Annotated in this window: 76 protein-coding genes and 1 pseudogene; 33 read left to right on the forward strand and 44 right to left on the reverse strand. The window is 40.4% G+C overall.

Annotation, left to right across the window (positions count from 1 at the left end):
• Window positions 1–89 precede the first annotated feature (89 nt).
• From H5158_RS06905 to epd, 6 genes are all read right to left on the reverse strand, one after another.
• Window positions 90–1,058: a PstS family phosphate ABC transporter substrate-binding protein gene (locus tag H5158_RS06905; protein ID WP_145235368.1), complete on the reverse strand. Its 969-nt coding sequence runs from the start codon at window positions 1,056–1,058 to the stop codon at window positions 90–92.
• A gap of 111 nt (window positions 1,059–1,169) precedes the next feature.
• The gene (phoR, locus tag H5158_RS06910; protein ID WP_182739720.1) at window positions 1,170–2,477 is read right to left on the reverse strand and encodes a phosphate regulon sensor histidine kinase PhoR; all 1,308 of its coding nucleotides are present in this window, start codon (window positions 2,475–2,477) and stop codon (window positions 1,170–1,172) included.
• Between the two features lie 71 nt (window positions 2,478–2,548).
• Window positions 2,549–3,238: a phosphate regulon transcriptional regulator PhoB gene (gene phoB, locus H5158_RS06915; RefSeq protein ID WP_145235364.1), complete on the reverse strand. Its 690-nt coding sequence runs from the start codon at window positions 3,236–3,238 to the stop codon at window positions 2,549–2,551.
• 625 nt (window positions 3,239–3,863) lie between these two features.
• Window positions 3,864–4,928, reverse strand: a complete 1,065-nt coding sequence (fba, locus tag H5158_RS06920; RefSeq protein WP_145235361.1) for a class II fructose-bisphosphate aldolase — start codon at window positions 4,926–4,928, stop codon at window positions 3,864–3,866.
• Window positions 4,929–5,158: 230 nt separating this feature from the next.
• Entirely contained in the window at window positions 5,159–6,334 is a 1,176-nt protein-coding gene (locus tag H5158_RS06925; protein WP_145235359.1) for a phosphoglycerate kinase, read from the reverse strand.
• Between the two features lie 69 nt (window positions 6,335–6,403).
• A complete protein-coding gene (epd, locus tag H5158_RS06930; RefSeq protein WP_145235357.1) occupies window positions 6,404–7,420 on the reverse strand; it encodes an erythrose-4-phosphate dehydrogenase in 1,017 nt (338 codons plus the stop codon).
• Window positions 7,421–7,912: 492 nt separating this feature from the next.
• Between epd and H5158_RS06935 the strand changes: the two genes are divergently transcribed.
• Window positions 7,913–8,575, forward strand: coding sequence for a response regulator transcription factor (locus H5158_RS06935; protein ID WP_182739721.1), 663 nt, complete (start codon window positions 7,913–7,915; stop codon window positions 8,573–8,575).
• Here H5158_RS06935 and H5158_RS06940 read toward each other — a convergent pair.
• On the reverse strand, window positions 8,572–12,111 hold the full coding sequence (locus H5158_RS06940) for a PAS-domain containing protein (protein ID WP_182739722.1): 3,540 nt from the start codon (window positions 12,109–12,111) through the stop codon (window positions 8,572–8,574). The two genes, H5158_RS06935 and H5158_RS06940, sit on opposite strands and share 4 nt — an antisense overlap.
• A 181-nt stretch (window positions 12,112–12,292) precedes the next feature.
• Here H5158_RS06940 and H5158_RS06945 point away from each other — a divergent pair, with 181 nt between their 5' ends.
• The 9 genes from H5158_RS06945 to H5158_RS06985 all read left to right on the forward strand — a co-directional run bounded on the left by H5158_RS06945 (window position 12,293) and on the right by H5158_RS06985 (window position 22,332).
• Complete coding sequence (locus H5158_RS06945; RefSeq protein ID WP_145235348.1) at window positions 12,293–13,333, forward strand: DcaP family trimeric outer membrane transporter; 1,041 nt, start codon at window positions 12,293–12,295, stop codon at window positions 13,331–13,333.
• A gap of 140 nt (window positions 13,334–13,473) precedes the next feature.
• Window positions 13,474–14,280 carry an ABC transporter ATP-binding protein gene (locus tag H5158_RS06950; RefSeq protein WP_182717177.1) on the forward strand — a complete coding sequence of 269 codons (807 nt, stop codon included), beginning with the start codon at window positions 13,474–13,476 and terminating at the stop codon, window positions 14,278–14,280.
• The gene (locus H5158_RS06955; RefSeq protein WP_182739723.1) at window positions 14,280–16,241 is read left to right on the forward strand and encodes a long-chain fatty acid--CoA ligase; all 1,962 of its coding nucleotides are present in this window, start codon (window positions 14,280–14,282) and stop codon (window positions 16,239–16,241) included. The genes H5158_RS06950 and H5158_RS06955 overlap by 1 nt, the downstream gene beginning before the upstream one ends.
• Complete coding sequence (locus H5158_RS06960) at window positions 16,238–17,131, forward strand: branched-chain amino acid ABC transporter permease (protein WP_145235342.1); 894 nt, start codon at window positions 16,238–16,240, stop codon at window positions 17,129–17,131. The genes H5158_RS06955 and H5158_RS06960 overlap by 4 nt, the downstream gene beginning before the upstream one ends.
• Before the next feature lie 68 nt (window positions 17,132–17,199).
• Complete coding sequence (locus H5158_RS06965) at window positions 17,200–18,273, forward strand: branched-chain amino acid ABC transporter permease (protein WP_149982122.1); 1,074 nt, start codon at window positions 17,200–17,202, stop codon at window positions 18,271–18,273.
• A 96-nt stretch (window positions 18,274–18,369) separates the two neighbouring features.
• Window positions 18,370–19,620 carry an ABC transporter substrate-binding protein gene (locus tag H5158_RS06970; RefSeq protein WP_145235338.1) on the forward strand — a complete coding sequence of 417 codons (1,251 nt, stop codon included), beginning with the start codon at window positions 18,370–18,372 and terminating at the stop codon, window positions 19,618–19,620.
• 82 nt (window positions 19,621–19,702) lie between these two features.
• Window positions 19,703–20,524, forward strand: a complete 822-nt coding sequence (locus H5158_RS06975; protein WP_145235336.1) for an ABC transporter ATP-binding protein — start codon at window positions 19,703–19,705, stop codon at window positions 20,522–20,524.
• Window positions 20,525–20,569: 45 nt separating this feature from the next.
• On the forward strand, window positions 20,570–21,817 hold the full coding sequence (locus H5158_RS06980) for a phenylacetate--CoA ligase family protein (protein ID WP_182739724.1): 1,248 nt from the start codon (window positions 20,570–20,572) through the stop codon (window positions 21,815–21,817).
• Between the two features lie 23 nt (window positions 21,818–21,840).
• Window positions 21,841–22,332 (forward strand): PaaI family thioesterase, encoded by a 492-nt coding sequence (locus H5158_RS06985; protein WP_145235331.1) that lies wholly within the window; start codon window positions 21,841–21,843, stop codon window positions 22,330–22,332.
• Between the two features lie 48 nt (window positions 22,333–22,380).
• Here H5158_RS06985 and H5158_RS06990 read toward each other — a convergent pair whose 3' ends face one another.
• From H5158_RS06990 to H5158_RS07010, 5 genes are all read right to left on the reverse strand, one after another.
• Window positions 22,381–22,641, reverse strand: coding sequence for a hypothetical protein (locus H5158_RS06990; RefSeq protein WP_145235329.1), 261 nt, complete (start codon window positions 22,639–22,641; stop codon window positions 22,381–22,383).
• Window positions 22,642–22,843: 202 nt separating this feature from the next.
• Window positions 22,844–23,467: a 3'-5' exonuclease gene (locus H5158_RS06995; RefSeq protein WP_145235327.1), complete on the reverse strand. Its 624-nt coding sequence runs from the start codon at window positions 23,465–23,467 to the stop codon at window positions 22,844–22,846.
• A gap of 35 nt (window positions 23,468–23,502) precedes the next feature.
• Complete coding sequence (locus H5158_RS07000) at window positions 23,503–25,341, reverse strand: DUF294 nucleotidyltransferase-like domain-containing protein (protein WP_182739725.1); 1,839 nt, start codon at window positions 25,339–25,341, stop codon at window positions 23,503–23,505.
• A gap of 119 nt (window positions 25,342–25,460) precedes the next feature.
• Complete coding sequence (locus H5158_RS07005; RefSeq protein ID WP_182739726.1) at window positions 25,461–27,185, reverse strand: sodium:solute symporter family protein; 1,725 nt, start codon at window positions 27,183–27,185, stop codon at window positions 25,461–25,463.
• A 10-nt stretch (window positions 27,186–27,195) separates the two neighbouring features.
• Complete coding sequence (locus tag H5158_RS07010) at window positions 27,196–27,459, reverse strand: DUF4212 domain-containing protein (RefSeq protein WP_004586074.1); 264 nt, start codon at window positions 27,457–27,459, stop codon at window positions 27,196–27,198.
• A 389-nt stretch (window positions 27,460–27,848) separates the two neighbouring features.
• Between H5158_RS07010 and H5158_RS07015 the strand changes: the two genes are divergently transcribed.
• Entirely contained in the window at window positions 27,849–31,289 is a 3,441-nt protein-coding gene (locus H5158_RS07015; RefSeq protein WP_182739727.1) for a PAS-domain containing protein, read from the forward strand.
• A 97-nt stretch (window positions 31,290–31,386) separates the two neighbouring features.
• Here H5158_RS07015 and H5158_RS07020 read toward each other — a convergent pair whose 3' ends face one another.
• The 4 genes from H5158_RS07020 to H5158_RS07035 form a co-directional block, all read right to left on the reverse strand.
• On the reverse strand, window positions 31,387–34,038 hold the full coding sequence (locus H5158_RS07020; RefSeq protein WP_182739728.1) for a DUF2339 domain-containing protein: 2,652 nt from the start codon (window positions 34,036–34,038) through the stop codon (window positions 31,387–31,389).
• Between the two features lie 106 nt (window positions 34,039–34,144).
• Window positions 34,145–35,509, reverse strand: a complete 1,365-nt coding sequence (locus H5158_RS07025; RefSeq protein ID WP_182739729.1) for a hypothetical protein — start codon at window positions 35,507–35,509, stop codon at window positions 34,145–34,147.
• Window positions 35,510–35,712: 203 nt separating this feature from the next.
• Window positions 35,713–37,035: a metallophosphoesterase gene (locus H5158_RS07030; protein WP_182739748.1), complete on the reverse strand. Its 1,323-nt coding sequence runs from the start codon at window positions 37,033–37,035 to the stop codon at window positions 35,713–35,715.
• A gap of 48 nt (window positions 37,036–37,083) precedes the next feature.
• Complete coding sequence (locus tag H5158_RS07035) at window positions 37,084–39,855, reverse strand: TonB-dependent receptor (protein WP_145235313.1); 2,772 nt, start codon at window positions 39,853–39,855, stop codon at window positions 37,084–37,086.
• Window positions 39,856–40,190: 335 nt separating this feature from the next.
• Here H5158_RS07035 and H5158_RS07040 point away from each other — a divergent pair, with 335 nt between their 5' ends.
• The 4 genes from H5158_RS07040 (at window position 40,191) to H5158_RS07055 (ending at window position 46,004) form a co-directional block, all read left to right on the forward strand.
• Window positions 40,191–41,111: a GGDEF domain-containing protein gene (locus H5158_RS07040; protein WP_145235311.1), complete on the forward strand. Its 921-nt coding sequence runs from the start codon at window positions 40,191–40,193 to the stop codon at window positions 41,109–41,111.
• Window positions 41,108–42,133: an AraC family transcriptional regulator gene (locus H5158_RS23660; protein ID WP_182717184.1), complete on the forward strand. Its 1,026-nt coding sequence runs from the start codon at window positions 41,108–41,110 to the stop codon at window positions 42,131–42,133. The genes H5158_RS07040 and H5158_RS23660 overlap by 4 nt, the downstream gene beginning before the upstream one ends.
• Window positions 42,134–42,201: 68 nt before the next feature.
• Entirely contained in the window at window positions 42,202–42,771 is a 570-nt protein-coding gene (locus H5158_RS07050) for a sigma-70 family RNA polymerase sigma factor (RefSeq protein WP_145235307.1), read from the forward strand.
• Between the two features lie 8 nt (window positions 42,772–42,779).
• On the forward strand, window positions 42,780–46,004 hold the full coding sequence (locus tag H5158_RS07055) for a serine/threonine-protein kinase (protein WP_145235305.1): 3,225 nt from the start codon (window positions 42,780–42,782) through the stop codon (window positions 46,002–46,004).
• A gap of 47 nt (window positions 46,005–46,051) precedes the next feature.
• Here the strand turns inward: H5158_RS07055 and H5158_RS23310 are convergent, their stop codons facing one another.
• The 3 genes from H5158_RS23310 to H5158_RS07070 all read right to left on the reverse strand — a co-directional run bounded on the left by H5158_RS23310 (window position 46,052) and on the right by H5158_RS07070 (window position 50,927).
• Window positions 46,052–47,404 (reverse strand): PQQ-binding-like beta-propeller repeat protein, encoded by a 1,353-nt coding sequence (locus tag H5158_RS23310; protein WP_259398733.1) that lies wholly within the window; start codon window positions 47,402–47,404, stop codon window positions 46,052–46,054.
• Window positions 47,405–47,552: 148 nt separating this feature from the next.
• On the reverse strand, window positions 47,553–47,822 hold the full coding sequence (locus H5158_RS07065) for a hypothetical protein (RefSeq protein ID WP_145235301.1): 270 nt from the start codon (window positions 47,820–47,822) through the stop codon (window positions 47,553–47,555).
• A 207-nt stretch (window positions 47,823–48,029) separates the two neighbouring features.
• Entirely contained in the window at window positions 48,030–50,927 is a 2,898-nt protein-coding gene (locus H5158_RS07070; protein ID WP_182717185.1) for a PKD domain-containing protein, read from the reverse strand.
• 229 nt (window positions 50,928–51,156) lie between these two features.
• Here H5158_RS07070 and purU point away from each other — a divergent pair, with 229 nt between their 5' ends.
• Window positions 51,157–51,987 carry a formyltetrahydrofolate deformylase gene (purU, locus tag H5158_RS07075; RefSeq protein ID WP_182717186.1) on the forward strand — a complete coding sequence of 277 codons (831 nt, stop codon included), beginning with the start codon at window positions 51,157–51,159 and terminating at the stop codon, window positions 51,985–51,987.
• A gap of 76 nt (window positions 51,988–52,063) precedes the next feature.
• Here the strand turns inward: purU and H5158_RS07080 are convergent, their stop codons facing one another.
• Window positions 52,064–52,717, reverse strand: a complete 654-nt coding sequence (locus tag H5158_RS07080) for a response regulator transcription factor (RefSeq protein ID WP_145235295.1) — start codon at window positions 52,715–52,717, stop codon at window positions 52,064–52,066.
• A gap of 97 nt (window positions 52,718–52,814) precedes the next feature.
• The gene (gene acs, locus H5158_RS07085) at window positions 52,815–54,755 is read right to left on the reverse strand and encodes an acetate--CoA ligase (RefSeq protein WP_182717187.1); all 1,941 of its coding nucleotides are present in this window, start codon (window positions 54,753–54,755) and stop codon (window positions 52,815–52,817) included.
• Window positions 54,756–55,062: 307 nt separating this feature from the next.
• Here acs and H5158_RS07090 point away from each other — a divergent pair, with 307 nt between their 5' ends.
• Window positions 55,063–56,226, forward strand: coding sequence for a DcaP family trimeric outer membrane transporter (locus H5158_RS07090; protein WP_182739730.1), 1,164 nt, complete (start codon window positions 55,063–55,065; stop codon window positions 56,224–56,226).
• Window positions 56,227–56,424: 198 nt separating this feature from the next.
• Here H5158_RS07090 and recA read toward each other — a convergent pair whose 3' ends face one another.
• The gene (recA, locus tag H5158_RS07095; protein WP_145235287.1) at window positions 56,425–57,471 is read right to left on the reverse strand and encodes a recombinase RecA; all 1,047 of its coding nucleotides are present in this window, start codon (window positions 57,469–57,471) and stop codon (window positions 56,425–56,427) included.
• Between the two features lie 68 nt (window positions 57,472–57,539).
• Window positions 57,540–58,028, reverse strand: coding sequence for a CinA family protein (locus H5158_RS07100; protein WP_145235284.1), 489 nt, complete (start codon window positions 58,026–58,028; stop codon window positions 57,540–57,542).
• Window positions 58,029–58,049: 21 nt separating this feature from the next.
• Here H5158_RS07100 and mutS point away from each other — a divergent pair, with 21 nt between their 5' ends.
• Window positions 58,050–60,620, forward strand: a complete 2,571-nt coding sequence (gene mutS / locus H5158_RS07105) for a DNA mismatch repair protein MutS (protein ID WP_182739731.1) — start codon at window positions 58,050–58,052, stop codon at window positions 60,618–60,620.
• A gap of 100 nt (window positions 60,621–60,720) precedes the next feature.
• On the opposite strand, the gene rpoS is transcribed toward mutS, so the two are convergent.
• The 11 genes from rpoS to H5158_RS07160 all read right to left on the reverse strand — a co-directional run bounded on the left by rpoS (window position 60,721) and on the right by H5158_RS07160 (window position 68,373).
• Entirely contained in the window at window positions 60,721–61,716 is a 996-nt protein-coding gene (gene rpoS / locus H5158_RS07110; protein ID WP_145235280.1) for an RNA polymerase sigma factor RpoS, read from the reverse strand.
• A 60-nt stretch (window positions 61,717–61,776) separates the two neighbouring features.
• The gene (locus H5158_RS07115; RefSeq protein ID WP_182739732.1) at window positions 61,777–62,601 is read right to left on the reverse strand and encodes a peptidoglycan DD-metalloendopeptidase family protein; all 825 of its coding nucleotides are present in this window, start codon (window positions 62,599–62,601) and stop codon (window positions 61,777–61,779) included.
• A gap of 40 nt (window positions 62,602–62,641) precedes the next feature.
• The gene (locus H5158_RS07120; RefSeq protein WP_145235276.1) at window positions 62,642–63,220 is read right to left on the reverse strand and encodes a YqaA family protein; all 579 of its coding nucleotides are present in this window, start codon (window positions 63,218–63,220) and stop codon (window positions 62,642–62,644) included.
• A 9-nt stretch (window positions 63,221–63,229) separates the two neighbouring features.
• Window positions 63,230–63,868: a protein-L-isoaspartate(D-aspartate) O-methyltransferase gene (locus H5158_RS07125; RefSeq protein WP_182739733.1), complete on the reverse strand. Its 639-nt coding sequence runs from the start codon at window positions 63,866–63,868 to the stop codon at window positions 63,230–63,232.
• Window positions 63,858–64,622, reverse strand: coding sequence for a 5'/3'-nucleotidase SurE (gene surE / locus H5158_RS07130; RefSeq protein ID WP_145235272.1), 765 nt, complete (start codon window positions 64,620–64,622; stop codon window positions 63,858–63,860). Before surE ends, H5158_RS07125 begins: the two co-directional genes overlap by 11 nt.
• Window positions 64,603–65,652: a tRNA pseudouridine(13) synthase TruD gene (truD, locus tag H5158_RS07135; protein WP_182731531.1), complete on the reverse strand. Its 1,050-nt coding sequence runs from the start codon at window positions 65,650–65,652 to the stop codon at window positions 64,603–64,605. Before truD ends, surE begins: the two co-directional genes overlap by 20 nt.
• Window positions 65,649–66,131, reverse strand: a complete 483-nt coding sequence (gene ispF / locus H5158_RS07140) for a 2-C-methyl-D-erythritol 2,4-cyclodiphosphate synthase (RefSeq protein ID WP_182735495.1) — start codon at window positions 66,129–66,131, stop codon at window positions 65,649–65,651. The genes truD and ispF overlap by 4 nt, the downstream gene beginning before the upstream one ends.
• Window positions 66,128–66,829, reverse strand: coding sequence for a 2-C-methyl-D-erythritol 4-phosphate cytidylyltransferase (gene ispD, locus H5158_RS07145; protein WP_182731533.1), 702 nt, complete (start codon window positions 66,827–66,829; stop codon window positions 66,128–66,130). The genes ispF and ispD overlap by 4 nt, the downstream gene beginning before the upstream one ends.
• Entirely contained in the window at window positions 66,819–67,109 is a 291-nt protein-coding gene (gene ftsB, locus H5158_RS07150; RefSeq protein WP_145235264.1) for a cell division protein FtsB, read from the reverse strand. Before ftsB ends, ispD begins: the two co-directional genes overlap by 11 nt.
• 61 nt (window positions 67,110–67,170) lie before the next feature.
• A complete protein-coding gene (locus tag H5158_RS07155; RefSeq protein ID WP_145235262.1) occupies window positions 67,171–67,800 on the reverse strand; it encodes a hypothetical protein in 630 nt (209 codons plus the stop codon).
• A gap of 90 nt (window positions 67,801–67,890) precedes the next feature.
• Entirely contained in the window at window positions 67,891–68,373 is a 483-nt protein-coding gene (locus tag H5158_RS07160; RefSeq protein WP_182739734.1) for a DUF2947 domain-containing protein, read from the reverse strand.
• Window positions 68,374–68,433: 60 nt separating this feature from the next.
• Between H5158_RS07160 and H5158_RS07165 the strand changes: the two genes are divergently transcribed.
• From H5158_RS07165 to H5158_RS07175, 3 genes are read left to right on the forward strand one after another with little or no spacing between them, the layout of a single operon-like run.
• Window positions 68,434–68,673 carry a DUF1653 domain-containing protein gene (locus H5158_RS07165; RefSeq protein WP_145235257.1) on the forward strand — a complete coding sequence of 80 codons (240 nt, stop codon included), beginning with the start codon at window positions 68,434–68,436 and terminating at the stop codon, window positions 68,671–68,673.
• Window positions 68,674–68,724: 51 nt separating this feature from the next.
• A complete protein-coding gene (locus H5158_RS07170) occupies window positions 68,725–69,573 on the forward strand; it encodes a MoxR family ATPase (protein WP_182739735.1) in 849 nt (282 codons plus the stop codon).
• A 1-nt stretch (window position 69,574) separates the two neighbouring features.
• Window positions 69,575–70,768, forward strand: a complete 1,194-nt coding sequence (locus H5158_RS07175; protein ID WP_182739736.1) for a VWA domain-containing protein — start codon at window positions 69,575–69,577, stop codon at window positions 70,766–70,768.
• A 91-nt stretch (window positions 70,769–70,859) separates the two neighbouring features.
• Here the strand turns inward: H5158_RS07175 and H5158_RS07180 are convergent, their stop codons facing one another.
• The 4 genes and pseudogenes from H5158_RS07180 to H5158_RS07195 all read right to left on the reverse strand — a co-directional run bounded on the left by H5158_RS07180 (window position 70,860) and on the right by H5158_RS07195 (window position 74,281).
• Window positions 70,860–71,489 carry a hypothetical protein gene (locus tag H5158_RS07180; protein ID WP_182739737.1) on the reverse strand — a complete coding sequence of 210 codons (630 nt, stop codon included), beginning with the start codon at window positions 71,487–71,489 and terminating at the stop codon, window positions 70,860–70,862.
• The gene (locus tag H5158_RS07185; protein ID WP_182739738.1) at window positions 71,482–72,909 is read right to left on the reverse strand and encodes an AAA family ATPase; all 1,428 of its coding nucleotides are present in this window, start codon (window positions 72,907–72,909) and stop codon (window positions 71,482–71,484) included. The genes H5158_RS07180 and H5158_RS07185 overlap by 8 nt, the downstream gene beginning before the upstream one ends.
• A 329-nt stretch (window positions 72,910–73,238) precedes the next feature.
• A pseudogene (locus H5158_RS23665) lies at window positions 73,239–73,501 on the reverse strand (helix-turn-helix domain-containing protein); the annotation flags it as partial.
• Between the two features lie 243 nt (window positions 73,502–73,744).
• Window positions 73,745–74,281 carry a Spy/CpxP family protein refolding chaperone gene (locus tag H5158_RS07195; RefSeq protein ID WP_182739739.1) on the reverse strand — a complete coding sequence of 179 codons (537 nt, stop codon included), beginning with the start codon at window positions 74,279–74,281 and terminating at the stop codon, window positions 73,745–73,747.
• A 172-nt stretch (window positions 74,282–74,453) separates the two neighbouring features.
• Here H5158_RS07195 and H5158_RS07200 point away from each other — a divergent pair, with 172 nt between their 5' ends.
• Genes H5158_RS07200 through H5158_RS07210 form a run of 3 tightly spaced genes read left to right on the forward strand, consistent with a single transcriptional unit; the run spans window position 74,454 to window position 77,492 of the window.
• Window positions 74,454–75,143 (forward strand): response regulator, encoded by a 690-nt coding sequence (locus H5158_RS07200; RefSeq protein WP_149982148.1) that lies wholly within the window; start codon window positions 74,454–74,456, stop codon window positions 75,141–75,143.
• Complete coding sequence (locus tag H5158_RS07205) at window positions 75,121–76,536, forward strand: ATP-binding protein (RefSeq protein ID WP_182739740.1); 1,416 nt, start codon at window positions 75,121–75,123, stop codon at window positions 76,534–76,536. Before H5158_RS07200 ends, H5158_RS07205 begins: the two co-directional genes overlap by 23 nt.
• An 11-nt stretch (window positions 76,537–76,547) precedes the next feature.
• A complete protein-coding gene (locus tag H5158_RS07210) occupies window positions 76,548–77,492 on the forward strand; it encodes an alpha/beta fold hydrolase (protein WP_149982162.1) in 945 nt (314 codons plus the stop codon).
• Here the strand turns inward: H5158_RS07210 and H5158_RS07215 are convergent.
• Window positions 77,468–78,379 carry a cation diffusion facilitator family transporter gene (locus tag H5158_RS07215; protein WP_149982150.1) on the reverse strand — a complete coding sequence of 304 codons (912 nt, stop codon included), beginning with the start codon at window positions 78,377–78,379 and terminating at the stop codon, window positions 77,468–77,470. The two genes, H5158_RS07210 and H5158_RS07215, sit on opposite strands and share 25 nt — an antisense overlap.
• Window positions 78,380–78,487: 108 nt before the next feature.
• Between H5158_RS07215 and trmL the strand changes: the two genes are divergently transcribed.
• Complete coding sequence (gene trmL, locus H5158_RS07220; RefSeq protein WP_149982151.1) at window positions 78,488–78,952, forward strand: tRNA (uridine(34)/cytosine(34)/5-carboxymethylaminomethyluridine(34)-2'-O)-methyltransferase TrmL; 465 nt, start codon at window positions 78,488–78,490, stop codon at window positions 78,950–78,952.
• Between the two features lie 162 nt (window positions 78,953–79,114).
• Window positions 79,115–82,960: an EAL domain-containing protein gene (locus H5158_RS07225; RefSeq protein ID WP_182739741.1), complete on the forward strand. Its 3,846-nt coding sequence runs from the start codon at window positions 79,115–79,117 to the stop codon at window positions 82,958–82,960.
• Between the two features lie 73 nt (window positions 82,961–83,033).
• On the opposite strand, the gene gpsA is transcribed toward H5158_RS07225, so the two are convergent.
• The 4 genes from gpsA to H5158_RS07245 are packed head-to-tail and all read right to left on the reverse strand — an operon-like array spanning window position 83,034 to window position 85,292.
• A complete protein-coding gene (gene gpsA / locus H5158_RS07230; protein ID WP_145235238.1) occupies window positions 83,034–84,041 on the reverse strand; it encodes an NAD(P)H-dependent glycerol-3-phosphate dehydrogenase in 1,008 nt (335 codons plus the stop codon).
• Between the two features lie 3 nt (window positions 84,042–84,044).
• A complete protein-coding gene (gene secB / locus H5158_RS07235) occupies window positions 84,045–84,533 on the reverse strand; it encodes a protein-export chaperone SecB (protein ID WP_145235236.1) in 489 nt (162 codons plus the stop codon).
• Window positions 84,534–84,571: 38 nt separating this feature from the next.
• Window positions 84,572–84,829, reverse strand: a complete 258-nt coding sequence (gene grxC, locus H5158_RS07240; protein ID WP_145235234.1) for a glutaredoxin 3 — start codon at window positions 84,827–84,829, stop codon at window positions 84,572–84,574.
• Window positions 84,830–84,860: 31 nt separating this feature from the next.
• A complete protein-coding gene (locus H5158_RS07245) occupies window positions 84,861–85,292 on the reverse strand; it encodes a rhodanese-like domain-containing protein (protein WP_149982153.1) in 432 nt (143 codons plus the stop codon).
• Between the two features lie 200 nt (window positions 85,293–85,492).
• Here H5158_RS07245 and gpmM point away from each other — a divergent pair, with 200 nt between their 5' ends.
• From gpmM to H5158_RS23120, 7 genes are all read left to right on the forward strand, one after another.
• Window positions 85,493–87,037, forward strand: coding sequence for a 2,3-bisphosphoglycerate-independent phosphoglycerate mutase (gpmM, locus tag H5158_RS07250; RefSeq protein WP_182739742.1), 1,545 nt, complete (start codon window positions 85,493–85,495; stop codon window positions 87,035–87,037).
• Between the two features lie 3 nt (window positions 87,038–87,040).
• A complete protein-coding gene (locus tag H5158_RS07255; RefSeq protein WP_182739743.1) occupies window positions 87,041–88,195 on the forward strand; it encodes a murein hydrolase activator EnvC in 1,155 nt (384 codons plus the stop codon).
• 35 nt (window positions 88,196–88,230) lie between these two features.
• A complete protein-coding gene (locus tag H5158_RS07260; RefSeq protein ID WP_182739744.1) occupies window positions 88,231–89,490 on the forward strand; it encodes a S41 family peptidase in 1,260 nt (419 codons plus the stop codon).
• A gap of 42 nt (window positions 89,491–89,532) precedes the next feature.
• A complete protein-coding gene (locus H5158_RS07265) occupies window positions 89,533–90,297 on the forward strand; it encodes a divergent polysaccharide deacetylase family protein (protein ID WP_179959193.1) in 765 nt (254 codons plus the stop codon).
• A gap of 363 nt (window positions 90,298–90,660) precedes the next feature.
• Window positions 90,661–92,085 carry a hypothetical protein gene (locus H5158_RS07270; protein ID WP_182739745.1) on the forward strand — a complete coding sequence of 475 codons (1,425 nt, stop codon included), beginning with the start codon at window positions 90,661–90,663 and terminating at the stop codon, window positions 92,083–92,085.
• Window positions 92,086–92,396: 311 nt separating this feature from the next.
• A complete protein-coding gene (locus H5158_RS07275) occupies window positions 92,397–92,849 on the forward strand; it encodes a Panacea domain-containing protein (RefSeq protein WP_182739746.1) in 453 nt (150 codons plus the stop codon).
• A 3-nt stretch (window positions 92,850–92,852) separates the two neighbouring features.
• Complete coding sequence (locus H5158_RS23120) at window positions 92,853–93,299, forward strand: hypothetical protein (RefSeq protein ID WP_220491247.1); 447 nt, start codon at window positions 92,853–92,855, stop codon at window positions 93,297–93,299.
• Window positions 93,300–93,800: 501 nt separating this feature from the next.
• Here H5158_RS23120 and H5158_RS07285 read toward each other — a convergent pair.
• Complete coding sequence (locus H5158_RS07285; RefSeq protein ID WP_182739747.1) at window positions 93,801–95,672, reverse strand: methyl-accepting chemotaxis protein; 1,872 nt, start codon at window positions 95,670–95,672, stop codon at window positions 93,801–93,803.
• Window positions 95,673–96,434: the final 762 nt, after the last annotated feature.

Genomic DNA, 96,434 nt, shown 5'->3' on the forward strand with positions numbered 1-96,434 from the left:
CTGTTTAACTAACCTGAACCTAGTTGATATAAAAAAACCGCGCAATTTACATTGCGCGGTTTTTTATTAACTCATAGTTGGCGTTAAGTTTAAAGAAGACCTAGCTTCTTAAGTTCGCCCATTGCCATCTTGCCAGAAAGTGGTACATAACCATCTTTCTCTACAATTTTTTGGCCATCTTGTGATAACACCATTTTTAAGAACTCTGCTTCAATAGGTGCAAGCGGTTTATTCGGGTGTTTATTCACATAAACATATAAAAAGCGCGACAGTGGGTATTTACCTGTTGCTACATTTTCAAGTGTTGCATCAACAAAGTTATCGCCTTTTTTCGCCAGTGGTACAGTACGTACGCCTGATGTTTTATAACCGATACCTGAGTAACCAATTGCATTCACTGATGAAGAAATTGATTGCACTACCGATGCTGAACCTGGTTGCTCGTTCACGTTGTTACGGAAGTCACCTTTACATAGCGCTTTGTTTTTAAAGTATCCGTAAGTACCAGATACAGAATTACGGCCATAAAGCTGAATGTCTTTTGCAGCCCAATTCCCCGTTAAACCTACATCACTCCAACGAGTCACATCTGCATCAGCACCACATTTACGAGTTGAAGAGAAAATCGCATCGATTTGGTCGATACGTAAACCTTCAATTGGATTGTCTTTATGAACAAATACTGCCAATGCATCAATCGCTACACGTACTTCAGTAGGTTTATAACCGTAACGTTTTTCAAACGCTTCGATTTCTTTTGATTTCATTCTGCGGCTCATCGGGCCAAAGTTTGCTGTGCCTTCTGTCAATGCCGGTGGCGCAGTAGATGAACCAGCCGCTTGAATTTGGATGTTCACATTTGGGTAAATACGTTTATATTCTTCAGCCCAAAAGGTCATCATGTTGGCTAAAGTATCAGAGCCCACAGATGAAAAATTACCTGAAATACCACTGGTTTTTTGATACTCAGGAATAACTGTATCTACTGCCATTGCTTGTGCAGATACAAATGTTGTTACTGCCACACCCATTGCGGCTACTAGGTTTTTAAATCTCATTAGGTTGCTCCGATTTTGTTCGTCCATTTCTTAACTGTCGTCTACTCTAAAGAGAATAGATGACAGTTAGATTACTCTAAAATGACACTTTTATGACTTTGGCTTTTTGGCTCAATTATTTAATAGCACTGTTTTTTCACGACTAAAAGCAAACGAAAAACATGATCCTTCGCCTAATTTACTTTTAATTATCAATTGGCTATCGTGACGAGTTAATACATGTTTGGTGATGGCTAAACCCAGCCCTGAGCCACCGGTGGTACGACTACGTGCTTTATCAACCCGATAAAAACGCTCAGTTAAACGATTAATATGCTCTGGTGCAATACCATCGCCATTATCAACTACTGAAAAGTACGCTTGATTATCTTTTAGCTTCCAGCTTACGGTTATTTTACCGCCCGCCTTGGTATAATGAATAGCATTAAACACTAAATTAGAGAAGGCACTGCGCAGCTCCTCTTCAGCGCCTTTTATATCGACGTTAGCATCAATATCAAATATCAACTCATGCCCTTTGTCTTGATTCAATGATTGTGCTTCAGTCCTAATATAGCTAAGTAACTGCGGTACATTGATCGCTTTATCATTATCTTGACGTCGAGCGCCTTCAATACGTGATAACGACAATAGCTGATTTACCAAGCTATCCATGCGTTTACACTGTTCAAGCATAGTACCTTGTGCTTTATTCCACATTGCCGGTGGTGGCACCATATCGCCATCAAACATTTCTAAGTAACCAGTAACAACGGTTAATGGCGTACGTAGCTCATGAGATACATTGGCAACAAAGTCTTTGCGCATTTGCTCAAGTTGCTTCAGTCGCGTGACATCACGCACAACAACCATTAATTGTGAGCTGGCATATGGCATTACCCGAAACTCTAAAACTTGCTCAACACTGTGACCACTTTCAAGTTCTAATGCTTCATCAAACAATTCCGTTTGCATGTATTTTGCAAATTTAGGATCGCGAATAAGGTTGTCAAGCCGTTGACCATGATCCGCTGGCCACTGTAATCCAAGCACTTTCAAAGCTAGTTGATTACACCAAACAATACTTAAATCACGTTGTAGAACAATAACCGCATCAGGCACTGCTTCTGCGCCATCGCGAAAACGACGGATCAAATCAGCTAATTCATTACGTTTTTTACGGTTGCGATGTTGTAAATGGTAGATCCCTTCAAATACTTGCTCCCATGCCCCCTCGCCTTCAGGTGGATTAAAACTACGTTGATTCAATAGCCAATCACTGAGCCGATAGAGTTGATGATAATGCCAAACAAGCAGTGAAAAAGATCCTAAAAATAAAAGCAAAAATGGCGCACCAATAAGCACGCCAATTAATAATAAAGGTAGGAAATAGATAAACAGACGCTTTGCTAACGCCTGCTTATTAACAACTCGATACATACACTCACTTTACCTTAGAGTAAGTAAATTTAAGCCAAAATTAATTATTGGCTTGGTCATCTCCATGACACTTATAATTTACTGGAAAAACGATAGCCTGCACCACGTACAGTTTGTACTAAACGGTCATGACCAAGCGGTGCAATCGCTTTGCGTAAGCGACGAATATGCACGTCTACGGTTCTATCTTCAACATAGACATTAGTCCCCCATACGTTATCTAGTAGCTGTTCACGGCTATAAACACGTTCAGGGTGAGTCATAAAGAAATGCAATAAGCGAAATTCTGTCGGTCCCATATCCAACTCGCTACCTTCAGAGGTAACACGGTGTGAAATAGGATCAAGACGTAAACCATGTACATCAATCGCTTCTTCCAATGAAGTAGGCGACACACGACGAATAACGGCTTTAATACGCGCCATTAATTCTTTTGGTGAAAATGGTTTAGTAACATAATCATCAGCACCGACTTCAAGACCGCGAACTTTATCTTCTTCTTCGCCGCGAGCAGTCAGCATAATAATAGGAATTTGGCGAGTATATTCACTTTGCTTAAACTTTTTAGCAATTTGAATTCCACTACCACCTGGTAGCATCCAATCTAATAACACCATATCTGGATAAGGCTCTACCATCGCTGCAATGGCTGAATCGTAATCTTCCGCTTCAATCGCTTGAAAACCATTTTGCTCTAATACAAAAACCAGCATCTCTCTGATCGGTGCTTCGTCATCGACGACAAGTACTTTACGTGACATTCCAATTTATCTCTTTCGTTATCGAACTAGTTTTCATTATTATGACTAAGTATGACATTTTTATGAAAGTGTAACGTGTAAATCGAAATGCGGGGTAAAAAATGCAAAATAAACCCTTTTAAGGTACAAAATTAGCATACATTATCAAATTTCACATTTAAAAATCATACTTTATAATTGCTACATTACTACTTTGTATTAAATTCCCCTTTCAATAATCAACTATACAGTATCACGATGTAAGCCACGAAAGCATCTTCACACTCTAACTCAATTAAAACGCCTATTAACATCGGTGATCATTAACAGAGATCAAAATCCTACCAAGTTTCATTTCAGGGATCATTCGTTTACCAACCGAGTTAGATCTGGGATCAGTGTTTTACCTAGCCAAAGCCATAAGTTGTTGATCATTTATACAACAAAGCTTTGAAATGGCTATTTTTATAACAAAACCTCTGCCAATCAAGCTGATCCTTAGTAAAAATCTGATCTCAACAAAGCACAGTTAGTAAAGTAATGATCCCAAAGCCCCTGCTTGGTAAAATAATGATCTTTTACGATCAGGCATAAAAAAGCCAGTAGCTTTAACACTACTGGCTGTTTTATAACTTAATAAATTAAATTATTTAATTTTCGGATCTAATTCACCCGTTAAATATTTAAGGTGCATCTCATCAAGTGAGATTGGTTTGATCTTACCTGCTTGACCCGCTGTACCAAATGACTCATAACGTGCAACACAGATCTCTGTCATTGCTTTTGTCGCTTCAGCTAAATACTTACGTGGATCAAAGTTTGCTGGATTAAGCGCAAGATGGCGACGAATAGCCCCTGTAGATGCTAATCGTAAGTCTGTATCGATATTTACTTTACGCACACCAAACTTAATTCCCTCAACGATCTGCTCAACTGGCACACCATAGGTTTCTGGGATCTCACCACCATATTGGTTGATGATCTCAAGCCATTCTTGCGGCACTGATGATGAACCGTGCATAACTAAGTGAGTGTTAGGAATTCGTGCGTGGATCGCTTTAATACGATCAATCGCCAAAATATCATCCGTTGGCGGACGTGTAAATTTATACGCGCCGTGTGAAGTACCACACGCAATCGCTAAGGCATCAACATGGGTTTTACTTACAAAATCGGCCGCTTCTTCTGGATCAGTTAGCATTTGATCTGTGGTTAGTTTACCTTCAGCACCAACGCCATCTTCTTCGCCAGCTTCGCCAGTTTCAAGTGAGCCTAGCACACCTAACTCGCCTTCAACAGACACACCACAAGAGTGTGCAAGTTCAACAGTTTTACGCGTTACATCAACGTTATACTCATATGATGATGGTGTTTTACCATCGCTCATTAACGAGCCATCCATCATCACTGATGAAAAACCTAATTGAATTGAACGTTGGCAAACGCCAGGTGAGGTACCGTGATCTTGATGCATTACCACTGGAATATGTGGCCACTCTTCAATCGCAGCTAAAATCATATGACGTATAAATGGGGCACCAGCATAGGCACGAGCGCCAGCTGAACCTTGTACAATTACTGGGCTGTTAGTTTTGTCAGCCGCCATCATAATAGCGCGGATCTGCTCTTGGTTATTAACGTTAAATGCTGGTACGCCATAACCATGTTCAGCTGCATGATCAAGAAGTTGTCGCATACTGATTAAAGCCATTTGGTATTCTCCAAATTGTCGATAGCTGCGCACGCGCAAAACTACCTAGTTCGAACGGAATAGTTGAGTTCGGTGCAATCACTGCACCTCGATAGTATTGGCTCTTGCCAAATCTACCGTTATACAAAACCAGCTATTAAATAAGGGTGAGAGGTATTTAATATCTGATCACACTCAGTGTAGTTAGCAGCCTAAACTAACGATTGCTAACTACATTGAGTAAACGCTAATTACTTAGCGCGTTGTTCAAGCATAGCAACTGCTGGTAATTTTTTCCCTTCTAAAAACTCAAGGAAAGCACCACCGCCAGTTGAAATATACGAAATTTTATCGGCAATGCCGTATTTATCAATCGCTGCTAACGTATCACCGCCACCAGCTATTGAGAACGCATTTGAATTAGCGATTGCTTGAGCAATAGCACGGGTGCCATTACCAAACTGGTCAAATTCAAATACACCTACCGGACCATTCCATACAACAGTACCTGCATTAGCAATAATTTTTGCAAGTTTGCTCGCTGTATCTGGGCCAATATCAAAAATCATATCTGTGTCTGTTACTTCGCTAACATCTTTTAATGTTGCAACGGCTGATTCTGAAAACTCATTGCCAACAACCACATCAGTAGGTACTGGTATTTCACCATTATTACTTTTAGCAGCCGCACTTAGCTTATTTGCTTCATCAATTAGGTCAGCTTCGTATAATGACTTACCAACCGGGTAGCCTGCCGCAGCAATAAAGGTATTTGCAATACCGCCACCAGTGACTAATTGATCAACAATCGTTGAAAGTGAATCAAGTACTGTTAGTTTAGTTGATACTTTAGAGCCGCCCACAATCGCCACTAATGGACGAGCTGGGTTATCAAGTGCTTTACCTAATGCCTCTAATTCAGCCGCCAATAGTGGGCCTGCACAAGCAACATCTGCAAATAAACCAACGCCATGGGTAGACGCTTGAGCACGATGGGCGGTACCAAATGCATCCATTACATACACATCACATAATGCAGCAAGCTTTTTAGATAACGCTTCGTCATCTTTGCTTTCGCCAACATTAAAGCGTACGTTTTCAAAAACGACCACTTCATTATCAGCAATTTCAACGCCATTTAAGTAATCTTTTTCAAGACGTACATTTTGTTCAAGTGCTTCATTAAGGTAATCAACAACTGGCGCTAAAGAAAACGCTTCATCATATTCCCCTTCCGTAGGGCGGCCTAGGTGTGACATAACCATTACTTTAGCGCCTTTTTCAAGGGCTAATTTAATACTCGGTAATGCAGCACGAATACGTGCATCTGAGGTCACTTTACCTGCTTTTACTGGTACATTTAAATCTTCACGAATTAACACGCGTTTGCCGTTTAAATCTAAATCCGCCATATTTATGACCGACATGGACTTCTCCTTAGTTAACGATACTGACTTGAAATATATAGGTTTTATTTTTAGGTTTGAACTTTTATATTAATTACTTGCTGCCATCATCACTCGTGCTGTATCGAGCATTCTATTAGCAAACCCCCACTCATTATCACACCACACTAACAACTTTATCAGTCGTTTATGACTGACTCGTGTCTGTGTGCCATCTATAATACAAGAATGTGGGTCATGATTAAAATCAACCGAGACCAATGGCTCTTCGGTATAACTTAAAATACCTTCTAGGCGGTCTCTCGCTGCTGCTTTTAATACCTTATTCACCGCTTTTAAATCAACATCGGCGTTGACAGTCACACTCAAATCCATCGCAGTAACATTGATAGTAGGTACTCGCACCGAAATAGCTTCAAAGCGGCCATGGAACTTAGGTAAAATACGCTCAATACCGCGAGCTAATTTAGTATCAACGGGAATAATCGACTGACTCGCAGCGCGGGTACGACGTAAATCATGATGATAAGCATCAATTACTTGCTGATCATTCATCGACGCATGAATAGTCGTAATCGCCCCTGATTCTATACCAAAGGCATCATCAAGTACTTTAATCACCGGTACTATACAGTTTGTGGTACATGATCCATTAGAGACAATCGTATGCTCAGCGAGTAGTTCATCATCATTGATACCATAAACAATAGTGGCATCAACATCCGCATCTGCGGGCTGAGAAAATAAGACTTTCTTTGCGCCAGCATCAAGATGTAACTGCGCATGTTCACGAGAGTGATACACACCAGTACATTCTAAAACCACATCAACATCAAGTAACTGCCAAGGTAATTCACGCGGGTTTTGTTCTGCAAATAAAGCAATTGTATCGCCCGCTACCGATAAGGTGTCTTCACCTAAAGTAACTGGAAACGCAAAACGGCCATGAGACGTATCATATTTAAGAAGATGAGCGATCCCTTGAGGATCAGCAAGTTCATTAATCGCAACAATTTTGATCTCGTCGCTTAAGCCCGATTCATAAAGAGCGCGAACAATATTTCGACCAATTCGACCAAAACCATTGATTGCAAGTTTGATTGCCATGAAGAAGAAAATCCACTCTAGTTGCTTGCAGATAAAGGCAACCTGCCTTTTAGATGCGCGTATTGTAATCGACCTTTGTCTTGATTATAAGAGGGAAAGTTAAATAAATGTTTTAAGCCCGCTTTTGATGCTGCAATTTTGGTAATCGACCTTTGTCTTGATTATAAGAGGGAAAGTTAAATAAATGTGTTAAGCCTGCTTTTGATGCTGCAATTTTGGTAATCGACCTTTAATCTGAATATAAAAGGCAAGATTAAATAAATGTTTACTCCCTCTCCTTTCTTCCTGATATCTACTCATAACATAGAATAAAACAGCGCTTATAGGTTCATTTTCACGAGTGAATTTTAGTCAATTTATGCTATTTAGGTTTATTATTATTGAATTATTTTATAATAGCGTTACTTTATTCAAGACAACGAACACTATTCAATCAAAAAACAATTGATGAAACTAAAAGATCATTAATCTAAACATTAGGTTAGAAATAAAATGACAACACACACAAAAATCTTAATTGCAGATGATCACCCGCTGTTTCGACAAGCACTATTACTTATGCTGGAATCAAGCTTTAATAATGCTTGCCTACTTGAAGCCGAAACAATTCCCGAATTAGAGCACAAATTAGCAAACACCACAGATGTTGATCTGATCTTACTCGATCTTGATATTCCGGGTGCACAGGGTTTTAATACGCTGAGTAATATACGTGAGCTGTATCCTGAAATAGGGGTGATTGTAGTATCAGGTTTTGAAGAGCCTGATACCATACGCAAAGCGATGAGCCTGGGTGCAGCAGGCTTTATACCTAAATCAACTCCCGTCTCTGAGATGATAAAAGCAATAGAAGATGTGCTACAAGGCAAACTATGGACACCCACCGATGATCACAATAAAAATACGCCAGAGCAACAGCAAGCAGAAAAGTTAGCAACATTAACGCCCCAACAGCATAAAATATTACACATGTTTGCCGATGGTTTGTTAAATAAACAAATCGCCTACGAACTTAGCTTGTCTGAATCTACAATCAAAAGCCATGCCAGCACAATATACTTAAAACTTGGGGTAAAAAGTCGAACTCAAGCCGTGATTTTATTAAACGAGCAGCAACTGGCACAAGCATCACTTTCACCTTTTCATCGCCATTAACTATTATAATTTTTTTCTAGCTGTTTAGTTAATAAAGCACTCATCAACGCCCGTAATGCGACGGGCTTGATGATTTTCCGCAAATAGCCAATATCGGCTTGCTTTGCCTGTACTTGCACTAACTCATCAGTTGTTGCGGTGATTAAAATCGCAGGTAATGGATACTGGCTGATTGCTCGAATACGCTTGATTAATTCAATGCCATTACAGCCATCAAGATGCTCCGAGTGAGGCTTTTGCTCCTGACGCTCAGAGTAGTCTACTGTTACAATATGCAAAGGGTTAGCGGGGAACATTGGTTCAGCACTAAGTTGATAATCAACTAAGAGAATATCAATTTCATCTTCATGTGTTTTATAAAGTGCAGACGCCTCAGCTGCGGTTGTCGCGGTAAATACACGACATTTCCAGGCTGTTAAAAGCTCGGTCATACCTGCAATAACATCTTTTTCGTTATCAATACATAGCACCCCAACTCCTTGCAAAGTCATATTCTTAGGGGCAAGTGTCGGCTTTGTTTGCTGTACACGGTTTACAATCGGTACTTCAACGCTAAACAAGCAGCCATGCTCAGGCTCTGATACCAAGCCAACCTTATGCTCAAGAATATTAGCCAGGCTTTGTGCAATATTTAAACCCAACCCCAAGCCTTTAGGGCCAATCATTTGCGTCGATAATTGTGTAAATTGTTCAAATACTTCTTGCTGCTTATCTTCGGGGATGCCAGGTCCGTTATCAATTACTTGAATACTTAAGTAATTGCCCTTACGACGACAACCCAGCAATACTTTACCGTTATTTGCATAGCGAAATGCATTACTTAAAAAGTTTTGCACAATCCGCGTTAGCAAAGTTAGATCTGTGCGGATAAATAATTGACTTGAGTGACAGCGAAAATCAATTTTATAATCTTTACTCAAGGCAGAAAACTCCGAATGCAACATACTAAATACCCGCTCCAGTGCAATGTCATTGAAAACAGGGGTGATATTGCCACTTTCAATCCGCGCAATTTCATTTAAATCAAGTAATAGGTTATTTGCTATCTCTAACGAATTATCAATTTTCTTAATTTGCTCACGCTCTTGTATTGACACTCTAGGGCTCAAACATACCGCAGAAGAAAACAACCGAGCAGCCGACAATGGTTGCAAAAGATCATGACTACAGGCTCTTAAATATTGACTCTTTTTCAAATGAGCCTGCTCTGCTTTTAACCTTGCATCAGCGAGTTCTCGATTGGCTTTTTCAAGCTCTAAGTTTGCTAGTTCTAATTCTGTCGTGCGCGCAAGAACACGACTTTCAAGATCGGTGTTTTCTTCTTTTAAATAATTTTCTGCTCGGCGAAACTCCGTAATATCTGAGAAAATCATCACAAATCCTCCACCAGGTATTGGGTTCCCTTCAATTAACAGCACCTTACCATTGGCTAACTTTCGCTCTGATTTATGCTTACTACCGGCTTTTAAGTACTCAAGACGTTTATTAACCTGCCCCTCAATATTATGTATATAGCGATTTTGATTGCTAAGGTTGAAGCGGATCAACTGGCTAATTGGGCAACCAATATAGATTAAATTTTTAGGGTAATTAAAAATATCTAGATACTGCTTATTCCATGCTACTAAATTCAAATTAGCATCTATCACAGAGATCCCTTCACTGGTATTTTCAATCGCTCCTTGCAATACTGAACGACTAAATTCAAGTTGTTGAGTAGAGTTATCCTCAACAATTTTAGCAACTTGATCAAATGCGATATCACGCCCAGCCAAAGCAAAAGAAATCACCAATTTGGCTGATGCCGAGCCCATTACACTCGCTAATGTCTGCTCTGCATGCAGTAATAAAGCCTCATTATAGGTTTTATGCTTTTTAATTTTATGTGATTGATTAAATTCAGCAAAGCACTCGGCTGCTTTGTCTTGACCAATAAAGCGAGCAATTAACAGCTCGAGTTCCTGACGATCTATTTTTGGTTGTTTAGGCAGATGTGAATCTTGTTTATTATCGGTTTCATAGAAATATTTACTCTGCATTTCTTCGCGAATATTTTGCCGAGTAAGCTGTGAAACAATAAACAGCACAATAAGGTTAATAGCCAAGCCAAACAAGGTAGCCACCGTTGTAGCAGGCCAATTTGTATTGCTTAACGGGTGTGCATAAAACCCAAGCTGTGGTAATAAATTAAACAGTGCCCAAATAGAGAAACCACAAAACATGCCCCAAAAAACGCCCTTTTGAGTCGCTCTTCGCCAAAAAAAAGCAGCAACCAATGCAGGCCCTATTTGCGCAATCGCGCCAAACGCAACCTCACCAAGTGATGCCAGCGTATCAGGTGGAGAAACTAATAACATACAATAACTAAGCGCAATAACTACAACGACTAAGATTTTACGGATCAATAATAATCGGGATTGAAAGTGTAAAAAGTCATGGTGCTTACGAGGCGCTAATTTAAAAATTAACGGAAAAACAATTTCGTTACTGAGCATAGTACTCAATGCAATGGTCGATACAATCACCATTGAACTTGCCGCAGAAACCGCCCCTAAAAACGCAAATAACGACAGCCACTGTTGGCCGTTGTAGGCGGGCAAAAATAAAACATAAGCATCAGGGTCTAAAGACTGGCCATAATTTAATGTACCAGCAAGGCCTATGGGACCTGCAAAAAAAGCGAATACCAAAATATAAAGAGGTAATAACCAGCGCGCTAAATTACTGGTTTTTTGTTCTTTAATCTCAACAAACATAACTTGAAATTGCCTTGGTAAACATAAAAAAGCCGACATAACGATGATCAATAAACCCACCATACCTACTAGGTTATAGCTTTCAAACTGCTGCGATAAGGACACGTAATCTTGTGACTTTTGCCAAATATCAGCGGGGGAATCATAAATAACAAATGATACAAATAAGCCAACAAGTAAAAAAGCGATCAGTTTAACTAACGATTCAAAGGCAATCGCTATCATGACGCCGGGATGACGCTCTGTTACATCGATAGTTCGAATGCCAAAGATAATGGTGAATCCAGCTAAAATCAGGCTAACGATTAAACCTAATTGCCAAATCGGAAAATCTTGGCTTTGCTGTAAAATTTTATAAGAGTAAACAATCGCTTTAAGCTGCAAAGCAATATAAGGCAAGGTGCCAATCATGGCCACTAACGTTACCAACAAGGCTAAGCTTTGTGATTTACCAAACCGAGCCGAAAGTAAATCAGCAATGGAAGTACTTTTGAGTTTGAGGCAGGTTTTTATGATCCGCTGAATAAAAGGCCAAGCAAATATAAATAATAAAATAGGGGCTAAATAAACCGAAATATAAGAAAAAGAGCTATTTGCCGCCTGCGCTGAAGTACCTAGAAACCCCCAAGACGTACAGTAAACCCCTAATGATAAGGCATAAATAATAGCATGCTGTTTGGCAACTAGCTTATGTCGATACTTGCCCCCAAGGTGGGCAATTAGAAATAACAAACTAATGTAACCAATACTTACACTAACCAACAACCAATTAGAAAACATCGCGCTCTTCTTTGTATCAAATTGTATTTATTATTATTTTCAATGCTTACTTTGCCCGTAAAACACAGCATATAACATTGGACTAAAGGACTAAGCGCAAGGTACTAGCCCTTATTTACAATTGTTGATTTTTTCGACTCACCTAGTATGAATCACACATAATAACAAAGGAATTTGGTCGATGTTCAACACACAATATAAAAAATTACTGCTTACATCTGCTTTTCTTACTGCCAGTACATCCGCACTGGCAGGCTACGAGATCAACATAACTGAAAACGATAAATTAACCTTCGGTGGCTACATTAAAATTGATGCACGATACGTTGACGGTGACATTGCCTATCGTGATTACTGGATTGGTGATGGCATTGCTTTAGAAGAAGACGCATCCCAGTTTCGTATCTTTGCTAACGAAACCCGTTTCAATACTAAATACCAACACGGCGAGATAACAGGCTTCATCGAAATGGATTTTTGGGGCGGCGGCGGTAATGAAATTGTCTCTAACTCAGCTAACCCGCGCATCCGACATGCTTTTATAAACTACAAAGATCTCACTGTTGGCCAAACTTGGTCAACCTTTATGAATACTAGCGCAATTCCTGAAACTGCCGATTTTGCTGGCGCAACAACAGGTCTAGTATTTATTCGTCAAGGACAAGTACGTTATAACATGGGCAACTTCCAAGTATCCATTGAAAATCCTGAGAGCTGGGGGGGCGATACCGCAAACGATAATATTCCTGATTTAATCGCACGCTATAACATCAAAGGTGATTGGGGCAATGTCTCTATTTCTGGCTTAGCACGGCAATTACATACCTTATCAGGTAACACTGAAAGCGCCTTTGGCGCATCTGTTGCGGCACGAATTAAAACAACAGGAAAAGATGACTTACGCCTACAAATTCATAAAGGTGATTTAGGCCGCTATGTAGGGGCTGCGGCTGTTAAAGATCTCTATGGTGAAGAAGTTGAAGATATTACCTCTGTATTAGTTGCCTATCGTCATTTTTGGAATGATTCACTGCGTTCAAGCGTGCTGTACGGCAAAGTTGATGGAGATGTATCCAATCGTGAGCGTACGCAATGGGGTATAAACCTCTTTCAAAACTTAACTAAAGAACTCGAAGTGGGTATTGAAGTCGGTAACTTTTCAATTGATGAGTTAGATAAAGATTCAAATTACCTACAAGCCACAATGAGATACATCCTCTAGCTGACAGAACACTTTCTAATGTTTGTTGTGTGTAATAACGACCCCAACCGTTAATACATTTTAAAGAGGGTTCACCCCCTCTTATTTTTCAACGCATTCGTTATTCATTTTTATTCTCAGTTAAATTTAGGAGTATGAGTATGACAACATCGATACTCAATATAGAGCAAATATCGCTAGCCTTTGGTGGTGTTAAAGCCTTAACAGATGTTAGTTTTTCGGTGACTAAAGGCTCTGTATTTTCAATTATTGGCCCAAATGGGGCTGGTAAAACATCAATGCTCAATTGCATTTCTGGCCGCTATCAACCTAACAGTGGAAAAATCACCTTTGCAGATCAAGATGTTACCCACTTAAAACCCAATGACCGCGCAGACTTAGGTATGGGCCGTACTTTTCAAAACTTAGCCTTATTTGGCCATATGTCAGTGCTCGATAATATTATGGTTGGTCGCCATCACTTATTAAAAAACAATTGGTTAACAGGGCCGTTATATTGGGCTTCTGGGGCGCAAAAAGAAGAACTCGCTCACCGTAGAAAAGTAGAAGAAGTGATCGACTTCCTTGAGATCTCTCATATCAGAAAATCCATCGCTGGCACCTTGTCTTACGGGCTTCGTAAACGCGTTGAATTAGCTCGTGCAATGGCTCTAAACCCAAAACTGATTTTACTTGACGAACCAATGGCTGGAATGAATCTGGAAGAAAAAGAAGACATGGCCAGATACATCCTCGATTTAAATGAAGAATTCGGTATTACGGTCGTTATGATTGAACATGATATGGGAGTTGTAATGGATATTTCTCATGAAGTTATGGTGCTGGATTTTGGTAAAAAATTAATTTCTGGTTTACCACACGAAGTCATGGCTGACCCCTATGTTAAACGTGCCTACCTTGGTCTTGAAGACGACGCAGAGCCAGCCACCTTAGAGGAGGTAAGTTAATGACTAGCCAAATCAATCAAGATTTTGAGATGGGTGAACTGAATACCTTCCCCAAAATTCTACAACACAATGCCACGCATTGGCCTGATATGGTGGCGATGCGAGAAAAAGAGTTTGGTATTTGGAACGAGTTCAGCTGGGCCGAATATAACAATAAAGTAAAGTGGTTGTCGCTCGCGTTGAGTAACAAAGGCGTGAATACAGATGATACCATTGCCTTACTTGGTGATAACCGCCCAGAATGGATATGGGGCGAAATTGCTGCTCACGCTTTACGTTGCCATTCATTAGGTATTTATCAAGATTCAATGCATGACGAAGTAATCTATTTACTCGCTAGCAGTGGCGCAACCGTTGTGATTGCTGAAAACGAAGAGCAATGCGATAAATTACTTGATTTAGGTGATGGCATAGAGCAAGTAAAATTCATTGTTTATTGCGACCCAAGAGGTATGCGCAAATACAACGACTCGCGACTTATAGATATCAATACCCTATACACACTGGGCCAAGAACTCGAACAAGCATACCCTGATCGTTATCAAGCCATGATAGATGCCTCAGCCCCTGACGACATTGCTATTTACTGCACCACTTCAGGTACCACATCAAAACCCAAAATTGCCCTACTCAATGGTGGCAATTTTATTAAGCACTGTAGTTCATATTTACGTGCTGACCCGCGTCAAGCTGGCGACAACTATGTATCTGTATTGCCCTTACCTTGGATCATGGAGCAAGTCTATGCAATTGGCCAAGCACTGATCGCCCGTCAAATTGTAAATTTTGTTGAAGAACAAGAAACACTCATGGCTGACCTACGAGAAATTGGCCCCAGCTTTGTACTATTAGCACCACGGGTATGGGAAGGCATTTTAGCTGACGTACAAACCCGTATGATGGATTCAACACCTTTTAAAAGAAAGCTATTTAATTTTGCCATGAAGCAGGCTGAGCAAAGCCAAGTAACAGGCAAAAAATCATGGCTAGCTGAAATTCTACTGCTAAAAGCACTTCGTGATCGACTCGGTTTTTCATTCTTAAAATCGGCTGCCACCGGCGGAGCTGCGATGGGGCCTGACACCTTTAAGTTTTTCCAAACCATTGGTGTGCCTTTACGCCAACTCTACGGCCAAACAGAAATGTGCGGAGCTTACACCATCCATCATGAAGCCGATGTTGACTACGACAGTGTTGGCGTCGCGTTTGATAATGCACAAATTAAAGTCATTAATCCCGATAAAGCCGGTATTGGCGAAGTTATTGCTAAAACAGTCGGAATGTTTAGTGGCTACCTTAATAATCAACAAGCCTATGATGAAGACGTGATTGACGGCTGGATGCAAACAGGTGATGCCGGTTACTTTAAACCGTCTGGCCATTTAGTGGTGATTGATCGGATCAAAGATCTCGCTTGCACCAGCGACGGCGCACAATATTCTCCTCAATATATAGAAAACAAACTTAAGTTTTCTTCATTTATTGGCGAAGCCGTTATTTTAGGTAAAGCAAAGCCTTATCTATCAGCCATCATTTGTATTCGTTTTAGTATTGTTGCGAAATGGGCTGAGCAACAAGGGCTGTCGTTTACCAACTACACCAACTTATCAACCCTGCCTGAAGTGTACGAAAAAATTGGCGAAGAAATAATGCGCGTCAATGAGTCACTTCCTGAATCACAAAAAATCCATAAATTTTTATTACTTTACAAAGAACTTGATGCCGATGATGGCGAATTAACACGAACCCGTAAAGTTCGCCGTAGTGTTATTGCGGATAAATATGGCGACATTATTTCATCCATTTATGACAACAAGGAAAATGTTGATATTGATACCATGGTGGTATTTCAAGATGGTACTAAAACCCGTATTCAAACCCAGCTTAAAGTCACTTCGCTGATCGAAACAGCCTGCACGGCTGCTGATAACACTATCAACATAACACGGAGAGTCTCATGAATTTTGAATTGCTAATTCAACTAATCGTCAATGGTTTAATTGTCGGCTTACTCTATGGCGTCGTTGGGATGTGCTTTGTATTAGTGTACAAATCAACGCAAATTGTAAACTTTGCCCAAGGTGAGTTTTTATTAGTGGGTGCCTGGGTATGCTGGGCAGTACTGATTTATTTAGAGCTGCCTTTTGTAGTGGGCTTTTTACTGACAATGGCCTTTATGGCAATCTTTGGTGTGCTGCTGCAAATGATTGTTTTACGCCCGATGATAGGTGAACCTATTATCTCAGTGATCATGATCACCATTGGCTTATCAATCTTTTTTCAAGCCTTGATGAAATGGATTTTTGGTGTTTCAGCGCAAAGTTACCCGCAAGTATTTACCACTAATAGCATCCAAATATTTGGCTTGAACATTGAAGCCGCTTACTTAATGAGCACCGTAATCGCCTTAATAATTATGGTTGCCTTCTATCTATTCTTTAAACATTCAAAATACGGTTTAGCAATGCGAGCCACAGCCTTTGATCAACAGATTGCACAAAGCTTAGGTATTTCGGTAAAACAAGTTTTTGCTATGAGCTGGGGTATTGCTGCTACGGTTTCAGCCACAGCTGGAATTGTTATTGGCATGGTAAACGGGGTTTCAAATTCACTGTCATTAATTGGCATCAAAGTTTTCCCTGCAGTTATTCTTGGCGGTTTAGATTCTATCATCGGCGCTATTGTCGGTGGTTTGATCATTGGTGTATTAGAGAATGTCGCTGAGTTTTTCGACAGCCAATATCTGCATGTTGGCAATATGTATGACATCGCACCATTTTACGTGTTGCTCGTCATCCTTTGGTTCAAACCATACGGTTTGTTCGGCACAAAAGATATTGAACGTATTTAATCAAGCCAATTTAGGTGCATCAATAGCGCCTAACAAGTGCAGATAAAGGTAAATTTTAGGAGTTTATTATGTCCAGTTTAACCATGAGACCCTGCGGCGATTTCCGCACCAGTTATAAACAAGATAATACAATTTTTGAAACAACAACCATCAAAAATGTGGCAATTTTCGCAATTGCCCTATTATGTGCAGCGCCATACTTAGTCGATGCATATTACCTAACCCTATTTATTCAAATTTCATATTTAGGGATAGCCGCACTAGGGCTCAATATTTTGGTCGGTTACACCGGACAAATTTCATTAGGTCATGGCGCATTTTTTGGCTTTGGTGCTTTTGCATCAGCATGGCTCAATATCTCCTTTGGTATTCCTGTATTGCTGTGTATTCCACTGGCTGGTTTTTTAACAATGGCTGTAGGCATGATGTTTGGTTTACCGGCCTCAAGAATTAAAGGCTTGTACTTAGCTATAGCCACACTGGCTGCGCAGTTTATTTTAGAAGACTTCTTTGCCCGTGCTGACTGGTTTTCTGGTGGTTCTGCCGGCTCATCTGCCGACCCAATTAGTATATTTGGCTTTGTTTTTAATAGCGATGAAAGCTTCTTTTATATCGCCTTAGCAGCCTTAGTTATTATGTATATTTGGGGCTGTAATCTGATGCGCAGTCGTGATGGTCGCGCCTTTGTTGCAGTACGTGACCATTATCTATCAGCTGAGATCATGGGTATCAAGCTCAATAAATATCGCTTACTCTCTTTTGGTATATCGTCTTTTTATGCCGGTATTGGCGGTGCCTTATATGCCCATTACTTAGGCTATGTTTCTGCCGAAGGCTTCACCTTATTTATGTCGATTCAATTTTTAGCCATGATCATCATCGGCGGCTTGGGTTCAATTAAAGGCACCTTAATGGGTGTGGTATTTATGGTGTTTTTACCTGAAGTGCTCGAAAGCGGCGTAGGTTTAATGAAAATGACCGACTGGGGCAATATTCCAATGGTGGTTGATGGCCTGGCCTATATCAAAGAAATGGCCATTGGCTTAGTGATTATCTTATTCCTTATTTTTGAGCCGCAAGGCATGGCACACCGCTGGGCACAAATTAAAAACTATTGGAAGTTTTACCCGTTCTCGTACTAATCAATAGACACTAACTTAAGCATATACAACACACATGAGCATCATTAATGCGTAAATAATTGGCAATCTAGCCATAAAAAGAAAAAGGAAATAGTTATGCACAATCATAAGGCAAAATTAACGTCTCTATTAATAGTAAGCGCGCTGTGCACCAGCCAACAAACATTCGCTGAAGACTCAGTCTTTGTTGGTCATCTAGCTGATATGAGTGGCCCGACAGCTTTTGTTGGTAAAAATTACGCTGACGGCGTGCGTGATTCCCTAGCTTACATTAACGAAAATGGTGGCATCAATGGCACTAAACTCGAATATGAAACAATTGATTACGCTTACAAAGTGCCGCAAGCGATTGCCGCTTATAAAAAGTGGCATTCGCGTAAAAACATGGTTGCCATGCAAGGCTGGGGCACCGCTGATACCGAAGCACTGATCTCATTTGTAGCCAAAGATAAACTACCAGTATTTTCAGCGTCTTACTCTGGCCACTTAACGGATCCTATGGGTAAAAACCCACATACAAAGAAACCAGCTCCTTATAACTTTTTTTACGGCGCATCCTATTCAGATGCGTGCCGCGGTTTAGTCCAGTGGGCAGCTGAGGACTGGCAAAAAAAGGGGGGCAAAGGCAAACCTAAGTTTACTCATATTGGTGCAAATCACCCCTTCCCTAATGCACCGAAAGAAGCCTGTGCAGAGTACGCCACCGAATTAGGCTTTGATGTACAACCTGCGGTTGTTATTTCGATGAAACCAGGTGATTTTAAAGCGCAATGTTTAAGCTTAAAAAGCTCAGGCTCAAATTACGGATATATAGGCAATCTAGGTGGTTCAGTATTGTCTTTAGTTAAATCATGTAACACCGTTGGTACCGATATTCAGTTTATGTCGAATATATGGGGGGGCGATAAAAAAATATTCCAAGCTGCGGGCGAAGGCATTAAAGATTATGTATTTCCAGCTATGACGCCGTTTTGGACTGATCAAGTACCTGGCATGAAACTCGTTAGGGAGATTTCAAAACAATCAGACCCTTCAGGCCAAGAAGAGCGTGTTCATCATTACATTCGTGGCGTGTGCTCAACATTCTTTATGAAAGAGGCTATGGAATGGGCAAAAGATAACGGCGGAATAACCGGTGAAAATATTAAAAAAGCCATGTATGCCCGTAAAGATTGGGTACCAGCAGGACTTGAAGGCGTATGCCTTGCGGGCAACTGGAGTGAACAAGATCACCGTGGCACTAACCAAGTTTACATTTACAAAGGCAACTATAACGAAGGCAATGTCGTCGTTGAAGAGTTATCACTGGTAACCATTGAGCGCCGTGATGCGTGGTTAGGTTTTTAATAGCTCGTTAAACATAGCAGCGGATGAAGCATCTCGTTATTTTCATCCGCTGATAAATTATTAATTTTTCACGGAGTTAGCTATGTCACAAGCAGCTATAAAAATACAACCTGCATCACCAATTCTAAGCGTTAACAATATTGAAGTTGTTTACGATGAAGTCATCCAAGTTTTACGTGGTGTTAGTTTAGATGTGCCAGAGGGTGAAATAGTCACCCTACTTGGGCCAAATGGCGCAGGAAAATCAACCACCTTAAAAGCCATTTCTGGCTTATTAAAAACTGAAAATGGCGAAGTCACTAAAGGCGACATTACCTTTATGGGCGAACGAATAGACAATAAAAATGCCGAAGATGTGGTGCGCAGTGGATTGTTTCAGGTTATGGAAGGGCGTCGTATCATCGAAGATATGACCTCTCTAGAAAACTTAAAACTCGGCGCCTTTACCCGCAAAGACGCACAAATAAATCAAGACATTGAAATGGTGTACCACTATTTCCCTCGCTTAAAAGAACGCACAGGCTTAGCTGGATATTTATCAGGTGGCGAACAACAAATGCTGGCAATTGGCCGTGCATTAATGGCACGTCCAAAGATGATTTGCCTCGATGAGCCATCGATGGGGTTATCGCCATTATTGGTTAAAGAAGTGTTCGGAATCATAAAAAAGATTAACCAAGATCAAGGTATTACTATGCTGTTGGTAGAACAAAATGCCAACTATGCACTGAGAGCGGCTAATTATGGTTACATCATTGAATCAGGGAAAGTTGTATTAGATGGCACACAAGAGCAGCTTTTAAACAACGAAGATGTAAAAGAGTTTTACCTCGGTGGCGGTAACGAAGAACGTAAAAGCTTTAAAGATCTTAAGTCATATAAACGTCGCAAACGCTGGTTGTAATCAACCTATCTATCTCTCTACTTTTTCTATGTTACTGGAGCTATTATGAGCCATTTTTATCATGCCAATGAACATCAACACTCTGAAACCAGAGAACAAAATTTATTGTCCCGTTTAGCTGACTTTATTACCTATGCAAAAAATAACAGCCCCTATTATCAGGCTATATTAGCGAACATTGATGCCACGAATATCACTACTCGCTCACAACTAGCGACTTTGCCGATCACCAGAAAATCTGACCTTTTAGACATACAAAAGCAACAGCCTCCGCTTGGCGGTCTCGCATCTAAAAGTGGCCATATAAATCGAATTTTTCAATCACCGGGGCCTATTTATGACCCTGAAAATTGCCAGCAAGATTGGTGGCGAATGGGCCAAGCCTTTCATGCTGCGGGGTTTAGAGCAGGTGAGTTAGTACAAAATTGTTTGTCATACCATTTGACTCCTGGCGGTTTTATTCTTGATTCAGGGGCGCGTGCGTGTGGCTGTGTGGTTATACCCGCAGGCCCAGGGCAAACAGATCAACAACTTGACGTAATAGAAGATTTACACCCGCAAGGTTATTGTGGCACTCCCTCTTTTTTAAAAATATTACTGGATAAAGCGCAGGCAACTAAACGTGACGTTAGCAGCCTCAAAAAAGCACTGGTGACTGGAGAGGCATTATCTCATGAACTGCGCGAGTCGTTTAAACAACAAGGTATCAACACCTTACAGGCTTACGCAAGTGCCGATGTAGGCTTAATTGGCTATGAAACCATTGCTGACGATGGGTTAATTATCGCTGAAGATTTAATTGTCGAAATTGTGCGCCCAGGCAGCCTCACTCCAGTCGCAGATGGTGAGATTGGTGAAGTGGTTATTACAAGTTTCAATACTGATTATCCGTTAATCCGTTTTGCAACCGGTGACTTATCGGCTATCAAGCCAGGGCAAAGTGCGTGTGGTCGGACTAACATGCGCATTCAAGGTTGGTTAGGTAGAGCCGATCAAACCACGAAAATAAAAGGTATGTTTGTTCATCCTCAACAAATAGAGCGAATTAGACTCAGTGTTAAGGGGATAAAGAAAATGCGCTTAGTGGTCAAGCTACAAGATCATCAAGACAAAATGCAGCTATTGTGTGAATACGATCAAGACCATTCAAAGCTAACTAAACTGGAACTCACCGGCGTATTGCTAGATAACTTAAAACAATACACAAAATTAAATGGCAGTGTTGAGTTGGTCGAGCTAGGCAGCTTAGCTGATGATGGCAAAGTGATTGATGATCAACGAGTCATCGGATAACCCAATTAGAACTAGGAGTTTTAATGAACAATATAGCCTTTCAAGATTATTACCCCGATGAGCTCAGCCATTGTTATGGCTGTGGCAAAAACAATGAGCAGGGTCACCAATTAAAAAGTTATTGGTATCAGGATGAGCAAAATCAAGGCAATATCGATAAAACTATCGCCCACTTTACGCCGCAACCTTGCCATACAGCAATCCCTGGCTTTGTTTATGGTGGGCTGCTTGCGTCCCTGATTGACTGCCATGGTACAGGCAGTGCCGCTGCTATAGCTTATCGATATGCAGAGCGAGAGATGGGGACTCAACCTGCATTTCGTTTTGTTACAGGGGCTTTAAATGTTAACTTTTTAGCGCCGACTCCAATGGGGGTAGAGCTGCAGCTAATAGGTAGCTTCATTGAAGTAAAACCCAACAAAGTGATTGTCGACATCACGCTATCAGCGAACAACGTGATCTGTGTTAAAGGCAGCGTAATTGCTGTGAAAATGCCAGCGAGCTTTATCAGTTAGCATTCAAAGTTAAGAGCGAACTGCCGTGTTCGCTCTTCAATTCAAAACTTAGCGCTTACCTAGCTTTTTCAGCAGTACACTGACTGATAGCGACAAAGCCATAATCACCACACCATAAATAACTAACATACCTGACGGTGTAGCAAGTTCTATTATTTGCTCGTTTGCGCCCACGCATAAGTTTGTTTTATGATTAATAGCCCCACCACTATCTAAACAGCGGTCAACCAATAAAAACCCATGTAACCACCATACGGCGAACAAGCTCACTAAAACGCCAGCTAAAGATGGCAGTAAATTATTTTTCATAGATAAAAACCAAACGAGAAAGTAAATGTTAGTGCTCTACAATAGCAAATAAAGTACCTAAAAAGATTACGATAAAAGCCTGTTTTTAAGAATAAAAATTAATACTTACGGCGCGATATAGTTAACAATTAAAACAGTTGTTCAGCTAGGATATATATTAATAATAATGAGAACGGTAGAGTGTAATTAATCAGCGTTAGGTTTAAACCAACTCAGCCAACTTTAGTTCATTGCCACGGCTAATTTGATGGCATTGTGCTAACAGTAATTCAGCGGTAGCCATGGCATCGGTAAGTGCATGATGGCAACCATAATGAGGTAGCTCATACCGCGCCCTGCAGGCACTGAGAGTTAAATCGTCTAAGCCTATTTCATGGCCTTGTTGGTGCAGGCGCTTTTTTTCAATCTGAAAAGTATCAATAATCAATAAAGGCTGCACATCAATATTATGTGCTTGAAATGCCTGCTTTAAAAATCCCCAATCTAAAGTAGCATTATGAAACACCAAAATAGCATCCGAAAAATGAGCGCTTAGCTTAGCTAAAATAGCCGCTAAGCTTTTTCCATTAGCGACATCTTGCTGGGCAATTCCATGATAAACAGGACTTTGCTCAAGGCGCAGCACTTCTTTATTTATGGCGTGCTGAGCTTGGCTCAATTTAATGCATTGCTTTTCTATCAACACCCACGCAATCGAGACGATTTCATGCAGTTTTGGATCCAGTCCAGTCAACTCTAAATCAATCACTATATAGCGCTGTACTAGTGCGTTTTGAGCAAGTAATCGCTTACGTGCTAAATAACGACTCAACCAACGTTTAACCACTTAGCTTGTCACCTTATTCATAGCAAAATACATATTTATAAACTTCCACGAGCAAACTTAAATGCCGCAGCTTGTTGTGCGAGCTTGAGTAAATAAAACGCTTCTTTTAATTGATGGCGCTCTAGCGAGTTTAACCTATCTGGATTAATACAGTTACTCGGTAGTCCTTCTTCATTTATTTGTGTACGTAAACGTAATTGAGTTAAAAATCGCCAGCAGTCTTTCAAATTATATACATCGTGATTACTTAACAATGAGTGTTTCAGCAATGCATCTAAGCGCTCTTGGGTGTTCGCTCGGCGTATGCCTGCTTTTAACGCATATAGACGAACAATATCGTTAATGATCACCACGCCACGTTTTTTCAAATCGATGTATTTATGCTGTTTCGCATCTTTTTCGAGTTTAAACTGATTAAATAAACCAATTGGTACTGAGTTAGATTTAATATCGGTTGCCATTGCCGCGTAAAATAATTCGTTGCGAGAAATTCGGGTTAGTTGCTCACAAAATGCAGTGTAAAGTGCCGTTGAGCCTTCAATAAAACGTAAATCAAAAAATATTTTACAGTTGAGCATTGCTTCAGGTGTCGGGCTTTTGATCCAGTTAAAAAAGCGCTCACACCAATCCGATATACTCATTCTGCATAATTCGCTGCTTGCCATAATATTACCTGGGCAGCGTTTAATACCGCACTCAACCAACTGTTCGCAAACAAACTCCCCCATGCGGCGATAGTAATCTTGATGTTGCTCGCTTAAGTCATCAGGTAGTAATAAGCCGTTATCTTGATCAGAATGTAAGGTTTGCTCTTCACGCGCTTGAGAGCCAAAACAAATAAAACTAAAGCTAGTAGGAGCGGCACCGTTATCTTCTTGGAATAAATATATTAGTCGTGAGGTTAACGCATCAGTTAAGCCACTGAGTAATTTACCTATTAAAGATATATCATCAATATTATGAGAAAAACTACGCAGTAATTCTGGTACTTCTGCCGCATAACGCTTTAAATCGGCGACACTGCGAGCTTTATAAATACGGCCAATCAATTGTACGGGGTCGCTCTTTTGCTGACGTAATAAGTCTGTGCTGGTGATCATACCCAACGCTTTATGGTGTTCATCCAACACTGGTAAATGATGAATGTTATGTTTGAGCATTAAATGCAGAGCTGAAAAAACACGGTTATTTTCAAAAATAAACTTGGGTTTGACACTCATGATAATGCTAACCGCTTGTTTGGGATCGATTTCATCTGCCAATACTCGGTTACGTAAATCGCGATCTGTAACCACACCAACTAAGCGTTCAAATTCTGTCACCATAATCGAAGACACGCCGTGCTCTTTCATTTTTTTAGCTGCTTGACGAATACTTGCATCGGGCGATAATGTGACCGCTTTACGTGACATCAGTTCAGATATTTTACGTTCAGACCAACTATCGTTTTGGCTTTTATAATGTGAAGAAAGCAGCCGATTTGCATGCGCGCGCACAAAATACTGCTCAAACGTTTTATATTCACGGCGCAAGTAGTCGAAAGCATCTTGGTTGAGCATATAAACAATGCCCTCTTTTTGCACTGCTAAATGATTTTGAATTGCTTCTCCGGTTAATAACGAAGGAAAACCAAAATACTCTCCTTGCGCTAACCGTGTGATCACATCACCTTTAGCATCCACTAAGTCATACAAACCAGAACGAATTAAAAACAGTTTAGGTGATTCTGATTGCAGCCATTGTGTTTGGTTTTCACGAGTCAGATAAATAACATCTAGGTGCTTTACAAAATAATCCGTAGCACTGCTATTAAGGTGACTAAAAGGAGTTTGTGCTAGCACAAACTGGGCTACTTCCTGTTGCTCATTATTCATTTGTCTACTCGCAAAAAACAATCGTACAATCACTGTACTGCTATCAACGGTAAATAAAAAGCCCGACTTAAGTCGGGCTTTTGGATCTATCAATATTAATTAATAGAGTATCAGCGTTATTAGTGAGCGTGAGCTTCACTAGACCCTTTAGGATTACGAATGCTTTCAACCATTTCTTGAATTTCAAGCGGTGTATCGGCAGTAAATTTAAGTACGATTGCTGCAACTGAGAAATTAATAATCATACCTACTAAACCAATACCTTCCGGTGAAATACCTAAGAACCAATGCTCAGGGCTATTTAGTTCTGGGCTGATGAACTTGAAGAAGATGATATATGCCGCAGTAAAGGTAATACCTGTAACCATACCTAGAACCGCACCTTCTTTATTCATCTTCTTAGAGAAGATACCCATAATGATCGCCGGGAAGAAACTTGCTGCGGCCAAGCCGAATGCAAATGCCACCACCGACGCCACGAATCCAGGCGGATTAATACCAAAGTAAGCGGAGATAACAATCGCAACCATGGCTGCCAACCTCGCTGCGAGTAACTCTTGTTTATCGCTAATGTCTGGTTTTAAGGTCCGCTTAAGTAAATCATGCGATACCGAAGTCGAAATAACTAACAGTAACCCTGCTGTTGTTGATAGTGCCGCAGCAATACCACCGGCGGCCACAAGTGCCACGACCCATGCTGGTAAGTTAGCAATTTCAGGGTTAGCAAGTACCATGATGTCGCGGTCAACGTTAACTTCGTTAGCGCTGTTTGGATCATCAATTTTACCAGCTGTGTAGAACATTTTGCCATCACCGTTTTTATCATTAAAAGTGATTAAGCCCGTTCTTTCCCAATTTTTTACCCATACTGGTGCTTCAGCGTATTCAGTACCACTTCCGTCTTTACCATTTATGGTATCAATCATGTTAACACGGGCAAATGCTGCAACCGCTGGTGCTGTTGTGTAAACAATCGCGATGAACACTAACGTCCATGCCGCTGAGATACGGGTATCTTTAACACGTGGAACAGTGAAGAAGCGTACGATTACATGAGGAAGACCGGCAGTACCAACCATTAAGGCACCAGTAATAGCAAACACATCAATCATGCTCTTAGAGCCTTCAGTGTATTGTGCAAAGCCAAGTTCAGCACTTAAACCGTCCAGTTTATCAAGTACGTATACACCATCGCTGCCAATTAATGTCGCGCCAAAGCCTGTTTGTGGGAAGAAGTGACCCGTCATCATCATAGAGATAAAGATGGCAGGAACAAGGTAAGCAAATACCAGTACACAGTACTGTGCTACTTGGGTATAAGTAATGCCCTTCATACCACCGAGTACCGCATAGAAGAAGACAATAACCATACCAATGTAAACACCCGTTTCAATTTCAACTTCTAAGAAACGTGAGAATACAACGCCTACACCACGCATTTGCCCTGCAATGTACGTAAAACAAATGAAGATGGCACATAAGATTGCCACTAAACGCGCGGTGCGTGAATAGTAACGGTCGCCGATAAAGTCTGGCACAGTAAACTTGCCGAATTTACGTAAGTAAGGTGCTAAACACATAGCAAGTAGTACATAACCACCGGTCCACCCCATTAAGTAAACGCCGCCATCATACCCTGCAAAAGAGATGATACCCGCCATTGAGATAAATGACGCTGCACTCATCCAGTCTGCGGCTGTTGCCATACCATTAGCCAGAGGCGGAACCCCACCACCTGCTACATAAAACTCTTTTGTTGAGCCTGCTCGGGCCCAAATTGCAATGCCGATATAAAGCGCGAAGCTCAACCCGACAATTATAAACGTGAGTGTTTGAACATCCATTGCTTAGCTCCTATTCGTCTACGCCGTATTTTTTATCTAACGTATTCATTTTGAAAACGTACACAAAAATCAAAGCCACAAAGGTGTAAATCGCGCCTTGCTGGGAGAACCAGAAGCCAAGTTTAAACCCAAAGAAACGCACTTCATTAAGTACATCAACCAGTAATATGCCAAAGCCAAACGACACGACAAACCAAACTGCTAATAATTTAAACAGCAGTGAAATGTTTTCCGCCCAATAAGCTTTTGCTTGTTCTTCATCTTTAAAAGCCATTTTTTATTTCCTCTTTAACATCTGTAAAAAGTGATGTGTTCGATTTATTCTCGGCTATAAACTTAGCAATGCCTGAACAATATTGAATTGAGACCATAGTCGTAACAACAAGTTAACGTTTACGTAAACTGTACTGAAGCGCTTGTTACAAAAAAGTAAAAAACGTTTTCTATCATAATGTTAAGTCTTTCCACTCGGTGATTTTAACTATTCATCCAGGTTATATTGCACACTTGCGACATTAGTCTAATACATCAATAAAACATTAAATTTCTCATATATATCAAATAAATATGTTTATTTTCAGAATACTCACAAAAATTGACAGCTCAAAATAGTGAAAACTTCTGGTATGGTGTGCAATAACATAATAAAAATTGAATAAAAACATGACTGCTGCACTAATTTTTGTCGCTTTAGCGTACATTGGCATATTGTTTTGGCTAGCAAACTGGGGCGATAAAACCACACCGCTGGCAAAACGAATTAGCCATCACCCTTTTGTTTACTCCTTTTCGCTGGGTATTTACTGTACTTCGTGGACTTATTACGGCTCTGTTGGTACTGCAGCTACCAGCAGTTGGAGTTATTTACCCATTCTACTTGGTCCTGCACTGTTGTTTTTTTTCGGACAAGGATTTTTGCGCAAACTGGTACTAGTGAGTAAAAAACAAAATATCACCACCATCGCCGATTTTATCTCTGCCCGTTATGGTAAGCGTCAAACCACCGCCATTATGGTGACTATGATTGCGCTACTAGCAACTATTCCTTATATCGCCTTACAGTTAAAGGCACTGAGCAACAGCTTCTTACTACTACAAAGTGACAATAAAATATCGGGTTCAATGGTCGCGCTTTCTGCCACCCTGATCATGGCTATGTTCGCAATATTTTTTGGCACCCGTAAAGTTGATGTAACCGAATACCGTTCAGGATTAATGCTCGCAGTCGCATTTGAATCAATGATAAAACTACTGGCACTAGTAGCAGTGGCGGCTTTGGCGGTGTACACCTTGTATAATTTACCCAGTGCTAATGAAGGACAAATAAAAGAATCTTTATGGCAACATTGGAATAATTTTAACTTTTTAAGCTTTAACTTTATTGGCCAATCACTGATGGCCGCTGCTGCAATCATCTGTTTGCCACGACAATTTCACGTTACTGTGGTTGATAACCAAGACAAACGTCACCTATTTACCGCTCGTTGGGCATTTCCACTGTATTTACTGCTGACTGCAGCAATGATTTTACCAATAGCCACCGCAGCTATTCATCCACAGATCGGCAATAGCTTCTCTCCTGATAGTTTTGTATTGGCACTGCCATTAATGAATGACAATGCATTGCTTACCACGTTTGTGTTTATTGGCGGAATATCTGCGGCGACTGCGATGATTGTGGTTGCCACTTTGACCCTAAGTACTATGATCTCAAATGATGTGGTATTACCGCTGATGCTGCGACGTAAATTCAAACGCAACCTGATCACCAGCAGTTATAAGCCACAAATATTACTGGTAAGACGTTTTACCATCGCCGGTATTTTGATCTTATCGTATTTTTATCAGCAATGGTTTGGTCACGGCAAAGCACTTGCCAGCATGGGATTAGTGGCATTTTCTTTGGTAACGCAATTATTACCGGCCATTGTGGGCGGCCTATACTGGCGCAAAGGCCATGCCTACGGTGTTTATGCTGGTTTATTAGCGGGGTTGATTTGTTGGATATTATTTTTAATGTTACCTATTTTAGATGCAGGTAATACACTTGACACCGAACTACAACAAACCCTTATTACCCGCGGCACACTGATCGCTTTATTTGCCAATATTGGCTGTTATATTAGTTTTTCACTGGGAGCTGATGAGCGGTTAATTGATAAAATTCAAGCTGCAGCATTCGTTAATCCCAAGGAGCAAGCAGTACTTGCAAGACGTTTAAACAAAAACGTGAAAGCCACGGTATACGATTTTAAAGTACTGTTACAAACCTTTTTAGGAGTCCAGCGTAGCCAACAAGTATTGACGCATTTTTCACTAACTCACCAACTCGGAGACAATAACACTCACCCCGCCCCTGAGTTTATAGCTTACTGCGAACGCGCCTTGACTGGTGTATTAGGCGCCTCTTCAGCGCAAGCTTTGATCCACACGGTAGCATCGGGCAAGCGAATGGCATTTGAAGAAGTGGTTAACTTTTTTGATGAAACAACGCAAGCACTACAGTTTAACCAAAACCTGTTGTTCACCTCTTTAGAGAATCTCAGTCATGGTATTTCAGTTGTTGATAAAGAGCTTAATCTTGTTGCGTGGAATAAGCGCTACGCAGAGATGTTTAATTACCCCGAAGGATTTTTAGAAGTAGGTCAACCGATTGAGCAAATTATTCGTTACAATGCGGAGCGCGGCGAATGTGGCCCTGGTGAAATAGAACGCCAAGTAGAAAAGCGCGTGCAACATTTAAAAAATGGTAGTTCGCATCACTTTATCCGTCACCGTCGTAACGGCCTAGTGTACGAAATGATCGGTAACCCACTGCCTGATGGCGGCTTTGTTACTAGCTTTTCAGATATTACCACTCACATTGCCACACAAAATGCACTTGAAGAAGTGAATATGGATTTGGAAAATCGTATTGAAGCGCGTACCCAAGAAATTCGAACTATCAATAAAGATCTCGAAGCACAAATAGAAAGCCGTGTACAAACAGAGCAAGCACTCACTTTAGCAAAACGAGAAGCAGAGCAAGCCAATGACAGTAAAACCCGCTTTTTAGCTTTAGCAAGTCACGATATTTTGCAACCGCTCAACGCCGCCCGTTTATACCTTGCTGCGATAGATGAAAAATCCCTCGCTGATAATAATATCAATAACTTCGAAAAGCTCGGTGCCAGCCTCGATTCAACAGTGCATTTAATGTCAGCCCTATTAGAAATTGCCAAACTTGAACAAGGTGCGATGACCCCCACCCCTCGCCATTTTAGTATTGATGATATCCTCGCACCACTGCGCAATGAATACGCCATTTTAACAAGCGAAAAAGGCCTCAAGCTCACAGTGCGCAGCGGACAGCATATTGTCCACAGTGATATCACCTATCTACGGCGAATTGTGCAGAACTTAGTATCAAATGCAGTTAAATACACCAATACGGGCAAAGTATTAGTAGCCTGTCGTAAACGCAAACATCACCTGCGCATTGAAGTGTGGGACACCGGCCCTGGCATTAGCGAGGTAGAGCAAGCAAAAATATTTAACGACTTCTACCGCGTAGAGGCCTCTGACAATAAAGGCGTTGGCCTTGGCCTTAGCGTAGTAAAGCGTATGGTAGATTTACTGTCGATTCGCTTAGATGTGCGCTCAACCCCGCAAAGAGGTAGCTGCTTTAGTATTGAAGTCCCTTATGGCGAAAGCCAATTTGTTCAGCAAAAACACGTTACCAATAGCTTGTTTGAAGAGCGCTCTGCAATGAATATCGTTGCCGTTGATGACGACCCTGAAAACCTAAACGCCATGGCCAGTTTATTACAAAAGTGGCAAGCTAATTATCAGTTGTTTGATCAAGTTGAAGGCGTACTCGCATACGCAAATGAACACAGCGCACCGGATGTGATATTAATGGATTATCAGTTAGGCCATGAACACGATGGTATTACATTAATTAAAGCCCTGCGGGAAATTTGGCAAACCAATGTGCCGGCAATTTTAATCACCGCAGTACGCGACGTAGAGCTAAAACAAGCGACTAAAGCCGCTGATATTCATTATTTGTCTAAACCAATCAAGCCAGGGAAATTAAAAGCACTGCTAAACCATAGTACGTGAAGGGAAAGGCGCTAGGCAAAAGATTAGAACAGATTGGCGTTAAACAACATAACTAAGTACACCCAACAACCTTATTGGGTGTACTGCTTGAGTTAAATTACCCCGCTGGTGCTTTACTCCTGAGCTTTTGAAACAGCCAGCTTAGGCCAACGAGCGACAGGCCTAAACCAATAAATGATACAGCTTTGAGCAAGCCGGTCAGGCTTGCCATATCAATTAAGAATACCTTCACGATAACCGCGCCGAGAATGCCTAAGCCGACTTTTTGTAGTAGCAACTGTTGTTTTAAATGCCCGGTAATGACCACCAACGCGCCAAGTAATAACCAAATGATCGAATAGCTGTATAGCTCGGCGTCACTGGTCGCTTTATCAAGATAAATGAACCCGCCTTGCCAATATTGGCGGATCAATGTGTTGATAGCTAACACTGCTAATAAGCCTGATGCACCCAGTACTATTTTACTAAACTTAGCATTAAGTGGTTTAACTAATTTAGCCAACCACAGTGTAAGAATACTTGGTACGAGCCAGGTTAATAACAGCCAATTAAATAATGGCATTTCACCAACGTAAAGGCGTATAAATAGTGGATTTTCATATAATGCTGTACTTATCAACAACAAGCCAGCGAGTCCCGCAAGTGCAAGCCCTGCAATGCGATAAAGTTTACCCAGTTTCCCTGCGCTGTGTGACCGATGCAAATAAACGCAGCCAAGTGCTAACCAATTACAACTGAGTAATACCTGCTCATAAAAGCTTAAAGAAGTAAGCTGTGGATAATGCCCGACTAGTTGATAGCTGGTCTCGGTGGTGATAAATAATGCTAAGCAATGTAATGCAGCCCCTTCGAGCCAAATTTTCATATCTGTTTGTTGCCACTGTTTTGCGGCAAACCAAAATAACCCAACCGCTGATGGATACACAATTGCGCTCCAATGCATTGAAAATATGGTTAGATCAAAATAATGTGCCGTCCACGGTGCAAAGGTTAGCCTTGCCAGCACCACAGCCACCAGCACTTTAATAGGCCAATGCGGCATAGGCACATCATGGCGTTTCACCAGATAGCTAATAACCAACACTTGAGCAGCCAGTGCGAGGGTTAACCCGCTATCGGCTAATAACATAGTTAAACAAAGAGTTATATTAGCATTAGCGCCAACCCAATAACTAAACTGCTGCCATTGAGTGTGAGCTGTTTGTGCGCGTTTAATTAATACACCACTAGTTACTAGCAACAATACAGTCCATAGCGGATACGCAACGCCTAAGCCTTGCTCGGGTGTTATGGTATAGAGCGTTGCAATCAAGGTAAACACACTAAACGCAGCCACTAAATGAAACGTTAAACGTTTATAGTAACGCGCGCCAAAATAAAGCCCGTATAGACAAAGCCCAACCGCGAGTAATAACCCTACGCCATACATTTCCCTAAATACAAACAAATGATCATTGCTATCGACACTATAACGTTGTTGGCTAAGGACTAATAACATCGCAACCACTAACGCCACACCTTGCCAAAGATCCCAACGACTATTTTGCAGCACTAAAAATAACAGCATGACGATTAAACACACCATCACTATTTGCCATTGTAAGCTCACCGCCTCTGTCATTATCGCCAGCAATAAAGGAATTACTATCGCTAACAATAACGGATGATCCGGCTGTAATTTTAATAATCGCTGTAAACTATGTGGGCGATATTCTAATAAACGCAAAGTTAAACCTAATCGAGCTATGGCAATTAAACCAATAATAGAGAGCAGTGCAAAACCACCAACAATCCAATATTGCTGCGTATTGATTACACTCAGTGCCACCCAATACCAGCCAATATGCCCAGCCCATAGTAAATACCACAGCCAATTACGTTTTACCTTTTGCGCCACTAATACCGCAGCAAAAGTGATAAAGCCAATGTACATCAGTAAAGCAGCTAAATTACCACTGCCAGTATTAACCCAAATCGGCACGCTGTAAGCGCCAACTATGCCAAGCACGGCCAATAAAGGCCCTAAACGCAGCGCCATAGAGCTTGCAGCCAGTGCAATTACTGCCAGCATCACAAACGCCACTGTTGGGCTTAACATGGCATAGCTTGAATAAGCTAATAACGTTAATGCAAAGCAGCTAATAAACCCGCCACCTGCAAGTGCTGCAGGCACGTAATTATTAAAGCCTTCGAAGACAATACCTTTTCTATGTAAATACTCGGCACCGGCAATTAATGCGACACCAAATAAGCCCCCTAAGGTGAGTCGTAAGCTTGGTGATAATAAGCCGGCATCAAGACTGTATTTTGCTAAAAATATACCACCAAAGGCCAGCGCGACGCCGCCAATCCAGGTCATCCAATTTTCTTGGAACTGTGTTTTTAATTTACTAAAGAAAATATCAATAACTGAGGGAGAAGCTTGTTTCGGGCGAGAAGTTGTTATTATAGTCGGTGCGGTGTTTACGTATTTTTTTACCGATGGTTGCTGATGTAAAGTTGCCTCAGCTTGGGATGATTGTTCTAGCGTAACCGGATGCTCTACTTGCGGCTCAGTTATATTAGCAGCAATGTCTAGCGACACTTGATGCTGCCCGGTATTGTCTACCATGACTCCACGCAGTTGTTTTTTTAACATCGCAATATCTTGCTTTAACGTACTTATTTGCGTTAAAGCAATAAAACCGGCAATAGAGCCTGCGACTACAACTAACGATAAAATGACTATGAGCCCTAAAACATCGTCCATTTTTCAATCCTTGACTGCTTTTAATATTCCCTTATAACGTAAAGTGTATTGAAAATATACCCAAAAATCTCAGCCTCGCTATTACGAGGCTGAAATTAAAGTAAGATTACTCTACCGAATCAGTAACCGTTCGCTCTAGCGTCATTTTATAGCCAGTGCTGGTTGTTTCATCATGCTCAAGAATTAATATGTAGTTACCTTCTTGGCTAAAGTCCATATCGCCTTGTTGCATGAGTACAATTTGCTGGCCATTATCTTCATAAAGCACATAAGTGGTGTAAATTTCATTATCGACAACCTGATCTTCTTGATCATACTGATCGATGCCATCAATAATATTTTTAGCATCATCTACGGTTTCACCATTGAGGGTAAATACCACATCAACGTCAGTAATATTTTGCCCCGCGTAACTATCAATTAAGTTAACGACTGTCACCTTATGACTGTAGCTACTTGGCGTTAAGGTTTCTTTTACTGTCATCATTCGCGGGCCGTAATCTTTATCTTTATAAAAAACACCAACATTACTTTGCTCGCGCTCAAGGGTTAGTAAAAAGTTATCAACAATTGCATTTCCTTGTTCATCTAACATAGCAATACTGTAACTGTTTGGAGCAAGCTCAATGTAGTTTGAGTAGCTGTCATTAGCGGTTACTTGCGAAGTGCTGCTTGCGCTCCCCCGCGTTGCACTAAAGCTAGTTTGCGGGTAATCATCAATAGTATTGATAAAACGCAATTGCCCTTGGGCATTTTGATGTTTGAGCGTGGTTACGGTATTGCTTGAAGTAACGAGATCTAGCGTAATACCATGTTCTTCAGTGGCGTAACTTGATCTGATCATCGCAACATAACTGGCATCATCATTTAGGTAAATCGAAGCAGACTCAAATAGCACATCAGTACTGCCGCTTTGAGTTAAATACAGTGTGTAATATCCTTCATCAAAGCTTTGCAGTGCCAGTTCGTTTAAATACCGTGGTGATGCAATTAACTCAGCGGTTTCAAATAAGCCATCATCATTTGCTAAATACACATCAAAACTAATATTTTCTCCGGCAATATTAAAGAAGCCTAAATTAATAGCCCCTTCATCACTGCCGGTTGGTAAACTTAACTCACTGAATGTTGGCTCTGAAAAATCGCCATTCATCACCCATAATTGGGTCATGTCGTCTTTTACCGAAACTGCTTTTTCACTGATCGTTATATAACTGTCGTTTGCATCAAGGTACTTAAAGCTCACATCATAGTTATTAGCACTGTAATTATGACGAGTGGTAACGCCACCAAAATCAGTGCCTGAGCGTTCAGCATCTTCGATAAATAAACGGGTGTACGGGCTATTATAAGAGCCATTGTATAATTGGATATAACCACTTTTACTCGAGCTTGAGTCATCGCCAGAGCACGCAGTTAGGGTTGCAAGTAAAGAGGTTGTTAGTGCAGTTTTAAATAACGGGCCACGCATGTAATCAATTCCTTATTGTTAATAGTTTGAATTTGACCATTAACAAAAGCAATAATTCCATGATTTACAAAGCATTACCTCCACTTACAAATATTTACGCAACCGTAAATAAATGTACAAACATGCAAAAAAATGCACAATTTAACACATTAAAACAACAAAAAACCAGCGTAGTTACACTGGCTTTTATGCAAAATATAAGTTTATCGAGTGCGTTTAGAAAAACTAAAACTACCTTCATCAATAATACTGCCCGTTAAATCTCGTGGCGTGGTATAAAAGCTCACATCAAGCTTATTGGCTTGATTATCCAAACTGATGTGACTAAACCCCCATACAAAGCTTTTTGACCAAAGCAAATCATATTCAGGATATTGGCGTTCTTGAAACTGTGCAAACGGGGTATGTTTACCACGCATTTTAGACGCAGCGCCAGAAATGATCAGCGGCAATTTGCCAACGCTATTACCGGTATCAAACTTTGAGCAATCATCGGTTAGTAACTCTAAGTCATGCTCGTGGCCGGCAATATAACCATCTGCATATTTGCATAGAGTTGGCATTAGTAATTTACGCAGTACGTGGCCTTCACTATATTTAGTGCCCCCAATTGACCATAAAATATGATGCCCATAAACCAGTTTCCATTTAGCAGTCGAGTTTGCAATGCCTTGTTTAAGCCATATAAGCTGAGCTAGGTCTTCATCGTTTTGTGGCCCTTCATGGGGGTCATGTACTTCAAGATCTGCGCGGCCATCACGTATTGCTTGTTGCTCATCTGCTTCGCTGCCATCTGGGTTTAGCGGCACATCATAATAACTTTGCCCTGCCAGTAACATATTGGTATCGAGTACAAAAAACTCTACATCGTTACCCGGCTCACCCATTTTGTAGCTATAGTAGCCTTTTTCGTCTAGGTGAAAGTTCGCTTGCTCTGCCATCCATTGCGTTTGTACCGCTACGCCTTTGCGCGAGCTTTTCCAATCATGATTACCTAATGCGGAATACACCACTAAATTAGGCTCAGCTTTAAATAATGGCTCAAGCGGCGCATACACTAAGTCGTGTAAACGTTTTTGGTCGTCTTTACCATCATTAGCATCGGCACCATCAGGGTATACGTTATCACCGAGCTGAATAGCAAATTGGCACGCTTTTGTTTCACACAATTTTGCCATTGCGATCCCCACAGCCTGAGCGCCCCCTTGCTCTGTAGCAATCTCAGTGCCTGGATAAATATATATTGGTGCATGGTCAAATTCATCGCGAGGGCGATAATCTTCTAACCAATCAGCAAGCTCTGCGGCTATAAACTGTTGCTTGTTTTTAGGGTTGGTTATGTGTTTAGTTTTTGGATAGTCAACATGATAACCACCATCACCAAAAGCTAAAAATTCAATCTTGTCGGAGGCTTTTTTACTGGTACTTGCGACGTCAGTACTGCTTTGTTTGTTACTTTGAGCTGTGCAACCCACCGTTGCTAAACATGCGGTTAGTGCAATATACAAAATAGTTTTATTAATCATAATATCCTCAACAATGAGCCTACTGTTAAGCAGGCTCATATGTTCACCTTACAAAGAAGAAAACGTAAAACCTAGCTCAAATGTACGACCGTAAGATTCGTACTGGTAGTTGTAACGTTTTTCGCCGTGATACAAGTACATTGGCTCATCTGTTAGGTTGGTGGCATTGAAATACACGTTCATATTATCGTTTAAGTAATATTTACTGCTGAAATCCAATTGCATGTGGCTATCTTCATAAACCGCCATATCAGCATCATCAAACTGAAAACTCTCACTCTTATATGATGCGCTTAAACGAGTGCTAATAGCATGATTTTCAAAGCCCACAATGATATTTGCCACTGTGTCTGCTTGATTTGGTAATTTTTCATCCGCATCAATAAAGGTTCCGTTTGCACCAAGCACAAATCCTGATTTAAAGGTTTTGTTCCAGTTTAGCTCGATCCCCGTTAATGACGCTTTACCGCCATTAACCATTTGCACTACTTCGTCAAAACCATCCCAATCACCGTTATCTTGTACTTCTTGTTGAATAATAAAGTTGTCGATGTCTTTATAGAAAACACCAGCAGATAACACCCCAATGGAACCTGGGTAATATTCGATTGATGCGTCTAAGTTCATTGATTCATAAGGGTCAAGAGCTGGATTACCGACTTCAGCTTTACGCTCTGTAACCATTACGCCTTCATCTTCAACTGTTTCAGTTTCAATTAATTGGTAAGCAGCCGAATCGCTAAAGGTTGGCCGCGCGATAGTATTGGTATAAGCAAAACGGGTCACTAGTTTATCGCTGATGTTATAGCGTAAATTTAAGCTTGGTAAAAAGTAGTCATAATCTTTACTTACTTGCCAAGGCGTGGTGGTAACCGTTTCTGTATCACTTACTTTATCGACTACTAAGTCAACTTGGTTACCTTGCGTTTCAAACTTAGTACCTTCATAACGCACGCCCGCGACAACATGTAACTTATCAATATCCATACTAACCATCGCATAAGCGGCGGTAATATCTTCATTACTTACATAACTTTGACCATCAGATTCAACTTGTGACTCATTACTATTGAAAGCAAACGCCTCTTTATTTTTTCTCACAAAGGCTTGAATCGCGCCGCGATCAAGGCCCGGTCCAAAACTTCCCAAATCAAAGTCAGGTGCAGGCGCGACAAAGTCGCTACCAAGAGCATCTAAAAAGTCGCCATCATAAATAGCAACCTTTACATCATTACGCTTTTCGCGATTTTGATGTTTGAAACCAAACTTAAATTCACCATTATTATTTTGCCACACAAAATCACGGCTGAAGTCGAGTTTAAAGCTAAGCTCTTCGTCTTCACTAAGGTTATTGGCCGCTTCAATTTTATCCATCTCAAACAGGCTTAAATCGTGGGCATTAGTCGATTGGCTTAATAATGGAGTATCAACGCGCGCAATGTAGCCCATATCAATATCTTTACCAGCAAAGGTCACATCTAAGCGGTTTGGCTCTTTTTCTTCTGATTTAGAATAACCAACATTATATTCAACAAACCAATTATCTAATTGATTTTCACCACCAAGTACCAGTGAAAGAATACTTTGTTCTTCATAACGGTCTTTGGTATCGCGGTCCATTTCTGCACCACTAAAGTTTGCACCGCTCTCGTTGCTATCTAATAGTTTGCCATCGCTAAACTTATACTCATTACGTTGGCGATACTCATCATCAGAAAAGTCACTATATAGTGTGCGTAAATAATATTTATCAGTGGCGCCGCTGTGTAAATCTAAATTAAGTGCTGCACCTAAACGCTCACGGGTAATTTGATACTGGCGTTGCTCAATTTCTTCAGCGCCAAATAATGAGACCTTGTCGCCAGTTGCTGCATCTTCAACATCAAATTCACTCCAACCACCGTCGGTCTCCATATTACGTGAACCAAAATCACGCTTAAACCACGAAATAGCTGTTGCTACACCTAGATCAAGACCACCATCAAGCTCATAAACATTAGTGTAACTACCTGAAAGCTTCGGGCTAGTTTTTGACTCTAATTCGTTATATGAGCCCTGCGCAGTAAAACTATAGCTTTCACCTGCTTTATCAAAGGCACTTAAGCTTTTTACTTCGATAGAGCCACCAATAGCACTGGCATCCATGTCTGGGGTAACAGTTTTACTTACTTCTAAACTTTGAATTAGTTCACTTGGCAATACATCCATCGCCACAGAGCGAACACCGGCCTCAGGCGACGGCACATTTAAGCCATTAACCGTAACGTTGTTTAAATTTGGATCAATACCGCGAATACCAACAAATCGCCCTTCACCTTGGTCGCGAGCGATAAAAATACCCGGTAAACGCTGTAATGCTTCTGCTGCGTTTTGATCAGGGAACTGGCCAATCGAGTCTGCACTGACTACCGATTTTAAATTAGTTGCGTTTTTTTGACGGTTAATTGCGCCTGCTTGGCCAGCACTTTGGCCATAAACAATGATATTGTCGATGGCTTCTTGTTGCTCACCAATAATAATTTGTTGTGTAAAAACTTGTGAATCAACCACCGTAATTTTTTGTTCTACCGATGGTGCACCAATGTAATCAACCACTAGGGTGTAATCACCCGCTGGCAACTTATTAAATGAAAAAGAACCATCGCGGTTACTTACCGTATTTAAGTTTAACTCTTTAACCGATACTTTCGCGCCGCCAAAATACACACTTTGGCTGGCATCAGTGATGCGACCTTGCACACGACCATCCGCTAAGGCTGGGGTCGCATATAAAATACCACAACACGCTAATGCAATACTCGATTTGATAAAAGGGTTCATAATTGTTCTCTTGGTTGCTGCTAATGATTTTGATTGTTTACTTGGCCATGCTTGGCTCGCAGCAACACCCTAAGGGGCAATCATGAAAGAAATATGTCAGTACCCGTTACGTCCTTGATAATTAGCCATTGTAAGGGCATTTTAAGTAGTTAAATACGGCAAAATGAGCTGATTTGACCCCCTGTTTTTATGGTTTTTTAATTCAAAAATCAACAATAATCCGTTTGAAAAGTTGCCAACGTAAAAAATATGTCATCACTGTGAGCTAATCTGACCCTAGTGGTGTTTAAGCTGTTTGCTTATTCTGCCTATCAAATATACCTATTGAGCTGACAATGAATTTATCGTTTTTAAAATTACATCGCTCATTACTGCTTATCTTAGTGGTGATGTTAACCAGCGTATTAACCCTGACACTTAGCTACGGCCACTACAAAGGCCATAGCCAGATCGACTGGTTTGATGTCGGTGGCGAAGGCGGTATTACTGCCATGACCCTGCTGTGGATCTTTTTTATTCTATTAAGTAGGCCAAAGGGACGAGTAACTAACTTATTATTCTCAGGCCTTGCGATTATGAACTTATCGATGACCCTCGATTTTATTGATGAATTTGTATATTACAGCGATGAACAAGCATGGCTCAGTACCATTGAATCTATTCCCGCACCATTTGGGATGATTTTAATGACCATGGCTTTGTATCATTGGCACCAAGAGCAAATGACCATTAATCAACAATTACGTAATCGCGAGCGCTTTTATCGAGAGCATCAACTCAGTGATGCTATCAGCGGCCTAGCTAGCGCCGATTATATGAAAAGCCAGATCAACCGCGAGCTAAATTTGCTCCATCATAGCCTGCATGGATTTTCATTACTGATGTTAGATATTGCTCAATTTGATCGGTTTAATCGTCAATTCGGTGATGCAGAAGGCGATAAGCTGTTACAAGAGTTTGCTCAAGTGATCACCTTGAATGTACGTGAACAAGATTTAGTCTGCCGTTACGCCAGTGATTGCTTTATTGTCATGTTACCCAATACCGAACTCGCTGTTGCAGAGCGGCTAAGCGTATCGTTAGTCAGTGCTTTAGAAGCGTTTTCGTTTAATAGCAGCGACAAAGCTGTGAGCTACAAACAAAAAGTACACACCAGTTTAGTAGCTGCAACGCACCGTGATTCGACCTCTGGTTTACTCAGTCAATTGCATCAAAAATTACTAACGAACAAAAACTTACATGGACATACTGCGTGAGTGCAAACCTTAGCAACAGCAGTTATATCGACTCTCCTTATCAAGGTTTACAGTCATGGGCGGCGCAATTAGTGGATTTAGCCAAGCACCGAGGGGTACACCCTGATAAGTTACTCAAAGGGACTCGATTATTTTATCAAGATTTTGCAGCTGGAACGGCTTCGATCAGTGTTGAGCAATTTTATCGATTACAAGAAAACTGTCGTCAATTTGATAATCAACACCAACTCAGTTTTTTACTAGGGCGAAAACTACTTAATCACAATCCGTTATATAGCGCATTTTCTCAAGCAGAAAGTTTACGCACACTGCAAAAACTACTCACACGCACTCCTTTACATGGCTTTAACTTATTTAATGCCGAACATAAATACCATCAAGGCCGACATTACTTCATTATCAACCTCAGCTTCGGGGCAATAAATGCAGCCGTAGAACAATTTTGCTGCGAATTATTTGCCAGTTTTATCGCTGCAACATGTAAATGGCGAATAGGTAATAACAGTGATTTATGTTTTTCGTTTCCCTATGCGCAGCCCTCACACATAGAGCAATATCAAACTAACCTACAAGCCAACTGCAAGTTTTCACAACAATTATTTATGGTCAGTATTAGTGATGAACTTTATAACAAACACTTAATAGATAGCTGTCCGAGCCTGCTGCAGCAATCATTAGCAACCATAAAGCAGCACCCTTTACCTGCGGCATCTTGGCTGCAATTAGTGCGCAATCATATTGGCGCTCAACCACAACAAAACCTCGAAACAGTTGCCCAGCATTTCGCTATGAGCCCCGCCACTTTTAAGCGAAAACTAAAACAACATCATACTCGTTTTAGCGCCTTGCAAGATTGTATCAATCGCCAAACCGCGGTGTTTAATATCGCCACTTTAGCGCAAAGTAACGAAACCCTAGCAGGCGAACTTAACTTTAGCGACTTAACTAACTTTCGCCGCGCATTTAAACGCTGGACTGGGACGACTCCCTCACAGCTGAGAGAATTGATTAACGAACATTAAGTTAACACTTGTAATTAAAGTCCCGCAAATGTACCTTATTAATTGAAATATCGAAATAAGGAAGATCGATGCAGGCATCATTAGAAGATCTAATCAATGGCTGGCAAAATGGTTGCCCGCAAAGTGCTGATGAACTTAAAGCTCGGCTTTACTACCACCTGAAACAAGTTTGTCATGTACATTTAGAAGGTTACCGTAATGAAATCGATTCAACCTATGTATTGCAGCACTTACCGCATACTGGATCGCTACTACATCAGTCACTTATTGAATTAATCCCGCCACAACAAAGCATTAATCACCAAACACAATTTAATACTTATTTAAGTGTATTTATCCGTAATATTTTACGCGATGAAATTCGCAAGTTTCAAACTCTCAAACGCACTCCTAACGCAGAAAAAATCCAGCAACAAAACGATCAACTAAAACACCAAGAGGATTTTTTAGCATTAGATAGCGCCCTAAATCATCTAGAAAAAAATCATCCGCAAAAAGCTCAAATATTCTCTCAACATTACTTTTTGGGCCTAGATACTAAAGTGCTAGCTAAACAATTCAAGGTCTCACTTGCTACTATTTATCGCGAATTAGATGCTGCTAAAGCGTTTATAAAAGTGCGTATTCAAACAAATTAAGATAATTAATGAATCAATTTAAAGACGCGCTTTCGTGTTTTGAACACTTACTTACACACCATGCCAACAACTTAACCTCAGGATTGCTGCAATTACAACTATCTGATGAACAATTCATCATTGAAGTGAAGCAATTAATAAATGCACATACAAGTAATGATCAAAGCTCATTGTTTAATGACTTATTACATGGCCAATTAAATTTACTTACTAATGATCATCAGCTTTTACAACTGCAAGGCGGCGAAATAAGTCACTTTAGGTTAGAGCAATTAATTGGCTATGGGGGAATGGGTGCAGTTTACTTGGCGACTAGAAATGATGGCCAGTTAAATCAAAAGGTAGCGATTAAGTTATTTTATCCATCCATTGTACAATTACATGGACAAAAACATGTTTTACAAGAAGCGCAATATCTTGCCAAATTATCACATCCCAATATAGCTAGCGTATTAGATGTCGGTAAATGCAGTATTGGCACTTACATCATCATTCAATATATAGCCGGTGATACATTAATTAACTACGCAAAAAACCTTTCGCAAAAAGCAAGGTTAGAGGTATTTCAAAAAGTATGTGATGCCGTTGAGTATGCTCACCAAAATAGGGTGATCCATGCAGATTTAAAGCCTTCAAATATCCTAGTAGATAACAATGGTGAACCTAAACTTGTTGATTTTGGGGTTGCGCGTTCCAGTTCCATGAATCATGAAATACCATTACATAACGCATATATAAAAGCGCTTAGTCACGAGTTTGCAAGCCCAGAGCAACTGGCTGGTGAAAGCTTAACAACCCAAGCTGATATCTATAGCCTTGGGCGTATTTTAGAAAAACTACTTATACAACCTATTAGTACAGAGCTTCAAGAAATCATCAATAAATCACTGGCGCCACTACCACAGCAACGCTTTGCATCAGCAGATACATTAAAACAAAATATCGCCGCTTATCTGGCGCATCGTCCATTACTTTGGTTTAAACACTCAAAAACATATATATTAGGTAAGTTTATAAGACGCTCCCCTCTTACTGCTGCTCTAATAACCTCAACTATCGCTTTTTTGGGTGTCGCCTGTATTAGCTTATTTCTTTATCAAGATGAACAAAAGCAAGCCGCAAAGCAACAGTATGAACTGCTCAACTTTTATCAAAACTTACTAATTAGCAGCACACCGCTAGCGCCGCAAGGTGCAAAACTGTCGGTATCGGCCTTGTTACTTGCTGGTGTTGAACAAGTAATGCAGAGTCAATTAAGCCCAAAAAACCAACAAAGCGTACTCTTAACCGTTGCCCAAAGCTTATACTTGCATGGAAATTTTACAGCAGCTTTAGATATATTGGCGTTGTGCGATAGTTCGATTGACATGCAAATATTAAAAATTAAAAGTTTAATTAAATTAAATCAACAACAAAAAGCACGAATTCTTTGGCAAAAACTATCGCAGCAAAACCCTCAAAACAGCAACATTAAATTGCTTGGTTGGCTTACTAAAGATAGCTATTTAGCTGGTGACATAAAGCAGATCAAAATAGCTTTTCAAAATAGCGATGCATCCGAACTAAAACTGGAATTATTAATACATATTTTTACTCATCGTGATAATCACCCTATACTCAGCCGTCAATTAATTCTCGAGAATGAAAATACGACAGCAACGTCTGCCTCGCAAAAAGCATGGCAATCGTTAATGAAAAGCAGCCTACTGATAGAAGATAATCAAATAGACCAAGCAATTAAGTTACTAGACTCAACATTAAAAAATGCTGCGAATAACTACCACCCACTACATTGTGAGCTCGCAAAATTAAACCATTTTGCGGCAAATTTATATGCTCAAGCAGGTGCACAACTTGCGCAAGAACAAGCCCTGAATAAAGCCATGTTTATCTATCAACAGCTACTCCCAAACTTTGAACATGAACTTAGTACTGTACTATATGAGCAATATCAATATTACCTAAAAGAACGTGATTATTTGCAAGCAAATAACTTTTTAAATAAACAGCTACTACATTGTTCGACAAGTGATCAAAAATGCATGAAGGGGCGTTATGAAAGTACCATGCTAGGTTTAAGTTTGCGTAAGTACTCACAAACCTTAAAGAATGCAGAGCTATGGCTTGCCAATGGTACACAACAATCAAGCCAATATTACGATATCACCTTAGCAAAATACACGGCGCAATATGAACAAAATACACTGAATAAAACAGCATTATTTGATATTGACCTAACACAACTAAGCAAGCAACAGCAAGTTCAATGGTTAGAGCTTGTGATAAAAACAAATATGTTTAATACTTTAACTTCACAGCAAATGCAGCAGCTCATTGTTTATGCTAAATCAAACTCTCCCTTGGCATTTGAATTAATAGCGACTATTAATAAGCTAAACAATAATCCACACACACAGTGGTTAGCACAACTCGAAAAGCAAAACCATATATCACACTCCACAAAGAACCAATTTAGCCCTGCCAGAGATATCAACGCGATAAGTGAAACAAAGCGAGTTAGCTCGATCACGGCCCCTAAACATGCAAGCCAACTAAAAATAGGCTCTGAATTTACGATTGAATGGGATAGCAAACGATTAATTGGCAATACGATAAGTGTATTAGTCAATCATACCGTCAACTATAAAGTTAACAGCTTTGATGATTTTAATAATTTGAAGAAAATTGATTGGCACCCAGCGGCAACTAATTTAAAAAACACGGGAACAGCCCAAATTGACCCTTATCATTTTATGGCCAATGGCACAAATCGCTTTAAACTTATGCTCATCAGCGATTTAGGCTATTGGAGCCTATCTGATGGTTTCTTTAGTATTGCTTCAGGTAAAACTGTTGATAACGGTTTAGAGCACTTTTTACTAAAAGACAAATTGGTTACAACTATTATCACACCTAAAGCCCTTGATATTTACCCTGTAGGTCAGCAAAAAACGATAACCTGGAACGCCAATAAACTCTACGGACAAACCGTTGCTATGTATGTTCTGCATGATGACTCTCGCGGAATTGGCGATAAGCAACAAGTGGATTTAAATATCGTGAATAATAGGCGCTGGTACCAGTTCGCTGAAGAACTGCCAAATACAGGAGAGTTTAACTTAGACCCTGCACTCTTTAATGGCCGAGGTAACAATTATAAAATTTTAATCGTCTCTGATCTGGGTTACTGGAGTGTTTCTGATAAACGGTTCTCAGTGGTAAACCCGTTGTAATTTTAGTTAAAGCAATCGCACACTAGTGCGACTGCTTTACTTTAACTTTACTTAACCACGCCACTATTTTGATTATCCCGGTGAATTTTAGACCAAGTATTAGGCATTAAACCTGTGCTGTCGGTTTGAATAGCCACAAGCTTACCTGTTGCACTTGCGGCCGATACATTACTTTCAGATAAAGTACCTATGTATAAAACCCCCTGACTATCGATAGCTGGAGAAGACCAAGTTACATTTGCTTTTAAATCATATTGCCATGCAAGCGTGCCATCTGGTTTATATGTATAAAGTAAATTACTTTCTGAAGAAAAGTACACATTACCATTATCGCCAATGGTAGGAGACACATAAACATCACCGGTAATTGCCACTTGCCATTTTATACTTTTATCATTGATATCGAGTGCGTAAAACTCACTATCATCATTATTTTTTGTACCAAAATAAATCGTACTACGCGACTCATCTATCGCTACCGATGAGCGAATGTATGGCGCCTCGAACACCTGCGGGTTTGTTAACTCAAACTGCCAACGAAGATCCAAATTATCATCAAAGCTGTATAAAACTCCGGCTTCAGACCCAAAGTAAATATTATTGTTAGAATCAATAGCTGGAGTAGAGTAAACCAAGTCACCTTCAAAGGTGTCTATATCTTTGAATTCGCCAACTAACTCATAACTATTTAAATCAAGCTTAAGTACACGCCCTTCATCATAAAATACCAATTCTCCATTGTGATTTACCGCTCCATTTACAAATCGGTCTTGTCGCTCTGCACAGTTACATAAACGCTCAAACAAGCTCTCACCCGTTTGCGCATTAAAAGCGCGGATATCTAAACCGGTATATATAACTTGGCCTTCAAAAGCCGCAACCTTGGTTAAACCAGAACCTGTTTGAAAGCCATAATCAGATACGCGTTGACGCCACATTTGCTCGCCGCTACTATTTAGAGCTACTAAATCGCGATATGCTTTTTCAAACTCACCTACTCGCTTATCAACAGTGAAATAAATATTTTCATTATGTACAACAGGGCTTGAACGCACTTCTTCACCATTAGGCAAAGTGTAACGCCACTTTTCACTGCCATTGCGGTTATAAGCTACCATCAAATCACTGCCTGCGGGGTCATTGCGTACATTCTTAGCTGTGCCTATATAAATTGTTTGCTCATCAGCACTAAGTGCCGGTGACGAGTAATAAGCAAAGCTTGTTGTTGGTAATAATTTTTCCCACACTAAGCGCGACGCTTCTACTTTATCTGGCTGTTTATCTGCATCAGATTTTGTAGTTTGTGAGTCATCGCTACCACCTCCACAAGCAGATAGAAGAAGACTGAACGTGAATAAAATTGATGTTTTAACTTTAGGTGATTCAAACTGTAACTTCATGTAATTCCTTAGATAGTTATTATTTATAGCTAAATAAATTTTACGAAGAAATCACAACAATGACAGACACGAATAGAAGTTAAATTTTTCTCATAAATTTAAAATATTTTTATCTGTCTTAATGGCGTTACTAAATCGTTGAGACGAATTACTTATTCTTAGCGTCTGGTATTGCCTCTACAGGCACGCAACTATTAGGGTCTAGCTCAAAGCCCTCGTGCAATGCATTTTGCATTTTAGCTAAAAACGCTTTACTTAAAGGCTCACGTGCCGTGATTGAATGATATTCAACCTCTCCTTTATGTGTACATTTATAAGGATATACATACTGATTTTCATCAATCTCTGCAGATGGGTCACTCATCGCGCACCCTGGTAAAACACCAACCATCAAACAACAAAAAATTAAACGAGCCACAATCACCTCCATACAACACCATAACAGCGGGTTTACCCCCGTTCTTTTAAGGGTTTACCCCGCGTCGGCCTTATAACCTAACATTTACACATTTTACGTGATATAAAATCTCTGCGACGGTAATTTTGCAGGCCACTAAAACGAATAAAAGCGCGATAAAAATTATCGCGCTTTATTTTTGTTAAAACTAAAAGATTGTAAGTGGAGTTAACGCTGTGCGCTTTCTCTTAATGCATTTGTGTTGTTAACAAAATCTTTTGCTTTTTGCTGATCAAATAAGAAATAGTTAAAATCTTTACTGCTATTTCCTACATCATTAGTAATAATAATATTAAACTCATCAGTCACTAACGATAAGTACATTGTATTTTGATCATCCGGGAAGCTAATCATGCCTGTGTCATCAACACTGTAATCAAGCTCTGTATTAATGGTTGTGAAACTTTCATCACTATAAATTGTGATTTTATCTTCATCAAACTTCAAATAACTAACCACCCACTGATCATCTCGATCTCGGTCGACCATATATATATCGCGCCCGATTAAATGTTCGACGTTACTTACTGGTTTATTGTCGGCAACAATACTCATGTATTCTTTGGCATCGTTTTCGCTAGTAAAATGCGGCCAAATATGCTCTTCAAAAGTAGCAATTACCACATTACTCGAGCCAATTAATAAACTATAATTAGCCCCATACATTAATGATGAACCATCGCGTAATATTAATTGATTATCAGAAAATATCTGGTAAGTCCCTGTTGATAGGTTGTTATCTTGATAATATTGAAATGAGTTATTGTCATCAAATTGAAAATAACCAAGCTCGCCTTCCACTTTATAATCATGATCTGTAAAATACAAACGCTTACCCAAGTAGTTATTAGGGCTAATTAGGCCAGTCAAAGAAACAGGGGGCTGATAGCCTATCTGTTGTAAAATTTCATCAGGTAGTGGAGACGAAATAGGCCGCTCAGTTGCTCGATTAAACTTGCGATTATCGAACGTTTTCTCTCTTGGTTCCTCACCTTGGCTATAGGTAAATTGATGCATGTTATTTACATAAATAGTATCTTCGATCTGTTCAATTAGCTTCCATTGCCGAGTATTCCACAACCAGCAATTAGGATCTTGCTCAACGTAGTAACAATCATCTCGTCCATTTAGGTTTCGCGTTATTGTAAGAATGTCATCATCAAGATGCCAGTTACCAGCATAAATTCGACTTTCAGCAACTGATAATTGCCCATCCTCATTGCTGTCGTACACACTCATCGAAATAGCTTTGCCATCAGGCCAAAGCTCAAACCAAAACTCATCTAAACTCTTACCATCAAAGTTGTAGCTATATATTCCAGGGATTGTTGCAATATTGAATGTCTCTGATTCGTCGATAATGCTGCCAGTACCTACACTCGCATTTTTAATTCCGTCAAATTCACTAAATGCAGCAAACGTTGCAATATCACCATCACTTGTTAATTGCCTAAATAGTATTGTTTCATTATCGTAATCACTCAGTGTGATATGTAATGACTGTTTGTTATTATCTTCTATCATTCGCCAAGTAATAGGCGTATTTCCAAGCTCTGAAACAGCACCTGTTCCATCGTCATTTAACATTAACGTAATCGCACCAAGAGATACTTGATCAACGAAAATATGCGGTGCAGGCAATGCAATAGGGTTTTGAGTTTGCGCGAAGGTAAAATCAACTTGCTCATTTTGAGTGAATACTTTAAGGATAGACTCGTTAGTGAGTTGATAATTTTCTAACTCACCATCTGGGTACTCTACATTTTTATACTCAGTTTCTTTGACTAAAAAACCATTTTCAGTTGCCGCAATTAACTTTAGCTCTGCTTTATAAGTAGTAACCTCTTGGCGAACCCGCTTTGTTTCACCACCAATTTCAATATCAGCAGTAGTCTGATAAGCATAAAAACCTTCAGGATTATTTAAGGTATACACATCGTTTTGATATATCCAGTCGAAGCGACCATCATAATTTTGAAGAAGGTAACGACCAGTGCCGTCGTTATCTAATTCAATAACTTGATTAATAGATAAATTGCCACGATTATAGTAAAAAGTTTTAATGTTATTAGTCTTTGTAGACTGAACAACCTTCTCATCAGCTAGCATTTCTTCTTGGGCCTGGCTAAACTCGGGCGTTTGCTCCACTTTTTTAATATACTGAGTCATTTTTTCATTATCTAAAGCCAGCTCTAAAACATTATTTACTCCCTCGGGTAAAGCAAATAATTCATTGCTCGTTGATTTGTCCAAAATAACTTTTATAGTCGTAGCAACCTTAACGAGCTCATCAGCACTAATCTCATTCGACAAGCGTTTCAAGTCTTGCTCGCTTTTAATGTCTACGAATAAATTTTCTCGCGCCAAAAGCGCCGACTTTGCTGTGGTTAGATTAGTAATATTTACCGAAAAGTCTTCGTCATTAGTAAGTACAGCGTCATCGCCCGCTTTCGTTTTTAAGCTTGCAAAGCTCATTAGTCGTGACTGCAACAAAGCGGCTTGTTGTTGCTCTTTACCCTGTGCTTCAATTGTCACCAATTGACTCATATCAGCATCATCGTCAAGTGCTAACTCTAAGCTATAATAACCATCGCTATTTGTCGTTGTCGTGAACTCTTGCGATCCTATTTTGGCTTTTATAGCCGCGTCAATTAAGGGGGAATCTGTTGCTATGCCTTCCAGTGATAATTTAACCAGCTGCTGTTGAATATCAACTACAACATTTTTTTCACTCGTTAAACCTTCACTGTCTGTAACAGTTAAATTTAAAGATATTTTTTTATCTTCGCTAACACTTGGCGCAATAAAGCTAACAGTCCCTGTATTGGTGTTCTCTAATGCAACTGACAACCCTGCATTTTGGCTCCAAAGATAAGTAACGGGGCCTTCATCTTGCACTGTGGCACTGATTGAAATAGCTTGTTTTTCAACTACTGCTGTATCGCTTACGCTAATAACTGGTGCGGTATTTATAGGCTCATCAGGGTGATCAACAAAATCAGATTCACAGCCAGACAATAAAGCCAGCGAAATAGATGCCGCAAGCATTGATTTAATTAGATTCATAAAATTATCCCTTTCGTTGTTATATTTTGTCTACCTGACGATAATAAGATAATGAACAATAAATAACCCATAACGAAATCTGTATAATAATTTCTCACAAAATTAAAATATTTTTTTATTTTCCACTTATAGCAATTTAGGTAATACTGAATTTCTCAATAAAGCCCTTGCTATTGTGACAAATTAACAAATAATGGAGCCACTGTTCACGGGATTAGAATGAGGAAAAATGAACACGATACTAACCACGCAATGTGCCGATGATGTCGGCTTAATAGCGAAAATCACCGGGCTTTGTCATCAGCATAATTTAAATATTACCCGCAATAATGAATTTGTAGATAAAGATGCTCAGCGCTTTTTTATGCGCACTGAACTAACGGGCCAACCACATCCAGATTTTTTAAATCAATTACAAGCTTTGTTACCCGATGGCGCGCAATTAGCACTGCACACTGACGAGAAAACTAAAGTGGTGTTACTAGCGACTAAAGAAGCCCACTGCTTAGGGGGCGTATTGCTAAAGCAATTTGAGCAAGCACTGAATATTGAAGTATTGGCTGTGATTGCTAATTACCCTGACTTAGCGCCATTGGCGAAGGGCTTTGATGTGCCGTTTCATGTGGTCAGCCATGAAGGGTTATCACGCGCTGAACACGACCTGCAAGTGGGTGACTTAATTGCCAGCTACAATCCCGATATCATTGGCCTTGCCAAATATATGCGGATTTTAAGCCCTGAATTTGTAGGCCGTTTTGACGGTAAAATTATCAATATTCATCATTCATTTTTACCTGCTTTTATCGGTGCAAAACCGTATCATCAGGCATTTGAACGGGGTGTGAAGATCATTGGTGCGACGGCGCATTTTGTTAATAATGAGCTTGATGAAGGGCCGATTATTATACAAGACGTCACCCATGTAAACCATGCAAACACCGCTGAAATGATGGCTAAAATGGGCAAAGATGTAGAGAAAACAGTGTTTTGTAAAGCACTGCAATTAGCATCAGAACATAAGCTATTTATTAATGGTAATCGAACCGTCGTATTTAGCTAGGTTCTAGAAATAGAGTAGAATGAAGAGGCTCAACGCCTCTTTATTTTTTTTATTATTGACTACTTTTATACTGTACTTAATGTGTTTGCTCGATAGGTTCGAGTTGTAATTTTGCAGCTATCAACACCGCTTGCGTGCGGTTATACACTCCAAGCTTACGGAATATCGCGGTGATGTGCGCTTTGATCGTTGCTTCTGAAATATGTAGTTCATAAGCGATCTGTTTATTCAACAAACCTTCGTGTAAGTACTGCAGCACTTTATATTGCTGTGGGGTAAGGGAGGCTACTTGAGCGGCGATTTCTTTATCTTCATTGGTAACGCTCGCTACTTTGTCTTTAAGCTCAGGTGGTAGCCATACATCGCCATCGAGTATTTGATTAATTGCTCCGGCAATATCATCTGATGATGATGACTTAGGAATGAATCCCATCGCCCCGTAGCTCATAACTTTTGAAACAATATTGATATCTTCACTGCCAGAGACAACAGCAATTGGCAAGCTTGGATAATCTTCACGAATGCGAATTAGGCCATATAAATCGCCACTGCCGGGCATATGTAGGTCTAGTAGTAAGATATCTAAATCTTCTTGTTCACTAAGCACTTGCAATGTAGTTTCAAAATTTTCAGATTCAAAAACCTCTAAACCATCAAACTTTGCCGTTAATGCCCCTTTTAGTGCTTCGCGAAATAACGGGTGGTCATCCGCTATTAAAAACTGACTCATGGTTCACTCCTAATGAATTCGGCTGCCATCTATCAAATAGCTGACAGCCGATATACTACGTTTAGAATCAACTTCTAATCAAGTTTTTAACGCATATTTAACGATTTAATCGGTTCTCGATTAATTCATCAACCACACCAGGGTCTGCAAGTGTTGAGGTATCACCTAATTGCTCGTGCTCATTTGCAGCGATCTTACGTAAAATACGGCGCATGATCTTACCAGAGCGCGTTTTCGGTAAGCCTGGTGACCATTGGATCATATCTGGCGATGCAATTGGGCTAAGCTCTTTACGAACCCAGTTACGAACTTCTTTGGTTAATTCGTCACTGACCGTTATACCTTCGTTTGGCGTTAGGTAAACATAAATACCTTGGCCTTTAATATCGTGCGGGTAACCTACTACAGCAGCTTCGGCAACCGCAGGGTGAGCAACCAGTGCACTTTCAATCTCGGCAGTACCTAAGCGATGTCCTGATACGTTTAATACATCATCAACACGGCCGGTGATCCAGTAGTAACCATCTTCATCACGGCGACAACCGTCTCCAGTAAAGTACACACCCGGATAAGCTGAGAAGTAAGTTTGTTCAAAACGTTCATGATCGCCGTAAACTGTACGAGCTTGTGATGGCCAGCTATCAAGAATAACTAAGTTACCATCAACTGCGCCTTCCAGAGCATTACCTTCAGCATCAAATAATGCTGGCGCAATACCAAAGAATGGACGGGTTGCAGAACCAGGTTTCATATCAATTGCACCTGGTAAAGGTGTGATCATGATGCCACCAGTTTCAGTTTGCCACCAAGTATCAACAATTGGGCAGTTACCTTTACCCATGTTTTCGTAATACCAAGTCCATGCTTCTGGGTTGATTGGCTCCCCCACCGAGCCCAAAATACGTAGGCTATCGCGGTTTGAGGTCGCTGTTGGTTCATCGCCTTTGGCCATCAGTGCACGAATTGCCGTTGGCGCTGTGTATAAAATTGTAACGTTATGCTTATCGACTACTTCACCCATACGTCCTGCGGTTGGGTAAGTGGGTACACCTTCAAATAAGACTTGCGTACAGCCATTAACTAATGGGCCGTAAGCAATGTAACTGTGACCTGTGATCCAGCCCACATCGGCGCTACACCAAAAGATATCATCTTCTTTTAGATCAAATACATATTCGTGAGTCATCGATGCATATACTAAATAACCACCAGTCGTATGAACCACCCCTTTAGGCTGACCTGTTGAACCTGAAGTGTAAAGAATAAAGAGTGGATCTTCTGCATTCATCGGTTCTGGTGCACAGTCTGGGGCTTGATCAGCAACTAAATCATGCCACCATACATCATGTTCATGCCATTGTACCTCGCCACCCGTTAACTGATGTACAACAACGTGTTCGATGGTAGTGACCGACTGTTGTGCAACGGCTTCATCAACATTTGCTTTCAGCGGCACTGTATTGCCTGCACGACGCCCTTCATCAGAAGTAATAACAATTTTAGCACCAGAATCTTTAATACGATCAGCAATTGCTGATGGTGAGAAACCACCAAAGACTACCGAGTGAATTGCACCTAAACGCGCACATGCTTGCATTGCATAAACAGCTTGCGGTGACATAGGCATGTAAATAGCAATACGATCGCCTTTTTTAACACCGAGTTTTTTCAAACCGTTGGCAAATTTTGCCACTTCGTCATGCAGCTGTTGATAAGAAATATGTTCACTTTGCGAAGGATCGTCGCCTTCCCAGATCAATGCCGTTTTATCTGCTTTAGTTGCCAGATGGCGGTCAATACAGTTATACGAAGCATTAAGCTCACCATCTTCATACCATTTAATACTGATATGGCCTTTATCAAACGAGGTGTTTTTTACTTTAGTAAAAGGTGTTGACCAATCGAGACGTTTACCGTGCTCTGCCCAAAAACCTTCTGGATCATCAATAGATTGCTTGTAAAGTGTATTATATTTATCGTTATCAACTAAGGCTGCATTCTTGATATGTGCAGGAACTGGATAGATACTTTGTGACATAGTCGTCTCCATTTTAATTACTTGCCTAAGGCCTATCTTAAGGATCACCCAGCATAGCGGGCGAAAGTATTAGACCTTAGTTGTATTATCTTTGATTTATTTCACTGTACGCTCAAATTGTTTTAAAATTTCATCATTTTACGCTATCAATACAAAATGTTAATGATATGTTTATACTGAGATGGCAAGCTTGCCACCTTAGTCTAATAGACCAATAGGTAATTGAGTAAAAAGCATACTTAATCAAAAGTGGTATCACACCACAAGTATAATAATGCAACAAGCAGCCCCGAATAGGACTTTGACTATGACAACAAAATCAACAGTATTAAAAACACTTACTGCCACAGCCGTATTGTGCGCGCTTTCAGCAACAGCACAAGCCGCAACCATCGGTGGCACTGATGTGACTTATGGCGGTTATATAAAACTCGATGCAATGTGGAGTGATTATTCAGCTGGTGCGCCTGCAGGTACAAATGTAGGGCGTGACTTTTATGTACCAAGTACATTAACAGTCGGTGCCGACAACAACTCTGATGCTGTATTTGATATGCACGCACGTCAGTCTCGTTTTAATTTTGGTACATCAACACTCTTAGACAACGGCAAAACCATAAGTAGTAAAATCGAAATAGACTTTTTAGCGTCTGCTGCTGGCGGTAATGAACGCGTATCTAACTCATACGCGCCACGTATTCGCCACGCATTTATTGCTTACGACGGCTGGTTATTTGGTCAAACATGGTCAAACTTCCAAAATGTTGGTGCACTGCCTGAAACTCTTGATTTTGTAGGTCCAGCTGAAGGCACGGTATTTGTTCGCCAAGCACAAGTTAAATACACAACTGGCGCATGGTCTTTCTCGTTAGAAAACCCTGAAAGTACAATTACAACTTCAAATGGTATGGCTGTAACCGATGATGCATCATTACCGGATTTCACAGCACGTTACACACATACTGCTGATTGGGGTAACTTAGTGGTTGCAGCGCTTGCTCGTCAACTTACTTATAAAGTGGGCGGCCTTGACGCTGATGAAACATCAATTGGTATTAGTGCATCAGGTATGTTTAAAGTTGGCCAAGACAACGTTAAATTTATGCTTACCCAAGGTAAAGGCTTAGGTCGTTACGTTGGCTTAAATGTTGCGCATGGTGCAGTACTTAATGGTGATGAGCTAGATGCAATTGACTCTACATCAGGGTTTATTGCTTACCAGCACAATTGGAATAACCAATGGCGCTCAACATTCCTTTACTCGTTCTTCTCAGCAGACAATAACACTGATTTGCTTACGATTACCGGTGACCCAACTGAATCTAGCCAAAGCTATAGCGCTAACATTTTATACTCACCAGTTAAACGTTTAACGTTTGGTGCTGAGTTAAAGCATGCAGAACGCGAAACAGAAAGTGGTGTTGATGGTGATTTAGATCGCCTGCAGTTCTCAGTTAAATACGCGTTCTAAGCTAAAACTAAAATTATATTACTTCCTTAAGCGGCTTTGGCCGCTTTTTTATGCCTGTGATATACCTTATCAAAGTTCAATTATCTACACCCAATTGGCTTAAGGTATTGCCTGTTACAAACACAAAAAAGCCGCTAAATATTATTTAGCGGCTTTTTTAATGTTAAGTGCGGGTCAAATCGCGCTTATTAAATACTTTTAAAGCTCAGCATCATCTGCTAACACTGTATCTTCAACATCGTCAGGCTTAATTGTTGCTTTTAATAGCAACATATCACGTAACTTACCTTCAATCTCATTAGAGATTTCAGGGTTCTCTTTCAAGAACTTAATTGAGTTTGATTTACCTTGACCAACTTTACTACCATTGTAGCTATACCAAGCACCTGCTTTTTCAACTAGCTTATGCTTAACACCTAAGTCAATTAGCTCGCCATGCTTAGAGATGCCTTCACCATACATGATGATAAATTCAGCTTGCTTAAACGGAGGAGCAACTTTGTTTTTCACCACTTTAACGCGGGTTTCGTTACCCACCACTTCGTCGCCCTCTTTAACAGAACCGATACGACGAATATCTAAACGTACTGACGCGTAGAATTTAAGTGCGTTACCACCAGTAGTGGTTTCTGGGTTACCAAACATAACACCAATTTTCATACGGATTTGGTTAATGAAAATACATAAAGTGTTTGAACGTTTGATATTACCAGTTAGCTTACGTAATGCTTGTGACATTAAACGTGCTTGTAGGCCCATGTGTGAATCACCCATGTCGCCTTCAATTTCAGCTTTCGGTGTTAATGCCGCAACCGAATCGACAACAACCACATCAACAGCGCTTGAGCGTACTAACATGTCACAAATTTCAAGTGCTTGTTCACCTGTATCAGGTTGTGAAACTAATAACTCATCAATATTTACACCCAATTTTTGGGCATAAATTGGATCAAGTGCATGCTCAGCATCAACGAAAGCACAGGTTTTACCTTCTTTTTGTGCTTCAGCAATAACTTGTAATGTTAGCGTTGTTTTACCTGATGATTCAGGGCCATATATCTCAACAATACGCCCCATAGGTAAACCACCTATGCCTAATGCGATATCAATGCCCAGAGAGCCTGTTGATATAGCATCAATATCTAACGCTTTATTGTCACCCAATTTCATTATTGAGCCTTTACCAAATTGACGTTCAATTTGAGATAAAGCAGCGTCCAACGCTTTTTGTTTGTTATCGTTCATTTTACTCTCCAAATCCGGCTAATGCAGACAAGTATACTGTATGAAATCACAGTATCAAGCTAATTTTATTAATTTATCTTTTCTATAATGGTTTTTAATGAGTAAACAATAGCTTGCAACCTAACTTGCGCTCTATCGCCTGCGAATATCTGTTGGCTCGGATACTGTTTCTCGCCAATTTGAATACAAAACCATACTAAACCTACTGGTTTTTCCGTACTGCCACCACCTGGACCAGCAATACCCGATACTGCAACCGAAATATCTGCCCCTGCGGCCTTACACGCACCCGCGGCCATTTGCAAAACAGTTTGCTCACTCACTGCGCCGTATAAAGTTAAGGTTTGCTCTGTAACCCCTAGTAAATCCTGCTTAGCTTGATTACTGTATGTTACAAATGCACGGTCAATATAAGCCGAGCTGCCAGGGGTATCTGTTAACGCATAACTCACTCCACCACCAGTACATGATTCAGCACTAGTGATCCATAAGCGTTTATCCGTTAAAATAGCGCCTAACTGCGCAGCAAGTGTTTTAATCTCTTGATGTAATTCCATATTCAGCCTTTGGGTAAATACATGTCGTTCGATCTTTATGCACCGCACAATATAAGTCAACAAACTCCGATGATGCAGCAGTATCTAAAAATAAAATCTGAGCATCGTGATATTTTACTGTTTTATCGCATGGGCGATTTTTACGAGCTATTTTTTGATGATGCAAAACGTGCAGCACAACTGCTTGATATTTCACAAACTCACCGTGGTAAAGCCGGCGGCGATCCTATTCCTATGGCAGGCGTCCCTTATCATGCGGTAGAGAACTATTTAGCTCGTTTGGTACAAATGGGTGAATCCGTCGCTATTTGTGAGCAAATAGGCGACCCTGCAACCAGCAAAGGACCTGTTGAGCGCAAAGTTGTACGCATTGTTACCCCTGGCACCATTTCTGATGAAGCACTATTACAAGAGCGCCAAGATAATTTACTGACCAGCGTTTGGCAAAGTAAAAAAGGCGTGTATGGCATTGCTTACTTAGATATTAACTCAGGCCGTTTTAATATTGTTGAAGTAAATACTGAAGAAGCATTTAGTTCAACTTTACAACGCTTAGCACCAGCAGAGTTACTCTATAGCGAAGACTTTGCCAACTTTCATTTGATTGAGCATATCAAAGGTATTCGCCGTCGTCCTGAATGGGAGTTTGACTTAGACACTGCACAACATTTGTTATGCGAGCAGTTTGGCACCAAAGATTTAGTCGGTTTTGGGGTTAATAAAGCAACTGCTGCATTAGTTGCCGCCGGTTGCCTTATGCAATATGTGAAAGACACGCAACGTATTGCTCTACCCCATATTCGCGCCATCACATTAGAACATAACGAACATGCAGTAATCTTAGATGCTGCCACCCGTAAAAATTTAGAGTTGACCGTTAACCTCTCTGGTGGCTTTGAAAACACCTTAGCACAAGTACTTGATAAAACAGCAACAGCGATGGGCTCACGGCTATTAAAGCGTCGTATTCATACACCAATACGTTCTAAACCTGAGCTTAACGCTCGCCTTAATGCGATTAGTGCCATTATCGGTGTACAGCTGTGTGGTGAGCTACATGAGTCGTTAAAACAAATAGGTGATATTGAGCGTGTTATTGCTCGTTTAGCATTGTGGACCGCTCGTCCGCGCGATTTAACCCGTCTGCGTAGCGCACTACAAGCCCTAGCTCCACTGCACGAGCTATTAACCGATGCCAGCGATCCTCGCATTAGTCAGATCATCGCGCAATCTCCTGAATTACCTGATTTACAGCAATTACTTGAGCAAGCAGTGATTGAAAACCCACCGGTACTTATTCGTGATGGTGGCGTAATTGCACCGGGTTACAACCGTGAACTCGATGAATGGCGTTCACTCAGCCAAGGTGCTACCGACATTCTTGAACAACTCGAACAGCGCGAGCGTGAACGCACCGGTATTAGCACCCTTAAAATCGGTTATAACCGTGTGCATGGCTTTTTTATTGAAGTAAGTCGTGCCAACGCACATTTAGTGCCCGCTGATTATATTCGTCGCCAAACGCTTAAAAATAACGAACGTTATATAATTCCAGAGCTTAAAGAGCATGAAGATAAAGTGTTAGGTAGCCAATCAAAAGCTCTGGCGCTTGAAAAGCAACTTTACGAACAACTGTTTGAATTTATTGCCCCGCACATTGAACAGCTACAAATAATGGCGGCAGCACTGGCAGATTTAGATGTGCTAAATAACCTTGCCGAGCGTGCAATTGCATTGAACTATGCAAAACCGCTACTGTGCGATAACGATGACATTAGTATTAAGCAAGGTCGCCACCCAGTTGTTGAACAAGTAATGAAAGACCCTTTCATTGCCAATCCTGTAGAGCTTAATGCTCAGCGTAAAATGCTGATCATTACGGGGCCAAATATGGGCGGTAAATCAACCTATATGCGCCAAACTGCACTGATTGTGTTAATGGCACACATTGGTAGCTTTGTACCAGCAGACAGCGCTAAGATTGGTAATATCGACCGTATATTTACACGTATTGGCGCCAGTGATGACTTAGCATCAGGTCGCTCAACCTTCATGGTCGAAATGACCGAAACAGCCACTATTTTAAACAATGCTACCGCGCAGTCACTGGTATTAATGGATGAAATTGGCCGAGGGACGAGTACCTACGATGGTCTATCATTAGCTTATGCAACAGCGGATCATTTAGCATCAAAAATATCCGCTAAAACTTTATTCGCAACCCATTATTTTGAACTTACCGAACTAGCCGAGCAACAAGCGGGGCTGGTGAATGTTCACTTAGATGCGATAGAGCACAACGACACAATCGCCTTTATGCATACCGTACTTGATGGTGCCGCAAGTAAAAGTTTTGGCTTGCAAGTAGCGGCCTTAGCTGGGGTGCCAAAAGCAGTTATAAAGCAGGCAAAACAAAAGCTTAAAATGCTGGAGAATCATCAGCCAGTCACTGCTGATATCAATGCAGTACAGCCATCATTGTTTGCAGCTGAACCATCACAGGTAGAAGCACAACTCGCTGAGGTTGACCTAGATAACTTAAGCCCACGCCAAGCTCAAGATTTACTATATAAGCTAAAATCGCTGCTGTAGCATGCTTTAAGCACAAAAAAAGCTGAAGAGTTAGCTCCTCAGCTTTTAATAATTATTTTCTGTGTGTGTTTGTGTTGCTGCGTCTATTGCTGTATCAATATTATGAAAACTGATCAAACAAGCTATCAGTACTTAATCCTTCATGCTGCAAAATATCTTTTAAGCGGCGCAGTGCTTCTACTTGAATTTGTCTTACTCGTTCACGCGTTAAACCGATTTCACGACCCACATCTTCAAGCGTTGATGGCTCATAACCTAACAAACCAAAACGACGTGCAAGCACTTCACGTTGCTTAGGATTAAGCTCACCTAACCAGTCTACAATGTGCTTATTGATATCATTATTTTGTACTTCGCCTTCCGGGCCAAAGCCTTTTTCATCGGCAATAATATCTAACAATGCTTTATCGTTTTCACCACCAATAGGTGTATCTACAGAGGTGATTTTCTCGTTTAAACGCAGCATTTTAGTTACGTCTTCAACTGGTCGGTCTAAACACGCTGCAATTTCTTCGGCAGTGGGCTCATGGTCCAGCTTTTGCGTTAGTTCACGTGCGGTGCGTAAATAAACGTTAAGTTCTTTCACTACATGGATTGGTAAGCGAATTGTGCGGGTTTGATTCATGATGGCGCGTTCAATTGTTTGACGGATCCACCAAGTCGCATAGGTCGAAAATCTAAAACCACGTTCAGGATCAAATTTTTCAACGGCGCGGATCAAACCAAGATTACCTTCTTCAATTAAATCAAGTAACGCAAGGCCACGATTATTATAACGGCGGGCGATTTTAACAACTAAACGTAAATTACTTTCAATCATTCGTTTACGAGAAGCGCTACAGCCTTTTAATGCTTTGCGAGCAAAAAAGACTTCTTCTTCAGCACTTAATAATGGCGAAAAACCAATTTCACCTAAATACAGCTGAGTCGCATCTAAATTCTTAGTGATTTCCTCTTTGGCAAATATTTCATCTTCTTTATCATCATCTTTATCGACGTCATCTAATAATTCAGAGTCTGTATCAGCGACAGCTATATCATCAAATTTATCATCAATCGCATCTTTCGTTTTTTCTATTTTTGCTGTGTTACCCATGAGCGTACCCTCAAGCAAACAAGTGATCTTATATCACTATGATCAATACCCGACCGATAGCTAAGGCAAATACTTCTCAGGATTAACAGCTTGTCCTCGGTAACGGATTTCAAAACGCAATGCCGTCACTTCAGAGTCTGAACTGCCAATCTCGGCTATTTTTTGCCCAGCTTTCACATCCTGTTTTTCTTTAACTAGCAACTTAGAGTTATGTGCATAGGCACTAAGATAATCATCATTATGTTTCAAAATAATTAAATTACCGTATCCTCTAAGTGCGTTACCCGCATAAACTACAGTCCCTTGTGCTGCGGCAAAAACAGCGACACCTTTTTTATTAGTAATTTGTAACCCTTTATACCCGCTTTCCTTGGTTGAAAAACGCTGAGTTACTGTTCCTTTAGCTGGCCACGACCACTTAACTTGGGTCGAGGACAAACTGTTATTTTTACTAATTTTCCTATTGGCTTGTTTTTGAACATACTCTCGTTGTTTTGGCTGATCAAGCTCTTTCTTTAATTTTTTGTTATTTTTTTGTATGCCACTTGTAGACTTTTTACTCTGTTTCGTATATTTTTTATGCTTTTTTATTTTTTTAGGTACATTTTTAAAAGAAATTGTTTGCCCCGGTTGGATTATGTAAGGGGCTGGTATGCCATTATTTTTTGCCAACGTGCGGAAATCTTGCTGGGCGCTAAAGGCTATCGAGTATAACGTATCACCTTTTTTAACCGTGTAGCGGTCACCATTAATATTAACTTTACTAGTATAAGGTTTAACACTGGTATTTAAACTACTGACCGGAGCGGGGGCATGTCGAGATGAGCAGGCACTGAGCAAAACACTTGTAAATAAAGTAACATAGAAGACGTACTGTTTATTCATGGTGTTTTGCTCCTTGTGCTAAAAGTAGTTATTTAGATGCTTAACGTAATAAAAAGTATGCAACCACCACTAAAATCACTACCCCCCAGCCAAGTACCTCAACATATTGACGTAATTTTTGCTCCATTTTTACTCCGCCCCACTTCATTAGCGCTGAAACTAAAAAGAACCGCGCACCACGCCCGACAGCAGAAGCTAATAAAAAAGGTAAAAACGCCATGTGCAAAAGCCCAGCACCAATAGTAAATACTTTATAGGGTATTGGCGAAAAACCGGCTAAAAACACCACCCATACGCCATAATCTTTAAACCAGCTTAAAGCGGTATTAAACTTTTCTTGCCAACCCATTTGCGCTATTAATGGCTCTACTACAGGTTCAAATAACCAAAATCCGAGCAAATAACCTAAAATACCGCCAAGCACCGAAGCAACTGTAGCAAAAGTAGCATAGCGCCATGCTTTGCTCGGTTGTGCAAGCGACATCGGCGCGAGCATTACATCGGGTGGAATAGGAAAAATAACCGATTCAGCAAAACTCATCCCAGCTAAATAACGCTCTGCGTGGCGATGTTTTGCCCACACTAATGCCATATCGTATAACTTAGTAAACAATTTCAAAGTGACTTCCTATTCAATGTCGCCAGGGACTAAAGGTACAAATCTAACTGGCGCAATAACATGTTGAGTAAATTTTTCGCCTTCGCGCACAACCATAACCAGTTGTTGATCTTCATTACCGATTGGCGCAATCATCACCCCACCATCAATGAGTTGATCAAGTAATGCCTGCGGGACTTGCGATGCAGCGGCGGTTACAATGATGCCATCAAACGGCGCTTGTGACTGCCAGCCTTGCCAACCATCGCCATGTTTCATGGAAACGTTGTATAAGTCTAGGTTATGTAAACGGCGCTTAGCCTGCCATTGTAACGCTTTAATTCGCTCTACCGAAAATACTTTTGAAAAGGTTTTCGCCAGTACCGCTGTTTGATAGCCTGAACCCGTGCCTATCTCAAGTACTTTATCGCGCACGCCAGCCAAACGCAGTAACTCGGTCATACGGGCAACAATATATGGCTGTGAAATTGTTTGTCCTTGACCTATTGGCAACGCCGTATTTTGATACGCTTTATGCTTAAGTACATCATCAACAAATACATGACGTGGAATATCAGCAATAGCGCTGAGTACCAATTTATCTTCAACACCTTCACGCTGTAATAGGTCAGCGAGCGCACGGGCACTTCGAGTATAATTAGCCAGCACCGTTGATCTCCATCGTTTTAAGCCACTCACCAACTGCAGCCAAGCTATCTTTCGCTGTCATATCAACACTTAGTGGCGTAACCGATGCATAGCCATTATTGATAGCATAAAAGTCTGTACCTTCTCCGGCATCACTTTCGGCACCTAAAACCCCATACCAATAAATGTCTCGTCCCCATGGATCTTGTTGTTTAGTCATGGTTTCTGCTTTATGACGCGCACCTAAACGCGTTACTTGCACGCCTTTTAGCTCAGATAACGGAATATCTGGCACATTAATGTTGATGATTTGATCTTTTGGCAATGGATGTGACGCCAGCTCTTTAATTATGCTGACAGTCACCGCTGCTGCCGTTTCAAAATGATTGCCTTCTTTTGAGCACAAAGACACCGCCACTGCGGGCAAGCCTAAATGACGTCCTTCGGTTGCTGCTGCAACAGTCCCTGAGTACAAAGTATCGTCACCTAAATTTGCACCGTGGTTTATACCGGCAACGACTAGATCGGGCTTTTCATTAAGTAATTCATTCACGCCCAAATGCACACAATCAGTTGGTGTGCCATTGACCGAAATAAACCCGTTATCTAGCGTGGTAGCACGCAGTGGATTAAGTAGCGTCAGTGAGTTACTTGCGCCACTGCAATTGCGATCAGGTGCAACTAACGTTACGTCTGCAATTTGCGTCAATGCCTGATACAACACTGCAATACCTTTTGCATTAACACCATCATCGTTACTTAGAAGAATTTTCATTTTCAGCGTCCTGTTCTTTATGTACTCGTGGGCTTGCATCTGTGTAATCCACCAGCTCACGTAACAATGCCGTGGCAAAGGTGCCTTTGGGTAAACCAAAGCTCAATTTAATGGTAGTTTCATCAATCGTTTCAACGGTTAAATCTTGTGGGATCAAACGCAACATTCTGCGCTCATTTTTCAGCCCTAACTTACCAAGCCCTTCACACCAATCTTGATACGGCTCTAGCCATATTTTTTCTTGTTCGGTGAGGCCTTTTTCGCTAGTGCCGACCAATGGCGCAGACATCATAATATCGCCAGAGGCAAGACGAGCGATATTTTCATCGCTAATGGCATCTTCAAAAAATGCATTGCTACCACTGAGCATAAACACTTCACGGTGCATGGTTTTAGCTAAGCCGTGCTCAGCAACACGCAAATTCACTATTTGATTAAACACATAAGAACGTGCAGCAGAGATAATTAAACCACGTAGTTTTTTGTCACGAATGCGCTCACCGGCAAACATCTTTTTAGCCATCACTAAATTATGACCATCGTGACCAAAGCGTTGTTCGCCAAAATAGTTAGGCACCCCGGCGCGTACCGCGTTGATACGACAAAGAATGTCTAACGGCTGAGTTACATTACGTAGAATAATGCTGAATTTATTACCTTTGTGGCAGCCAGTCCGCAGCTTACGATTATGCCGTTGCTGAGCAATGATAAACAGTGATTCACTGTTTAGCTCAGTAAAATCAATGTCTTTTTTAATGGGTACTGGCACACTAAACCACTGACTACATACTCCGTGGCGATCTTTCATACCAGCGAAGCTGACATCACGTGGCGAAATCCCCGCTTTTTGGGCAAGTAATTTAGCAACGTATTGGGTATTTTCGCCTTTTTTAACGACCTGTAAACAGACGTGTTCACCACTGCCTGTAAACTCTATGCCTAAATCCTCATCAACCATAAAATCTTCAGCAGTGGTTTTAAAATCTGCTTTAGATAATGGTGCACCGTATAAATAATTTAACTCGCTCATAGTGATTGCTTGCTCATGATAACCACTGCATGACTTGAAATACCTTCTTTTCGCCCTTCAAAACCGAGCTTTTCAGTGGTTGTTGCTTTGACATTTACCTGGCCCAGTTCAGCGTTTAAATCGGCGGCTAAATTTTTACGCATGGCTTGAATATGCGGCAGCATTTTTGGCGCTTGCGCTACTATCGTTACATCCGCATTACCCAGTACATAGCCTTGCTGCTTAGCTAAATCAACAACATGGCGTAATAAAATACGGCTATCTATATTCTCATATTCACTGGCGGTATCAGGAAAGTGCTTGCCAATATCGCCCATTGCTAATGAGCCTAAAATAGCATCGCATAGTGCATGAATCGCAACATCACCATCAGAGTGCGCTAAAAAGCCTTGTGGGTAAGCAATCTTTTCACCACAAATAGTTAACGGGCCTTCGCCACCAAATTTATGGACATCGAAGCCATGGCCGATTCGAATCATGATGCATTCTCACTGTGTTGTTTTTGGAGTAAAAAGTTGGCTAAATCTAAATCTTCTGGAGTGGTTATTTTAATATTATCGCTTCGCCCAGCCACCAGCTTTACAGGCTTATTCGCCCATTCTATTGCCGATGCTTCGTCAGTGATCGTAACCTGCTGAGCAAGCGCAGTTTGCAATGCCTGCATTAAATCGTGGTACTTAAATAATTGCGGGGTCAACGCCTGCCATAAGTCATCCCGTGGTACTGTTTGTTGGCTATGAGTTGCACCGCGCTTAATGGTATCTTTCACTTTGCTTGCTAATATACCGCCCTCGTCAGCGTTAATACACTCACTAAGTAAGCGCTCAATATCAGCCAAGGTAACCAGCGGCCTTGCCGCATCATGCACTAACACCCAATCAGGCGGGTTATCTGCAAGCGCTAATAAGCCATTAAGTACCGAGTCGGCTCGCTCTTTGCCGCCACTTGCACGGACAATGCGCTGATCAATAAACTCCAGTGTAGCAAAATAAGGATCATCATCGCTGACGGCCACCACAATAGTCGTTAATTGTTTGAGTTGCGCTAGTTTAGCAAGTGTATGTTCAAGAATTGTTTTACCAGCCAAGCGAATGTATTGCTTCGGTGCGCTATGTTGCATACGGCTTCCCACGCCAGCGGCTGGGACTATGGCTGCAAGGGTATAATTAGTTGTCATTTTGTTGCTGCCCAGGTAAAACACGAATAAATGTTTCGCCGGGTTTGATCATCCCTAATTCATTTCGAGCGCGCTCTTCCACACCTTCTTGACCAAGCTTTAAATCTTCAATATCGGCTTTAAGCACTTTATTACGTTTGATCAATTGAGCATTAGTATCGTGATGTGAAGTAACAGCAGCTTTTAAACGACTATAATCTTGTACACCGTTGTGGCCAAACCATAATCGATATTGTACAAATAACGCTAAGCACAGCAGCGTGAATTGAAACAGTCGCATTAAACACTCCTTGATTTTACTCTACCAGTACAAATTTATAATGCGATTAAGGCTACTGGTATTATATTTTTTTAACTCGAACATGGGGACGTTTTAAATTACGCCAATTGATATTGCCTGCTAGCAGCATTTCTCTCAGTGATAAAATACGCGGTGTTGTGCGTTTATCAAAAGACCACTGATGGCCACAACAAGCAGCGGCCATTGTTGCCTTTGTGGGCTTTAATAACACCACCGACTGCCCTTCAAGCGGCTGACCTTGGCAGTCAAACCAACCATGCTCATTACAATGAAGTTTATTGTCGCTTACTTGGTCGATGCTGTCTATTGCAACACGGGTTTGATTTGCGCTATTGAGTAAAAGCGGAACAATTAAACCTACATTTTTATGTGTTTGATAAAAATCATCATTATTTTTTGCGTTGGGAGGCTGAGCTTTTTGCTTATCAAGCCAACAGCCATTGTGCGGATCTAACTGAAAAGGAACTTGACCATTTACCACGGCCGTTGCTGCGCGTTCTATATAATAAGGAAGACTTTTTAATCGCTTGCGTAAACGCTGCTCATTCACTTCAACAACTAATTGACCTATTTCCCGCGCATAAAAAGCATTGCACAACTGTGCATATAGCACACGTTGTGTATCTGATTGCCAAATATCGACTTGTTGAAAGGGGTCGCTTGCAGCCAACGATCATACTCTAAAACATCTAGTTGCTTGTTTTATAGCACAGTATTGACTGCTTTTTAAGCTCTGCTATTTACAAAAGCAAAGCTCAGGTTACTTAACTTGTGACTTTATACCTAATTTAGCATCGCCAGTTTCTAAAAACTGCACTACTTCATCACGTTTCTTACCTAATAACAGACTACCATCAGCTAAAAACATAAAATTTTGCCAATTGCGTTTAAACACATCAAAGCTGGTTTCGATAATATTATCGCGGGCGATACAAAAATACACGGTGGTATTAGCTTGCCAACCTAAGTGCGCAAGTATCTCAGCTGGCAGTTGCTCAGCGCCGGCTTCCCATGCAGCTTCCCAGTGAATAGTTTGCGAGAAATTGTCTTCGTTACCACACCAATCTGTTTTTTCAAAAAAATCAGGGTGGTCATGCTCGCGGCTCACCATGGTGCTCCATAAAACAGCGGCACGCTCATGGCTCATAGGTTTAATTAAGGCAAGGTCTTGTTCTGTTACTGGCGCATCTTGATGACGAAAAACCCACGCTTTTTTGTAATCATCTAACGAAATATAGTTCATAGTATTGGCAAATTAGTTAGCATTAAAAGTGCAAAGACAAATTATACAAGAGATCAAAACATGACTACAGCAATAAAACCACATACCCTCAAATCAGGCATATACCAACACTACAAAGGCCCAAAGTACAAAGTTCTATACGTCGCCACTCACAGTGAAACAGACGAACAATTAGTTATCTACCAAGCCTTGTATGGTGAGTTTGGCATGTGGGCACGACCACTGAGTATGTTTAGCGAAACCGTCGAGAAAGACGGCCAAATTATTCCACGCTTTAGCTACCTTGGTGAAGCCGATTAACTATGGCATGATAGGCATATTGTTTACTGCTCAGACCAGATAGGTATTTACGTGCAATTTAATTCTACTGATAACTACATCGCAAGTTCAGCGTTACAACAAGCGGTTAATGCGGCTATTTTGCTGGAAAAGCCACTTTTGATCAAAGGCGAGCCCGGCACTGGTAAAACCATGCTGGCTGAGGAGTTGGCTAAAAGCTTAGACACCACACTTATCCAATGGCATATCAAATCGACCACTAAAGCCCAGCAAGGCTTATATGAATACGATGCAGTATCACGCCTTCGCGACAGCCAATTAGGTGATGCCCGGGTAAACGACATTGGCAACTATATTATTAAAGGCAAGTTGTGGCAGGCATTTACTTATGGTGAAGAACATAACAAACGCCCGGTATTATTAATTGATGAAATAGACAAAGCCGACATCGAATTCCCGAACGACTTACTATTAGAACTCGATAAAATGGAATTTCATGTTTATGAAACCGGTGAGCGTGTAATCGCAAAACAACGCCCTATTGTGATCATCACCTCAAACAACGAAAAAGAACTGCCCGATGCCTTTTTACGCCGTTGTTTTTTCCATTACATTGATTTTCCATCTAGTGACGAAATGCAGCAAATTATCGATGTTCACCACCCACACGTAAAACAAGATTTAGTTCGCCAAGCGCTAGAAGTATTTTTTAATCTACGTGAAGTCAACGGCATTAAGAAAAAGCCTTCCACCAGCGAGTTACTTGATTGGTTAAAACTGCTTATGGCTGAAGACATCGATGCAAAAACTCTGCATGACAAAACTCAAAAAGGCGGTTTAATGCCAATGTTTGGCGCACTACTTAAAAATGAACAAGATATCAGCTTAATTGAAAAACTTGCCTTTATGAGTCGCCGTTAAGATGTTGGTTGCGTTTTTCTTCAAACTGCGTGAATACCGTTTACCTGTTAGTTTGCGCGAGCTGCTTGATTTGATCAACGCGCTAAAAAAAGGCGCGGTATTTGCCGATGTTGACGGATTTTATTATTTAGCCCGTACCATAATGGTTAAAGACGAAACCCACTTTGACAGGTTTGATAAAGCGTTTGCTGATTACTTTAGCGGCATTGCCGATCTGGACTTACTCGAGAGCTTAAAACAGCAGCACAACTTACCTGAAGATTGGCTGCGCAAAGAGTTTGAAAAACACCTAACCGATGAAGAAAAAGCCCAGCTTAAAGCCATGGGCGGCCTTGATGAGCTAATGAAAACCCTCAAAGAGCGCCTAGAAGAACAACAAAAACGCCACGCTGGTGGCAATAAATGGGTGGGCACGGGTGGTACATCGCCATTTGGCGCGTATGGCTATAACCCTGAGGGCGTGCGCATTGGTCAAGACGGCAACCGCAATCGCCAAGCAGTAAAAGTATGGGATAAACGCGAATACCGTAACCTAGATTCCGATCGTGAAATTGGCTCACGCACTATTAAGCTCGCCCTTAAAAAACTGCGCAAGTTTGCTCGCACTGGCGCCAGTGACACCCTCGATTTAAACGAGACCATTCGTGCTACCGCCAAACAAGGCGGCATGCTGGATGTAAAAATGGCACCAGAGCGCCACAACGCGGTAAAAGTATTGATGCTGTTTGATATTGGCGGCTCAATGGATGACTATATTCACACCTGTGAAGAATTATTTAGCGCCGCGCATAGCGAGTTTAAACACTTAGAATTTTACTACTTCCATAACTGTTTATACGAACACGTATGGCAAGATAATCAGCGCCGCCATTCCAACGTCATCGACACTATGACGCTGATCAACAAATTCACTAGTGACTATAAAGTGATCTTTGTTGGCGACGCCACTATGGGCCCGTATGAAATTGCCTACCCCGGCGGCTCAGTGGAACACTACAACGAAGAGCCCGGCAGTGTTTGGCTTGCCCGTATCACTAATCACTTTGATAAAGTCGCCTGGCTCAACCCACAACCGGTTGAACACTGGCGTTACTACCAATCAATTGATTTTATCAAGCAGCTAATGAACAACCGCATGTACCCGCTAAGTTTAGATGGCATAAGTAATGCGATTAAGGTATTAACTAAAAGTTAAAATATGGCTTAAAAATACAAATCTCTTGTTAAGCTGATAAACAGTTACTGCAAGTAAACCCGTTCGCTTTTTATGCTATTTAATCCATAAGTTAAATAGCACAAAATTGATTAAAGCTAACTTTAGCTTTGCCTGTTGAAGTTATGCCCACAGGAACTATTATTAATTGTTTCTGTGTTATGGAACATTTTTTTGTTAGCGGCTTAGAATTCTTAGGGAATGTGGTCGGCTTAAAAACTCCTGCTGGCATTGTTGCGTTATCATGAATACAAACAAACCTTGGTAAATAGTCAAGGAGTTCGTTGTTACCAAACTCTAACTTAATGATCTGTAATATATAATCGAAAAATAATTTTGAAGATGATAATTGTTTGACAATATTTCCAACTTCAACTCTAGTAGATTTAAGATCTGCAAAATAAACTCTCCATACCCCACCATGTTTCCGAATCACAACAAAGTCACACCTTTTGTTAAAGGATGTATCTTGTGAAGACTTTAAATATGGAGAATATGTTTTAAATTGTTGGCCTTCATTTACATCAAACGAAATACATGTATCAGTTTCTAATATATGTGATAATTTAAGATGCCTAAGAGTAGCATCTACGCCTTCCTCTTGTAAGTCTAGATAATGAACGTTATTAGATGCCTGTGGCTTAATTGGTAACAATGCTACATCTGCAATTACTTTTTCGATATCAAGTTTAAAACTACTCATCGACATCATCCAAGTTAAAGTAAATTTCACCTTGGAGTTTGTTTGCTTCATTTATTATGCTGTCAAAAACTTTAGAGTTGATGCCGTTACGATTAACTTCCATAGCGGAAACACAGCCTTCAGCATCAACCGTATACGCGCTAACCTGGGAAGGAAATAAAATATCTTCTCCTATTAAATTATGTTCATCCATAATTTCTTCTTTATTTTCAATGCAATTACTCAACATAATACTATTATTTATTTCTCGAATTAAATAATCGCTATGAGTAGTAATTAGAACCTTCACTCCTGAGTTAATTAAACGAGCAATCACTTTGGCCATTAAACGTTGGTTATTAGGGTGTAAGTTTAATTCTGGCTCATCAATAATTAATAGGTCGTTTTCTCTAGCCAACGAGTTAACATATAGATCTATCAAAAAAAGTGACTTGATAGATGAAGAAGCAACAGTAATTGGTAACTCAAACCCTCCATCAACGGCTTTATACGTAAGGACACTATTTTCAACACTAAAAGAGCCTTGAGATATCTCTTTCATTGCATCTGACACATATGGGCATTGCTTCTTTATAAAGCTCACCTTTTTCAACTCAACACTTGCATTACGCACGGCATCTAAATTTTTTCTCACGGGAACTGATAACTCAGCACGATGCCCTAATGTACTCATGTGCATTTCGATTAAAGCCTGCTTAACATCAACGTTATCATGATACCTCTCTAATAAGGTATCAAGTTTGTTAGACAGCCCAACGATTTTACCATCTATGTCCTTTTGAAAAACAAGACACCCAACTCGTTCAGATGAAATTACAAATGGACGGAGAACAGGTGATATTGTAGACAGCAAATGACAGATAAGCTCACTAATTAGCGAGTCTATAACTTCATAAAGATCAGTCCGCTGCTCTGTATTATCATCACCAGTACTAACCTTAATTTCTATAATCGGATTATTCTCTTTAATATTAAGAGTACTCGAAATTGAGTGATTCTCAGTATTGAACTCCTGGGTGGTATTTTTAAATGAATCGATAAATAGCTGTACGAGCTCAGAATCATTACTGCATGATATTTTTGTGTTTAGAAACACGTCGTCGTGAGTGTTAAATGTTTGTGATAAGTTTTTGTTAGAGCCATTTATATAAGCATTGAAAAAAAGCATGCAAACATCTTTAAACTCAACGCTATTACTATCTATGAAGTAATTTGGAAACTCTCCTTGAACGATACCTTCCTTATAAAATCCGGCATAGTATAAACTAGGTGCATCTCCATGTTTGAAGTGTAAATTATGAAAGATAGAATATGCCAACCATGTTTTATTTGAACCATTTGGACCACAAATAATTGTTAAATCTTTTAATTCAATATCTGCATTGTTTATTTTCCCTAACTTTTCAATCTTGAACTTCATTTCCATCCTTATTTATATATAAATCATGATGATTACATAAAAAACACTATATAAATCAAGCTATCTTTATAAGCTTTTTAATAAATTCAATATGCCTTACAATATACCACTTTAAAACTTAAAGCATCCATAAAAACCTACAAAATAGCTTTCATAAAAGTAATACTGTCAACAGGCAAAACCAAAATAACAAATCATGTGCAGACAATCATAGCCATGCATCTCTAAGTGGCTGTAATAAGACAAAACTAACCTCTTTCACGAAAATAAATGTGTTCTGATTAACAAACTAAGATTAGTGCCTTCAGTTAAAATATTTTATCACTCTTCTACAACTCCGCAATATGATTCAACGTTTCAGGATGGCGCTGTACCAGTTTTAATAAAGTAACCGCTTGTTCATTAGGTGCGCTGCGCCCTTGTTCCCAGTTTTCAAGGGTTCTTGCTGAGGTATGTAATAAGTTTGCAAATACGCCGCGCGACATATTAAATTTTTCGCGAATACAAATATTGATTATTTCATCGTGTAAAATGGCAAGGTCGTTATATCATTTACTATATGAGTGCGAAACGTAAGCTTGCCTTGTGTATGCGCTTAAATATAAATAAATTACATACACTTATCAAGTTAGCACTATGGCGCGATATAAACCTGCGAACAATTCGTAGGCGCGGGTTTACCCCGCGCAAATATATAATTTAGACGTTGGATAAAACTCAGCCGAGCAGCAAACCCTGTCGCGATATAAAATCGCTGCTACGAGATGGATGATATTCCGTAGGCGCGGGATCACTCCCGCGCTTCATTTTTTGCTTTAGTAATTCTGGTAATTACTTAGCCTGCTGTTTGCTCGTCACGGCTGCGTTTTTTGTCACCTTTTTTATGACCTTTTTTACGCATGTGCTTTTTAATTTCTTGGTACTTTTCACGTTGTTCGGCATTTAATACTTGCCATACTTGGTGTTGAGTTTTTAGGTTAATTAAGCCAAATTGCTCGCCTTTGGTTTGGCGCTGCGCTAATAACTCTTTTGCTGCGGCTTCATCAAATGTTGGCATATCTAACAATGCTTGCATTTGTGCTTTATGTGCAGCACGCTCTTGCTTCATGGCCTGTTTATCGTTGCCACGTAGCGCTTTAAACTGTGCTTTTTGCGCATCAAAAATGCTTTTTAACTGGGTTTGTTGTTGCTCAGTTAAATCAAGCTTTTTAACGCCACGCTCAGAGAGTAAAAAGCGCGCTTGTTTGTGCTGTTGAGAATGGCCTGGTTTATGATCCATGCCCTCTTTTGCTATTACGGCACCAGTGCCTAATGTTGCTGTCGCTAATCCACAAATTAATACTAGTTTAGAAACTTTACTTGAAATAGTCATAATCATTACCTTTGAGTTGCTTGTAACTTAGTGTCTGTTCAGTTGTTATATTCACTATAACTAACCAAGTGCAAAGCAACGCAAAGCAATGTAAAGGTTGTGTAAAGGTTCACTTTTAAGTGCGTTAAGGCGTAAAATGAAGTTATTCCAGCGTGGTTAAGGTGAGCAAATAATGAAGCTATTAATGATTGATGATGATACCGGTTTATGTGAGTTACTCTCAGAGTACTTAACTGCGCAAGGTTTTCAAATAGAATGTGCCCATGATGGCGAACAAGGCTTAAAACAAGCGCTTGAGCAAGAGTATGCATTAATTTTACTCGATGTTATGTTACCAAAACTAGATGGCTTTGAAGTATTAAAACAGCTTAGGCAAACAAAATTAACGCCGGTGATCATGCTAACCGCCAAAGGTGAAGACTTTGACCGTATTTTTGGTCTTGAACTAGGCGCTGATGATTACATTCCTAAACCATTTAATCATCGTGAATTACTCGCACGGGTTAAAGCGATTACTCGTCGTATTGAACATATTACTAGCCTAGCAAATACCAGCAGTAATAAGTTAACCGTTAATAATATTGTTATAAATTTAGCTGCCCGCGAAGCGTATGTAGATGAACACCCGCTAAGCCTAACCGGTACTGAATATGAAGTACTTGCCTTACTGGTTAAACATGCAGGTGAAGTGGTCAGTAAAGAGCAAATAAGTGAAGAGGTGCTCGGTAGACGCCTAGCCTCTTTTGATCGCTCAATTGATATGCATGTGAGTAATATTCGTAAAAAAATTGCCGAGTTCAACAATGCAGAACGAATAAAAACCATGCGAGGGACTGGTTATGTCTTTATCCAAGGGGAGTAATAAAACTCGGTTTTCTTGGCTAAAACATCCTCAGCACTTTTTATTTTTCAAAATTTTTGTGTGGTTTTGGCTAACAGTAATAGGCACCATAACTGCATTGGTGTTTTTAAGTAACATTGCGACCAATCAAGTCAGTTATGAGAACTTACAAGGGCCCATGCAGAAAAACTTGCAATACACGGCCAAAGGCATCGAACGTATGGTAGTCAAACATAATAAATCGATTGCCGAAATTTTAACTCATCCGCGGCTTGCAAAACAAAAGTTACTATATTTAAATTCAGATCAGCCAGATCACTCGCTCAGTAGCAGAGTACCATCAAGTGAGATTGATTTAAGTTTACTTAATTTCACTAAAAACATGCCGCCACAAATTATTTTTACCGAGTATTATCAAGCATTCGGACCGATAAAAATAAACCTTCCTGAGGGGCAATTTTACCTATACGAAATTGATGAGAATCATCAACCACCTTTTTTTATACGGTTAAAGCTGATGCCGATTTGGCTAAAAGTGATCATTGCTTTACTGGCTTCATTAACTTTAAGTTTTATATTTAGTCGTAACCTAATTGCACCTATTAATCACTTAAAGCAAGCTGCAATTAAGCTCTCTGACGGCGATTTAACCGCGCGCGCTGAAATTGATCCAAACAGGCAAGATGAACTGGGCGTACTTGGCCGTGACTTTAATAGTATGGCAACTCAGTTAGAGCAACTGATTTCTGCACAAAAGCGCTTATTGGCTGATATATCTCACGAGTTGCGTTCCCCCCTAACTCGCCTTAAAATGGCTACGGGTCTTGCGCAAATGCAGACCCCAGAAGAAAACCAAACCTATTTATTACGCATTGAAAAAGAAGCAAATCAGCTCGATAAAATGATCGCTGATGTGCTGCAAGTATCGCGCTTAGAGGCGAAAAGTCAGGCGCTATCGCTGCATCAACAATCCTTACAGATCATTATTGATCATGTTTTGAATGATGCGCAATTTGAAGCTAAACAGACCAATAAGCAATTAATTATAAATGGTCAACTCAATGTTGATATTTATTGTGACGAGAGTCTCATTGCCAGTGCGCTAGAGAATGTTTTACGCAACGCAATAAAATATGCAGAGCAAACAATCACCCTAACATTGAGTTTAAGTGATGCTATTTATATAGAGATCAGCGATGATGGCCCGGGCGTCGAACCGCAAAATTTAGCCAAATTATGTGAGCCATTTTTTCGCCAATCTGATGCACGAGACAGAACTAGCGGCGGTACAGGACTTGGCTTAGCAATTGCTAAAAATGCAATTGCCGCCCATTCTGGCAGTTTAACGCTGCATAATAAACAACCAAGTGGGTTATGTGTGCGTATCGCCTTACCTCTGGATAAACAAAAATAATCATGGCCATTATGTTTTACAGCACAGAGCAAAACTTACTTTCCCAACAACCTGAGATCACAGAGTTTTTTCAGCAGCAGTTGCACAAAGCGCAGCTGACTACCGATAATGGCGATTTATATTATGGCTATGTGATACCTGAGCATGCCAAGGCCGCTATTGTTATTTGCTCTGGACGCATTGAAGGATTAGATAAATACCAAGAGCTAATCTGGGAGTTATACAAAAATAACTATGCGGTGTTTATTATTGATCATCAAGGCCAAGGCCGTTCTTATCGCGCTTTAGCCAACCCTCATAAAGGTTTTGTTAATAAATTTAGTGATTATGCTGATGATTTAGCACTGTTTGACCGTTTAATTGTCAGTAAACTCTACCAAGGCAAAAAGGTCATCCTCGGGCATTCAATGGGCGGCGCGATTGCTTTTGATTTCCTAACCCGGTTTGAACATAACTACAGTGGGGTATTTTTGTCTTCGCCCATGTTTGATATTTTCACTAAAGGTATTCCCAAACCAGTTGCTAAACTTGCCGCTCGTATTGCCTGTTTATTTGGTTTTAATAAACACTATGCATTTGGCCAAGCAGATTATCTGCCTATTGCTTTTACACAGAACGACCTTACCAGTAGCGAAACTCGCTATGATTTATTTAGACAGACCTACCAAACGGATAGCGCGCTACAATTAGGCGGGGTGACTTACGGCTGGTTGAATGAAGCTTTTGGTTTTATGACAACTATTGAGCAACAACAGCTATCGATTCCACTTTTTATAGCCAGTGCTGAGCACGATACTGTGGTTGATAACCAAGCCCAATTAGCCTTAGTTCACCGTCAAAGTAATGCTATTTTACAAACATTTACGAATGCTAAGCACGAGTTACTGTTTGAACAAGACACCATTCGCAAAGCTGTGCTTAGCCGTTTTTATCAGTTTTGTGATTCATTAACTTGAGCGCGGCTATGACTCAATGACATTGGATCTTGATGGATCAAAATATCCATTTCACAATTAAATTCTTGTTGGATCATCGCCACTACTTCATCCGCTACATAATGAGCACGGATCAAGGGGAGTTGATCTTCAAGCTCTAAATGCATTTGAATAAACTTAATTTTACCACCTTGTCGCGTGCGTACATCGTGTACGCCAAATACATCGTTATGACTGTTAGCGATTGATATGATACTGGCTTTTTCGTCCTCAGGTAGCTCTTTATCCATTAAATGATCAGCGCTTTGCCTAGCAATATCCCAACTGTTATAAAGCAAATAACCTGCCACGCCAATGGCAAAAATAGGATCCGCGTACAGCATGTCATTTTGCGCAAGCAGTATGGCCAGCAGTACTGCTGCATTTAAAATTATATCGCCTTTGTAATGCACAGAGTCTGCTTTAACTGCAATGGACTCGGTATGCTTAATGACTTGAGTTTGTACATAAACCACCACTAAGGTGCAAGCAATCGCAAATAGACTAACCCATACCCCGAGCATTGAATGATTTAACACCACAGGATTAAACAATCGTTCAATACCATGAAACGCCAATAAACAGCCAGAGCCTGCAATAAATGCCGCTTGCCCTAAACCCGCCAAGGCTTCGGCTTTACCATGGCCAAAACGATGATCGTCATCAGCTGGGCGCAGTGCATAAAAGAGCACCATAAAACTCATTGCTGAAGCGGTAATATCCATCAAGGAATCGGTGAGTGATCCGAGCATAGACGCAGAGCCAGACGCAAGCCATGCCCAACATTTAGCAGCAATCATTAAACTCACCATTACCATAGTGACCACACTTGCTGTTTTTACCCAAAACTCATAACTGCGCTGATGCACGTTTTTGCCTATGCTTAAAGTGTTTACTTAAAATGAGTATATCATTTTTTTTATCTGTTTCGTGTATACTCTCGAACGTCAAAATGTAGATCACCAATAAGGCTCGTTATGCTTGATATCGTTTTATACCAACCTGAAATTCCACCTAACACAGGGAATATTATTCGCCTGTGTGCAAATACGGGCTATGCTTTGCATTTAATCGAGCCTTTGGGCTTTGAGTGGGACGATAAGCGCGTGAAAAGAGCTGGCCTTGATTACCATGAATTTAGCCATGTGCAACGCCATCCATCATTTGCAGCTTACTTAGAAAAATGCCAACCTAAAAAAGTATATGCATGTACCACTAAAGGCAGTCAGTTTCACCATCAAGCAAGTTATGAAGCGGGTGATTGTTTAGTGTTTGGCCCAGAAACCCGTGGCTTACCAGATGATATAATTCAATCACTACCTAATGAACAACGCGTGCGTATTCCTATGCAAGCTAACAGTAGAAGCATGAACTTATCTAACGCAGTGGCTGTTTTTGTTTATGAATCATGGCGTCAGTTAGGCTTTCCTAACGCGCAGTAAGTGATATTAAAATGCGCCTATACCATTGGGCGCTTTCTCCTCTAATTATCTTTAAAATTTAGCACCGCCTAGCGCAATAAATTTGCCTTGCGTGGATTCGCATTATTTCTATTCCTACACTATTCTAAATAAGTTCTTTTTAAACTGATTCAACGGATTGTAATGCGTTTTATCCTTCAAACATGCTGTTTTATTAGTATGTTATCTACTGTAAATGTAAACGCGAGTGTAGCTGAATTAAATGCGAATGAGCTTTCGCTACCCGCCATTAATGACTTTACTCAAGACCCGAGTAATGCGTTTTGGCTCGCAACTAATAAAGGGCTGTTTAACTACGACTCGGTGCATCTTTTTAGTGGCCAAGCACCGCCTTTTTCATCATTTGCGAATCAAGCCATTTTACAAGTAGCGACTTATAAATCCTGGTTATTAATTAACACTGAGCAAGGGCTGAGTTTAATCAACTTAATTAACAACCAGTTAATTCAACTAACCGCAACACCGCTAAAACAGCCGATATTAACCACCGAGCTCGGCTTTTACTTTCTGTACCAAGGTCAGATCCACACTATAAAAGACGAAAAACTCCATTCCCCATTCGCCTTTTCAGAGCAGATCGTCGAACTCGCATTGGGATTTAACAACAGCCTATGGCTACATTCAGGTAGTAATTTAGTTAGTCACTTTGATTTAGCAAGTAATGCAATTACAGCTCAGCTCATCGTCCCCGCGCCTATCGCGCAGTTAAGTCCAAGTCAAACCTCAGCAGCGATCCTTATCAATACCAATAACGACCAACATTACCTGTTTAACAACACGCACTCTATGCAAGAAATAAAACTCCAGCATGCGCATGTTCAACAACTAAATTACTTTGATGATCAGCTCTATTATTTGCATAAAAATCGCGCTTATAAACATGATTTAACGACCAAAAACACGAATCCTTTGTTTTATAGTGCTCCTGCACGCTTTTTATCAATTAAACAAAACAACCAACAACTGTGGCTGCAAACTGCCACTAAAAGCTGGCTAAAGCTCCCTGCAATGCAAATTATCACAACCCCTATCACCGATAATCCTGCTCCGCGTATGCAGCAATACTTTGACATGTTGGAGCAGTTAGGTAATTTTACACAACATAAAAAAATTATTACCATCGCTTATCTGCGCGAAGACAAATGGGCTGTTGCAACCGACACTGGTTTATATTTATACAGTGCCCGCAACCTCACTTTTGATTTATTAATAAAGGATCAAGTTGCTGCGCTGCATTCAACTGCCCCAACAACACTGTGGGTAGCAACCAAAAAGCAATTAATAAAATATGATTTTGCGACGCAGCAACAAAGCCAAACACTACCAATTAGTAACATTAATGCTTTAACATCCCTTAATGACGAGCAATATCTCGCAAGTGATGGTGAGCAATTATTTTATATTGCTAAACAACAGCTCACCGCCCTTGAGCTTGAAACTGAAGCCCTCGGGCAGATCAATGCTATGTATTATCAACGCAACTCTTCAAGGCTTTGGCTTGCGACAAGTAACGGCTTATGGCAGAGCCAATGGCAAGCACCTGAAAATTCTCAGCAAATAACACTTGAGATAAATTTTGATAAAGTAAGTACATTTAACACCACAGCCATTTACGAAGCACCACAAAATGCTTTGTGGATAGTTGATTCTCAAGCGATAAAACTCTACAAACCCAGCACTAACCTATGGGTTGAAAATGCCACTCATAGTATTGCCGCTTATATTGATGATTCTATTAGTTATGAGCAACTTCCAAAATCACTCTTTAGCGTTAGCTACCGTGATAAAATAATGTTGTTTGCGCCAACGGGTAATACTTTATTAGAAGTGCATTCAACACAAGTACCACCTCAAAACAGCTCTTTTTTAATCAGTCATCTGACTTTACACTATCAAGAGCAAGACCAAGACTATTACCACTTAGCAACCAACGCAGTAAATACCAGCCAACCGCTAAAAGGCATCTCTGTTTGGTTTAGCAGTAATGGCCTCTTACCTATGCAGCTCAATTACCGACTCGATCCCAATGGCGATTGGCTAGCACTGCCGAATGCTCAGACCATGCTGTCTCTGGCTAGTAATGCAAAGAATATTTATCTTGAAGTTAAAAACCTTAATCAAGTAAATAACGAGCCGTTAGTGTTAATGATTAAACAAACGGCTTTTGCCTTCCCTCACTGGATCAACCACCTCGTTTTAGCGGCTATTTTTGCTATTTTACTGCTGTTAATTGTTTATAGATTAAAAAGTGGTGCTAAGCATAATTTGGTCAACGCGTTAATGACGCAATCAAAAGATGCCATTTGGATCGCCAATGAGCAGTTTCAAATCACGAACATAAACCAAGCATTTACAACTATTTGTGGCTTTACTCTTGCTGATGTAGTGGGTAAAAAACCAAAAGCATTTACTGTAAACGGTCGCGATAAAAAATTAGAAAGCCTCATTTATAATGATCTAGAGGTTGATGGTTATTGGTCTGGTGAAATTTGGAATGTGCGTAAAGACGGGCAACCCTATGCCTTAGATTTATCGATAACCAAAGTAAAAACCCCTAACCTACGTACTAGTAGCGCGCATTATATTGGGTTATTTTCAGATGTAACTGCACGTAAGAATAATGAACGTGCGATGCTTAAATTAACCACTCGAGATTCTGTCACTGGGCTTTCCAATCGCACTATTTTTATTGAATCTGTAAATAAGGCAATTGCCAGCTGTAATAACAACTTCCCTAATTTACTGATTATTTTTATAGATTTAGACAATTTTAATAAAATTAACGAATCCCTTGGTCACGCAATCGGTGATGAACTATTAAAAGAAGTTGCGGGCAGACTCACTCGTAATCTTGATTCTGGTTATACCTTGGCCCGCTTAGGGGGAGATGAATTTGCTATACTCGTACCGCCCTATTTATATTCAGGCATGTCCGTCTTTTTCGCCAAAAAACTGGCCGATAATATCCTTAAACAATTCCAAACACCGTTTATGCTTGAGGGTATAGAGAGCTTTATTTCTGCCTGTTGTGGTATCGCCGGGTACCCAGAAAACGGTTATAACAGCGAAGCACTGATGCGCAGCGCCAATAGTGCGCTCAATCACGCTAAAAAGATAGGTCATAATAATTATCAATTTTTTGATAAATCTAAACACACAATTGATATGAATGAACTTAGTAAAGAAAGCGCACTTTTTCGGGCAATCGAACATCAGGACTTTCAATTATTTTACCAAGTAAAATATAACGCAGATAAAGATCAAATACATGGTTTTGAAGCCTTAGTGCGTTGGCCGCAAGTTGATGGCAGCATCATTAGCCCGGCTGAATTTATCCCCCTTGCAGAACAAAATGGCGCAATTATTCCACTCACTTTATTGCTAATGAAGCAGCTATTTAAACAACTAGAGTTATGGCGTAATGAAGGAGTAAGTTTTGGTAAAGTGGCAATTAATATTTCGGCTCTGCACTTTCAGCAAAGTAGTTTAGTCGAAACCCTCACTGAGTGTTTAACAAACTATGATGTGCCTGCACGCTGTGTTGAGTTAGAAATAACCGAAAGTGCCATGATGGATAACCCTGAATTTGCCCAACAGCAAATGAACCGCTTAAAAGCATTTGGCTTTACCATTGCGCTGGATGACTTTGGTACTGGTCATTCATCATTGGGTTATTTAAAACGTTTTCCAATCGATACTTTAAAAATTGATCGCTCTTTTATTAAAGATATTGTCGATAGTGAGCAGGATCGTAATATTACCGCGACAATTATTCGCCTCGCTAAATACTTACATATCGATGTTGTTGCCGAAGGAGTTGAAACTAAAGAGCAGGCTTATATGCTGCATGTTATGGGCTGTAATACGATGCAAGGCTATTATTATAGTCGTCCGCTTTGTGCTGAAAAGGTAGCTACTTATCTCGAAAAAAACAATCTGAGAAAACAATCTAATTTGATGAATGACTAAGTACCTTGTTAGTTATAAGATTAACTACCAGCGTTTATACAAACCCATAAACGCTGGCAGCTACAAGGCACTGTTACTCTGATTTTTGCTCGCGACCTAATAAAGCCATCGCGGCTTCTTTCACGTCTTTATTTTCATAAAGTACCTGATAGATTTGCTCAGTGATCGGCATTTCGATACCAGTACGTTGTGCAAGTAAATAGACTTCTTTGGTGTTGCGATAACCTTCGACCACTTGACCAATTGATGCTATCGCCTGCTCTACCTTTTCACCTTTACCCAGTGCTAAACCAAAACGACGGTTACGAGACTGATTATCGGTGCACGTTAGGATCAAATCTCCCAGCCCAGCCATGCCCATAAAGGTTTCTGACTTAGCACCAAGCGCGCAGCCTAACCGGCATAACTCAGCTAAACCACGGGTGATCAATGCTGTCCGCGCATTAGCACCAAAACCAAAGCCGTCAGACATACCAGCGCCAATCGCAATCACATTTTTAACCGCGCCACCGAGCTGAATACCAATAAAATCATTATTGTTATAGACCCTAAATGAGCGACCACAATGCAATAGTTCAGCTAACTGTTTTGCAAAGGCTGTTGATGTTGACGACACTGAAATTGCAGTAGGTAAACCCATCGCCATTTCTTTAGCAAATGTAGGGCCTGATACGACCGCAAGTGGCACATCATCACCTAATTCTTGCTGTGCAACCTCTTGCAAAAGTCGGCCTGTATCTGGTTCAAGCCCTTTGGTGGCCCATGCAACTTGTGCCCCTTCAAGTAATGAAGGCTTAATTTGCTGTAGCGTATCGCCAAATGCATGACTTGGCACAACAACCAAGATCACTTGGCTTGCAGTTACTGCGGTGTGTAAGTCGGCTTCAAGGTGTAAAGTGTCAGGAAAAGTGACATCAGGTAGGTAACGTTGATTTTTCCGCTCAGCTGCAAGCGTGGCAACGTCATCGCTATTGCGACCCCAAAGTGTCACTTGGTGACCGTTTCGGGCTAAACAAATAGCAAGGGCGGTGCCATAAGACCCCGCCCCTAATACAGTAACAGCTGAATTGGCTGTACTCATAAGTTATGCGTCTGCAGTTGCCTGTTCAGCTTGCGCTGCACGTTGCTGCATGTATTGAGCAAATAACGCATCAAAGTTCACAGGTGCAAGGTTAAGCTGTGGGAATGTACCACGGTTAACTAAGTTAGATACCGCTTCACGTGCGTACGGGAACAATACGTTCGGGCAGAATGCGCCAAGCATGTGTGCAAGTTGTACTTCTTCAACTTCAGCGATAGTGAAAATACCCGCTTGTTGAATTTCACATAAAAAAGCCGTTTCTTCACCGATAGAAGCTGTAACAGTCAGTGCTAATACTACTTCAAACACGCCTTCGTCTAATTTATTAGAACGTGTATCAAGGTCAAGCTTAACTTCTGGTGTCCATTCTTTTTGGAAAATAGCAGGTGAATTAGGCGTTTCAAAAGACACGTCTTTTGTGTAAATACGTTGGATCGTAAATTGTGCGCCAGTTTCTTCTTGTGCTGCTACGTTCTGATTTTCTTCGTTCATGATAATTCCTAACTTTTAATCGTTTTTATAATAAATGCTTAAGCGTTTAACTTAGCGTCAAGTTTGCCTTGGGCTTCAATCGCCATCATGTCGTCACAACCGCCGATATGCTCATCATTAATAAAAATTTGCGGTACTGTGCTCGCGCCACCTGCTTTGGCGATCATTTCGTCACGTAATTCAGGCTGTACACCAATGTCGATATTTGTAAATTGCACACCTTTATTTGTTAGCAACGCTAAAGCACGCTGACAAAAAGGGCAATACGCTTTGGTGTAAAGAACAACATTACTCATAACAATTCCTCTATCGGCCTAACTAACTTAATTAGCGACCTGTTGTCGTTGGTAGACCAGCACTTTGCCATGCACCCATACCACCAGATAAAACATAAACCGATTCAAAACCAGCTTTATGCATAGCAGTTGCGATACCTGAGGCTGTCATGCCTGTGGTACATACCAATATAATGGGTTTACTCTTAGACTTTTCAAGGCTTGAGAAGTCAGATTGTTTCGCTTTTTCAGGGCTAATATGCTCAGCGCCTGCTATACGGCCATTATTAAATTCTTTTTGTGCACGTATATCTACAACGACACCGTCTTCACGGTTAATTAATAACGTTAATTGTTGCGGATTTATTTGACGAATTGCTGAAAACTTACTTTTAAACCAGCCGCCCACGATGAGTGCAACTAAAGCAACCCAAGCTAAACTTAATATCGGATGATTACCGACAAATTCAATATATTGATCCATGCGTCTTCCACTATGAAAATTGTCCCGCGCCTGTAGCACTGGGGTTAAACGTAAGGGCAATGCCCTAGCCACGCAAGTATACGTGCTTGATTAGAAATTACCAGAGAGTGAAATATTTTAATATGTCCCTTTGATTGCTGATCATAACCACAAAACACGGTATGCTAAGGCTAAGCAGGAGCTAATTTTCAGGAACAAAAATGACACAACATAAAAAACCTCTCGTATTAATGATTTTAGATGGTTGGGGATACCGTGAAGATACCCAAAGCAACGCAATTTTAGCGGCAAATACCCCTGTTTTAGACGAACTTTGGGCAACTCGCCCGCACACCCTAATTTCTGCATCAGGTTTAGATGTTGGTCTTCCTGATGGGCAAATGGGCAACTCAGAAGTAGGCCACGTCAACTTAGGTGCTGGCCGAGTGGTTTATCAAGATTTCACCCGTATCACTAAAGCAATAAACGACGGTGAGTTTGCACATAATCCAACACTAGTTGAAAACATTGATAAAGCAGTGAATGCCGATAAAGCGGTGCATTTAATGGGTTTATTAAGCCCAGGTGGTGTGCATAGTCATGAAGATCATATTGTAGCTGCAATTGAATTAGCTGCAGCGCGCGGTGCTAAAGAAGTGTACTTTCATGCATTTTTAGATGGCCGAGACACTCCACCACGTAGCGCAAAAGCGTCAATTGAACGTATTGAAGCACTGTTTAGCAAATTAAACTGTGGTCGCTTAGCATCGATCATTGGCCGCTACTATGCAATGGACCGCGATAATCGCTGGAACCGAGTAGAGCAAGCCTACGACCTAATGGTCAGTGGGATCGCACAACATAGCTACGAAAATGGTGTTGATGCATTAGCTGCGGCTTACGAACGTGATGAAAACGATGAGTTTGTTGCTGCAACTACCATAGCAGCACAAGGCCAAGACGCAGTACAAATTAATGACGGTGATACGGTTATTTTCTTAAACTTTAGAGCCGACCGTGCTCGTGAAATGACCCGCGCATTTGTTGATAAAGACTTTGACGGTTTCGCCAAGAAAAAAGCCCCCGCACTAAGCGGCTTTGTTATGTTGACCGAATACGCAGCAGACATCGACGCACCAGCAGCTTTTGCCACAGTCCCTTTGACTAATGTATTGGGTGAATGGTTTGAAAAACACCATAAAACACAGCTACGTATTTCTGAAACCGAAAAATATGCACATGTGACGTTTTTCTTCAGTGGCGGACGTGAAGATGAATTTGAAGGTGAAACCCGCGAGCTGATCCCATCACCACAAGTTGCGACTTACGATTTACAACCTGAAATGAATTCAGAAATGCTCACCGATAAACTCGTCGAAGCGATTAAAAGCGGTAAATACGATGCAATTATTTGTAACTATCCAAATGGCGATATGGTCGGTCACTCAGGTGTATTTGAAGCCGCAGTAAAAGCCTGTGAAGCAGTCGATCATTGTATTGGTCGTGTTGTTGCTGCCCTTGAAGAATTTGGTGGTGAAGCATTAATTACAGCTGATCACGGTAATGCTGAACAAATGGCTAACCTTAAAACTGGCCAAGCGCATACCGCACACACCAGTGAACCGGTTCATTTCATTTATGTTGGTCGTGATGCAACACCAAGCGAAGGCAAAGCCCTCAGTGATGTTGCGCCAACCATGTTGCACTTAATGGGCATGGAACAACCAAGCGAGATGACTGGCACACCAATCATGACATTGAAATAAACCATGAACAAAAGTATTAACCCATTAATTTTTAGTACGCTCGTTGTTACTGCGTTAATACTCACTTCATTAGTGACGGCCCCTGCCGTCGCTAATGAAGATCGTACTAAAAAAGATCTCAGCGAAATCCAAACAGCATTAAAGCAAAGCCAAGCTGAACTTGCCGCCCAGCGTAAAGACATCGAAAAATCGCAAAAGAACCTGCAACAGCACGAACTCGAGATCGCAAAAAATGCTAAGGCACTGAATATTGCCGAGCAATCAATTCGCGATACTGAAAAACAACAACAGCAGCAACAGCAGCAAGCTGAAGCACTTGAGGAAAAACGCCTAGAGCAGCAACATGCACTCGCCGCACAAATTAAAAGTGCCTATATGTCTGGCGGACATGACTACTCTAAAATGCTATTAAATCAAGAAAATACTGCACAGGTTGAACGCACATTAAGTTATTATAATTACCTCAACAAAGCGCGTATTGAGCAAATTGATGAGTTAAAAGCACTCCTGATTGAAATAGCGGATGTACAAACCGAACTTGAAAAAACCAAACAACACTTAGTTGTGCTCCATAAAGAGCAAGCCAATCGTCATCAAGCACTCATTGCAGCGCAACAACAACGAAAAGCCAACATCAGTGAATTAAAAACCAAGCTTAGCTCAACCAAAAACTCAATTGATTACTTAAAAGATAATGAAAAAACTCTAGTAGCTACCTTGCAAGAACTTGAAAAAGAAAAAACTAAAAAGGTTCAGTTGCTGGGCCTATCAGCCAGTAAAGGTAAATTAAACTGGCCAACAAAAGGTAAAATTGAGCACAGCTTCGGCCAACATAAGCACGGTGGTATTGACTGGAAAGGCGTATTAATTGGCGCTAATGAAGGCAATAATGTGCATAGCGTCCACAACGGTCAAGTCGTGTTTGCTGATTGGTTAAAAGGCTACGGCTGGGTTATTGTTATTGACCACGGTGAAGGCTTTATGAGTTTATACGGCCATACTCAAACCTTACTAAAAGACGTAGGTGATATAGTACGCCAAGGCGATATTATCGCTTTAGTTGGTCAAAGCGGCGGACAAGCAAATTCTGGTCTATACTTTGAAATACGCCACAAAGGACGCGCAGTAAATCCTGTAACATGGTGCAGACGCATTTAATTGATTAAACAGCTGCACCCCACTGGGAGCAGCTGATGCTAAATACACAATTACAAATACAGCGGTTACAATACCCTGTTTTTAATCGCATTCTAATAAGCTATTTATTACTCGTTAGCGTTTTTTTGTGCCTGAGTTTTAATTGCTTTGCAGTGACCTCGGTGGGCGATTTAAAAAGCCAACAAAAAAACGAAATCCTCTTTAATATCCATGCCTATTATGTTGAAGACTTAGCTTTACAACAAAGCTTTGAAAGCAGCCAACAATTTGAAGCCCTGCTTGCACAGCTAGACCCATACTCTAAGTACCTTGATGAACACGAGTTAGAAGCGCTATTTAGCAGCACTAACGGCCGCTACACAGGCCTTGGGATTGAAGTAAAACAGCAACAACAAAAAATTATTATTGTAAACACGATCAAAGATTCTCCCGCAGCCATTGCCGGAGTACAAATGAATGATGTACTACTTGCCGTTAATCAGCAAACGGTCGCACATAAAGACATCAATCAAGTTGCGCAAATGATTAAAGCGAGTGACACAGCAACGGTTACCTTAACGATTGAACGAGGTAATTCACCACAAGCCATTTATTTTACTCTGACTAGATCAGAAATTAACTTAGAGAGTGTCACCAGTTCATTATCAGAGTTTGGTATTGGTTATTTGGCAATAAATAGTTTTACCAATCACACCTTGCATGATGTTGCGCGGCAAATAACAGCACTGCAAAGCCATTACGGTAATCCACTTACAGGCTTAGTGCTCGATTTACGCGACAATCCAGGCGGCACATTACAAAGTGCTGTAGCGGTATCGGATCTATTTTTACAAAGTGGCACCATAGTCACCACCAAAGGTCGCTTTTATGATGCAAACCAGCACTTTCGCGCCAAAAAAGGTGATATTTTAAATGGTGCGCCAATCGTGGTACTTATTAATGAAAACTCGGCCTCAGCAGCAGAGATTTTAGCCGCTGCACTTAAAGACAATCACCGTGCCACACTAATTGGCAGCCAATCATTTGGCAAAGGATCGGTGCAATCTTTGATCCCATTAGGCAATGGTAATACAGCACTAAAATTAACCACTGCAAAATACTTTACCCCATCGGGTCAATCTATTGAGGGGATTGGAGTCACCCCCGATGTGGCGATTAATCAATCAACCCTTTCGCAAATTGATAAAGTAGTTATAATAAAAAACGAACAAGGAAATGACGATCGGCCATGGTCACGCAAAGACTCAGCTGATCCACTGTTATTAAAAGCACAGCAGCTATTAACTATGAAATAAAGCTTTTAGCTCACTATAAAAAAGATAATAAAAATTATAAACGTGAAAAAATTAACTTGGTTGTTCTGGCTGTTTTTTAGCTTGCCAACATTTGCCGCAAATAAGCAAATAGCGATTGTGATTGATGATATTGGCAATCATCAACGCGACCTCGAAATCCTAAATTTACCAGGTAAAATATCGTTCTCGATTTTGCCTCATACCCCGTATTCGCAAGTTTTTGCGCGCCTAGCCAGTAAGTCGAATAAAGAATTACTGCTGCATATTCCCATGCAAGCACTCGACAGCAGCAAAGCACTTGGCCCCGGCGCACTCACCAGCAATATGAGTAAAGAACAATTACAAATCACCCTCGGCAATGCGCTTGCAACCTTACCGCAGGTCAAAGGTGTAAATAATCATATGGGCTCAGCACTTACTCAAGAAAGCCTGCCCATGAAATGGACTATGGAAGTGCTGAAAAAGCGCAACCTGTACTTTTTAGATAGCCGCACTACAGGCTTAAGCCAAGCGCAAAATGTTGCCAACTTATATGGCGTTGAAAATGTCGGCCGCCATGTGTTTTTAGATAATATTCCCAATGAGAAACAGTTACAATTTCGCCTCAACGAACTAAAGTATAAAGCCGAACGTTATAACTTCGCCATCGCGATTGCCCACCCTTACCCTGAAACCATTGAATTTTTACAGCGCATGCTACCCGAACTTGAACAACAAGGTTTTGAACTCGTGCCGCTATCACAACTAGTTGAGCGTAAATATATACAACTCGCACAAGCTGAGCATAAAGGAGTGAGTGCGAGGTAGGCTCTAAAGTTACAAGGGAAAAGGTACTAGGTTCTAGGAAAACAGAATAGTCCGTCGTAAAATTAACCACGTAGGTTGTGGTTAAGAGCAACGAAACCCAACGATGTAAGAATAAAATTGAGTGACGGCTTCGAGCGAGAAGCTGCCAGTCAATAATTGTAATATATGAAATCGAAATTCCCCCTTTGGCTTTCACTTTATAGTTGCTCATATATGCCTTATATTAATTGGTCTTAATATTCTTCTAAACCTAGCAATTATTTAGTAAAGGTGGTATTAAATAATAAAGCTGGTGTGAGTTAAAAGCGCACTATTTGCTGTATATAAAAATGCTAACCAAACCTCATATCATGGAGTGAATCAATGAGTACTGAATTATTATCACAAGCAGGAATGCTTTCTACAGATACAACTAAGTTCGAAGGGTATCTAGCTCATTTAGGTTTACCGACAGAAAATATTATTGCGGCACTGCCTGAACGAAAAATTATTGAAACTAACTTACCAGCGTTTATTGAATCATTGCCACCAGAAGTAAAAAGAGATGCCCGCTATTTATCTAAATTTGTTGCTGGAGCAGCTATTGGTTTGTTCGATGCATCATTGAATTATGTTTGGAATGAAGTGGTTATCAATTTACGGGAAAAGGTTGTTGTTTATGGACTTGATATGTTTTTTGATGCCGCCGTGGGTGGGAGTAAAAGAGAGTTTTATAACACAGAAGAAGATCTATCTGGCCTAAAAGACAACACTCTTGTAAATACGTGTCGTAAACTCGAATTAATATCTGATATTGTTTATACAAAGTTAAACCACATTTTAACAATGAGAAATGATATTGGTGCATCTCACCCAAACTCTTATTCAATAAATGCTTATGAATTATTAGGTTGGTTACAAACATGTGTCCAAGATATTTTAAATGACAAACCTTCTGCTTCTGCAATTCAAATAAAATCATTTATTGAGAATTTAAAACGGTCTCCTGATGTTTTAGATGCTGCAACTATTGCTAGCATGGAGAAGCCATTAAATGACCTTTCCCTTCAGAATACAGATAACTTACTAAATAGTATTTTTGGAATATATAGCTCTTTAAGCACAGGTAATATCGTTAGAAAAAATATAGCATTATTTGCTCCCCATATTTGGGCAAAGAGTAGTGATAATGTTAAGTACAAACTTGGTGTCACAATTGATGGCTATAAAAATAATCTTCATAACGATAAACATACGTTAGGTGTCGAATTTTTCTCTTTCTGTGATGGAAATCGCTATCAGTCTTTGGATTCAAGAATTATTTCATTGGATGGACATGCTGATGAACTTTTACAAGCTCGATACTCTTGGGATAATTTTTATAATGAGCCGCCTCATATGCGTAAAATTCTTTCTTATTTAGAAACAGAGGCTGACATCCCTGTCGAAAGAGTTAATAAAATCATTAAAGCAGTTCTTATTTGCCGTGTTGGTAAAGGGATCCCTTACAATACTGGAGTGTCCCCTGCCGGTCGTCCTTTATACGACAAGTTTTTTGGTATGCTTGGTGACCAAAATATTATCAATACCGTTATTGCAATGCATAGTAATGAAGTACGAGTAACATTAGATAATACACACTGTCAGAAGCATATGATTACAGTTTTAACAAACTTAAAAGCTAATGCTCGTAGTGAACGAATTCAAGAGATTTTAGACTTCCTTCTACAAAATGGAACAATTCTTAATAAAATTCACAGCGATAAACGCTATAGAGAGTTGACTAAAAATCATCTCTCGTTTAACTAATAAGCTATTAAAAGCATGGGACATGCAGTCGGGGAAAATCTATACTCTAACTATTAGCTGTGAGTTCGAACAATAGCTACCTTCTAGAGTAAATGTTATTCTTTTATATAAATATCCCTAATCACGATATTTATAGTTGTCTATAATTGACACTTTTTTCTGTTAATGAAATATTTATATAAACATAGGGTGAATGTCCTTATGAAAACTGTTATATGCCCTATGAGTTCAAGAAGTGATTTTATTAATAAATATTACGTGAAAAATTGTCTGCACTCAGGCAGAATGCTTTCCTTATAATTGGAGGTTTTATGATTAGTGCAAACCAAGTGGCTGATTTTTTTCTTGCTTTTGCAAAAGAGCACGGTGATTATATTAGTCAATTAAAGCTACAAAAAATGGTTTACTACGCAGATGCGTGGTTTCTAGTTAACAATGGCAAAGCCTTGATAAATGAGGATTTTGAGGCTTGGGTTCATGGGCCTGTTGTGCGCTCTTTGTATCATCGATTCAAGGAATACCGTTCGAACCCTATATTGGAAGATGTTAATTTCCCTGAGTTAGATGGTACCCATACAGAACACCTAATAGATATATACGATGTCTTTGGCAAGTTTAGCGGCTACCAACTTGAGCAGATGACTCACGATGAACAGCCATGGATCGAGGCTCGTGGCTCTTGTGCCCCAGATGAAGCTTGTGAGAATATCATCGATAAAGAAACTACTCTTAAATTTTATACAAAAGTGGCTGATGAGGTTTAAGTATTGGCTAGTAAAAAAATTAAACCTAAAGTTCGACAGCCTAAAAATTCAAAAGTTAATAACGTAAAGACTACGCCACCTAAAAATGAAGAAGGTGCAATGATTTTTTCATTCAAGCACCTTCAACTTGACCATCCGAAAGGAAAGTTCTGTGTAAAAGAAAAAGACGGTGAGTACATTTTCAAAATACTGTCTAGGCTGAAAGATGTATCCCAACAAAAGGCCAGTGATTTGCGTCAATCGGGAGGTAAGGCTCTTAGAGCACATACTATAGATTGGACATCGACCAGTGAAAAGGGAGGGTTTGCTCATTTGCATGAGCAGCTTCAGTCTGTAACTCCTTATCAGTTTCAAATCAGTGCTAATGAGTACGGCAGGATTCATGGTTTCTTCTTAGATAACGTATTTTATGCCGTTTGGATGGACCCAAGGCATGAGTTATATAAATAAATACAGACGTTGACAGCCGCTGTAAATGGAATGAAGAAAAGTACCCTAAATATTAATTTTAAATTACTCCTCTTTCCTCGTCTCCTAAGCAATTTGTGAATAAATCACTTCTGGGGCTGTCTTTTCTGCACATTAAATTATACGTAGGCAAGGTTTTAGGGGAGCAGAGGCTTCAAAGGTTATACTACCGATCGTCTGCTCATGGCACATTCAAGACAGTCGATAAGTCAAAACTTTGTAGTTTATAGGTTTGGATATTTTTAGTTGGATTTCGCTGCGCTCAAACCAACCTATGTTGATAACTCTAAAGCGCGGCGCCTCTAACCTATTTGTGAATAATTAACTTAAAGTTCTTTTTCTATAATGTTTCGCAAGAGGACAAGAAGATAGTGGTGGCTGCGTTTGTCACTTATGGCTTAAAACTTACCACTTAAAACTAAAAACTAAAAACTAAAAAGAAGCTAGCAGGGCTATATCTGCCCTACTAGCTATAACGTCAAACTACAGGATAAAGGTGGCGACTTTTTCATTTAAGTCAGTGGCGCGGTCTTTCAGTACCTTTGCTTGGCTTAAATGCGTTGTTGCTGATGCCGTGATTTCATCAGTGACATCTTTAATTGCGACCGTATTTCGGGTTATCTCATTTGTTACTTGAGTTTGCTCTTCTGCTGCGACTGCAATTTGCCCCGCCATGTCGGAGATCTCATTCACTGCTTGAGTAATTTCTTCTAAAGCTTGTGCTGCGGCATTGACATCGTGAACACTGTTATTAGCTAAACTTTTACTGCTATCCATCAAGCTAACCGCTTTTTTAGTGGTATTTTGCAACGTTTCAATCGTGGTATAAATCTCTGCAGTAGAGTTTTGAGTACGATGTGATAACACGCGAACTTCGTCTGCGACAACAGCAAAACCACGGCCTTGCTCGCCGGCACGCGCCGCTTCAATCGCAGCATTTAATGCCAGTAAATTAGTTTGCTCTGCAATCTCCTGAATCGTCGTTAAAATACTTGAGATTGCTTGTGCATGCAGGCTCAGCTCACTGATCACAACTGTGGTTTCATCAATTTCTGATGCCAATGAGTTAATCGTGGTTCTGGTTTTATCAACTAAGCTTTTCCCCTGAATACTGCTTTGCGCCGATTGCTGGGATGCAGCAGCGGTATTTTCAGCGTTAGCTGCAATTTCATGAGTAGCACTGGACATCTCTGTAACTGCGGTAGCAACCATTGTAACTTCTTGCTGTTGGCGCTGTAGTTCATTAACGCTTGATTGATTGGTTAACAGACTTTTCTCTGCATCTGAGTCTAGATCAGTCGCTAGTTGACGAATATGACTGATCAGCTGATGTTGACTACTTACAAAACTATTAAAGCTATCAGCTAACATGCCGACTTCGTCTTGGCTGTCGACTGTAATACGCTGAGTTAAATCACCATTGCCTGCAGCAATACGAGATAACGCTTGCGACACGCGACTTAGTGGCCCTAGTAACAAACTTAACAACCAAGAAATAGATAATACACTAATGATCAGTGCTAACGTTGCCAGTCCTAACTGGGTGACCATCAAGCTAACTAATGGTGCCTCTAACGTTTGTTTGTCGAGTACAAAAACTAGCTGCCAATCTGTATTGGGGATTTTTTCACTCCAAATTAGCTTATCCCGAGCTTCAGTTTCAAAATAAACAGGCGTAAGTTGGCCTGTTTGGCTACTTGATTCTATTAGTCGGCTGCTTAATTTAGTCTCAATATTGGTGATTTTACCCATCAATTTACTTGAGTCTTTATAGGCGATCACAGTACCGTCTTCATGCATCATGATGGCATAACCGTTTGCCGGTAGAGACATATTGCTAACGCTATCGACAATACTCGCAATTGACACATCACCGCCAACCACACCATTACGCGCTGGATGAGCTATGGTAACGACCAATAGATTAAAGGCAACATCCAAATAAGGCTTGGTAATTATGCTGCTACGAGCTTGCTGTGACTGCTGATACCAAGGACGTGTTCTAGGATCATAACCTGAGCGGTCAATGCTGGGATCAGAGTCCACCATCAGCCCGTCGCGGTTACCAAAATAGGTTAATTGAAAATCGCCAGATACCTGTGCTTGCTGCAATGCATTAAGCGTATCACCTTCAACTTTAGTGGCGACAGAAGCGATCACTCGCTGACGATCGGTTAACCATGCTTCGATACGCGCGGCTTGCTGTTTACCTGCTTGCCTCACACTATCAACACTGTTTTGCAGTAACAACGCTTTTTGCGTGGAGTAGCTATACCATGACAATAATACAACAACAATTACGAGGGCGAGAACAACCGATAATAATATTTTTTTCTTTAGTGAATATGAATTCATATTGAGTGCTAATACTGACTTTAATTAAATTGAAATACTGATATAAATACAGCTTGGGGTTAGCTTAATTTAGAGTATGAATTGAGAGACAATTCTCAATCTTGTTCTATTTTCGCATACAAGATTTGAATAATAAATTAAAATCAGTGATTTAAGTGAATATAAAAAGAATCATTATTAATTCAATGTAAAACTTAAATTAATAACCTAACGAGTGTAAATAAATAGCACGGTATAAATACTGCACGTATATTTTTATTTAAAATAATTGTAACGCCTAGGGTCTGTTGACCTTTGCGGATTAATATTTGTTCAAACTAGGGGCAATTTAATCGCGGCGCGAGGTTTGTAACCTAGTGGGCTAAGTAAAAATCGAGTAACAAAGAGTTAATTGCCCCTAGGCAGACCCCTTCGGGCAGCGCCTGTTTGGCATTGATGCTGCGTTATAGCCTATTTATGGGGAATAACCACACCACATAGACTCTGCCTTGCCTAAATACCAAACAGACTGCTGCAAATTCAACCTTGAAAGATCAACAGACCCTAGTCATTATATTAAATTAAGCAAAAGTAATAGCCGTGACGACGGAGCAGTCGCCCTGTATGAAATCCATATTATTTTTGCTACTAATGACTTATACCAATCGACTTAAATATTTAACCATTCTAGCGAGCTAAATAAAGTGCTAACTGCGTTATAATTTATTCAAGTATAACAACTACATGTCGAAACTTACGCCTTGTTATCACTGTATTTATCTG

The organism is Pseudoalteromonas sp. SR45-6 (assembly GCF_014163545.1).
GTDB classification, from domain to species: domain Bacteria; phylum Pseudomonadota; class Gammaproteobacteria; order Enterobacterales; family Alteromonadaceae; genus Pseudoalteromonas; species Pseudoalteromonas rhizosphaerae.

Bases quoted from the DNA above. Each gene is read 5' to 3' on its own strand.
- H5158_RS06905 (WP_145235368.1), bottom strand. From the start codon at position 1,058: ATGAGATTTAAAAACCTAGTAGCCGCAATGGGTGTGGCAGTAACAACA.
- phoR (WP_182739720.1), bottom strand. From the start codon at position 2,477: ATGTATCGAGTTGTTAATAAGCAGGCGTTAGCAAAGCGTCTGTTTATC.
- phoB (WP_145235364.1), bottom strand. From the start codon at position 3,238: ATGTCACGTAAAGTACTTGTCGTCGATGACGAAGCACCGATCAGAGAG.
- fba (WP_145235361.1), bottom strand. From the start codon at position 4,928: ATGGCTTTAATCAGTATGCGACAACTTCTTGATCATGCAGCTGAACAT.
- H5158_RS06925 (WP_145235359.1), bottom strand. From the start codon at position 6,334: ATGTCGGTCATAAATATGGCGGATTTAGATTTAAACGGCAAACGCGTG.
- epd (WP_145235357.1), bottom strand. From the start codon at position 7,420: ATGGCAATCAAACTTGCAATCAATGGTTTTGGTCGAATTGGTCGAAAT.
- H5158_RS06935 (WP_182739721.1), top strand. From the start codon at position 7,913: ATGACAACACACACAAAAATCTTAATTGCAGATGATCACCCGCTGTTT.
- H5158_RS06940 (WP_182739722.1), bottom strand. From the start codon at position 12,111: ATGTTTTCTAATTGGTTGTTGGTTAGTGTAAGTATTGGTTACATTAGT.
- H5158_RS06945 (WP_145235348.1), top strand. From the start codon at position 12,293: ATGTTCAACACACAATATAAAAAATTACTGCTTACATCTGCTTTTCTT.
- H5158_RS06950 (WP_182717177.1), top strand. From the start codon at position 13,474: ATGACAACATCGATACTCAATATAGAGCAAATATCGCTAGCCTTTGGT.
- H5158_RS06955 (WP_182739723.1), top strand. From the start codon at position 14,280: ATGACTAGCCAAATCAATCAAGATTTTGAGATGGGTGAACTGAATACC.
- H5158_RS06960 (WP_145235342.1), top strand. From the start codon at position 16,238: ATGAATTTTGAATTGCTAATTCAACTAATCGTCAATGGTTTAATTGTC.
- H5158_RS06965 (WP_149982122.1), top strand. From the start codon at position 17,200: ATGTCCAGTTTAACCATGAGACCCTGCGGCGATTTCCGCACCAGTTAT.
- H5158_RS06970 (WP_145235338.1), top strand. From the start codon at position 18,370: ATGCACAATCATAAGGCAAAATTAACGTCTCTATTAATAGTAAGCGCG.
- H5158_RS06975 (WP_145235336.1), top strand. From the start codon at position 19,703: ATGTCACAAGCAGCTATAAAAATACAACCTGCATCACCAATTCTAAGC.
- H5158_RS06980 (WP_182739724.1), top strand. From the start codon at position 20,570: ATGAGCCATTTTTATCATGCCAATGAACATCAACACTCTGAAACCAGA.
- H5158_RS06985 (WP_145235331.1), top strand. From the start codon at position 21,841: ATGAACAATATAGCCTTTCAAGATTATTACCCCGATGAGCTCAGCCAT.
- H5158_RS06990 (WP_145235329.1), bottom strand. From the start codon at position 22,641: ATGAAAAATAATTTACTGCCATCTTTAGCTGGCGTTTTAGTGAGCTTG.
- H5158_RS07000 (WP_182739725.1), bottom strand. From the start codon at position 25,341: ATGAATAATGAGCAACAGGAAGTAGCCCAGTTTGTGCTAGCACAAACT.
- H5158_RS07005 (WP_182739726.1), bottom strand. From the start codon at position 27,185: ATGGATGTTCAAACACTCACGTTTATAATTGTCGGGTTGAGCTTCGCG.
- H5158_RS07010 (WP_004586074.1), bottom strand. From the start codon at position 27,459: ATGGCTTTTAAAGATGAAGAACAAGCAAAAGCTTATTGGGCGGAAAAC.
- H5158_RS07015 (WP_182739727.1), top strand. From the start codon at position 27,849: ATGACTGCTGCACTAATTTTTGTCGCTTTAGCGTACATTGGCATATTG.
- H5158_RS07020 (WP_182739728.1), bottom strand. From the start codon at position 34,038: ATGGACGATGTTTTAGGGCTCATAGTCATTTTATCGTTAGTTGTAGTC.
- H5158_RS07025 (WP_182739729.1), bottom strand. From the start codon at position 35,509: ATGCGTGGCCCGTTATTTAAAACTGCACTAACAACCTCTTTACTTGCA.
- H5158_RS07030 (WP_182739748.1), bottom strand. From the start codon at position 37,035: ATGATTAATAAAACTATTTTGTATATTGCACTAACCGCATGTTTAGCA.
- H5158_RS07035 (WP_145235313.1), bottom strand. From the start codon at position 39,855: ATGAACCCTTTTATCAAATCGAGTATTGCATTAGCGTGTTGTGGTATT.
- H5158_RS07040 (WP_145235311.1), top strand. From the start codon at position 40,191: ATGAATTTATCGTTTTTAAAATTACATCGCTCATTACTGCTTATCTTA.
- H5158_RS07050 (WP_145235307.1), top strand. From the start codon at position 42,202: ATGCAGGCATCATTAGAAGATCTAATCAATGGCTGGCAAAATGGTTGC.
- H5158_RS07055 (WP_145235305.1), top strand. From the start codon at position 42,780: ATGAATCAATTTAAAGACGCGCTTTCGTGTTTTGAACACTTACTTACA.
- H5158_RS23310 (WP_259398733.1), bottom strand. From the start codon at position 47,404: ATGAAGTTACAGTTTGAATCACCTAAAGTTAAAACATCAATTTTATTC.
- H5158_RS07070 (WP_182717185.1), bottom strand. From the start codon at position 50,927: ATGAATCTAATTAAATCAATGCTTGCGGCATCTATTTCGCTGGCTTTA.
- purU (WP_182717186.1), top strand. From the start codon at position 51,157: ATGAACACGATACTAACCACGCAATGTGCCGATGATGTCGGCTTAATA.
- H5158_RS07080 (WP_145235295.1), bottom strand. From the start codon at position 52,717: ATGAGTCAGTTTTTAATAGCGGATGACCACCCGTTATTTCGCGAAGCA.
- acs (WP_182717187.1), bottom strand. From the start codon at position 54,755: ATGTCACAAAGTATCTATCCAGTTCCTGCACATATCAAGAATGCAGCC.
- H5158_RS07090 (WP_182739730.1), top strand. From the start codon at position 55,063: ATGACAACAAAATCAACAGTATTAAAAACACTTACTGCCACAGCCGTA.
- recA (WP_145235287.1), bottom strand. From the start codon at position 57,471: ATGAACGATAACAAACAAAAAGCGTTGGACGCTGCTTTATCTCAAATT.
- H5158_RS07100 (WP_145235284.1), bottom strand. From the start codon at position 58,028: ATGGAATTACATCAAGAGATTAAAACACTTGCTGCGCAGTTAGGCGCT.
- mutS (WP_182739731.1), top strand. From the start codon at position 58,050: ATGTCGTTCGATCTTTATGCACCGCACAATATAAGTCAACAAACTCCG.
- rpoS (WP_145235280.1), bottom strand. From the start codon at position 61,716: ATGGGTAACACAGCAAAAATAGAAAAAACGAAAGATGCGATTGATGAT.
- H5158_RS07115 (WP_182739732.1), bottom strand. From the start codon at position 62,601: ATGAATAAACAGTACGTCTTCTATGTTACTTTATTTACAAGTGTTTTG.
- surE (WP_145235272.1), bottom strand. From the start codon at position 64,622: ATGAAAATTCTTCTAAGTAACGATGATGGTGTTAATGCAAAAGGTATT.
- truD (WP_182731531.1), bottom strand. From the start codon at position 65,652: ATGAGCGAGTTAAATTATTTATACGGTGCACCATTATCTAAAGCAGAT.
- ispF (WP_182735495.1), bottom strand. From the start codon at position 66,131: ATGATTCGAATCGGCCATGGCTTCGATGTCCATAAATTTGGTGGCGAA.
- ispD (WP_182731533.1), bottom strand. From the start codon at position 66,829: ATGACAACTAATTATACCCTTGCAGCCATAGTCCCAGCCGCTGGCGTG.
- ftsB (WP_145235264.1), bottom strand. From the start codon at position 67,109: ATGCGACTGTTTCAATTCACGCTGCTGTGCTTAGCGTTATTTGTACAA.
- H5158_RS07160 (WP_182739734.1), bottom strand. From the start codon at position 68,373: ATGAACTATATTTCGTTAGATGATTACAAAAAAGCGTGGGTTTTTCGT.
- H5158_RS07165 (WP_145235257.1), top strand. From the start codon at position 68,434: ATGACTACAGCAATAAAACCACATACCCTCAAATCAGGCATATACCAA.
- H5158_RS07175 (WP_182739736.1), top strand. From the start codon at position 69,575: ATGTTGGTTGCGTTTTTCTTCAAACTGCGTGAATACCGTTTACCTGTT.
- H5158_RS07180 (WP_182739737.1), bottom strand. From the start codon at position 71,489: ATGAGTAGTTTTAAACTTGATATCGAAAAAGTAATTGCAGATGTAGCA.
- H5158_RS07185 (WP_182739738.1), bottom strand. From the start codon at position 72,909: ATGAAGTTCAAGATTGAAAAGTTAGGGAAAATAAACAATGCAGATATT.
- H5158_RS07195 (WP_182739739.1), bottom strand. From the start codon at position 74,281: ATGACTATTTCAAGTAAAGTTTCTAAACTAGTATTAATTTGTGGATTA.
- H5158_RS07200 (WP_149982148.1), top strand. From the start codon at position 74,454: ATGAAGCTATTAATGATTGATGATGATACCGGTTTATGTGAGTTACTC.
- H5158_RS07205 (WP_182739740.1), top strand. From the start codon at position 75,121: ATGTCTTTATCCAAGGGGAGTAATAAAACTCGGTTTTCTTGGCTAAAA.
- H5158_RS07210 (WP_149982162.1), top strand. From the start codon at position 76,548: ATGTTTTACAGCACAGAGCAAAACTTACTTTCCCAACAACCTGAGATC.
- trmL (WP_149982151.1), top strand. From the start codon at position 78,488: ATGCTTGATATCGTTTTATACCAACCTGAAATTCCACCTAACACAGGG.
- H5158_RS07225 (WP_182739741.1), top strand. From the start codon at position 79,115: ATGCGTTTTATCCTTCAAACATGCTGTTTTATTAGTATGTTATCTACT.
- gpsA (WP_145235238.1), bottom strand. From the start codon at position 84,041: ATGAGTACAGCCAATTCAGCTGTTACTGTATTAGGGGCGGGGTCTTAT.
- secB (WP_145235236.1), bottom strand. From the start codon at position 84,533: ATGAACGAAGAAAATCAGAACGTAGCAGCACAAGAAGAAACTGGCGCA.
- grxC (WP_145235234.1), bottom strand. From the start codon at position 84,829: ATGAGTAATGTTGTTCTTTACACCAAAGCGTATTGCCCTTTTTGTCAG.
- H5158_RS07245 (WP_149982153.1), bottom strand. From the start codon at position 85,292: ATGGATCAATATATTGAATTTGTCGGTAATCATCCGATATTAAGTTTA.
- gpmM (WP_182739742.1), top strand. From the start codon at position 85,493: ATGACACAACATAAAAAACCTCTCGTATTAATGATTTTAGATGGTTGG.
- H5158_RS07255 (WP_182739743.1), top strand. From the start codon at position 87,041: ATGAACAAAAGTATTAACCCATTAATTTTTAGTACGCTCGTTGTTACT.
- H5158_RS07260 (WP_182739744.1), top strand. From the start codon at position 88,231: ATGCTAAATACACAATTACAAATACAGCGGTTACAATACCCTGTTTTT.
- H5158_RS07270 (WP_182739745.1), top strand. From the start codon at position 90,661: ATGAGTACTGAATTATTATCACAAGCAGGAATGCTTTCTACAGATACA.
- H5158_RS07275 (WP_182739746.1), top strand. From the start codon at position 92,397: ATGATTAGTGCAAACCAAGTGGCTGATTTTTTTCTTGCTTTTGCAAAA.
- H5158_RS07285 (WP_182739747.1), bottom strand. From the start codon at position 95,672: ATGAATTCATATTCACTAAAGAAAAAAATATTATTATCGGTTGTTCTC.